We start from the raw sequence: 91,162 nt of genomic DNA on the forward strand, positions 1-91,162 counted from the left end.
CCGGCAACGAACCTTGCCGCCGGAACCCCTTCCGGGGAGGCTGGCCCCATGAGCAGCCACGCCGGTCACGGCCACCACGACGCGCACGCCGCCACCACCCCCGTACAGGCACATGCCCACGGCCATGCCCATGCCCCCGCGCATGGATCGGGGGGCGCTCCGGCGACGGACATCGACTGGGACGTTCTCGGTCCCCTGTTGGAGCAGGAGGCGGAACTCAACGGCGCGCAGTACGAGGAGGCGGCGCGTTGGATCGCCGCCCTGCCCACCGCGCCGAAGGTCCGCCGGGTCCTGGACATCGGCAGCGGCCCCGGCGTCGTCTCGTGCCTTTTGGCCGAGGTCTTCCCGGAGGCCGAGGTGGTGGCTGTGGACGCCACGCCCGCTCTCCTGGAACGCGCGAAGAACCGTGCGCGACGTCTCGGCGTGATCGACCGCTTCCAGACCCTGGAGGCGGAACTGCCCGCGGACCTCGACCGGTTGGGCGAGGCCGATCTGATCTGGGCGGGCAACTCCCTGCACCACCTGGGCGATCAGCGCGCCGCGCTGGCGGGCTTCGCCGGGCTTCTGCGGGCCGGCGGGACGGTCGCGCTCGTCGAGGGCGGCCTGCCCACCCGGCGGCTGCCCCGCGACATCGGGATCGGAGAACCCGGTCTGGAGGCCCGCATGGGCGCGGCCGCCGCCACGCGCTTCGAGCACATGCGATCCGAACTCCCCGGCGCGAAGCGGGAGATCGAGGACTGGAGCGCGCTCTTCACCGCGGTGGGCCTCGCCCCGCAGGGCACCCGCAGCTTCCTCCTCGACCTGCCCGCCCCGCTCTCCCGCCCGGTCCGCGACCACGTCGTCGCGAGCATCGCCCGCGAGCGCGAGGTGCTCGGCGAGCTGCTGACGGCCGAGGACAGTGCCGTGCTGGACCGGCTGCTGGACCCCGAGGACCCCGAAGGCCTCCACCACCGCCCCGACGTCCATCTGCTCACCGCCCGCACGGTCCACCTGGGACGACGCGAGCGGTAGCCGACGCGGAGGGTCACCGCTCCGGCTACCCCGCCGGCTCCAACGTCCACCACTGGAAGGGGGAGTCGGTGTCCTCCCACTGCTGAACCGTGCCCCCGGCCTCGGTGGAGCGGTCCGCGACCTCCATGACCAGCCCGCTGATGAAACTCACCAGCGTCACCGTTCCGGGGGCCTCCGGGTGCTGCTCGATCAGCCACTCCTGGGCGCCGAAGTTGTTGGCCTTCCACTGCTGGATCCGGGTGCCGTTCACCGTGTCGGCATTGGCCACGTCCAGCCGCTTCCCGCTGTGCTCGTTGACCAGGTGGAAGAGGGCCGCGCCCTCGTGCACCGGGGACAGCCGCCACACCTGCGCCGCCGTCCCGTCGTCCTTCCCCTGCTGGACCCGGGCCCCGCTGCCCTTGGCCGCGCCGTACACCTCCAGCACCAGCCCGCTGCCGACGTTGCGCAGACGGTACGGGCCCGCCTCGACGACGGGCGCGAGTTCGCCGCTCATGTTCCTGGTCTCCCCGGTTGACGTGTGCACTGCCGCCGGGCCGTCACGCGGCCGACGACGGCGCCCCTGCCGTGATCACGGCAGGGGCGCCGGACTGCCGGACGCGCTCAGGCGCCGACGTGGAACTCCGCCGGGTCGGGGCCGAGCCGCTTGCCCTCGTCCAGGGCCGCGAAGGCGGCGAGGTCGTCGGCGTCCAGCTCGAAGCCGAACACGTCGAGGTTCTCCTCGATCCGCGACGGGGTCACGGACTTCGGGATCACGATGTTGCCGGTCTGCAGGTGCCAGCGCAGCACCGCCTGGGCCGGGGTGCGGTCGTGCTTCTGGGCGATGGCGACGACCGTCGGCACCTCCAGCAGGCCCTTGCCCTGGCCCAGCGGCGACCACGCCTCGGTGGCGATGCCGTGATCGGCGTGGAAGGCGCGGGACTCGGCCTGCTGGAGCTGCGGGTGCAGCTCGATCTGGTTGACAGCTGGGACCACGGACGTCTCGGCGAGCAGCCGCTTCAGGTGCTCGGGGTGGAAGTTCGACACGCCGATGGCCTTCGCGCGGCCGTCGGCGAGGATCTTCTCGAACGCCTTGTACGTGTCGGTGTACGCGTCCTTCGCCGGGACCGGCCAGTGGATCAGGTACAGGTCGACGTAGTCGAGGCCGAGCTTGTCCAGCGAGGCGTCGAAGGCGCGCAGCGTGCTGTCGTGGCCCTGGTCGCTGTTCCACAGCTTCGTGGTGACGAACAGCTCCTCGCGGGCGACGCCGGACGCGGCGATGGCCTTGCCGGTGCCCGTCTCGTTCTCGTAGACCGCGGCGGTGTCGATGCTCCGGTACCCGGTCTCGATGGCCGTGGCGACCACCTTCTCCGCCTCGTCGTCCGGCACCTGCCAGACACCGAAACCGAGCTGCGGCATGTCGAGGCCGTTGTTGAGGGTGATGGAGGGGACCTGGCTCACGAGCGGTCGATCCTAACGTCGTCGGTTGATAACTCCCCACGACAACGACCGGGCGGGCCGAGGCATTCCCACGGCCCGGGGTCAGTGGTACAGGGCGTCGACCTCGACCGCGTACGCCGTCTCGATCGCCTTCCGCTTCAGCTTCAGCGACGGTGTCAGCAGCCCCAGTTCCTCGGTGAACGGATGGGCCAGGATCCGGAACGTACGGATGGACTCGGCCTGGGACACCGCCGTGTTGGCGGCCACCACCGCCCGGCGGACCTCCATCTCCAGGTCCGGGTCCCGCACCAGGTCGGCCGGGCCGAGCGGGGTGCGGCCCTGCATCGACAGCCAGTGGTCCACGGACTCCTGGTCGACGGTGACGAGCGCCGCGATGTAGGGGCGGTCGTTGCCGACGACGATGCACTGCGCCACCAGCGGGTGCGCCCGTACGCGCTCCTCCAGACCGGTCGGGGAGACGCTCTTGCCGCCGGACGTCACCAGGATCTCCTTCTTCCGCCCGGTGATCGTCAGATAGCCGTCCTCGTCCAGCGCACCGAGGTCCCCGGTCGCCAGCCAGCCGTCCCGCAGCACCGCCCGGGTGGCCTCGGGGTTGCCCAGATAGCCGGAGAACACGTTCGGCCCGTGCACCCACACCTCGCCGTCGTCCGCGATGTGCACCGACGTCCCCGGAATCGGCTGCCCGACCGTCCCGTAGCGGGTGCGCTCGGGCGGATTCGCCGTCGCCGCCGCGGTCGACTCGGTGAGCCCGTACCCCTCGAACACCGTCACCCCGGCGCCGGCGAAGAACAGCCCGAGCCGGCGGTCCATGCCGGAGCCGCCCGACATCGCGTGCCGCACCCGGCCGCCCATCGCGTCGCGGACCTTCTTGTACACGACCTTGTCGAAGAACTGGTGCTGTATCCGCAGCGCGGCCGAGGGGCCGGGACCGTCCCCGAACGCCTTCAGTTCCAGGGCCTCGGCGTACTTCACCGCGATGTCGACGGCCTTGTCGAACGGCCCGGCCCGGCCCTCCGCCTCGGCCTTGCGCCGGGCCCCGTTGAGCACCTTCTCGAAGATGTACGGCACCGCCAGGATGAACGTCGGCCGGAACGTCACCAGGTCGGGCATCAGCGCGTTCGCGGACAGCTCCGGCTGGTGGCCGAGCTTGACCCGGCCACGGATCGCGGCGATCTCGACCATCCGCCCGAAGACATGGGCCAGCGGCAGGAAGAGGAGGGTGGCCGCCTCGTCGCCCGGCTTGGAATGGAACACCGGCTCCCAGCGCGAGACCATCGTGTCGCTCTCGAACATGAAGCTCGCGTGGGTGATCACACACCCCTTGGGGCGGCCCGTCGTCCCCGAGGTGTAGATGACGGTCGCCACGGAGTCGGGCGTCACCGCGCGCCGGTGCCGCTGCACCACCTCGTCGTCGATCCCCGCGCCCGCCCCGAGCAGCTCGTCCACCGCTCCGGCGTCCAGCTGCCACAGCCGCTTCAGATGCGGCAGCCGGTCGATCACCGACCCGACGGTCATCGCGTGGTCCTCGTGCTCGACCATCACCGCCACCACCTCGGCGTCGTGCAGCATCCACAGGACCTGCTCGGCGGAGGAGGTCGGGTAGATCGGCACCGACTGGGCCCCGACGGTCCAGAGCGCGAAGTCGAAGAGCGTCCACTCGTACCGCGTACGGGACATCAGGGCGACCCGGTCGCCGAACCGCACTCCGTGCGCGATCAGCCCTTTGGCGAGGGCCAGCACGGCATCGCGGAAGTCCCCGGCGGTCACATCACGCCACTGGCCCCGGGCGTCCTTGCGGCCGAGCGCGACGCGGTGCGGGTCGTCCTCCGCGTAGTCGAAGACCACATCGGCCAGACCGCCGACTTGAGGCGCCGCCGCCATGGGTGGGACAGTGAAATCGCGCAATGACATGCTCCTCGTGGCGCTCCGCACAGCGCCGCGACGCTACCCCAAGCGGGGGCCCGGCGGGAGAGGTCCGAAACCTCCGTACGCGTGGCCGTCGACACAGGTCAACCGTCGAAATCCGGCCAGATGGGCAAGGCTCGGGCGCACGGCCGGTCCAGTTCTGACCGAGGGGTAAGCGGCTCGCGCCGGAATCTCCACCGAATCCGACCGCGGCGACCACTGCGCCACCCCCGCCACCGGGACCGCCCCGACCACTCCGACCACCGACCCACAGCGACCGGCGTGCCACCGCGCCCACCAAAGGCCCGGACAGCGGCTAAGGCGCCTCCCCGCCACCCGTCCCGCGGTGCAGCCGGTCGCCGCCCGTCAGGATCGCCGAGGCCAGCGCGCCGGCCGCCTCCTGGGCCGCGCCCCGCCGGTCCCCGTGCAGCAGGACGAAGTCGACTCCGCCGAGCTCCGGCAGCCCTGCTCTGGCCGGAACCGGCACGAGCCCCGGCGGGACCATCCCCCGGGAGTGCGCCATCACCCCCAGGCCCGCCCGCGCCGCCGCGACCAGACCGCTCAGGCTCGTGCTCGTGCAGGCGATCCGCCAGGCCCGCCCGTGCTCCTCCAGCACTTCCAGGGCGCGGGCCCGGGTGATGGCCGGTGGCGGAAAGACGACCAGCGGTACGGGGCGCTCCGGATCGAGGCGCACCTGTGGCGCCCCGATCCAGTCGAGCGCGTCCTGCCACATCAGCTCGCCGTGGGTGTCCCCGGTCCGCCGCTTGGCCAGCACCAGATCCAGCCGGCCCGCCGCGAGCTGCCGGTGCAGCGTCCCGGACAGCTCAACGGTCAGCTGGAGCTCTACCTCCGGATGGTCGCGGCGGAAGGACTCCAGGATCTCGGGGAGCCGGGTCAGCACGAAGTCCTCCGAGGCTCCGAACCGCAGCCGCCCGCGCAGCCGGGTCCCCGCGAAGAACGCCGCCGCCCGCTCGTGGGCCGCCAGGATCGACCCCGCGAAGCCGAGCATCGCCTCGCCGTCGTCCGTGAGATCGACGCGATGGGTGTCCCGGGCGAACAACTGCCGCCCGACCGCCTCCTCCAGCCGCCGGACGTGCTGGCTGACCGTGGACTGACGGATCCCGAGCCTGCGTGCGGCCTGCGTGAAGCTCAGCGTCTGGGCGACGGCGAGGAAGGTACGCAGCTGGGCGGGGTCGTACGTGGCGTCCGGCCGGTGCGCGTTCATGGAGTGCGCGTTCATAGGGTGCACGTTATCGAGAACCGTGATGACAGTCAGAGCGGTATGCCCGATGCCCGATGGCGCCGTACAGGAGCAGGATGGACGCCGAAACGGATCGCCTACCTCCGGAGCACCCCCGCACATGTCCCGCCGTATCCCGCGACTGCCGTCCTGGCTGCCGGTCGACGCCTACCTCCTGGCGCTCGCCGCCACCGTGGCCCTCGCGGCGCTGCTGCCCGCCCGGGGGACCGCCGCCGACGTGGCGGGCGGGGCCTCCACCGGTGCGGTCGCCCTGCTGTTCTTCCTCTACGGGGCGCGGCTCTCCACCGCCGAGGCGCTCGACGGGGTCAAGCACTGGCGCCTGCACCTCACCGTCCTGGCCTGCACCTTCGTCGTCTTCCCGCTGCTGGGGCTGGCGAGCGGGGGACTGGTGCCGTACGTGCTGACGCCGGAGCTCCAGGCAGGCTTCCTCTTCCTGTGCCTGGTCCCCTCCACGATCCAGTCCTCCATCGCCTTCACCTCGATCGCCCGGGGCAACGTGCCCGCCGCGATCTGCGCCGGATCCTTCTCCAGCCTCGCCGGGATCCTCGTGACCCCGCTGCTCGCCGCACTGCTCCTCGGCTCGACCGGGGGCGGATTCTCGGCGGACTCCCTGCTGAAGATCGTGCTCCAGCTGCTCGTCCCCTTCCTCGCCGGACAGCTGCTGCGCCGCTGGGTCGGCGGCTTCCTCACCCGGCACAGGAAGGTCCTCGGCCTGGTCGACCGGGGGTCCATCCTGCTCGTCGTCTACACCGCGTTCAGCCAGGGGATGGTCGCCGGTGTCTGGCACCAGGTCACCCCGGCCCGGCTCGGCGCGCTGCTCGCCGCCGAGGCGGTCCTGCTGGCGCTGATGCTCACCCTGACCTGGTACGGGGCACGGCGGCTCGGGTTCGGCCGGGCGGACCGGATCGCCATCCAGTTCGCCGGGTCGAAGAAGAGCCTGGCGGCCGGGCTGCCGATGGCGAGCGTGATCTTCGGGGCGCACGCGAGCCTCGCCGTGCTGCCCCTGATGCTCTTCCACCAGATGCAGCTGATGGTCTGCGCGGTCATCGCCAAGCGCCGCTCGCGCGATCCCGTGGAGCCTCCGTTCCGGGACGACCCGGCGGGAGCCGCTTCCGGGCCGCTGTCGGACCGGGCGGTTACGGTGAACCGGTAGTCCGCAGCGAGGGAGAGCAGAGGCCATGAGTGACGAGAGCGGCACGCCGGCCGACGACTTTCCGCACGGAGCGGGCAACCCGGCCCGCGGCGCCCTGCGGGCGGCGGGCTATACCCGCCTCGACCAGCTCACCACCGTGACCGCGGCCGAGGTGCTGGCGCTCCACGGGGTCGGCCCGAAGGCGGTCAGGGTGCTCCGCGAGGCGCTGGCCGCGGAGGGCCTGGCCTTCGCGGGGGAGTGAGCGACGGCCCCGTACCGACTCCCCCGTCGTACGGGCGCCCCCGTCGTCCGTACGGGCGCCCCGTCTCAGCCCTGCGGGGCTGCCGCCTCCAGCGCGATCCGGTGCTCACCCGCGTACACGTTCATCGACGGTCCGCGCAGGAAGCCGACCAGCGTCAGTCCGCTCTCCGCCGCCAGGTCCACGGCCAGCGACGACGGCGCCGAGACCGCCGCGAGCACCGGGATCCCCGCCATCACGGCCTTCTGCGCCAGCTCGAACGAGGCCCGCCCCGACACCAGCAGAACGGCCCGCGACAGCGGCAGCCGGTGGTCCGTCAGCGCCCGGCCCACCAGCTTGTCGACCGCGTTGTGCCGCCCCACGTCCTCCCGTACGTCCAGCAGCTCGCCCTCCTCGGAGAACAGGGCGGCGGCGTGCAGGCCGCCCGTCCGGTCGAACACCCGCTGCGCGGCCCGCAACCGGTCCGGCAGGACGGACAGCAGCTCCGGGGTGACCCGCACCGGGGGAGCGTCGGCCACCGGGTGCCGGGTCGTGGTGCGTACCGCGTCCAGGCTGGCCTTGCCGCACAGGCCGCACGAGGACGTGGTGTATACGTTGCGCTCCAGCGTGATGTCGGGGACCTGGACTCCGGGTGCGAGCTGCACATCCACCACGTTGTAGGTGTTCACACCGTCCGCCGTCGCGCCGGCGCAGTAGACGATCGACTGCACCTCGTCCCCCTCGGCGATCACTCCCTCGCTGACCAGGAAGCCCGCGGCCAGCGCGAAGTCGTCGCCCGGCGTCCGCATGGTGATGGCCAGCGGCCGGCCGTTGAGACGGATCTCCAGGGGTTCCTCCGCCACCAGGGTGTCCGCGCGGGCGGAGACGGCACCGTCCCGGATGCGGAGGGTGCGGCGGCGTTCGGTGACCCGTCCCATAGAGCTGAACCCGATTCTGTCGTGTGCGGCTGTTCGTGCGGCTGTTTCCGTCCCGGCGCACAAGCCGAAACCGGACCCCCTCATTCTCCGGGTCATTGTCCGGCACGTGCACCGGCGTGTCGCGGCCACCGGTACAGCACGCTGACCAGGCTGTTGTCAACGCTCCAACGTGTGGGCCCGATTCCTGTGGGATCACGTGCCCCCGTACCCGGCGGTAGCGACCAAGACTGGATGTTTCCTGCCCTACCCGACGATGGGAACCCGTATGACCGGCTCACGTGTCGTGGCGCTCGGCCACTACCAGCCCGCCAAGGTGCTCACCAACGACGATCTGGCGGCCATGGTCGACACGAGCGACGAGTGGATCACCAGCCGGGTCGGTATCAAGACCCGTCACGTGGGAGGCCCAGGGGAGCCGGTGGACGAGATGGCCGCGCACGCGGCAGCCAAGGCGCTGGCCACGGCCGGTCTGGCGCCCTCGGACATCGATCTGGTCCTCGTCGCCACCTCCACCGCGATCGACCGGTCCCCGAGCATGGCGGCGCGGGTCGCGGCCCGGCTCGGCATGGGCTCGCCCGCCGTGATGGACATCAACGTGGTGTGCTCCGGCTTCACGCACGCGCTGGCCACCGCCGACCACGCGATCCGGGCCGGTGCGGCGACCCGGGCGCTGGTCATCGGCGCCGACAAGATGGCCGACATCGCGGACTGGACCGACCGCTCCACCTGCGTCCTGCTCGGCGACGGCGCGGGCGCCGCGGTCGTCACCGCCGACCCGTCCGCCCCCGACACCCCGGACGGGCCCGGCATCGGACCGGTGCTGTGGGGCTCCGTGCCGGAGATGGGCAACGCGGTCCGCATCGAGGGGACGCCGCCGCGCTTCGCGCAGGAGGGGCAGTCCGTCTACCGCTGGGCCACCACCCAGCTCCCCCCGATCGCCCGCCGGGTCTGCGAGAAGGCGGGCATCGCCCCGGAGGACCTGGGCGCGGTCGTCCTGCACCAGGCCAATCTGCGGATCATCGAGCCGGTCGCCCGCAAGATCGGCGCGGTCAACGCCGTCATCGCCCGGGACGTGGTGGACTCCGGCAACACCTCCGCCGCCTCCATCCCGATGGCGCTGTCCAAGCTGGTCGAGCGCGGCGAGGTCGCCTCGGGCGCGCCTGTCCTCCTCTTCGGCTTCGGCGGGAACCTCTCCTACGCGGGCCAGGTCATCCGCTGCCCCTGACCGCCCTCCGCGGAGCTTCGTGACCCCTCCTCGACCATCTTTGTCCTGAGTGTGGAAAAAGTTGGGGCGGATTCCTGCGCAACTTCTTCCCACTCCGGGAAAGCGCTGCTACGTTCCCCTCGAAAGCCCGACGGACTGGCCGATGTGGCGGGGAGGGACGCGTGAGACGTATGACGGCACGACCCGCGAACGCGCATCAGGCACGGCTGCTCCGGCTGCTGCGCGACGGGGGCCCCAACTCCCGTGCGCAACTGGGTGATCAGGTCGAGCTGTCGCGCTCGAAGCTCGCCGTCGAGGTGGACCGGCTGCTGGAGACCGGTCTGGTGGTGGCCGACGGACTCGCCGCGTCGCGCGGCGGGCGCCGCTCGCACAACATCCGGCTCGCCCCCGAACTGCGCTTCCTCGGCGTCGACATCGGCGCGACCTCGATAGACGTGGCCGTCACCAACGCGGAGCTGGAGGTACTGGGACACCTCAACCACCCGATGGACGTGCGCGAGGGACCCGTAGCCGTCTTCGAGCAGGTCCTGTCGCTGGCCGCCAAACTGCGGGCCTCCGGGCTCGCCGAGGGCTTCGACGGCGCGGGCATCGGGGTCCCCGGCCCCGTCCGCTTCCCCGAGGGCGTGCCGGTCGCGCCGCCGATCATGCCCGGCTGGGACGGGTTCCCGGTCCGCGAGGCGCTCAGCCAGGAGCTGGGCTGCCCCGTCATGGTCGACAACGACGTGAACCTCATGGCGATGGGGGAGCAGCACGCGGGCGTCGCCCGTTCCGTGGGCGACTTCCTCTGCGTCAAGATCGGTACGGGCATCGGCTGCGGCATCGTCGTCGGCGGTGAGGTCTACCGCGGTACGACCGGCAGCGCCGGGGACATCGGGCACATCCAGGTCGACCCGGACGGCCGGCCCTGCGCCTGCGGCAACAAGGGCTGCCTGGAGGCCCACTTCAGCGGCGCGGCCCTCGCCCGCGACGCGGAGGACGCCGCCCGGGAGGGCCGCTCACCCGAACTCGCCGTCCGGCTGGAGGCGGTGGGCCGCCTCACCGCGGCCGACGTGGCGGCCGCCGCCGCGGCCGGCGACGCCGCCGCGCTCGACCTCATCCGCGAAGGCGGCAACCGACTCGGCCAGGTCATCGCGAGCCTGGTCAGCTTCTTCAATCCCGGTCTGGTGGTGATCGGCGGCGGGGTCACCGGCCTCGGTCACAACCTCCTCGCCAGTGTCCGTACCCAGGTCTACAAGCAGTCCCTGCCCCTGGCCACCGGCAATCTCCCCATCGTGCTGGGCGAGTTGGGGCCCACCGCCGGAGTGATCGGCGCGGCCCGGCTCATCAGCGACCACCTCTTCTCACCGGCCTGACCCCAGGCCGCAGCACGCACCACGGAACCACCCCGTCAGCAGCCGTTCGCGGTGCCGCCGGCTCCACGGCACCTCCAGCCCTGCGCCCTGTCCGCTCAACCGGCCCTCCCCGGCCCCTCGGCACCGCCCGAGCAGGGGAGACCCCATTCGCCGAGGGGATTTCGTCATGGCACCAGAACCACCCCTGCTCACCATGTCCGGCATCACCAAGCTCTTCCCGGGCGTCCGCGCCCTGGACGGCGTCGACCTGGAAGTCCAGGCCGGCGAGGTCCACTGCCTCCTCGGCCAGAACGGTGCGGGCAAGTCCACCCTCATCAAGGTGCTCGCCGGAGCCCACCAGCCCAACGACGGCGAGATCACCTGGCGCGGCGAGAAGGTCCAGCTCAAGTCGCCGATCGCCGCCATGCGCCTGGGCATCGCGACCATCTACCAGGAACTCGACCTGGTCGAGGGGCTGTCGGTCGCCGAGAACGTCTTCCTCGGCCACGAGCCGACCAGCGCCGGCTTCATCGTCCGTACGGGGGAGGGGCGCACCGCCGCGAAAGCGCTGCTGGCCCGCCTCGGACACCCGGAGATCGACCCCGGCCGGCACGTCGGCGACCTCTCCGCCGCCCAGCAGCAGATCGTCTCCATGGCGCGGGCGCTCTCCCACGACGTACGGCTCATCGTGATGGACGAGCCCTCGGCCGCCCTCGACCCCGACGAGGTCGACAACCTCTTCCGTATCGTCGAGGGCCTCACCGCCGACGGGGTGGCCGTCGTCTACATCTCGCACCGCCTGGAGGAGATCCGCCGCATCGGCGACCGGGTCACCGTCATCAAGGACGGCAGGACCGTGGCCGTCGGGCTGCCCGCCGCCGACACCCCCACCCGCGACATCGTTGCCATGATGACCGGCCGCGACGTCGCCTATGTCTTCCCGCCGCGCCCCGAGGAGCCGGCTACTGCCACCGCCGAACCCGTGCTCCGGGTCCAAGGCCTGTCCCGCAAGGGCGAGTTCGCCCCCGTGGACCTCGAACTGCGCCCCGGCGAGATCGTCGGTCTGGCCGGACTCGTCGGCTCGGGGCGCTCGGAGATCCTGGAGACGATCTACGGAGCCCGCAAGGCGAGCACCGGAACCGTCACCGTCGCGGGCAAGCAGCTCCGCCCCGGCAGCGTCCGCGCCGCCGTCGCCGCGGGCATCGGTCTCGCGCCCGAGGAACGCAAGGCGCAGGCCCTGCTGATGACCGAGTCGGTCACCCGTAACGTCTCCGTCTCCTCCCTCTCCCGCTTCGCCCGGATCGGCTGGATCGACCGGGGCGGGGAGCGGAAGGCCGCGCAGAGCGCCACGCGCGAACTGCAGATGCGGCCCGACAACCCGGACGCCGCCGTCCGCACCCTCTCCGGCGGCAACCAGCAGAAGGCCGTGCTCGCCCGCTGGCTGCTGCGCGGCTGCCGGGTCCTGCTGCTGGACGAACCCACCCGTGGCGTCGACGTCGGCGCGCGCGCCGAGCTCTACGCCGTGATCCGCCGGCTGGCCGACGAAGGCCTCGCCGTTCTGCTCGTCTCCAGCGAAGTGCCCGAAGTCCTGGGCCTCGCCGACCGGGTGCTGGTCCTCCGCGAGGGCGAAGTGGTCCACACGGCCCCCGCCCAGGAGCTCGACGAGCACCGCGTACTCGACCTCGTGATGGAAGGGAGCCCGACGCCATGACACAGCCCGCCCCGTCGGCGCAGCACAACGGGCCGGACAAGGGGGCCATCGCCGCCCCCTCCGACACGCCGCCCTCGAAGTCGCGCGGTGGCAGGCCGGCTCTCGGTCTGCGGCTCGACGTCCGGATCCTGTCCCTGCTCGGCGTCCTCGCCGCGCTGGTCCTGGTCGGCGGCATCACCGAGCCGGACGCCTTCCTGGACACCGGGAACCTCCAGCTGATCCTGACCCAGGCCTCCGTGATCGGTGTCGTCACCGTCGGCATGACCTTCGTCATCATCAGCGGCGGCATCGACCTCTCCGTCGGGGCGATGGTCGCCCTCGCCTCGGTGTGGGCGACGACCCTGGCCACCCAGGAGTACGGCTTCGCGGGCATCGCGTTCACCGCGGTGATCGTGGGTCTCGCCGCAGGACTCGTGAACGGCGTCCTCATCGCGTACGGCGGCATGGTCCCGTTCATCGCGACCCTGGCCATGCTGGCGTCCGCCCGCGGACTCGCCCTCCAGATCACCGACGGCAAGACCCAGATCGTCACCGTGGACTCGGTCCTGGACCTCGGCCTGCCCGACTCCTACATCCTCGGGATCCCGCCGCTGGTCATCATGTTCGCCGTGGTCACGATCGTCGGCTGGCTGATCCTCAACCGGACCACCTTCGGCCGCCGCACGGTCGCCGTCGGCGGCAACGCGGAGGCCGCCCGGCTCGCCGGGATCGACGTCCGCCGCCAGCGCCTGTATCTCTACCTGCTGTCCGGGTTGTGCTGCGGCATCGCCGCCTTCATGCTCATCGTGCTCGCCGGCTCCGGCCAGAACACCAACGGAAACCTGTACGAGCTCGACGCCATCGCCGCCGCGATCATCGGCGGAACCCTGCTCAGCGGCGGCCGGGGCACCATCGTCGGCTCCGTCCTCGGCGTCCTGATCTTCACCACGATCACGAACATCTTCGCGCTCAACAACCTCCAGAGCGACGTCCAGCAGATCGCCAAGGGCGCCATCATCGTCGCCGCCGTCCTGGTCCAGCGCCGCACCATGCGCGGCCGGGAGACCTGAGCGGCCCGACCACCCCGGACACCCCCGGCACCGATACGAACCCCCCGCACCCGCACCTCGTAGCACCCACCGGATGAAGGGTCAGACCGTCATGCCAGAAACCAGCCGCAGAGGGCTGCTGTTCGGAACCGCCGCCGTCTCCGCGGGCGCGCTCCTCACCGCCTGTACCAGCAACGAGCCGAAGAAGACCGAGTCGGCGGCCAACAGCGCCCCCGCCGACGACAAGCCCGGCAAGGCCGTCACCATCGGCTTCGCCGGACCGCAGGCCGACCACGGGTGGCTCAACGCGATCAACGTGAACGCGAAATCCCGGGCGGAGACGTATTCCGACGTCACCCTGGAGACCACCGAGGGCTCCAACGACACCGCCGCGCAGATCGGCCAGGTCAAGACCCTCATCAACAAGAAGGTCGACGTCCTCGTCGTCCTCCCCGCCGACGGCAAGGCGCTCACCCAGGTCGGCCTGGAAGCGATGAAGGCGGGCATCCCGGTCGTCAACCTGGACCGCATCTTCGCCTCCCCGCAGGCCTACCGCTGCTGGGTCGGCGGCGACAACTACGGCATGGGCCTCAACGCCGGGCACTACATCGGCGAGCAGCTCAAGGACAAGCCGAACGCCAAGGTCGTCGAACTCGCCGGGATCGACAACCTGGAGCTCACCAAGCAGCGCAGCCAGGGCTTCGCCGACGCCCTCAAGAACTACTCCAACATCAAGCTGGTGGCCCGTCAGGCCGCCGACTTCACCGTCGAGTCCGGCCAGGCCAAGATGGCCCAACTCCTCCAGGCGCAGAAGCAGTTCGACGCCCTGTGGAACCACGACGACGACCAGGGCGTCGGTGCGCTGCGCGCCATCAAGCAGGCGGGCCGCGACGAGTTCATCATGGTCGGCGGCGCCGGCGCCAAGTCCGCGATGGACGCCATCAAGGCCGACGACTCGGTCATCAAGGCGACCGTCCTCTACCCGCCGACGATGGCCGCGTCCGCCATCGACCTGGCCCGGGCACTCGGCCAGTCCAAGGGCGTCAGCGGCCTCTCCGAGATGGAGATCCCGACCTCCCTGACCCTGTACTCCGCGGTCGTGACGAAGGACAACATCGACCAGTACCTGCCGACGGGCTTCAACTGACCGGGACTCCGGGGGATGCGGAGAGCGCGTCCCCCGGCCCGTTACCGCACACCGACGAGGAGGAAGTCCGCATGGCCCGTAGTCAAGAGTCGGAAACGCAAGCCCCGGCCCCGCCGCCCCAGCAGGCGCCGGGAACGCTCGGGGTCGGCATGGTCGGATACGCGTTCATGGGCGCCGCCCACTCCCAGGGGTGGCGCACCGCCGGACACGTCTTCGACCTGCCCCTGCGACCCGCTCTCGCCGCGATCTGCGGACGCGACCGTGCGGCGGTCGACGCCGCCGCCGCCAGGCACGGCTGGGCGGCGGCGGAGACCGACTGGCGGGCCCTGATCGCCCGGGACGACGTCCAGCTGATCGACATCTGCACCCCCGGCGACAGCCACGCCGAGATCGCCATCGCCGCGCTGGAGGCGGGCAAGCACGTCCTGTGCGAGAAGCCGCTCGCCAACAACGTCGCCGAGGCCGAGGCCATGGTCCGCGCCGCTGAGGCGGCCACGGCCCGTGGCCAGGTGGCGATGGTGGGCTTCAACTACCGCAAGGTGCCCGCGATCTCCTACGCCCGGCAGCTCATCGCGGAGGGGCGGCTCGGCCCCCTGCGCCATGTGCGGGCCACCTACCTCCAGGACTGGCTGGTCGACCCGGCCTCCCCGCTCACCTGGCGGCTCAAGCGCGAGCACGCCGGCTCCGGCGCGCTCGGGGACCTCGGGGCGCACATCGTCGACCTCGCCCAGTACCTGTCGGGCGAGCTGCTCACCGGCGTCTCCGCCGTGGCCGAGACCTTCGTACGCGAGAGGCCCCTGCTCGCCGGGGCGTCGGCCGGGCTCTCGGGCGGCGCCGACACCGTGGAGCGGGGCGAGGTGACCGTCGACGACGCGGCGATCTTCACCGGCCGCCTCGCCTCCGGCGCGCTGGCCTCCTTCGAGGCGACCCGGATGGCGGCGGGGCGCAAGAACGCCCTGCGCCTGGAGATCAACGGGGAGCTGGGCTCGCTCGCCTTCGACCTGGAGCGGCTCAACGAGCTGTCCTTCCACGACCACACCGAACCCGCCGCGACCGCGGGCTTCCGCCGCATCCTCGTCACCGAGCCCGAGCACCCCTACCTGGAGGCCTGGTGGCCGCCGGGCCACGGCCTCGGCTACGAGCACACCTTCGTCCACCAGGCCCGCGACGTGGTCCGCACGATCGCCGAAGGGGCCGCGCCCGTACCGTCGTTCGCGGACGGCCTCCAAGTGCAGCGGGTGCTCGCCGCCGTCGAGGAGAGCGCCGCCAAGAACTCCGTCCACACCCCGGTCCCGTCCTCGTCCTAGGAGGCTGCCGCCCATGCCCCGCCCCTTCACCCTCTTCACCGGCCAGTGGGCCGACCTCCCGCTGGAGGAGGTCTGCCGCCACGCCCGCGACTTCGGCTACGACGGACTCGAACTCGCCTGCTGGGGAGACCACTTCGAGGTCGACAAGGCGTTGGCCGACCCCGGCTATCTGGACACCCGGCACCAACTGCTCGACAAGTACGGCCTGAAGTGCTTCGCGATCTCCAACCACCTGGTCGGACAGGCCGTCTGCGACAACCCGATCGACGAACGCCACCAGGGCATCGTCCCCGCCCGCATCTGGGGCGACGGCGAGCCCGAGGGCGTACGGCAGCGGGCCGCCGCCGAGATCGCCGACACCGCGCGGGCCGCCGCCGCCTTCGGGGTGGACACCGTCATCGGGTTCACCGGCTCCTCGATCTGGCACCTCGTCGCGATGTTCCCGCCCGTCCCGCCGCACATGATCGAGCGGGGCTACGAGGACTTCGCCGAGCGCTGGAACCCGATCCTGGACGTCTTCGACGCCGAGGGGGTGCGCTTCGCCCACGAGGTGCACCCGAGCGAGATCGCGTACGACTACTGGACCACCAAGCGCGCGCTCGAAGCAGTGGACCACCGGCCCGCGTTCGGGCTGAACTTCGACCCGAGCCACTTCGTCTGGCAGGACCTCGACCCGGTCGGCTTCCTCTACGACTTCCGCGACCGGATCTACCACGTGGACTGCAAGGAGGCCCGCACACGCCTCGACGGCCGCAACGGCCGCCTCGGCTCGCACCTGCCGTGGGGCGACCCCCGGCGCGGCTGGGACTTCGTCTCCGCCGGCCACGGCGACGTCCCCTGGGAGGACGTCTTCCGGATGCTCCGGTCCATCGGCTACGAGGGCCCGGTCTCCGTCGAGTGGGAGGACGCCGGAATGGACCGGCTGCACGGCGCCCCTGAAGCGCTTGCCAGCCTCAAGCGGTTCGACTTCGACCCGCCGTCCGCCTCGTTCGACGCGGCCTTCGGCGGCGGCGAGTAGCACGGACGGTTCTGCCCCGGGGGATGATCCGGCACCACCCGACCCCGCCCCCGGGGCTGCCTCGCCCTGCCCGAAAACTCCTTTGTCCTGGCGGAAGCAGAAGTTCGACTTACCTGTTGCACAAGGGCTTTCCGTCGAGGACGAACAGGTCTACCGTCCATTTCGTGTACACGACATGACTCGCGTCACCGGGGTCGCTCCCGTCCCCGGTGACGCACGCGCGGCAGTCCCCGCGCGGCACGGCACGGCTACACCCGCCCGTACAACCGGCACTCTCCGGAGGACCTACGTGCACCGAACACGAAAGCGGCTCCTGGCCCGGACCCGCGTCCGCACAACGCTCGCGCTGTTCACCGGCGGCCTGCTCGCCGCCGCGACCCTGACCCTCGGCTCCGCGCCCGGCGCCACCGCCCACCCGGGCCACCCCGGGCACGAGGAGCCCGTGGCGGAGGACTTCCAGCAAGTCACCCTCGCCAAGGGCGCCGAGGAGACCGGCGAGCCCATGTCGCTCGCCGTCCTCCCCGACCGCAGCGTGCTGCACACCTCGCGCAGCGGCGAGCTGCGGATCACCGACAGCGCCGGCAACACCAAGATCTCCGGCACCCTTCCCGTGTACACGCACGACGAGGAAGGCCTCCAAGGCGTCGGCGTCGACCCGGACTTCGCCGAGAACCGGGCGATCTACCTCTTCTACGCGCCCCCGATGGACACTCCGGCGGGCGACGCCCCGGAGACCGGCACCGCCGCCGACTTCGCGAAGTTCGAGGGCGTCAACCGGCTCTCCCGCTTCGTCCTCAACGAGGACGGCACCCTCGACACCGCCAGCGAGAAGAAGGTCCTGGACGTCGCGACCTCGCGCGGCACGTGCTGCCACGTCGGCGGAGACATCGACTTCGACGCCGAGGGCAACCTCTACCTCTCCACCGGCGACGACACCAACCCCTTCGCCTCCGACGGCTTCACCCCGATCGACGAACGCCCCGACCGCAACCCGGCGTTCGACGCCCGCCGCACCTCGGGCAACACCAACGACCTGCGCGGCAAGATCCTGCGCATCAAGGTCGCGGACGACGGCTCCTACACCGTCCCCGAGGGGAACCTCTTCGAGCCGGGCACCGACAAGACGCGCCCCGAGATCTACGCGATGGGCTTCCGCAACCCCTTCCGCTTCTCCGTCGACCAGGCCACCGGCACCGTGTACGTCGGCGACTACGGCCCCGACGCGGGCGCGGCCGACCCCAAGCGCGGACCGGCCGGGAAGGTCGAGTTCGCCCGCGTGACGAAGGCCGCCAACTTCGGCTGGCCCTTCTGCGTCGGCGACAACGAGCCGTACATCGACTACGACTTCGGCACCAAGGCGTCCGGCGCCGCCTTCGACTGCGCCGCCCCGAAGAACGAGTCGCCGCACAACACCGGGCTCGTCGACCTGCCGCCGGCCGAGGCCGCGTGGATCCCGTACGACGGCGGCTCCGTGCCCGAGTTCGGCACCGGCTCCGAGTCCCCGATGGGCGGACCCGTCTACCGCTACGACGCGGACCTCGACTCCCCGGTCAAGTTCCCCGAGGCCTACGACGGCGACTTCTTCGCCGGTGAGTTCGGCCGCCAGTGGATCAAGCGCATCGAGCAGGACGCCGACGGCGGCGTCCAGTCGATCAACGACGTCCCCTGGTCCGGCACCCAGGTCATGGACATGGCCTTCGGCCCGGACGGGGCGCTGTACGTCCTCGACTACGGCCTCGCCTGGTTCGGCGGCGACGAGAACTCCGCGCTCTACCGCATCGAGAACGCCACCGGAGGCCGCTCGCCGATCGCCGAGGCCTCGGGCAACAAGACGTCGGGGACCGCGCCGCTGAAGGTGAAGTTCTCCTCGGCCGGCACGGCGGACGGCGACGACGACCCGCTCACCTACTCCTGGGACTTCGGTGACGGCGGCACCTCCACCGCCGCCAACCCGACGTACACGTACAAGAAGAACGGCACCTACACCGCCACCCTCACCGCCGAGGACCCGACCGGCCGCACCGGCTCCGCCAGCGTCCACGTCACCGTCGGCAACACCGCCCCGACCGTGGAGCTGGTGCTCCCCGAGGACGGGCAGCTCTTCGAGTTCGGTGACTCCGTGCCGTTCAAGGTGAACGTCAGCGACCCGGAGGACGGGACCATCGACTGCACCAAGGTCGAGGTCAAGTTCACCCTGGGCCACGACAGTCACGGCCACGACATCACCACCGAGCACGGCTGCGAGGGCACCATCAAGACCGCCATGGAAGGCGGCCACGACCCCAACGCCAACATCTACGGCGGCATCTCGGCCTCGTACACCGACAACGGCGGTGGCGGCCAGGCCAAGCTGACCGGCAAGGACGCCGCCCGGCTCCAGCCCAAGCACCGCCAGGCCGAGCACTTCGACGACTCCTCCGGCGTCACCACCCCGAGCAAGGCCGGCGCGCACGGCGGAAAGACCGTCGGCGACATCCACAACGACGACTGGATCTCCTTCGACACCTACGTCCTCGGCAACACCACCAAGCTGACCGCCCGGGTCTCCTCGGCCGGCTCCGGCGGCTTCCTCGAAGTCCGCGCGGGCTCGCCCACCGGCAAGATCCTCGGCTCCGGACCCGTCCCGGTGACCGGCAGCTGGGACTCCTTCCAGGACGTCGACATCCCGCTGCGCGGGGCGCCCAAGAAGCAGACCGAACTCTTCCTCGTCTTCAAGGGCGGCGACGGAGCGCTCTACGACGTCGACGACTTCGAACTGTCCAACACCCCGGTCGACAAGACCGCCAAGCGCGTCCTGGTCTTCTCCAAGACCGCCGGCTTCCGCCACGACTCGATCCCCGCGGGCATCGAGGCCCTGAAGGAGATCGGCAAGGACACCAACATCACGGTCGACTCCACCGAGTCCGCCGCCCAGTTCACCACCAGCAACCTGGCCCGCTACGACGCCGTCGCGTTCCTCTCCACCACCGGCGACGTGCTCAACGCCGAGCAGCAGAAGGCGTTCGAGAACTACGTGGCCACCGGCGGCGGTTACGTCGGCATCCACGCGGCCGCCGACACCGAGTACGACTGGGAGTTCTACGGCGGTCTCGTCGGCGCCTACTTCGACTCGCACCCGCAGATCCAGCCCGCGACCGTCCGCGTCGAGGACCACGACCACCCCGCGACCGCCCACCTGGACGAGGAGTGGGAGCGCACCGACGAGTGGTACAACTACGGCACCAACCCCCGGGACAAGGCCAAGGTCCTCGCCACCCTGGACGAGACCACCTACACCGGCGGGAACATGAAGGGCGATCACCCGATCTCCTGGTGCCAGACCTACGAGGGCGGCCGCTCCTTCTACACCGGCCTCGGCCACACCAAGGAGTCCTACGCCGAGCCGGCCTTCCGCAGCCACGTCCTGGGCGGACTGCGCTACGCCACCGGCCAGGTCAAGGCCGACTGCAAGCCGGACAAGGACTACCGTCCCATCTTCAACGGCAAGACGCTGGAGGGCTGGAAGCAGGCGGGCCCGGGGAAGTTCTCCGTCAGTGACGGCGCCCTGCACTCCGAGGGCGGCATGGGCCTGCTCACCTACGAGGCCAAGGAGCTCAAGTCCTACTCGCTGAAGCTCGACTGGAAGATGGCCGGGGACGACAACTCCGGTATCTTCGTCGGCTTCCCGGAGTCCGACGACCCCTGGTCGGCGGTCAACAACGGGTACGAGATCCAGATCGACGCCACCGACGCCGCCGACCGCACCACGGGCGCCGTCTACACCTTCAAGTCCGCCAACATCAAGGCCCGTGACCGCGTCCTGCGGCCGCCGGGACAGTGGAACAGCTACGAGATCAAGGTCCAGGGCGAACGTCTGCAGATCTTCCTCAACGGAGCGAAGATCAACGACTTCACCAACACCGACCCGGCCCGCAGCCTGAAGGACGGCTACATCGGCCTCCAGAACCACGGAGCCGACGACCAGGTGTCCTTCCGCAACATCCAACTGAAGGAGCTGCCCCCGAAGTAGGGCAGCCGCCTCTGCCGACGACGGGCGGGGGAAGCACGCGCCTTCCCCCGCCCGCCGTCACCCACCCCGACCCACCCGCCCCAGGGAGGCAGCCCGTGACCGCTCACGCCGATCGTGAAGGCCGAACCGACACCCCGATCACCTCTGAGGCCCCCGGCTTCGCGGGAACCGCGGGACGCACCGGCGTCTGGTTCATCGGAGCACGCGGATCCGTGGCGACGACCGCCACCGCGGGCTGCGCCGCCATCGCCGCGGGCCTGCACCCGCCGACCGGCATGGTCACCGAGACGCCCCCCTTCGCCGGCAGCGGACTGCCCGCCCTGAACGACCTGGTCTTCGGAGGCCACGACACCCTCGACTGCCCGCTGTCCAAGCGGGCCGAGGCGCTGGCCGACGGCGGCGTCCTCCCGCACGGCCTCCCCTCCGCCGTACGCGCCGAACTCGACGCCGCCGACGCCGAGATCCGCCCCGGCGGCCCCTTCCCCGGCGACACCCGCACCGACCAGGAACTCATCGCCGCGTTCGCCGCCGACCTCACCGACTTCGCCCACCGCCACGACCTGGCCCGTACCGTCGTCGTCAACGTCGCCTCCACCGAGCCCGCCCCCGGCCCCGACGACACCCGGCTCCCCGCCAGCTCCCTCTACGCGGCCGCCGCCCTCAGGGCCGGCTGCGCCTACGCCAACTTCACCCCCTCCACCGGACTGCGCACCCCCGCACTCACCGACACCGTCGCCTCCAGCGGACTTCCCCACGCCGGACGCGACGGCAAGACCGGCCAGACGCTGCTCCGTTCCGTGCTCGCCCCGATGTTCCTCCAGCGCGCCCTCGCCGTACGGGCGTGGTCCGGGTCGAACCTGCTGGGCGGCGGGGACGGGGCGGCGCTGGCCGATCCGGCGGCCGCGGCCGCCAAGAACGCGGGCAAGGAACGCGTCCTCGCCGACACCTTCGGCACCGCCCCCGAGGGCGAGGTGCACATCGACGACGTGCCCGCCATGGGGGACTGGAAGACCGCCTGGGACCACATCGCCTTCGACGGCTTCCTCGGCTCCCGCATGATCCTCCAGACCATCTGGCAGGGCTGCGACTCGGCCCTCGCCGCCCCACTGGTCCTGGACCTGGCCCGACTGCTCGCCCGCGCCCACGAGAAGGGGATCAGCGGCCCCCTGCCGGAGCTGGGCTTCTACTTCAAGGACCCGGACGGCGGAACCTCGGCGGCGCTGGCCGAGCAGTACGCCACGTTGCTCTCCTTCGCCGAGCGGCTGCGGGACCAGGCATGAGGTGGCGGGGGCGGATCCTTCCGGCCGCGCTCACCGCGGCCCTGACCGCACTCCCGTCCGGGACCGGGCGGCACAACGGCAGGGCCCACGGCGTGCGGACGACCGCCGTGACCGATGACAGCCTGTCCGGCGCGAGTGGGACTGCGCCCGCACCGGACAGGCCCGAACCGCCCCCCACGGGCCGGAACGGGGAACGGGGAGGGGAACGGGGAGGGGACGCCGGCACGGGTCGGCAGGACTCGGCCGCGGGGGCGGGTGCCGGCTCGGGTGCCGTGCCGGGCGCCGGCTCTGGTACCCAACTGGGTGTTGGCTCGGGTTCCGGACCGGGCGTTGGCTCAGGCGTCGGCCCGGGCGTTGCCTCTGCCGCCGGGCCGGGCGTCGGCTCGGGTACCGGGCCGGGCGTCGGCTCGGGTGCCGGGCCGGGCGTCGGGTCCGGCACCGGGTCGGGTGCTGGCTCGGGTACCGGACCGGGCGTCGTCTCGGGTATCGAAGGGGGCGTTGGCTCGGGTGCCGGGCCGGGCGTTGGCTCTGCCGCCGGGCTGGGCGTCGGGTCCGGCACCCGGTCGGGTGCTGGCTCGGGTGCCGGCTCGGGTGCCGCGCCGGCCACTGGCGCAGGCACCGACCGGGTCACGCCCCGGCGGCGCCTGCGGGCCTGGGCGGAACTGCTGCGCGTCTCCGCCCTGTTCTCCGTACCCGGGGACGCCCTCGCGGGCGCCGCGGCGGTGAGCCGCCGGCCCGGCCGGGGCACCGCCCTGGCGATCGGCGCATCGCTGTGCCTGTACGAGGCCGGGATGGCCCTCAACGACTGGGCCGACCGCGACGAGGACGCGATCGACCGCCCGCACCGCCCGATCCCGTCGGGCCGCATCAGCCCGGCTGCGGCCCTGGGCGCGGCCGGGGTAATGACCGCGGCGGGCCTCGCCCTGGCAGCCCGCGCCGGCCGCCCCGCACTGACGGTCGCCTCGGGCCTCGCCGCCACGGTCTGGGCCTACGACCTGCACCTGAAGCACACGAAGGCGGGCCCGGCGGCCATGGCGACGGCCCGCTCGCTGGACCTGCTGCTGGGGGCGACGGCCACGGCTACGGCGGGCGTCGGACCGAGGCGGGGCGGCCGCCCCGACAACGTTGCCGGGACGAGTGTGATCGCGGATGCGATACGAACCCCCGGACCGGTGGCGGCAGCCCCGCCGCCCCCGGCGCGCGGCGGCCTGACCGAGGCGTTGCCCGCGCTGCCCGCCGCCCTTGTGCTCGGGGCCCACACTTACGGCGTCACCGCCGTGTCGCGCCACGAGACGCAGGGCGGCTCCACCGGCACGCCGCTCGCGGTGCTCGCCACGACGACGGCTCTCGCAGCGGCGGTGCTGGGAGAGTGGCGGGGCCGGAGCGTCGACAGGGCCGGAGCCGGATCGGCCCGTTCCGTCGGTACGTCGACGGCGGACGGTGCGAGGTCCGAGGGCGCGGGCCGCTCCGGGCGGGCCAGGGTGCTCGGCTCGGGACCGCACACCTCCGGCCCTCTCGCCAGGGCCGCCGACTCCGCCGCAAGCCCCCCGGCTCTCGCAGCCCGCCTCGAAGGCCTCCCCGGACGGGCCGCGGACCCCACCCGCCTGCTGACCCTCGCGCTCACCGGCGCCTACCTCCGTACCGCCGGGCCACCTCTCCTGCACGCCGCGCTGAACCCGTCCCCGCCCCTGACCCAGCGAGCGGTCGGCGGGGGCATCCGGGCCATGATCCCGCTCCAGGCCGCGCTCGCCGCCCGCGCCGGGGCGCCCCTCACCGGACTCGCCGTCATGGGACTCGTCCCCCTCGCCCGCAGCCTCGCCCGGAAGGTGAGCCTCACATGACCCTCCACCTCGGATACGGCACCAACGGGCTCACCGACCTCCGCCTCGACGACGCCCTCGGCCTGCTCGCCGACCTCGGCTACGAGGGCGTCGGCCTGACCCTCGACCACATGCACCTGGACCCCCTGGCCCCGGACCTCACCGAGCGCACCCGCCAGGTCCGCCGCAGGCTCACCTCCCTCGGGCTCCGGGTCACCGTGGAGACCGGTGCCCGCTACGTCCTCGACCCGCGCCGCAAGCACGGCCCCTCCCTCCTCGACCCGGACCCCGACGCCCGGGCCGCCCGCACCGCGCTGCTGGTCCGCGCCGTCGACGTGGCCGCCGAACTCGGCGCGCACGCCGTCCACTGCTTCAGCGGCATCACCCCGCCCGGCACCTCGACGGACACCGGGTGGAAACGGCTCACCGAAGCGATCACCCCCGTCCTCGAAGCCGCCGACCGCTCCGGAATCCCTCTCGCGATCGAGCCCGAACCGGGTCACCTCCTCGCCACCCTCGCCGACTTCCACCACCTGCGCGGTCTCCTCGGCGACCCCGGACCGCTCGGCCTCACCTTGGACATCGGCCACTGCCAGTGCCTGGAGGACGCCTCGCCCGTCGACTGCATCAAGGACTCCGCCCCCTGGCTGCGGCACGTCCAGATCGAGGACATGCGGCGCGGGGTCCACGAACACCTCCCGTTCGGCGACGGGGAGATCGACTTCCCGCCCGTGCTCGCCGCGCTGGCCGCCTCGGACTACCGCGGCCTCACCGTCGTCGAACTGCCCCGCCACTCGCACGCCGGCCCCGAACTGGCCCGCACCTCGATCGACTTCCTTCGCGAGGCCATGACGAGAGACGCGGGCCCCCGCGTGGCGCCGAAGAAGGGAGCCGGCCCGTGCTGACGTCCCCGAACCCGCTGAAGTCCCGCAAGGAACTCGACGCCGAACTCGGCGGGGCGGCCCGAGCCTGGCTCGACGAGGCCCTCGCCGAAGCCGCCCACGACGCGGCAGGCGCGGCAGCCACCCCCACCGCGGAGTTGAGCACCCCCTACGCCTCCCCGCCCTGGGAGCTGCGCTACGCCGCCGCAGGCCGGCACTGCGGACCGGAGAACGCCGACTCCGTACGCTCCCTCCTGCTCGTCGAGGCTCGCGCCGCGCCGCCCTCCGTCACCCGGCTCTACGAACAGGGCACCGCCGCCGAACGCCGCGCCGTCCTGCTCACCCTGCACCGCCTCGACCTCGGCAACACCGCCCTCCCGCTCGTCGAGGACGCCCTGCGCGCCAACGACACCCGGCTGGTCGCCGCAGCCGTCGGCCCCTACGCCGCCGACCACCTCGACGCCCACGCCTGGCGGCACGCCGTGCTGAAGTGCCTGTTCACCGAGGTGCCGGTCGCCGCCGTCGCCCGGCTGGGCGACCGGGCCCGGGGCGACGCCGAACTCGCCCGCATGCTGGCCGACTTCGCCGCCGAACGCACGGCGGCCGGCCGCACCGTCCCCGAAGACCTGCGCACGGTCCTCGCCCTCACCGCCCCGGCCGACGAGGGCGGCCACCAGACTTCGCCGACCGCAGCTCCCGCAGCCCCCGCCCCCACGGAGGAGTCCTGATGCGCATCTTCGACCCCCACATCCACATGACCTCCCGCACCACCGACGACTACCGGGCGATGTACGACGCGGGCGTCCGCGCGCTCGTCGAACCCTCCTTCTGGCTCGGCCAGCCCCGCACCTCGCCCGCCAGCTTCTTCGACTACTTCGACGCGCTGCTCGGCTGGGAGCCCTTCCGCGCCTCCCAATACGGCATCGCCCACCATTGCACGCTCGCCCTCAATCCCAAGGAGGCGAACGACCCCCGCTGCACCCCCGTCCTGGACGCGCTGCCCCGCTACCTCGAAAAGGACGGGGTCGTCGCCGTCGGCGAGATCGGCTACGACTCCATGACCCCGGCCGAGGACCACGCCCTGGCCGCCCAGCTCCAGCTCGCCGCCGCCCACGGGCTGCCCGCCCTCGTCCACACCCCGCACCGCGACAAGCTCGCCGGTCTGCACCGCACCGTCGACGTCATCCGCGAATCGAACCTCCCCCCGGAGTTCGTCCTCCTCGACCACCTCAATGAGACAACCGTAAAGGCCGCCACCGACAGCGGCTGCTGGGCCGGTTTCTCCATCTACCCGGACACCAAGATGGACGAGGACCGGATGGTCGCCGTGCTCAAGAACCACGGCACCGAGAAGATCCTCGTCAACTCGGCCGCCGACTGGGGAAAGAGCGACCCCCTCAAGACCCGCAAGGTCGCCGACGCGATGCTGAAGGCGGGCTTCACCGAGGACGATGTCGACCAGGTCCTGTGGCGCAACCCGGTCGCCTTCTACGGCCAGAGCGGCCGCCTCCAGCTGGATGTCCCCGCCCCCGACGCACTCCACGAGGGCAACTCCATCCTGCGCGGCGGGGAGTGAGGCCATGCGCTTCCGCCACCCGGACGGCTCCACCGTCCACCTCGCCTACTGCACCAACGTCCACCCCGCCGAAACCCTCGACGGCGTCCGCGCCCAGCTCCGCGACCACTGCGAACCCGTCCGCCGCCGACTCGGCCGGGACCGGCTCGGCATCGGCCTCTGGCTCGCCCGGGACGCGGCCCGCACCCTGATCAACGACCCCGCCGAACTCCGCTCCCTGCGCGGCGAACTCGACAGCCGCGGCCTCGAAGTGGTCACCCTCAACGGCTTCCCCTACGAAGGGTTCGGCGCCGACGAGGTCAAGTACCGGGTCTACCGGCCGGACTGGACCGAACCCGACCGCCTCGCCCACACCACCGACCTCGCCCGGCTCCTGGCCGCCCTGCTCCCCGACGACGCCACCGAGGGGACCATCTCCACTCTGCCGCTCGCCTGGCGCACCCCCTACGACGGCGACCCCGAGGCCGCCCGCACCGCACGCGCCGCCCTCACCACGCTCGCCCAGCGCCTCGACGCCCTGGCCGAGATGACCGGCAAGTCCATCCGCATCGGCCTCGAACCGGAACCGGGCTGCACGGTGGAGACCACCACCGACGCGATAGCCCCCCTCACCGACGTCGGCCACGACCGGATCGGCATCTGCGTCGACACCTGCCACCTCGCCACCTCCTTCGAGGACCCCGGCACGGCACTCGACGCCCTTGCCGCCGCCGGCGTCCGCGTCGTCAAGTCCCAGCTCTCCGCCGCCCTGCACGCCGAGCACCCCCACCTGCCCGAGGTCCGCACCGCGCTCGCCGCGTTCGCCGAACCCCGCTTCCTGCACCAGACCCGCACCAGCACCGCAGCCGGACTGCGCGGCACCGACGACCTCGACGATGCGGTCAGCGGCCGGGCGCTCCCGGACTCCACTCCCTGGCGCGCGCACTTCCACGTACCGCTGCACGCACCCCCGGCGCCCCCGCTGACCTCGACGCTGCCCGTGCTCCGGGACACCCTCACCCGGCTCGTCGGCGGACCCGCGCCCCTGACCCGGCACCTGGAGGTGGAGACGTACACCTGGCAGGCGCTGCCCGCGGAACTGCGGCCCCGCACCCGAACCCAGCTCGCCGACGGCATCGCCGCCGAACTCACCCTCTCCCGCGACCTCCTGGTCGACCTCGGCCTCAAGGAACTGCCATGACCGACGAAGCCGGCCCCGGCCCTACCCCCCTCCTCGTTCTCGACGTCGTCGGCCTCACCCCTCAGCTCCTGGCCCACATGCCCAACCTCGCGGCGCTCGGGAAGCAGGGCGCGCAGGCACCCCTCTCCACCGTGCTGCCGGCCGTCACCTGCGCCGCCCAGTCGACCTTCCTCACCGGCACGATGCCCGCCGAGCACGGCATCGTCGCCAACGGCTGGTACTTCCGCGAGCTCGGCGACGTCCTGCTGTGGCGCCAGCACAACGGGCTCGTCGAGGGCGACAAACTGTGGGACGCGGCCCGGCGCGCCCACCCGGGCTACACCGTCGCCAACATCTGCTGGTGGTACGCGATGGGCGCCGACACCGACTGGACGGTCACCCCGCGCCCCGTCTACTACGCCGACGGCCGCAAGGAACCCGACTGCTACACCCGGCCCCCCGCCCTGCACGACGAACTGACCGACAAACTCGGCACGTTCCCCCTCTTCCACTTCTGGGGCCCCGGCGCCGACCTGGTCTCCTCCCAGTGGATCATCGACGCCACCCGGCACATCATCGCCACCCGCACCCCCGACCTCGCCCTCTGCTACCTGCCCCACCTCGACTACGACCTCCAGCGCTTCGGGCCCGACGACCCCCGCTCCCACCGGGCCGCCGCCGACCTGGACCGGGCGATCGCCCCGCTGCTGGCGGACGCCCGGGCCGAGGGCCGTACGGTCGTCGCCCTCTCCGAATACGGCATCACCCGCGTCGACCGACCGATCGACATCAACCGCGCCCTGCGCCGGGCGGGGCTGCTGGAGGTCCACACCCAGGACGGCATGGAATACCTCGACCCGATGGCCTCCCGGGCCTTCGCCGTCGCCGACCACCAGCTCGCCCACATCTACGTACGCCGTCCCGAGGACCTGGAGGCGACCCGGGCCGCCCTCGCGGACCTGCCCGGCATCGATCAGCTCCTCGACGACGAGGGCAAGAAGGCCCACCACCTGGACCACCCCCGCTCCGGCGAACTGGTCGCCGTCGCGGAGAAGGACGCCTGGTTCACGTACTACTACTGGCTCGACGACGCGCGCGCCCCCGACTTCGCCCAGCTCGTCGAGATCCACCGCAAGCCCGGCTACGACCCCGTCGAGCTCTTCATGGACCCCCAGGACCCCTACGTCCGGGTCAAGGCCGTCTCGGCGGTCGCCCGCAAGAAGCTCGGCATGCGCTACCGCATGGCGGTCGTCCCCCTGGACCCCTCACCTATTCGCGGCAGCCACGGCCGCCTCCCCGAGAGCGACGACGAAGGTCCGCTCATCCTCTGCTCCACCCCCCACGCGTTCACCGACCGGGTCAGGGCCACCGAGGTGAAGTCTCTGCTCCTCAAGCTTGCCGGACTGCACTGACAACGACCCGGCACCGCACTGCTCACCCATGTCACCCATGTCACCCAAGGGAGCCACGCGAACATGAGCCGCACCTCCAAGGACACCGAACTCGCCCGCAGACTGAGCCGCCGCAACATCCTGGGCGTCGCCGCCGGAGCCACCGCGGCCACGATCATCGGCACGGCGAGCGCCCAGGCAGCCGACCGGGGCCACGGGCACGGCCACGGCCACGGTCACGGTCACGACCATGGGCACGGCCACGGACACGGCAAGGGCAAGCCGGTCCTGCCCCCCGGCCGCCTCGGCATCCAGCTCTACAGCCTCCGCGACCAGATCTCCACGCTGGGCTTCGCGCCGGTCTTCGCCGAACTGGAGAAGTACGGCTACGACGAGATCGAACTCGCGGGCTACACCCAGGGTTCGGCCGGTCCCATCACCCTGGCCCAGCTCAAGCGGCTGGCCCGGGACCACGGCCTCAACCCGATCGGCAGCCACGTCGGCTACTACGACGACAACAACCCCGGCGCGTACACCTTCGCCCAGAACCTGGAGAAGGTCCTCGACGACGCCCAGGCCCTCGGCCTCAAGCACATCGGAACGGCCTCCGGCCCGTTCCGCTACGGCTCCACGGTCGACGGCTGGAAGCGGGCGGCCGACGACTTCAACAAGTACGGCGCGGCAGCCCGTAAGCGGGGCATGAAGTTCTACCAGCACAACCACGCCGAGGAGTTCTCCTTCGCGACCGACAAGCCGAACGTGCGCCTCTACGACGTCCTGCTCGCCGAGACCGACCCCGACCTGGTCTTCCTGGAGCTGGACATCTACTGGGCCTACTGCGCCCAGTTCCGGTTCAGCAAGCGCGTCGACGGCACCCCGGCCCCGCTCGACCCGCTGAAGTACGTCCTGAAGTACCCGAACCGCTACCCGCTCTTCCACGTCAAGGACGGCGTCCGCGACGAGACGACCCGCGACGGCTACCGCATGTCGGACGTGGGCGACGGGGACATCGACTACAAGACGTTCCTGTCCAAGGTCACCAAGCGCACCCACCACGGCCGGAGCTACCACCACTGGCAGGCCGAGCACGACAACCCGGTCGAGTCGCTCGCCTTCGCCCGCAAGTCGAGCGAGCACCTGCACTCGCTGCGCGACGGACGCTGCGGCGACTGACGCGCGGGGCCCAGCCCGGCCGACAGCCCGAGACAGGCCCGGCCGCCGGAAGCACTCCGGCGGCCGGGCCCGCTCCGCTCGCCACACCGCGTCCCCTACCCGATGCCCTGCCGGTCCGGAAGCAGGGCGAACTCCCGATCGGCGGCCACCGGTACGTTCCGCTCCACCGTCTGCACGAGCAGTTCACGGTGCCTGACCAGCGACTTCTTCCGCTCCTCGGGGGCGAGCAGCAGCAGATCGTCGAGCCCCGCCATGAGCCGGCGCGTCACCTGGGGGCTGCCGCCGACACACCAGCGGATCTCCTCGAAGGCGAGGTCGACGAGGTCGTCCCACCCCGGCCCCTCCTGGAGCAGCCGCATCCGCCCGGCCCGGTCCCGGTGGTGGACGGTACCGAGCGGCAGCCGCGCCACGGCCGCGAGGAGCTGCACGATCCGGTCCAGGCACTGCACGGCGGTCGTCGGATCGTTCACGGACGTCGACAGAGCGCGCAGCGCGATGTCGGCGAGCTGACGCAGCCCGAACGCCAGATCCTGGTGCAGGGTGCGCTCCACCGATACGGAGACCGTGTAACGCAGCCGGCGCCGGGGCGGCGCGGCCCCGCCGTGGACGGCGAGGACCGGCGTTCCCGGCACCACGAAGTCCCCGATCCGGGGGATGAGCCGCAGAACGACGTCCTCCCGCCGCGCGGCCCGGACCAGCCGCGCCGTATTGACGTCCCGCAGCACCCCGGCCCGCCCCTCGTGCATCACCCGCGCGGTCTCGGGCCCCGGCTCGTCCTCTCCCCGAGGCCCCCTCGGCATCCGGCCCAGCACCCGGAACGAGTCCCGCGCGATCTTGTCGACGACCGGCCCCACCTGCATCAGCCGCAACGTCGCGCTCACGTAGATCACGAACAGCAGCAGACTCAGCGCGAGCAGCACCAGGATGAGCAGGCTCTGCACCAGCGGGACCGAGACGACCCGGCGCGGGTCGGTCTCGCTCTCGTACGAGGAGAGCACGAGCAGCGAGAAGAGGAACGTCGCCAGGAACACCGTCAGCGTGAGCTTGCTGATCCGGCTCCGCACGAAGATCCGCACCACCCGTGGCGTCAGCTGACCACTGGCCATCTGCACCGCCACCAGCGAGATGCTGAACACGACACCGATGAAGGTCATCATCGCGGAGCTGATCGTGGTGACGATGGTCTTCGTGTCCTGGGAGAACGCGATGACCTGGCTGAGCTCGTCGTACGCCTCCTCCCGCCGGAGCAGCGAGACGATCGCGTCGTCCAGCTCGGTGGCGGCCAGCCACAGCGCGAACACACAGACGAACCCCATGGTCGGGGCGAACCAGAACGTGTCGCGCAGATGCTCGCGCAGCGGGGACAGCGGACGGGGCCGGCGGTAGCCGCGATCACTCATGGACGCGAAGGTAGTCCCGCGACCTCCGCGGACCGGGGAGGCCGAGGTCCCACCGGCACGCCGCACCGCACTGACCACCGGATATACGGGTGAAGGGCACGCCGAACCCCTGGTATTGTTTTCCATGTCGCCGCGGGGAACACACCGCGAACGACAGACACCTTGTCCGGGTGGCGGAATGGCAGACGCGCTAGCTTGAGGTGCTAGTGCCCTTTATCGGGCGTGGGGGTTCAAGTCCCCCCTCGGACACCAGCTGAAACCCCACTTCACGTGGGGTTTTCTGCTTTTCCGGCAGGGGCGTGTCCCGGTAGGCCGCAGAACGGGTCACATGGTGGAGAACGCGGCGATCGCCAGGACCAGGGGGACCGGACAGACCAGGGCTCCCAGCAGGAGGCTGCGCACGTCACCGGACATACGCCGCACCGCCGGTGCCCGGCAGACCGCGACGATCATGCCCGCACCACCACACAGAACCGCGGAGCAGCGCAGCAGGAAACCGCCGACCGGCGCACCCGCCGCCGCGCCCCACAGCGCTGTCATGCCGACCAGGAAGCACAGCCAGGAGACCGACATCGCCGTGAGCAGCCACAGCGACGCGGAAAGCAGCACCACACCGGTGCGCCGAGGCGGAGGAGCGATCCGGGCCGGTCGGCAGAGCGCGTCATGGGTGCGAGAGTCCATGCCCTGATCGTGGCCGGTTCCCCGCCGCCGGTCGTGAGGCGGATGACTCAGTCGAGCGCGACCCCGTACTCACTCTCGTTCCACCTCCAGCGCGTGCTGGGGAGCGGGGCACCACGGGCGTCCCGTCCTACGAGGCGGGCGCCGCCTGCCCCGTGCCGGCGCCGGGGAAGCGCTCAACGGCCGCCCACGTGCGGGTTTCACGTGCATCGAACAGCGCCGCGATGTCCTTCAACAGTGGCCTCCGGCTGACCTGTTGACCGTCCGAGAAGTCGTGCCCCACACGGCGCGGCGGAACGGGCCGGGCGGCCCGGTGAGCTGAGGCGCCTGCCCTCCCGCGCCCCGCGTCGCTCGCACCCCCTCCCGTCACGATCCGGTCTCGGCCACGGGTGGGGGTCTTGCTTTCGGCCATGTAATCGATTCCAATCGTTCGTGTAATCGATTCCACGGCGTCGCGCGACCGGACTGCCCAAGGGTTTCGAGGTGTACGGAAACCACAAGGAGGTGGTCCGGACATGGCAGGCATCAAGGATGTCGCGGCCGAGGCGGGCGTGTCCGTCGCCACGGTCTCGCGGGTGCTGAACAGCCATCCGTCCGTCAGCGACGAGGCGCGCACGCGTGTCCTCGCGGCGGTCGAGACGCTCGGCTACCGGCCCAACGCGGTGGCCCGCTCGCTGCGCACCGCTCAGACCCGCACCCTCGGCCTGGTCATCAGTGACGTGCTCAACCCGTACTTCACCGAGCTGGCCCGCTTCGTCGAGGAAGAGGCCCGTGCGCTCGGCTACAGCGTCATCATCGGCAACGCCGACGAGCGGCCCGAACTTCAGGACCACCACATCCGCACGCTTATCGACCGCAGGATCGACGGGCTCCTCGTATCGCCCGCCGACGGCGGCTCCCCGTTGCTGCGGGACGTCGCCCTGAGCGGTACGCCGATGGTGTTCGCCGACCGCTGGATCCCCGGCATCGACGTCCCCGTCGTCCGGGCCGACGGTACGGGAGCGGTCAAGGATCTCGTCGCGCATCTGCACGGGCTCGGTCACCGCAGGCTCGCCATCATCGCCGGGCCCGCCGCCACCACCACCGGCAACGAGCGCGTCGAAGCCTTCCGGGAGGCGATGCGGGAGCTCGGGCTCGGCCTGCCCGACGCCTATATCGGGCAGGGTGACTTCCAGGCGGCCAGCGGACGCCGGGCCACCGAGCGCTTCCTGGCCCTGGCCGAGCCGCCCGAGGTCGTGTTCGCCGCCGACAACCTGATGGCCCTCGGCGCGCTCGACGCGATCCGGGCGCGAGGGCTGCGGGTCCCCGACGACATCGCGCTCGCCGCCTTCGACGACATCCCGTGGTTCGTCCACACCGATCCGCCGATCACCGCCATCGCCCAGCCGACCGCGGACCTGGCACGGGCCGCCGTGCGCGCCCTGGCCGACCTGATCGAAGGGCGGACCCCGCAGTCCGTCACCCTGCCCGCCCGCCTCGTCGTACGCCGCTCGTGCGGCGGGGCCGCATCGAACCAGAGGAGCGACCGGTGACCGCACCGGAAAAGCAACTGGCGACCGCGCCGGACGAGTTGCTGCGCATCGAAGGTCTGCGCAAGACCTTCCCCGGCGTGGTGGCGCTCGACAACGTCGACTTCGACCTCCGCAGAGGCGAGGTCCATGTCCTGCTCGGCGAGAACGGCGCGGGCAAGAGCACCCTCATCAAGATGCTCTCCGGCGCCTACCGCCCCGACCACGGCCGCATCCTGGCCGAGGGGCGCGAGGTGCGCATCGACGGCGCGCAGGACGCCGAACGTCTCGGAATCGCCACCATCTACCAGGAGTTCAACCTCGTACCCGACCTCACCGTCGCCGAGAACATCTTCCTGGGCCGCCAGCCACGCCGCTACGGGCTCGTCGACCACCGTCGGATGCGCCAGGACGCGGCAGAGCTGCTGCGCAGGGTCGGCGTCGACGTGCGACCCGAGGCCAAGGTCCGTGAACTGGGCATCGCCCGGCTCCAGATGGTGGAGATCGCCAAGGCGCTGAGTCTGGAGGCTCGTGTCCTGATCATGGACGAGCCGACCGCCGTGCTCACCTCCGAGGAGGTCGACAAACTCTTCGCGATCGTGCGCCAACTGCGCGAGGACGGCGTCGGCATCGTCTTCATCACCCACCACCTGGAGGAGATCGCCGCACTCGGCGACCGCGTCACCGTCCTCCGGGACGGCCGCAGCATCGACCAGGTCCCGGCCTCGACCCCCGAGGACGAACTCGTCCAGCTCATGGTCGGCCGCAGCATCGAGCAGCAGTACCCGCGCGAACGCCCCGACACGGGCGACGCGTTGCTGTCCGTGCGGGGGCTGACGCGTAACGGCGTCTTCCACGACATCAGCTTCGATGTGCACGCCGGCGAGGTCGTCGGCCTGGCCGGACTCGTCGGGGCCGGGCGTACGGAGGTGGCGCGCGCCGTCTTCGGGGCCGACCCGTACGACGCCGGAACCGTCGACGTGCGAGGCGAACGCCTCGCCCGGCACGACGTCCCCGCCGCGATGGGCGCCGGGATAGGCCTCGTACCGGAGGACCGCAAGGGCCAGGGGCTCGTGCTCGACGCCTCCGTGCAGGAGAACCTGGGCCTGGTCACCCTGCGGTCCGCGACCCGCTCGGGGCTTGTCGACCTCAAGGGGCAGCGCACCGCCGCCGCCCGCATCGCCGAGCAGCTCGGTGTCCGCATGTCCGGCCTCGGCCAGCACGTGCGCACCCTGTCCGGCGGCAACCAGCAGAAGGTCGTCATCGGCAAATGGCTGCTGGCCGACACCCGGGTCCTCATCCTCGACGAACCCACCCGGGGCATCGACGTCGGCGCCAAGGTCGAGATCTACCAGCTCATCAACGAACTGACCGCCTCCGGCCACGCCGTCCTGATGATCTCCAGCGACCTGCCCGAGGTGCTCGGCATGAGTGACCGCGTACTCGTCATGGCCCAGGGCCGCCTCGCCGGGGAACTCCCCGCGGGCGAAGCCACCCAGGACGCGGTGATGGCCCTCGCGGTCGGCACCCCGCATTCCACCGAGGGGCCGGCCGCCCCCCAGGGCTCCGCCCCCACCGAACACCCCGCACCGAAGAAGGAAGAGGAGGGCCCCCGTGGCCACTGAGACAGCCAAGAGTGACGCGGGAACGGGCGGAGTCTCCGTGATACGCCGCGTCCTGCTCGACAACGGCGCCCTGAGCGCCCTGGTCGTCCTGGTGGTGGCGATGTCGCTGCTCTCCGGCGACTTCCTGACCACCCAGAACCTGCTGAACGTCGGCGTCCAGGCGGCGGTCACCGCCATCCTCGCGTTCGGCGTCACCTTCGTCATCGTCTCGGCGGGCATCGACCTGTCCGTCGGCTCGGTGGCAGCCCTGTCCGCGACGGTCCTCGCCTGGTCCGCGACGTCGGCGGGTGTGCCGGTCGTCCTGGCCGTCGTCCTCGCGGTCGTCACCGGCATCGCCTGCGGCTTCGTGAACGGCGCCCTCGTCTCGTACGGCAAACTCCCGCCGTTCATCGCGACGTTGGCGATGCTGTCCATCGCCCGCGGCCTCTCCCTCGTCATCTCGCAGGGCAGCCCGATCGCCTTCCCCGACTCCGTCTCGGTGCTCGGCGACACGCTCGGCGGCTGGCTCCCCGTGCCGGTCCTCGTGATGATCGCGATGGGCCTGATCACCGCACTGATCCTCGGCCGCACCTTCATCGGCCGCTCGATGTACGCGATCGGCGGCAACGAGGAAGCGGCCCGGCTCTCCGGGCTCCGCGTCAAGCGCCAGAAGATCGTCATCTACGCCCTGTCGGGCCTCTTCGCCGCCGTCGCGGGCATCGTCCTGGCCTCGCGCCTCGTCTCCGCGCAGCCGCAGGCCGCCCAGGGGTACGAACTCGACGCCATCGCCGCCGTCGTCATCGGCGGAGCCAGCCTGGCCGGCGGCGTCGGCAAGGCGTCCGGCACCCTGATCGGCGCGCTCATCCTCGCCGTCCTCCGCAACGGCCTCAACCTCCTGTCCGTGTCGGCGTTCTGGCAGCAGGTCGTCATCGGCGTCGTCATCGCGCTCGCCGTCCTGCTCGACACGCTGCGCCGCAAGGCCGGTTCGGGAGCCTCCTCCTCGGCGGGGACAGCGCCCGGCGCACCGGGGTCGGGACGCAGGGGAGCGTTCAAGTTCGCCGGGGCGGCATTCGCCGTGGCCGTCGTCGTCGGCGCGGTCTCCTTCTTCAACTCGGGCTCGTCCGGGGGCACGACGAAGGTCGGCATGTCCCTCTCCACGCTCAACAACCCCTTCTTCGTGCAGATGAAGGAAGGCGCACAGGCGGAAGCGGAGAAGGCGGGAATCGACCTCACCGTCACCGACGCCCAGAACGACGCCTCCCAGCAGGCCAACCAGTTGCAGAACTTCACGAGTTCCGGTGTCTCCTCCATCATCGTCAACCCGGTGGACTCCGACGCCGTCGGACCGGGCGTCCGCAGCGCCAACAAGGCGGACATCCCCGTGGTCGCCGCCGACCGGGGCGTGAACAAGGCGGACACCGCGACGCTCGTCGCCTCGGACAACGTGGCGGGCGGCAAGCTCGCCGCCGACGCGCTGGCCGACAAGCTCGGCGGCAAGGGCAGCATCGTCATCCTCCAGGGCACGGCAGGCACCTCCGCCAGCCGTGAGCGCGGGGCCGGCTTCGCCGAGGGGCTCAAGGCGTACCCCGACATCAAGGTGGTCGCCAAGCAGCCCGCGGACTTCGACCGCACCAAGGGACTGGACGTCATGACGAACCTCATCCAGTCGCACCCCGGCGTCACCGGCGTCTTCGCCGAGAACGACGAGATGGCGCTCGGCGCGGTCAAGGCGCTCGGCAGCAAGGCGGGGAAGTCCGTCTCGGTGGTCGGCTTCGACGGCACCCCGGACGGCCTGAAGGCGGTCGAGGCCGGCACGCTCTACGCGTCGGTGGCCCAACAGCCCGCCGAACTGGGGAAGATCGCGGTGCGGAACGCCGTGAAGGCCGCGAAGGACGAGAAGGTCGCGAACACGGTGAAGGTGCCGGTCAAGGTGGTCACCCAGGAGAATGTCGCCGACTTCTCCTGACCTCGGCCCACCCACCGGCCTGTTGATCCCGGACCGACGAAAGCAGGAAGCACGCCCATGCACGACAACGCCCCCGACGACCGGTACGACCTGCTGGTCGTCGGGTCGGCCAACGCCGACCTGGTGATCGGCGTCGAGCGCCGCCCCGCCCCCGGCGAGACGGTCCTCGGCTCCGACCTGGCCGTCCACCCCGGCGGCAAGGGCGCCAACCAGTCGCTGGCCGCAGCCCGCCTCGGGGCCAGGACGGCCCTGCTCGCCCGGGTCGGCGACGACGACCACGGACGCCTCCTGCTGGAGACCCAGCGCGCGGCGGGCGTGGACACGGACGGCGTCCTGGTCGGCGGAGCCCCCACCGGCGTCGCGTTGATCACCGTCGACCCCTCGGGCGACAACAGCATTGTGGTCTCGCCCGGGGCCAACGGACGGCTCACTCCCGAGGACGTCCGCGCGGCGGCCCCGCTGCTGGCCGCCGCCCGGGTGATCTCCGTACAGCTGGAAATCCCGCTCGACACGGTGGCCGAGACGGTACGGGGCCGGGGGCCCGACACCCGGCTCGTCCTCAACCCGTCGCCGCCCGCCCCGCTCCCCGAGGAGGTGCTCGCCGCCTGCGACCCACTGGTGGTCAACGAGCACGAGGCGCGGTACATCCTGGGAGAGGACGCGGGGGAGACCCCGCACGCGTGGGCGCCGGCCCTGCTCGCGCTCGGGCCGCGCTCGGTCGTCATCACCCTGGGCGCCGCCGGGGCCCTGGTGGCGGACAGCCGCACGGACTCCCTGGACCAACTGGTCAGCCCGAAGGTCGAGGCCGTGGACACCACCGGCGCCGGGGACGCGTTCACGGCGGCCCTGGCCTGGCGGCTGGGCCGGGGCGACGACCTGCGGGAGGCGGCGGCCTTCGCGGTCAGGGTGGGCGCGGCGGCGGTCACGGCGCGGGGGGCGCAGGACTCGTTCCCGACGCTGGAGGAGGTCGACGCGCTGTGAAGAAGTCGGGCATCCTCAACCGCCACCTGGCGGGCGCGATCGCCGAACTCGGCCACGGCGACGGCGTCCTGGTCTGCGACGCCGGCATGCCGATCCCACCCGGCCCCCGCGTGATCGACCTGGCCTTCCGCGCCGGAACCCCGTCGTTCGCCGAGGTACTGGACGGCCTGCTCGACGAGTTGGTCGTCGAGGGCGCGACGGCCGCCGAGGAGATCCGCGACGCCAACCCGGAGGCCGCGGCGCTCCTGGACGGCCACTTCCCCTGGCTGGAACTGGTCCCGCACGACGACCTGAAGGCGCTCACACCGGCCGCGCGCCTGGTGGTCCGTACGGGGGAGGCACGGCCGTACGCGAACGTCCTGCTGCGGTGCGGGGTGTTCTTCTGACCGGCGTCCGGTCGAGGAGTTGAGGAGCTGTTCTCAGCCGGACACCCCGGGGGCGAGTGCGCACGTGCCCGACCTCTCCGCCCCGTCATCTCCCGTCAGCGTCACCACCCCCCGGCCGTCGGTGGTCTGGTTGTAGGCGATGGTGCAGGTCAACTGGCGCCGGGCCGTGGCGTCGAGTCCCCTCACGGCGAGGGGCAGGCGGGCCGTTACCGCGCCGTCCGAAGAGACCTCGACCCTTATGGTTCCGCCCTGGCGGACCGGGGGAAGTGCCGTGGTCAGACCGGCGGCCCGGTCTGTCTCGCGTGGGCCGGAGAGCAGCGCCAGGACGACCTTCTCCGTGGATGCGGGGCCCGCCGGTCCGGACGGGTCCCGCTCGTCGGCGCCCGGCTCGATGTACTCCTCGCCGAACCCGGCCGAGGGCCTGACCTCCCGGATCACGGGACTCAAGGCGCCGTCGGGGGAACGGAAGAAGAGCAGCATGTCGGCGTCACGGCTGAGGAAAGCCTCGACGGTCGCGGGACCGCCCGCCTCGATGACGTCGGAGTCCTGGATGCCGCAGCCGCCGGCCAGCGCTGCCCCGGCCGCGGCCACGACGGTCGTGGCGAGGCCGCGCCGCCACGCATGCCTCCTCGCGACACCGCGCCACCACGCACGCCTCATCCGTCGGCCTCCTCGGCCCGGAGCGGAATCTCGACGGTGAAGACGGCACCGCCGCCGGGCAGGTTGCCCGCGCGGACCGTCCCGCCGTGCAGATTCACGTTCTCCAAGGTGATCGCCAGGCCCAGGCCGCTGCCGGGCGAGCGGGTGCGGGCCGCGTCGGCTTTGTAGAAACGGTCGAAGATGTGCGGGAGCGAGGCGGCGGGGATGCCGGGGCCGCGGTCCGCGACCTCGATGACGAGCACGAGCGTGCCCGACGAGCTTGCCTCGGTGCGCAGGAGCACGGTGACGGGTGCGCCGCCGTGCCGCAGCGCGTTCCCGACGAGGTTGGCGACCACGACGTCGAAGCGGCGTGGGTCGAGCCGGGCCCGGATGTCCGTGGGGAGTTCGGTGCGGATCCGGTCGTCATCCGCCCAGTGCCGGGCCTGGAGGGTCTTGCGGATCGCCTCGGCGACATCGATCTCGTCGGAGTTCAGCTCGGCCGCGCGGGCGTCGAAGCGGGAGATCTCCATCAGGTCCTCGACCAGCACGGCCAGCTTCCCGGTCTCCGCGCTGACCAGCCGGACCGCCTGGGCGGTGTCGGCGTCCAGCCGGTCCGCGTCCTGGTCGAGGACCTCGGTGACGGCGAGCATCCCGGCAAGGGGGGTGCGCAGTTCGTGCGAGACGTCGGAGGCGAAGCGGCGCGCACGCGCCTCGGCATCGCGCAGTTCACCGACGGAGCGCTCCAGTTGGCCCGCCGACTCGTTGAAGGTGTCGGCCAGGTCGGCCAGTTCGTCACTGCCGCGTACCGGGATACGGGTGTCGAGTCTGCCGCTGCCCATGCTCCTGGCCGCACGGCGCAGCTCCCGCACCGGACGCAGCACGCTGCGCGCGGCGAGCAGGCCGGGCACGAGCGCGACCGCGAGGCCGGGCAGGGCGCCGTTCCGGGCGGCGACGTGGAGGGCGTCGACGTTGATCTGCTCGTCGGTCATCCGCATCACGGCGTACAGGACGAGCCCGGTGGGAAGCACGCTGTCGGGGCCGGTTCTGAAGACGGTGGGCATGCCGATGGTCAGATAGGGGACGCCGTCCTTGACCACCCGCTCGAAGCTGCCGTACCGGTCGGCCGTCGCTGCCCGGCGCAGTGCGGGGGTGATGACGGAGGAGACCGGGTTCTCGCCCGAGGACGCGCGGAGCGAACCGTATTCGGCGAACACCACCCAGGGGCGTGGTTTGCCCGTGCGGGCGAGGTCGCGCAGGATCTCCTCCAGTCCTTCCCCCTGAACGGGCAGTCTCCAGCCCGTTTGCTGGACCTGGTCGCGGAACGTCGAGACGGCCGTGTCCTGTGCGGTCTTCAACAGCGCGTTGCGAGCCTCGCGGTAGGTCAGGGCTGACGTCGTGCCGGCGCTGACCGCGGCGACCAGAAGGAAGGCGGCCAGCAGTCGTGTGCGCAGACCGAACGCCCTGACCCGCGGGCGCTCGCGGGTCTCCGTGGCCCGCTCCGCGCCCTCAGCCCGCTGGCTCCCGCCGCCGCGCGGGCGGCCGGGGCGTGGGACGGCGATCACAGCGGGCCGAAGCGGTAGCCGAAACCCCGCAGCGTCTGGACGTAGCGCGGGCAGCCGGGCTCCGTCTCGATCTTGCCGCGCAGCCGGGCGACGCAGGCGTCGACCAGTCGGCCATCGGCGTGGAAGGTGTGCTCCCAGACGTTCTCCAGGAGCTGTTGCCTGCTGAAGACCTGCTCGGGAGCGGCGGACAGGTGCAGCAGAAGCCTGAGCTCCGAGGGGGCGAGCGTCAGGGGCCGGCCGGCTTTGGACACCGTCAGTCCGACCCGGTCGATGGTGAGGTCGCCGTAGACCTCGATGGCGGGCCGGCCGGTCGAGCCGTCGTCCATGCGGCGCAGCACAGCCCGGATCCGGGCGTCGATCACCTCGGGCCGGGCGGGTTTGACGATGTAGTCGTCGGCACCGGCCTCCAGTCCGATGACCACGTCGAAGTCGTCGCCGCGCGCGGTGAGCATGATGATCGGCAACTGGCTGTGCTCGCGGATCCGCCGGCAGACCTGTACGCCGGTCATGCCGGGCAGCATCAGGTCCAGCAGCAGCAGATCCGGGCGGAATTCGGCAAGGGCGGCGAGGCCGTCCTCGCCGGTTCCGGCTGCTCGTACGTCGTGGCCGCGTCGGCGCAGACCGAGTTGGACCCCCTCACGTACGAAGGGGTCGTCCTCGACGAGGAGCACGCGGGACATCGGCTGTTCTCCCTCGGTGGTTGTGGTGGTCAGGGCCCGCGGCCCGGGTGCACGCGGGAACGACGCGTCCGGTGGGGCGAGCGGCGGTGGGCGGCGTCGGGTGCGTATGCCTCATCGGCGGTTCAGGTACGCCTGGAAGGCGCGGTGAAGCGCATGGTTGGCGCTGCCGCCCACTGGCCTCTCCCATTCCCCCAACGTCTCGACGACGTGCCCACCGGTTCCGAGCTTCCACCGCAGCAATCCGTACGCACGTTCTTCCGGATCGAGAGTGGAGGGTACCCCGCGCATGTCGTAGACGTCCGCCCCGAGGGCATGGGCATCCAGCAGCATCCGCCATTGAAGGGCGTTGGAAGGCCGGACCTCCCGGCGGTGGTCCGCCGATGCGCCGGTCTGGTACCAGGCCCGTCGGCCCACGGTGATCATCGTGTGGGCCGCCAGGATCTCGCCCCGGTGGCGGGCCAGGTACAGCTTCATGCGGCCCGGCTCCTCGGCGTTGAGCGCCGCGTACTGACGCTCGTAGTAGGCGAGTGAGCGGCCGAGCCGAAATCCGTCGCGGCGCTCGGTGATGGTGAGCAGGCGGCAGAACTCGGGGAGGTCCGCCGCACTGCCGACCACCACCTCCACTCCCTCCTTCCTGGCTCGGCGCACGTTGCGCCGCCATTCCTGGTTGAGCCCGGCCCACAGGTCGTCCGTGGTGCGTCCGGCGAGCGGCACGTGGAAGACGTGGCGGGGCTGGGCGTCCCCGCCCTGGCCCGCCGCGTCGCCGCCGCAGCGGCGCCAGCCCCTGACCCGCAGCCGGTCGGCGACCGCGGAGCCGAGGGGGTCGACCTCGCTGGCCAGGACGTCGCCGAGGCGTCGGCCCGGGCCGGTGAGCGGCTTGAGGCGGCCGGCGTCCCAGCGGCGGTAGGCCGGCGACGGGCCGATCCGCACGGCGAAGGCGCCCGCGCGGCGCAGGTGCTCCAGCAGCGGATCGAGCCAGTCGTCGACGTCGGGGTCGCTCCAGTCGGCGACGGGCCCTTCGGGGAGGTAGGCGAAGTACTTGTGCATGCCGGGGAGTTGTCGCAGCAGCACCAAGGCTGCGCCCGTCAGCGCGCCCGCCGCCGGATCGGGCCCCCAGCCGATCAGTCGGGACTCCCACCCCTCCTTGACGTCGGCCCAGGAGGGGCACTGGAGGAAGCCGGGGCCGAGGGCTTGGCCTTCGCGGGAGGCGAGGAAAGCGCGGTAGGTCTTCGGGGTGATGGTTCCCAGGGCCACGTCCCGGTTCCGTGCTCGGCGCACGGGGCTGGACGACGGCGGCACGAGCAGTGCTGACACGGTCTGGCCTCTCCTTCTCCCCGGACCTTTCGCGGGGACGGCTCCCCGGACCTTTCGCGGGGACACCGAGGAGGCTCACAGCTCTTCATGACCGCTCCGAGCGGCGAATGTGACCGGACCATGACCGTTCCTCACCAGTCGCCGTCACATCGCCCCATGGCGCCTGAACTGGGGTTTTCCGGCCCTACAGTCGCAGCATCGCAGCATCGCAGCATCGCCGACTCGTCCGGCTCTCTCTCGCGGCTCTCCCGGAGGTCACGTTGTCCCGCTCGTCACGCATACCCGTACTCATCCAGGCCCGCGTCCGGGCCGCCGTGGTGGCCGCCCTGGTGGCACCTCTCGCCGCCTGCTCGTCGAGCGCCTCTCCCGGTGCCCCGGTCGCCGAGGCGAAGCCGAGCCCCGACGACCGGCCCGTCACGGTCTCCGTCACGCCCGCGGGCAAGGAGGTCCCGGCCGGTGAGCCCGTACGGGTCATGGCCTCGGGCGGCCGCCTCACCTCGGTGACCGTCACCGACGCCGAGGGCCGCCGGCTCGCCGGAAAGGCCGCCGCCGACGGCCGTTCGTGGGTCTCCGACCGCAAGGCTGCACCCGGCACGGCGTACGAGGTGACGGCTGAGACCCGGAGCGCGGGCGGAACCGCCCGGAGCGCCCGAGCCGACTTCACCACGGCGAAGGCGGACAAGGTCAACAAGGTCGACTGGCGACCGGGCACCGGCACCACCGTCGGCGTCGCCCAGCCCATCTCCCTGGTCTTCGACCATCCGGTCAAGAACCGGGCCGAGGTCGAGAAGCAGCTCAACGTCACCACCTCGAACGACACCGAGGGCTCCTGGGGCTGGATACGCGACTGGTCGGGCCGGGACCGGGTGGACTGGCGGCCCAAGACGTACTGGAAGCCCGGGACCGAGGTCACGCTGAACGCCGAGCTGAACGGGACCGACTCGGGCGCGAACGGCGGTTGGTTCGTCCGTGACTACACGACGGCCTTCACCATCGGTGACCGGCAGATCGTCGAGGTCGACCTCGACCGCCATCGGCTCTCCCTCGTACGCGACGGCCGGACGGTCCGTCACATACCGGTATCCGGCGGTACTCCCGGCGGTGACAAGCGTTCCTGGCGCGGGACCGCCGTGCTCATGGCCAAGGAGGGCACGATCAACATGAACTCCGAGACCGTGGGCCTCGCAGATGCCTACGACAAGATGGTCGACCAGTCGATGCGTCTGACCTGGTCGGGCATGTACGCGCACGCCGCCCCCTGGAACGCCCGACACCTCGGCAAGGCCAACCGGAGCTCCGGGTGCATAGGGATGAGCGACCCGGACGCCGCCTGGTTCTACGGACAGGTGCGGCCGGGCGATCCGTTCGAGATCACCGGCAAGGACACCAAGGGTGTGGTCGCGCCCGGCAACGGCTTCGGCGCGTGGAACCTGTCGTGGACCGAGTGGCGGCAGAGGAGCGCCCTGCGCTGAGACGGGCACCGGTCAGGTACGGGCACCCCTCAACCGCGGGTGCCCCCGGGAAAAGCTCTGGCCGATCCCGGTGACCGGAGCTAGGCTCGCCGCGATGACTCACTCCATGAACAGATTGGGGGACCCGTCCGCGCAAGGTGAGTGCTGATGCTCCCTTCGACCGCGAACCGGTTTTCCCACCCGTCTCTCCCGTCTCTTCCATCCTTCTCGTCTTCCTGGCCTTCCTCGTCCCTCCCGTCCTTCTGGCCGCGCGTACGCGAGTTCGCCGTGCCGGCCTCGATGATCGAGACCGCGACCGCCCGCCGTGCGGCCGGGGACTGGGCAGGAGCGTGCGCCGCGGCAGGCGTCGACACCGATCTCCAGCTCCGGTCCGTGGCGCGCAGCCACGGCGGGGAACTCGCCGCCCGGATCCGGGCGGACCTTCGCCACCTGGCTCCCGATCTGCTGCGCTGGCACCTGCCGAGGGTCGCCCCGCGCGGGCTTTTGCGCCCCGGGCTGACGATCGCCCTGGCCCGCTACGACCCACCTGAGCACGACGGGCCGGGCCCTCTGCACCTGGTCGTCCGGACCCCGCCCGCCTGGGCGGACGCCGGGCAGCGGATCAGCCTCGCGCTGTGGGACGGCTCGCACACCGAGCCCACCGCCCGCCGTCACCCTCACCCGCATCCGAACCGACGCTTCCGCCTCGATCTGCACCGACACCTGTGGGATGCCCGCAGGACCGACGAGTTGCTGATCCGCTCCGGCGCCGACGACCGGTCGACCGGCCTCGCCGCCGAGGCTGCCGACCCGGACCTGTGGGGCGCCGTGCCGCCGGACCGCCGCTGTGCCGTCGACCGGTGGGCGGCGGAGGCGGCGAACCTGCTCCGGGCCGAGGGCCACGGGCCGAGCGGAACGGTGAGCGTGCGGCTGGGCGGCCGGCGTCGGCTTCTCCTGCATGTGGAGGCCGATGACGACGGCCGGGGGACACCTGTCGCGCGGATCGTGGCAGTGAGCCCGGACCCGGGCGCGTCCACGTCGCCGGTGCTGCCGGACGCGGCTACCTGGGTGCTGCCCGACCTCGACCTGCTCCGCACCGGGGCGATCGAGCCCGGTCAGCTGCACCCGCTGGTCGCGCGGGCGCTCGTGCCGGACAACCCGCCGCCGGCTCCGGCCTCGGCTCGTACGCGCACCGGCGACCGCGCGGGGGCGTCGCGCGTCGTGGAATGCCGGGGGGCGCAGCACCGGATCGGCCTGGTCGAGGGGGCCCTCGCCCCGCTGGACCACGACCCGGCCGAGATACGCCGCGAAGAACTCCTGGTCGCCCTCACCGGAACCCCGCTGCCCTGCCTCCAGGCCATCGACGAGGCGCACCGGCGGCCGGACTGCCTCACCGGAGTCCGTGAACGTCTCGACCACGGCGACATCGCCGGTGCTCTGGCCGTCGTCGAGGGGCTGCTCGGCCCCGAGGCGGTGCTGCGCGACGGTCCTCTGCGGGACGAACTGGAGGCCGCCGCCCAACGGCGCATCACCTACGGACTGTTCCGGGCCGACCTGCTCGGGCCCGGCCCCATCCGCCGGCGCTCGGATCCTCGCCGCCCCGTCGATCCCCGCCCGCGCCGGGCGCGGCGCTCGCGCCGCACAGCCGTCTGCTGACCCCGGGGGTTCGGGGCCAGGCGGCCCCCGCCCCGTGACGACCTCCACCCGCACCCGGACATCCCCGCACCCGGACACACCCGCACCCGGACACACCCGCACCCGTGCCCATCCGCCCTCCCGCATACCCTGAGGTGATCTCCCATGCTCTCGAACAGCCCGTCCGCCGCCATGCTCGCTGACTCCACTCCCGCCTCCCAACTGGCCGTCGCCGAAGCGCTGATGAGTCTGCTCCGCGACACCACCACCGAGCAGCGCCCCGACACGCAGCTGGAGGCGCTGACCCTGGCGGTCTCCGCCGACCTGCCCGTCCTGCTGTGGGGTGAGCCGGGGATCGGCAAGACCGCGGCCCTGACCCAACTCGCCGCCTCCTTGGACCTGCCGCTCACCACCGTCATCGCCAGCGTGCACGAGCCGTCCGACTTCTCCGGGCTGCCCATCGTCGGCGACGACCCCGCCGAACAGGGCGTGCCGATGGCCCCGCCGGACTGGGCCGTTCGCCTCGTCCGGGCGGGGAAGGGCCTGCTGTTCCTCGACGAACTCTCCACCGCGCCGCCCGCCGTTCAGGCCGCGCTGCTCCGCCTCGTGCTGGAGCGGCGGATCGGGGCGCTGCAACTCCCGCCCGGCGTACGGATCGTGGCGGCGGCGAACCCCCGCTCCTCGGCGGCCGACGGCTGGGAGCTGAGCCCGCCGCTCGCCAACCGCTTCGTCCACCTCCAGTGGACCCACGACCACGAGGTCGTCGTCCGCGGACTCGCCGGCACCTGGCCCCGCGCGACGCTGCCCCGACTCGACCCCGAAAAGCTGCCCGAAGCGGTGGACTTCGCCCGGCGCGCGGTGTGCGGGCTCCTCTCCGCCCGCCCCACGCTCGTCCACCGGCTGCCCACCACCGAGACACGCCGGGGCGGCCCATGGCCGTCGCCGCGCAGCTGGGACATCACCCTGAGCCTGATCGCCTTCGCGACCGCCGCCGGTTCCTCCAAGGAGGTGCTGTCCCTGCTGGTCAGGGGCACGGTGGGGGACGGACCCGGGCTGGAGCTGCTGGCGAGCCTGGACCGGATGGACCTTCCGGACCCCGAGGACCTCCTCGCCGACCCGGCGGGCGCCGTCCTGCCCGAGCGCGGGGATCTCCGCCAGGCGGCGCTGGACGGCGTCGTCGCGGCGGTCCGTACCCGCCCGGAGCGGGTCCGTTGGGACGCGGCCTGGGCGCTGCTCGTCCGGGTCCTGGAGACCGGAGCCCCGGACCTGGTGGTCGTCCCCGCGACGACGCTCGCCTCGTTGCGCCAAGAGGACTGGGACGTACCGGCTGCCATCGAACAGCTCGCGGGCGTCGTGTCCCTGTCCGGACGCGCGGACCGCGCGGCGGCCCGGGTCGCGGCGAAGGCGAAGTCCCCGGCGGCGGCGGGCCGATGACGACGACCGACGCGCCGAGCGCACTCGACCTGGACAAACTCTTCGCCGCCCGACTGCAGGCCGCCCGCGCCCGCCCGTATCTGGCGACGGCCCTGTTCGCCCTGCACACCGTGGAGTCCCGGCAGGTACCGACCATGGCCGTCGACCGGCACTGGCGGTGCTACGTCTCGCCGTCCTTCGTGGCCCGTACCCCGGTCGAGGAGCTGGCCGGGGTCTGGGTCCACGAGGTGTCGCACCTGCTGCGCGACCACCACGGGCGCAGCGACCGGGTCGCCCGGCAGCGCGGACTGACCGGGCCCGGCGACCGGCTGCGGATGAACATCGCCGCCGACTGCGAGATCAACGACGATGTCTACGGCGACGGCCTGGCCCGCCCGAAGGGTGCTGTCTACCCGTCGACTCTGCACCTGCGGCCCGGCGAGCTCATGGAGGACTACCTGTACCAGTTCCGCCTCGGCCCGCGCACCCAGAACCTCGCCTGGCTGGACTGCGGGAGCGGTGCCGACGGGCTGGAGAGGGAATGGGAGTTGGGGCCGGACGGCGCGCACGGGCTCAGCGCGCACGAACAGGACGCGGTCCGTTTCCGGGTGGCGCAGGGCATCACGGGCCGGCCGGGAGACGTATCGAAAGGATGGAAGCGGTGGGCGGAGGAGGCGTTCCATCCTCCGCAGCCCTGGCGGGAGTTGCTGGGAGCCGCCGTCCGTTCGGCCGCCTCGGGGCCCGGGGCGGGGGAGGACTACACCTACGGGCGGCCGTCCCGACGCTCCACGGGCCTCCCCGGCGTCGTCCTGCCGAGCCTGCGCCGCAGACCGCCCCGGGTCTCCGTCGTCATCGACACCTCCGGCTCGGTCAGCGACGCCGAACTGGGCAGCGCCCTCCTGGAGGTCGCCGCCATCTCCCGTGCGGTGGGCGGCCGCCGCGACCTGGTCACCGTCCTCGCCTGCGACGCGGCGACCCGGGTCGTCCACCCGCTGTGCCAGGCCGAGGGCATCCCGCTGGTGGGCGGTGGCGGCACGGATCTGCGCACCGGCTTCGCGAAGGCACTGCGGGCGCAGCCTCGGCCCGACGCGATCGTGATCCTGACCGACGGACAGACACCCTGGCCGACCGCGCAACCGGCCTGCCGGACGGTCGTCGGCCTGTTCCCGAGGGACCACGGGCGCCGCTCCTGGGACGAGGACAACCCCGACTACGTCCCGCGTCGGCCTCCCGTGTGGGCGCGGGTGGTGGAGATCGGTTAGCTCGTCGGCTCAGGAAGCCCGTCGGAGGTTGGCTCCGGCGGCGGATCCGGTGCCGGCTCCGACTCCGGTGTCGAGCCTGAGGTGGGCGGGATGTTCACCTTTGTGGCATTGCTGTTCGGAGGGCCCGTGGTTTCAGGAAGGGGAGTGGTCGAAGGGCCCGCCGCTTCGTGGATATGCACGCCCCCGTGAATGGTGCCGGCTTGGACGATGCTCCTGGCTGCCGCGTGGGCCACGGCGTTCTCCACCGTGCTGGAGGTCGGACGCGCGTTCGTGCTCGATGGGGCCCGCACGGGCTGCGCCAGCACCTCGATGGGCCATGTGAGCTCCCGCCAGGCCAGCATGTCCTGGGGGCTGACGTGCGTCAGGCCGAACTCCCGTGCGGCGTCGACGATGGCCGCCCCCAGGCTCAGGCGCTGCCCGAGTTCGTCAATCTTCGCCTTCAGTTGCCCGATGCTCCTTTCGATCGCGCGCTCTTCCTCGACCAGGGCTGCTCGTCGGACCACTACGCCGTCGCTGTCGGGATATCCAGCGTTCAGTTTGGCAAGGGTGCGTCGCAACCTTCTCGGCACGCGTCCGTGGATTCCGGCCTCACCGAGCAGACGTACGAGCGTGCGCGCCGACTTCTGTTCCTCTTCCGTCAGTGGTGTGTTCTGACCAAGACGCCGCGCCATCCAGCGACAGAGCGAGGCGTCCCCGTCGGTTCGTTCCCCCGCAATGCTGACCAGTTCGGAGGCGAGCCGTGTCAGATGCCTGTCCCAGGTCGCACACAGACCGTCGGCCTTCCCGCGCAGGTCGCCCAGGGCGCCGTCGGAGCGGAGGGCGAGCCGGGCCTCCTTCGCCCTGGCCAATTCCGCGTCTCTCTTGTCGATCTCCGTGGTGACCGGCTCCAGCCCGATCTTGATCTGTTTCAGCAGGACGTACAGGCTGGGGACGTCGTTCAGCGCCAGGGCGAACGCCTTTTTCTCCTCCAGGGAGACGATGACGGCACAGGGCAGGAGCTTCTCGGAGACGCCGAAGAACTTCCGCATCTCGGTGGCCGCCGCGGTGAGCGCGTCCTGGTGTTCACGAAGGGGGCGGGTCAGAACCGGCATGAGGGTCATATGTTCCTCTGCCGGCCGCACCTCCATCCGGAACGTTGATTCCGCATTCTCCCCCGGTGTGTTGAGCCGCTTCTTCTCCCCGAGGAAGGCGACGCCCTCGACGGCAGAGGAGAACTCCGCCCGCCTCCAATGACGGTCGTCGATGATGACGACGGACGGAGCCGGTGTGATCACTCCGAGATACCGTCGCGTGACATCGTGCGTGTCAGGCCATTCTCGGAACAGTCTTTCATGGAGGTCCGGGTTGTCGGCGGAACGTGCCAACAAGAAGACGAGACCGGCGTATCCACCGTCACCCAGGGACCGGAATCGACTGCGAAGAAAATCGCTCACCGGCATCTGGCTCATCGCATAGCCCAATGCTCCCCCTGAAGTCGGCGCCCAGTGCCTGACGAATTCTGCCCGAGACCTCGCCGCTACGCGCCCGGTCTGACGTATCCGCAGCTGTCCCGGCGTAAGCAGTCCTTGCCCTGCCGTTCGGCAGGGCAAGGTTCGGCGCCCGTGGGCGGTTCGGCGCCGGGTCTGGCGCTGGTACGTCCAGCGAGGCCCAGACGGTCTCTCCGGGGCCCTCGGCGCGGGGGAACCGGCCCCACCCGGTCGGTCAGGGCGGCTACGAGGAGCAGCCCACGGCCGCCTTCCTGGTCGGCGGCCGACGGGTCGGAGAGCGCGGGCAGGCGCTCGCCACGGGTGTCGGTCACCTCCACGCGTACGGTCGTGCTCTCGGCCAAGAGCCGTAGGCGGAGGTCGCGCCCCGGTGCGAGGCCGTGGCTGACGGCGTTGGCGCTGAGCACGATCCGTGCCAGCGCGTCGTGGACGTCACTCCCGTACGGGATGCCCCAGGTGTCGAACCGTTCGCCGGCCAGGCTCCACGGTGACCATTCGCGGCCTAGCGTGACCAGAGGTGACACGCCGTCGTGAGGTGGTTGTACGCGGCGGTGTTCGGCGCGTACGTATGTGCGACAGGTGGTGGCCGCGATGGCGCAGGACGACGAGGCGGGTGCGGGGAGCGCGGTGGGTCGGAGCCCGGGCGGCCCGAGGACGAGCCGGGGGCAGGGGTGACGGTCGCGCTCGGGCGGCAGTAGGGCTGTGATCTTCTCGCGTCAAGAGCGATCCGACGGGCGGATCCCGCGGTTCCACCTGGTCAGCAGGGTTCCGCCAGCTCCACCAGCTCCGCCAGCGCCCCCGCCAGCAGGCCGTGCCCCGGTCCCGCAGGGCCGCCCGGCTCGCTCATGTACGTGTCGCGGCGGATCTCGATCATCAGCGCGGTGACCCGGCGGTCCGTTCCGTAATGCCGGAGAGGGACGTACGTACCGGCGAAGGGGGTGTCGTGCGCGATGCCGCCCCGGCCGAAGCGGCCGCCGAACGCCGCCTCCGCCGCCGCGAGGAGTTCGGGCGGGGTGTGGAACGGGTCGGTGCCCAGGCAGACGGGCGGGCGGGGGCCGGTGCCGTGGAGTTCGTAGGGGAGAGGCGCGGTCGGGTACGAGTGCACGTCGATGATCACCGCGCTGCCCGCGGCGGCGAGGCGTGCCTCGACCGCCGCCGTCATCGCGTCGGCGTACGGGTGGAAGTACGCCTCCAACAGCGGGCCCGGTTCCGTCTCCGGTGGACGGAGCGGTTCGCGGTGGGTGGTGCGCGTGTAGACGGCGCCCATGCCGACGGCGAGCATCTCCTCCCGCTCGTCCGGGAAACGCTCCGGGTCGACGACCAGCCGGGAGAGGTTGTTGACGAAGCGCCACGGGGCGGACGGGGCGATCGCCGCCGCCGCGGCGGCCAGTTCGGCGGTGTGGGCGTCGGTGATGTGGTCGAGCTCGCGCTCCAGAGCGGGGTCGTCCAACGTGATGCCCTCGCGCACCCGCTGGGGGATGCGGCGGGATCCGTGCGGTACGTGCAGGAGGACCGGCGAGTCCGCAGCTCCCGGGATGAGCGCGAACGGCTGCTGAGGATCACTCACGGGTACTCCTTCGGCGGTGCTTCTCGTCCGGTCCCGCCCCAGCATCGCGGACCGCCCCCACCGCCCGAAAGCGGAGGGGGCGGCGACGTCCGGTCGTCGGCTACTTGCCGGAGCCGATCACCGGGTAGTGGTCGGAGAGGTTCGTGTACGTGTACTTCTTGCCCCAGCTGGACACCGTCCAGGGGGCGCTCTGCTCCTTGATCACGTCGTTCTTCCAGCCCGACGGCTTGGCGTGGCCCGTGCGGTGCAGGACGTGGTCCAGGTCCTCGCGCGGGTCGTCGGGGTAGCGCTCGGAGGCTATGGAGTTGTCGCGGGTGTCGAAGGAGTACGGGTGGCCCGTCCGGGTCTCCGGTGTGCTCAGGCCCGCGTCGCCGAGGAACGACGCGTACTCCGCCGAGTGCCCGTCGACATTGAAGTCGCCCGCGACGACGACCTGTTCCGAGGCCGGGATGTTCTTCGCGTCGAGGAACGCGTCCATCTGCTTGAACTGCCGGCTGCGCATCTGTGCCGCCTCGCCGGCCGAGCAGCCGGGGTCGGTCGACTGGTTGTGGGTGCCGACGACGTGGACCCGGGCGCCGTTGACGTTCAGCACCGTGTAGGCGAAGCCCTTGTTCGAGAACCAGTCGCCCCCGCACGCGTCCTTGAAGACGAACTGCTCCTTGCGCACGATCGGCCACTTGCTGAGGATGGTGACGCCGCCGTCCTCGGGCGTCGTCGCCGCGTAGGAACCGCCCGTCGCGTCCCAGCCGCTCTTGCTCCGGCCGACCACCGGGGTCTGGTGCGGGTACTGGGCGGCGGCGTTCCGCAGCAGCGCGTCGGAGGCGCTGTTGTCGAAGGCCTCCTGGATCACCACGACGTCATTGCCCTGGAAGAACGACGTCTTCGGGATCTCGGCCGCTCGGTGGTCCTGGCCCCAGTTGGGGTAGAGGGTCTTGCTGAAGAGGAACGCGTTGTAAGAGAGCACCCGCAGCGACGGGGTCTCGGCGGCCGCCGCCTGCGGAGCGTTCGCGGCGAGGGTGGCGGTGGCGAGTGCGGCGGACAGGGCCACGCCGGTGAGACGGCGGAACGCGGTGTTCGGCACGGAGTCTCCTGTGGTCGAGTGGGGGGTGTACCGGGCGCTCCCCATCCAAGCAGTGGCAGTTACCCACGGGTAGACATCGGATGGCACGAGTCTGTCCGACGGCTGCCAACCGGGTTGCCGGTGAGCGATCTTCCGCCGCCGAGTCCGCCGAGTCCGCCGAGTCCGCCGAGTCCGCCGAGTCCGCCGATGCTCAGCGTCGTGTCGGTCGTTTCAGTCGCGTCCGTCGAGGATGCCGTACACGATGACGTTGTCGACCGTGTGGCCCTCCGCGTCGAACTCCCCGTCGCAGGTGATGAGTCGCAGCGTGCTGCCCTTCGTCGGACCGTAGACCTTCTCGGTGGGGAACGCCTTCTTGCTGACCGCTTCCTTGCCCGTGACCGTGTAGCGCAGGCTCTTCCCCGCCCCGTCGCGTACCAGCACCGCCGCGCCCTCGCGGATGTTCTTGAGGTCGTGGAACACGGCCCGGCCGAAGCGGGTGTCGTTGTGGCCGATCAGGACGGCCGGCCCGGGTGCTCCGGGCACGGACCCGCCGCGGTACCAGCCCGCCGTCATGCCCTTCTCCGCCGGCGGGACCTCGACCGTGCCGTCCGCGTTGAGGCCCAGCTCCATGAGGGTGCTCCGGACGCCGATCGACGGGATGGAGACCTCGGTGGGAGCCGGCTGCTCCGCATCGTCGGTCCGGGGTGGCACGGTCGATCCGGAGCTCGCCTCGTCCCGCGCCGACGCGGAGGGCGTGGCGGCGGTGGCCGCGGAGGGCTCGGCGGACGTGCATCCGGCCAGGGCGGCGCACGCCGCGAGGGCGGTCAGCAGGGCGGCGGTCCGCCGGAAGCGGTGGGGCGTACGGGGCGACGGCACAGAGGACTCCGGAATCGGGGCGGGGCAGGGCGGTGAGCGGGCGTGGCGCCGCCCCGGTGCGGGGCGGCGCCACGGTCAGCGGTGGTGCGCGGTGCGGGTCAGCCGTTGTGGCCGGCCCCCGAGCGGCGGCGCAGCACGAGCGTTCCCGCGCCCGCGAGCAGCGCGGCTCCTGCCGCCGAACCGGCCAGCACCGCGGTGCTGTTGTCGCCGCTGCCTGCCGGGCGTTCACCCGCGGCGACACCGCCGCGCGGGGTGACTGCCGGAGCCGCCTCCTCCGGGGCGGTCTCCTTCGCCGCCGGTGCCGGGCGGTCGCCGGCCGCCACGCCGCCGCGCGGAGTCACTACCGGGGCGGCGGCCTTCGGGGCCTCCCCGGCGGCCTCGCTCCGCTCCGGGGACGGCGCGGCCGGGGCGGCTTCCGACGGCTTCGGGGAGGCGTCGGCGAAGGCGGCGGCGGACGGGACCAGCACCGCGCCGGCCGCGACAGCGGCGAGGACGGCGGCGCGCAGGGTGCGGCGAGAGGTGAAAGCGGTCATACGGATGGCTCCATTCCTGTCGGCCCCGTGACGGTCCCGGAGGCAGGTTCGCTCCGGGGACGGGGCATGCCGCCAGGCTGGCGTGGAGATATGAAGAAGCTGTCAGAACGCTGTGGTCATCCCATCAGGGGCCGGAGGGCGTCGCTCCGGGCAGCCGCAGAGCGAACGTCGAACCCTCGCCCTCCGTACTCGCCGCCTCCACCGTGCCGCCGTGCGCCTCGACGAGTTTGCGGACGATGGCCAGGCCGAGGCCGCTGCCGCCCGTGCGGCGACTGCGGGACTTCTCGGCGCGCCAGAACCGGTCGAAGACATGGGGGAGGTCCTCGGCGGGGATACCCGATCCGGTGTCCGTCACCTCGATCACCACCGTCCCGTCGCCCTGCGCGGAGGCATGCGGTTCGGAGGCGTACGGCTCCGTGGCCTGCGCCTCCGTGGCCTGCGGCGCGGAGATGTTCGGCGCGGAGACGTACGCGCGCAGCGTCACCCGCCCGCCCTCCGGGGTGTGCCGTACGGCATTGGACACCAGGTTGCCCACCGCCTGCCGGAGTCTGACCGGGTCCGCGGAAAGGGCCGATGGTCCCGGGGCGGTGGTCGCCACGGCGAGCGTGACGCCCGCGTGCTCCGCCCGGGCCTGGTGGGCGGCGGCGACCTGGCCCAGCAGCTCCCGGACGTCGACGGGCTCCGGATGAAGCCGGAGCGCCCCGGCGTCGGCCGCGGCCAGGTCCTGGAGGTCGTCGATGATGTGCTGGAGCAGCACCGCCTCCTCCAGCAGCGAGGAGACGAACGCCGGGTCGGGGTCGGCGAGTCCGTCCTGTGCGGCTTCCAGCCAGCCCCGGATGTTGCTCAGCGGGGTGCGCAGCTCATGGGCGACGTCGCTCACCATGGCCTTGCGCTGCTCCTCCAGCCGTGCCCGGTGCGCGGACATGTCGTTGAACGCCGCGGCCAGCCGCCCGACCTCGTCGTCCCCCGAGACGGGCACGGAGGCCGGCTGCTCCCCGTCCCGCATACGCTGCGCGGCGCCGGTCAACGCGTGCAGCGGGCGCACCAGCCGGGCCCCCGCGAACACCGACGCGCCCACGGTGAGCGCCAGTACGAGCGCCGCGGCACCGGCGATCCTGGCCGTGTTCGCGGGGGAGAGGTCGAACCCGGGCAGCGTCGCGCCGCCCTCGTCGCCGATGAAGAGGAGGGCGGGGGAGGCGACGTACGAGCTGAGCTGTTCGCTCCGGGCCGTACCCACACAGGAGGCGATGGCCCGGTCGTTCTCCCCGGTCCGCTCCGGCACCTCGACCGACGGTGCGGCCTCCTTCGCGGGGGCGTCGCTCGGCGCCGGCTCCGGCACCGGACGCGCCACCAGCGGTCCGGAATCGCCCGGCACGGCCACCGGGACCGGATCGCCCCAGGACAGGTCGTTGTTGAGCCGTACGCCCTCGCGGCCCTGACGCTTCAGGCAGGCGTCGGCCAGTTCGGTGAGCGCGTCGAGCGCCTTGCGTTCCGAACGGGTGGGGGTGTCCAGGGCGGCGAGATCGCAGCGGGTGCCCAGGGCGCGTTCGGGATCGTTGCCCACGATCTGCACCCGGGGGCGGCCGCTCGCGCCGACCACCACGTCCGAGGCGATCCCCGCCCGGTTCAGGCACTCCACCTGGTCGTCGGCCGTCCGACGCAACGCCCGGCCGTCGGCCGCCGACAGCCGGAAAGGACCCGCCGCCCGGGGATCGATCCGGTCGGCCGCCGTGCCCTGCGCGTCGGCGCCGCGCGCCGCCAGGACGGTGTCCACGGACAACGGGTCGACCACGGCCGACGCCTGCGGCGGGAGCGCCGGCGCGGTCTTCGCGGTGGCGGAGTCCGCGAGCGGCTGCCGGCTCTGCGTGGTCAGGGCGACCCGGCGGCCCGACTCCCGGGCCAGCTCCCGCACCGTCGCACCGACCCCGTCCCAGGTCGGGTTGCGGGCCGCGTAGTCCAGCAGGGTGTCGTAGATCCGGGCATCCGCGGTGAGGTTCTGCCCCTGCTCCTGCTTGATCGCCCCCGAGGTGGTCTGTACGGCGATCCAGGCCGTGGCCGCCACCGAACACGCCGCGACCAGCGCCGAGACGGCGAGCAGCCGCCCCAGCAGGCTTCGGCGCAGCGGCAGCCGCGCCCGGCCCGTCGTCCCCCACCGGGCTCCGTGACCGCGCGCCCTACGCACGCCGGGAGGCCTTCGCCGGATCGGTGAGTTTGTAGCCGACGCCGAAGACCGTCAGCAGCCGCTCCGGCCGCCGCGGGGCCCGCTCGATCTTCTTGCGCAGGTTCATGACGTGCACGTCCACGGTCCGGGCGCTGATGTACCGGTCGAACCCGTGGAGTTCCTCCAGGAGCCGCTGCCGGCTGAACACCCGGTCCGGTTCCGCCGCCAGGGCCGCCAGGATCCGGAACTCGCCCGGGGTGCACTCCACCGTCCCACCGCCCACCGATATCTCGTGCCGGCCGGGATCGACCACCAGGGCCCCGACGCGCAGGACGGGGTCCTCGGCCACCGGCTCGGGGGAGGCGGGCCGCCGGGTACGCCGCAGCAGCGTGCGGACGCGGGCCATCAGCTCGCGCGGACTGTAGGGCTTGGTCATGTAGTCGTCGGCGCCGAGGTCGAGACCGAGCAGGAGGTCGTCCTCGGTCGACCGGGCGGTCAGCATCAGCACCGGCAGTTCGCGGTCCTCGGACCGCAGCACCCGCACCACGTCCAGGCCGTCGGCCCGGGGCATCATCACATCGAGAACCAGCAGGTCGGGTTCCCGGTGCCGGACGGCGTCGAGCACGGCGAGGCCGTCGCCCACGATCCGTACGGCGTGTCCTTCCCGTTCCAGATAGCGGCGTACGAGCTCGGCCTGCTTCTCGTCGTCCTCGGCAACCATGACGTCTGCGCACACGCCCCCGATCGTAGAGCGGCGGGGCCGCGGAGCGAGGCCGGGGCGGGTTCCGGAACACGGAAGCCGGGAAGGGAACCGGCGCGTTCACCTGCGCGAAGGTGGCCGCACCGGCGGCCGGCACGGGCTGAGACCGGTCCGGCGGACGGCCCGAACGCTCCTGGGGCGGCCGGCGGCCGGCGGCCGGCGCGACGCCGATCTTGTGATCAAAGATGCGCAGATGGCATGGGGGAAGCGGCGGAAGGTGAATCAGAACCATGCGGAGTCCGGGCGAAATTGAGCGCGAACGGGGCCCAAGGGTTCACGCAACCTCCTTATAGTGGTGCCGCGTTGATCGTATGGTCGCAACGCGCGAAGTCGCCGCCACTGGAGTCCGTACGATGACGAACCCCTCGTCCGCCACGCCCGCGTCCACGACCGGCACCGGCGGTGGTTGCCCCATGGGCGCCGGTACGGGCGCCGTCGCGCTCGGCGGGCCCGGCTTCTCCGCCGAACCGCAGGCGCTCTACCGGTCCATGCGGCGCGAGCACGGGCCCGTCGTCCCGGTCGAGCTGCCCGGCGGCTTTCCCGCCTGGCTGGTGATCGGCTACCAGGAACTCCACCAGGTCACCAGCGACGGGGAGGCGTATCCCCGGGACGTCTCCCTGTGGAACCAGTGGGAGAACATCCCCGCCAACTGGCCGCTGCTGCCCATGGTGGGGACCCCGATGCCGTCCATCTACTTCACCGCCGGGGCCGAGCACCGCCGCCACGTCGACATGGTCGTCCCCGCTCTCGAAGGGGCGGACCCCTTCGAGATCCGGGAGCACTGCGAGCAGTTGGCCGACCGGCTCATCGACGCCGTGTGCAGCCGGGGAACCGCCGACCTCGTAGCCGAGTTCGCCGAGCCGCTGCCCGTCCTCGTGCTCGCCCGGCTCGTCGGCTTCCCCGACGACGAGGGGGCCGACATCGCCAGGGTGCTCAAGGACCTCGCCGACGGCGGGCCCGACGCGCAGAAGGCGCACCTGCGCTTCGGCGAGCACATGCGGCAGCTCGTCGCGAACCGGCGGGCGCGGCCCGGCGACGACGTGACCTCGCGGATGCTGGCCCATCCCGAGCCGTTCACCGACGAGGAGTACGCGCTCGACCTGATGGCCATCACGGCCGCCGGGCACCTGACCACCGCCGACTGGATCAGCAACTCCACCCGGCTGATGCTCACCGAGGACCAGTTCGCCGACGCGCTGTCCGGCGGCCGGCACAGTGTCGCCGAGGCGATGAACGAGGTGCTCTGGGAGGACGGCCCCACCCAGATCCTGGCCGGCCGCTGGGCCGCGCGTGACACCCGGCTCGGCGGCCGGGACATCGCCCGCGGCGACATGCTGCTGCTCGGGCTCGGTGCGGCCAACACCGACCCCCATATCCGGCAGCAGGTCACCGCCTCCGTCGTGCGCTCCGGGCAGGGCGGAAACAGCGCGCACCTGGCGTTCAGCCATGGCGAGTACCGCTGCCCCTTCCCCGCCCAGGAGATCGCCGAGATCATCGCCCGTACCGGCATCGAGGTGCTGCTGGACCGGCTGCCCGACCTCGAACTGGCCGTCCCCGCCACCGAACTGGTCCGCAGGCCGTCCGCGTTCCTGCGCGGGACGATCGCGCTGCCCGTCCGCTTCACCCCCGTACGCACGACAGGAGACGCGTTGTGAACTGCCCGCACGCCGAAGCCGCACAAGCCGACCGGAGTACCGGGGTGATCACCGTCGACCCCATGGTCCAGGACCTGGACGGGGAGACCGCACGGCTGCGCGACGCCGGGGTCCTCGCCCGGATCGACCTGCTCGGCGTACCGGCCTGGACGGTCACCCGGCACGCCGAGGCACGCCAACTCCTGCTCGACCAGCGTCTGGTGAAGGATCTCGACGCCTGGGGCCTGTGGCAGAGCGGCGCGGTGACCCACGCGTGGCCGCTGATCGGCATGATCGACGCCGGGCGCTCCATGTTCACCGTCGACGGGGCCGAGCACCGGCGGCTGCGGACGAAGACCTCGCAGGCGCTGACCCCCCGCCGTCTGGAGGCGATCCGCCCGGACATAGAGAAGTTCACCGACGAACTGCTGGACGCCCTCGACGCCGCACGGGGCGAGGACGGGGTCGTCGACCTGAAGGCGGTCTTCGCGCAGCCGCTGCCGATGCGGGTGGTGGGCCTGCTCATGGGCGTGGACGAGTCCCAGCACGCCATGCTCACCCGGCAGTACAGGGCGTTCTTCTCCATGCTCACCCCGCAGGACGAACGCCTGTCGCTGCTCGCCGAGTTGGACGTCTTCTACACCGACCTCGTACGGGAGAAGACCGCCCGCCCCACGGACGACCTCACCAGCGCGCTGATCCTGGCCGAGGAGGGCGGCGAGCCGCTCACCGAGGAGGAGGTGGTGGGCAACCTCAAGGCCATGGTCGCCGCCGGGCACGAGACCACCATCGGGCTCGTCCTCAACGCCGTACGCGCCCTGCTCTCCCACCCCGACCAGCTGCGCCAGGTGCTCGCCGGGGAGGCCGGCTGGGACGCGGTGATCGAGGAGACGCTGCGCTGGGACACCCCCACCACCCACCTGCTGATGCGGTTCGCCACCGAGGACATAGCCGTCGGCGACGACGTGATCCGCAAGGGGGAAGGGGTCGTCATCTCCTACCGGGCGATCGGACGCGACATCGAGCAGCACGGCCCCGACGCCGACGCCTTCGACATCACCCGGCCCACGCGGGGCCGCCACATGACCTTCGGCCACGGCCCGCACATCTGCCCCGGCGCGGCCCTCTCGCGCGTCGAGGCGGGCATCGCGCTGCCCGCCCTGTTCACGCGCTTCCCGGGACTGCGTCTCGCCGTCCCGGACGAGGAGATCACCAAGCTTCCGGTGATGACGCAGAACGACATGGCCGCCTTCCCCGTCCTGCTGGACTGAGGCGGAAGCGGCGGGCGGGGAGGCGCGGGACGCGTCGTTCCGGCACGGCCTCCCTCCACGACGGATGGCCGGACGCGCTGCCCGCCGTCTCGCCGGCCACGAGATCAGTCGCGTGCCTCTCTCCGAGGCCCGCCGCTCCCTTGGCCTCGTGCCCGGACGGGGCCTGGAGTTCCGGTCGGCGGGGCCGGTCAAGATCCTGGTTGCCGAAGATTCAACCGTGGTAACTTCGCGTTCAGCCATGTGAGTTGGACCGACTCGGCGGGGGATGGTCGGCGATGAATGCTGTCCCGCACGGGAGCCCGGGACCGGACCTGGTGCAGACCCTGGTCGACGCGCTGACCCTGCTCGACTGCGTCAAGGACCGCAGTCAGCGCTTCGAGTTCGTGGACGTGGTGGCGTATCGGCTCGACATCGAACTGACCTACCCGGACAGCACCCCGCGGATCGACATGACGCATGTGGTCCGCAAGGTGATCCACCGGCCCGGCGGCCCCGAGGCGCTGATCTACGCGGTCCGCGCCGTCTCCGGCAAGGACGACGCCGACCGGATTGCCGCCGAGGCGGGCATCCGAACCGACGGCGAGCGGCCCGACCCCTGGCCCGCGCCCCTCTTCGCCGATGACGTCGCCCGCCAGGCGCGCCGGCTGCTCGGCGAGGCGACGGACCTCGACCCCGGACGGCTGCGTACGCTCCTCACCGAGGAACTGCCCGGGGAGCTCCCCGACCACCGGACGCCGGTCGAACTCTTCGACCACGCACAGGACATGACCGCCTGCGCCGACGGCCTCCCGGCCGCCGTCGTCCTGGTCGAGGTGGCTGCGGCCCTCTCGGCGGAGCGCGGCGCACCGCTGCGCGTGTGGTCGGACCGCTGGGCCGCGGGAGACCCCACCGCGCCGGCCGACGACGCCCGGGCGCCCGTCCCCGGGGCGGCCGAGGCGCTCGCCGGCTGCCGGGAGCGCCTGAAACACCCCGCCGCCCCCGACCCGACCGTGCCCCGCAGCCTCGTCGTGATGGTCGAACCGGCCCGGGACGGTTCTCCGGACGTCTTCGTCCGGCACTGGATCAACAAGATCCCCGGCTACTGGCGACCGGAACCGGGCTCCGTGGAGACCGCCACCCTGGAGACCCTGGCCGGAGCCGTCGAACGCGCCGTCGACCGGGGCGAGACGCTGTGGTCCGACCGCCCCGTGGCCGGGGCGGGCCCCGTCCACGTCGAGTTCCTCCTCCCTTTCGACCTGCTCAACCACGACATGGCCCGCCTGGAGCTGGGTACCCGAACCGCGAGGTCCTGGCCGATCGGGCTGCGCTACCGGGTCCATCTGCGCAGCCTGGACCGGATGCGCGGCGACGCCGGGCAACTGCGCCGCTGGCAGGCCCGCTGGGACCGGCTGCGGACCGCGCCCGCCCCGGCCACCCACCGGTGGAGGGCGGCGGATCGGGGCGGGTTCGAACGCTGGCGGGCGCAGCTCGCGGGCGACGAGTCGTTGACCGCGGTCATCCTCGACGAGCCCGCCGTCCAGGGGAACGGCCTGGAGGCGCTGCAGGCCGCCGTCGTCGAGGGCGTCGGACTCGCCGCCTGGGACCGCAGGCCCAAGAGCACGTCACAGTCCAGCGAGCTCCTCACGCTGCTCCTGGGCCACTCGTACGCACAACTACCGGAAACGGTGAACAGGTTGAGGATCGGGGCGGAGATCGAGGAGGACGGTCCGCTGTGGCTGGGCCGGCATATCGCCTTTCTCTGGGACGATCCTCACCGACTGGTCGATCGTGAGGAGTTGTTGTCGGCATGACCGGACAGACCCCTGCCGCACCACCGTCGCCACCGCCCCCGTGGTGGGTGTTCCACGCGACCGGGAAGGCGCCCGGGGCCGAGCCGCCGGAGCTGCCCGAGCCGCCGCCCTGGCGCACCTTCCCCGGGGCACCCCTCCAGCCCCCACCGCCCGACGACGACCGGGCGGCCGTACGCCGCCTCGGCCGGATCCAGGACGGGCCTCAACTGCGCCGCGAGGAGATCGACGCGGTCAACGCCGCCCTGCTGCTGCGCCGCCCGCTCCTCATCACCGGTCCGCCGGGCGTCGGCAAGTCCACTCTCGCCTATCTGATCGCCCGTGAGCTGGGGCTCGGCCGGGTCCTGCCCTGGAGCGTCGTCAGCCGCAGCACCCTCAAGGGCGGCCTGTACGCGTACGACGCGATCGGCCGCGCCCAGGCCATAGCGGCCTGGCGGGCCGGCGACACCGGAACCGCGTCCGGCCCCGACCCTGTGGCCGGTCCCGCCCCCGCATCCGGCGACGGGCCGCCCGCGCTGGGCGACTTCGTCACCCTCGGTCCGCTCGGCACCGCGCTGCTCGCCTACGAGCGCCCCCGGGTGCTGCTCGTCGACGAGCTGGACAAGAGCGACATCGACCTGCCCAACGACCTCCTGCACGTTCTGGAGAACGGCAGCTACGAGATCCCCGAACTCGTCCGCAGCAACGAGGAGTCGGCGACGGTCTTCACCGACGACCCGCGCGGCACGGCGAGCGTCGAGGGCGGCCGGGTGGAGTGCGCACAGTTCCCCGTCGTGGTCATCACCAGCAACGGCGAACGGGAGTTCCCCGCGGCGTTCCGCCGCCGGTGCCTGCCGCTGGAGATGGAGCCGCCGGGCCGCGAGCAGCTGATCGGGATCGTCGTCAGCCATCTGCGACAGCGCCCGGAGGGCGTCGAGGCGCTGGTGGACGAGTTCGAGGACCGGCTGCGCGGCGGCGGCACCCAGTCGATCGACCAGTTGCTCAACGCCGTCCAGCTGACCACCGCGGGCGGTTTTCAAGCGGATGCCGACGGGCGTAAACTCCTCGAGATGCTCCTCCGAGACCTCTCGAAGGGCCGCTGATGAACGGCTTGCCCAGGGAGCGTGCTCCGGACCCCGCGTCCGCGCCGGCCGGCTCCCCCGATCGCGCCACCGGCGACCGACACGAGGACGGCAGCCCGTACCTCCCGGGCGGGGCCGACTGGACGGGGCTCGCCGACGCCGCGTGGCTCGCCGCCGCCCGGATCGGCGCCGACCGCGCCACCGGGCCGGCCCCGGACGACCCGCCCCGAGCCGAAGGGCACCCCGACGCGCCCGGACCCCAGCTCGAAGCGGTTGCCGACCCGCCCACCCGTCCCGAGCCCGACGTCGTGCCCGGGGTCACCGGGCTGCCTGGGGCACCGGCGTACGAACGGGAGGTCCGGACCTTCGTGGAGCGCGCCCGCACCGGCCCCGCCCGGCTGCCGGGGCGCGGCCCCCGCACCGCGCGCAGGGGCCCGTCACTGCTGGCCCGGTCCCTGCGCGGGCTGGGCCGCAGGGTGTCCACCGGAGGCCGGAGCGCGCTGGACGAGGAGAGCACCGCCGAGCACGGGCTCACCGACGGGCTGTGGGTTCCCTACTTCCTCCCCGACCGCGAGCGCGCCTTCGACCTGGTGCTCCTCGTCGATCGCGCCCCCACCATGCCGCCGTGGCGGGGCACCGTCCGGCAGATCGCCGACGAGGCCGCCCACAGCGGGGCCTTCCGGGATGTCCGCACGGTCGGGGTGACCCTTCCCACCGGAGACGGCGAAGCGTCGCTGCGCTGGCCCGGCGGGCGCGACGGCGACCCCGCCGAACTGATCGACGGCCGCAGCTCCAGGCTCTTCCTCGTCGTCACGGACGGACTCGCCCACGGCTGGGCGGGCCCCGGAGCCGACCGGTTACTGGAGCGGCTCGCCTCGGGCGGGCCCACCGCGCTCGTCCACCTCCTGCCGCCCTATCTGCGCCACCGGTCGTCACTGTTCCCCTTCCGTGCCCAACTGGACGCCGGAGGCTTCGGCGCGCCGAACCGGCGCTTCCACTGCCGCCCGCCCCTCGGCGCCCACGACCCCGTCCGGCCGCTGCCCGAACCGGACGACGAGACCGTGCCGGTACCGGTGCTCAGCGTGCGCGCCGGCTCCTTCCGCGCCTGGGCGGACCTGGTGACCGGCGAACGCGGGGTGCGACGGATGCTGCCGGTCGTCCTGGCGGGCGCCATGGCCAAGGGCGCCTCCGCGCCCGGGCTGCGCCGCCCGGTCGTCGACGGCCCCCGTGCGGCGGCCGCCGCCGTCCGCAGGTTCCGCTCGCTCGCCAGCCCGCTGGCCCGGCAGCTCGCCGGGCTGCTGGCCCTCGCCCCGATGGACTTCGCCGTCATCGAGGAGCTGCGCGACCTGGCCCTGCCGGAGGCCGGTCCGGAGCACCTCGCCGAGGTCATGATGGGCGGGCTGATCGACTGGGACACCGGTACGGAGGACGGTCCGGACTTCGCCGACGGCGTACGCGAGGCACTCCTCGCCGTCAGCACCCGGACCCAACTCGCCCGTACGGTCGTGCTGCTGGCGGAGCTCCGGACGGGGCAGGGCCACGGTGCACGGCTCCGCGCCGCCCTCCACGACCCGGTGCGCACCGCCCTTCCCGGTACGGAGCCCGGTGCCCGCCCCTGGCTCAGGATCGAACTGGCGGTCCTCCGGGCGCTGGCAGGGCCGTACGCCGGACGGGCCGCCCGGGTGGCCACCCGTCTGACGGGCCCGCCGAGCGGCCCCCCTGCCCGGCCGGGTGAGACGGGTGCGAAACCGATGAAAGACATCCCGAATTGGGAAAAGCTGCTACCGGACAGCGTCGTTTCACCAGGAGGATCCGTGCCGCGCACGACACCCACAGCAGCTGACACCTCGGTACCAGCTGACGACCCAGCCCGGAGGGCTCGCGAGGAGATGAAAGCCAAAGCGCCGGAAGCACCCTTCGTCCGTTCGGGCCAGCCGAAGATCATGGGCAACGTGCCGCCCAAGAACCCCAACTTCACCGGCCGCGAGTCCCTGCTCGCCGCCGTGGAGCGGCAGCTGGCCGAGGACGAGACGACGGCGGTCCTCCCGCACGCTCTGCACGGCCTCGGCGGCGTGGGCAAATCGCAGATCGCGGTGGAGTACGTCTACCGCCACAGCGGCGACTACAACGTCATCTGGTGGATCCCGGCCGAACAGGAGAGCCTGATCCTGGCCGCGCTCGCCGAGCTGGCGGCCGGGCTCGGCCTGGAGGTCGGGCCGCAGGCGAACACCGCTGTGCCCGCCGTCCGCGAGGCCCTGCGCACCGGCAAGCCCTTCGACAACTGGCTGCTGGTCTTCGACAACGCCGAGGACATCGACGCCGTGCGCTCGTACTTCCCCAACGGCGGCCCGGGGAAGATCATCGTCACCTCGCGCAACCGGGAGTGGGAGCGGGTCGCCACACCCCTCAGCGTCGATGTCTTCGACCGCGAGGAGAGCATCGCCCTGCTCCAGCGCCGCGCCCGGGGGCTGAGCACCGAGGACGCGGGCCGGCTCGCCGAGGCGCTCGGCGATCTGCCGCTGGCCGTCGAGCAGGCCGGAGCCTGGCACGCGGCGACCGGCATGCCGGTCGACGAGTACCTCCAACTGCTGGACGAGCGGCGCCCCGAGATCCTCGAACTGGCCCCGTCGCCCGACTACCCCGTCCCCGTCGCCGCGGTCTGGGACATCTCGCTCGGCAGGCTCTCCGCCGAGAACCCGGCTGCCCGCCAACTCCTCCAGATCTGCGCCTGCATGGCTCCCGAGCCCATCCCGCTGAACATGCTCCGCGGCGGCCGCAACGTTCAGATCACCCCGGAGCTGGACCCCGTGCTCCGCGACCCGCTGCTGCTCGCCCGCGCCACCCGCGACCTGAGCAAGCTCTCGCTGGTCCGCCTCGACCACCAGGCCGGCACGCTCCAGATGCACCGGCTCATGCAGAACGTGATCGTCGCCCGGCTGGACCCGGAGGCGCGGGAGCGGATGCGCAACGCCGCCCACCTGCTCCTGACCACCGCTAAACCGGGCCTGCCCGCCTCGCCGGAACAGTGGCCCGCCTACCTCGGACTGCTGCCCCACGTGATCGCCTCCGACGCGGTCAGCAGCTCGGACGCCTGGGTGCGCGACCTGGTGTTCGACATGGTCACCTTCCTCTACTACTGGGGCGCGCACGAGGCGGGCGCGGACCTGACGCGACGGGCGTGGGAGGCCTGGAGCGAGCAGTCGGCGCAGGAGGACCTGCATGTCATCCGGATCACCAAGATGCTCGGCTTCTACCTCCACCACCTCGGCCGGATCGCGGAGGCCGCGGCCTTGAGCGAACAGGCCATGGAGGTCTCGCGCACCGCGCCGATCCCGGAGGAGGAGCTGATCGACTCCATGCTCCAGATGGCCGGTTCGCTGCGCTACCGGGGCGATTTCCACGCCGCCCGCGAACTGAGCGCCGAGGCGTTCGAGCGGTCGAGCGATCTCTACGGCCCGGAGGACCCGACGACACTGAACGCGGCCCACAGCTACGGCATCACCCTGCGGGTCAACGGCGACTTCCGGCAGGCGCGGGAGATCGACGAAGAGACCGTCAGGCAACGCCAGTTGCTCTACGGTCCGACCAGCGGCCTCACCCTCAACACCCTGAGCGCCCTGGCGGCGGACACCCGCGAGGCGGGCGGCTTCCTGGAGGCCCGGGTCCTGCAGGAGTCGACGTACCAGTCCTACCGGACCCATTTCGGCCCCACCAACGCGGCGACGATCCGTGCCGCGCTGAACCTCGCGATCTGCCGGCGCCGGGCCGGATTCCTGGAGGGCGCGGCGGAGCTGGTCGAGGAGATCCTGGAGCGCTTCACCACCCGGTACGGCGCGGAGTACCCGGAGACCCTGGGGGCCGCCCTCGCCGCCGTCGTCGACCGCAGGATCGCGGGGAGGCTGGAGGACTCCCGCCGCCTCGGCCGGCAGACTCTCGACGGCTACCGGGACATCTTCGGTGAGCACCACCCGTACACCCTGTGCGCCATGGTCAACGTGGCCGCCACCCTTCGGGCCCTGGGCGAGGTGGAGGAGGCCGAGCGGCTGGACACGGTCGCGGGGGAACGGCTCCGGGCGGATCTGGGGGAGCGGCACGTCTACTCTCTGGCCGCCGCACTGGGCCGGGCCAACGACCACTACGCCCGGCTCGACTTCGTCGGCGCCCTGGAGGTCGACAGCGCCACGCTGCCCCTGCTCACCGAGGCGGTGGGCGAGGACCACCCGTTCACCCTCGTCTGTGTCGCGAACCTCTCCCTGGACCAGCGCGGACTGGGCCGCTCGGCCGAGGCGGACCGGCTCAACACCGAGGCGGTGGAGGGCCTGACGCGCGTTCTGGGGGAGGAGCACCCGTGGCGGACCTCGGCCCGGCTGCATCAGCGCATCGAGTACGACGCGACGGTGATCCCGTTGTGAGACGACGGAGCGGTACGGGAGCGAGGGCGGGGGACCGCTGACGGGAAACGTGTGACGGGTTGTGGCCGGCGGGAAGGCCACGGACGGGGGCGACGCATGACGACGGTCATATTCATCCACGGCACAGGGGTCCGGCCACCGCACACCGAGGCCCTGAACGCACGGGTCACGGCCTCGCTCGCCGAGGCCGCCCCGGGCGTGCGGGTCGTGCCGCTGGACTGGGGCGAGCCGTACGGTGCCCGGCTCGCCGCGGGCGGTGCCAGCATTCCGCCGGACGGGGCCGGGGCCACCGAACGGGACGCGGAGAGCGAGGAGGACGAGGAGACCGCCGCCTGGGAACGCCTGTACGGGGACCCGGAGGCGGAGCTCTCCCTCGCCGCCACACGCGGCACCTCGGGGGCGATACCCCCGGGCGCCGCCTTCCCGGACGAGGAGTTCCGGGAGCGGCTCGCGGCCCTGGCCGCCCGGGGCGAGACCGTCGCCCCGGAGCTGGGCCCCGGTCTCGGAGCGCGGGCCGCCGCCCTCGCGCGGAGCCCCCTGCTCGCCCCGGCGGCCGAAGCCCTGGACCGCGAGGAGATGGCACCGCTCCTGGCCCGTGCGCTGGCCGCCGCCGTGATCGGGGCGGCCCTGGCGGAGGACGCGCCCGTCCTCTGCGACGGGACGACCCGGGACGCCGCCGTGGACCGGATCGCCCGGGAGCTCGGCGCCACCGCGCCCGGCTCCACCCGGGGGCCGGTGGGCCGGCTGATCGGCCGGCCCGTGCTGCGGCTCGGCTCCCGGTACGCGGTGCGCCGCCGCCGCGCCCTCACCGGGGCCGCCCACCCGGCGGCGGGCGACGTGCTCAAGTTCCTCGTACGCGGCGGGCCCCTGCGCACCGCTCTGCGCGAGCTGGTCGCCGCCGTGGAGCCGCCCGTCGTCCTCCTCGGCCACAGCCTCGGCGGGGTCATCGCCCTCGCCACCCTGATCGAGGCCCCGCTGCCCGGCGTCCGGCTGCTGGTCACCGTGGGGTCGCAGGGACCGTTCCTGTACGAGACGGGGGCGCTGCCCCACCTCGATCACCCGCAACCGCTGCCCGCCCACGTTCCCGGCTGGCTGAACATCCATGACCGCCGCGATCTGCTCGGCTTCTCCGCCGCACCGGTGTTCCCCGGCCGGGCCGAGGACATCGCGACCGACAACCGGCAGCCGTTCCCCGTCGCCCACAGCGCCTACTGGAGCGACCCGGTCGTCTACCGCGCCATCGCGAAGCGGCTGCCGTGAGCGCGGGCACCGTCGACCCGGCACGTGTGGTGGCGCTCGTCGTCGGCGTCGAGCGCTATGCCGCGGGCCCCCGCTGGACGCTGCCGGGGCCGGTCCGTGACGCCCTGCGCTTCCGGGACTGGCTGCGGTCCGCTGGCGTGCCGGACGCCAACATCCTGCTGCATCTCGCCCCGGCACAGGGCCCGGACGCGGTCGCCGGACACCGCGACGCCGACCACGAGACCCTGCGACGGGTCATGGTCCATGAACTGCCCGCCCGACAGGGGGACCTGCTCTGGATCTGGTGGGGCGGGCACGGTGTGCTGGACCGGGACGAACACCTGCGGCTCTACTGCGCCGACGCCACGGACGCCGACCGGCGCAACATCGACCTGGAGTCCGCCCGCCGCAGGCTGAGCAGTGACGTCCTGCCCGGGTTCACGGAGCAGAACTGGGTCGTCGACGCCTGCCAGACCTTCGAGGAGCGCCACCGCCCGGCCGTCACGATCCCGGACGGGAGCCTGCCCGTCGGCCAGCGCCTGCGGCTCCACCGGCAGAGTGTGCTGCTGGCCGCCGACCGGGGGCAGCGCGCGGCCAACGACCCCGTGGGCGGCCAGGGTGTCTTCTCGGACATCCTCCTGCGCGAGCTGGCCGCCCTGCCCGGCGGCCCGGCCCCCGACCTGGAAGCGCTCTTCGCAGCAGTCCGGGGCCGGTTCGACCGGCTGCGCGCCGAAGGGAGCCACACCCAAGTGCCCACGCTCCACCTCTACCGTCCCGGACACACGGAACATCTGCCCGCCCCTCCGGCGCCGCCCGCGCCACGGAACGCGGGTGGCCCCGGGCCGGACCGGGCAGGCGGCGGGCTGGCCCGGGTGGTCGACGCGCTCCTCGCCTATCCGCTGATGAGAGACCGCGACGAACGCCAGACGATGGTCGCGGAGCTGGACCCCGTCCTGGTGGCCCGGATGCCACGGCACGCGGTGCCCCGTACGGACGTCCTGGGCATTCTGCGGACGCTGCGGCGGCGCCCGGAAGGCCCCTGGGACCTCTACCGGGCCGTCACCCTGCTCGACGACGACCCGGACCGGGCCGCCGAACTGGAAGAAGCCCTGAAGGAGTTCCTGGCCGAGAACCGACCGGCCCCCTGATCTCCCGACGTGATCGCACGGGTTTCCGGAAGGCAACCCATTCGTCATGATGGGAAGGGACGGGTGGCATCGTGTGCCGCCGGATCGAAAAGGGGGAACAGGCCTTGCAGCAGACGCCATCGGTCGGTGATCCGGCCGACTATCTGGAGTCCGATGTCGCGGACCTCGCGGAGGTGGGCGTCGCCGTCGTGCGCGACCTCGCTCCCGCGCCCGGACAGCGTCTGCTGGAGGAGATCCGAAGAGCGCGCACCAGCACGCTGTCCAACGACGGCCCGCCCAACGCTCGCGCCGACTGAGCGCTGTGCGGCCCTCCCCAGGAGCGGGATTCCCGAGGCCGCGTCGGGAACACGACAGAGGAGAGCGGGTGCACGCACCCCTACGGATGCCCGGCCACTGGTACGACGAACTGGCCGGCGGCGGCGGGTCGATGGAGGCCGTCGGCTTCCTCGCGCAGGGTGAGCGGTCCCGACGCCTCCTCCTGATCGGGGAGTTGCTGAGCCGGCTGGAGGAGCGGCCCACCCTGCTCGGCCCCGCCGACCTCGGCGCCATCTGGCGGACCGTGGAACAGTCCGAGGCACGCAAGCCGGGCTCCGCCGAGGAGTTGCTGCTCAGCCCACAGGTGGGCAGCTGGCTCGCCCACACCCTGCGCCGCCTGCACGGCGCCTCCTGCGGCCCTCCGCTCTGGGTGGACGCCGGGCACCTGGCCGCCGTCGCCCTGGTGGCCGCGCTGCGCGCCGGGACGGACGCCGACCTCGTCCTGCCCGCCAGAGAGGGAGCGGTACCCCTGCCGACGCTCGGTCTCGCCCGGCTGCCGGGCATCCCGCTGCTGGGCTTTCAGCCGGTCCACGCGCGCGTGCGGGAAGGGGGGCTGCTGCTCACTCCGACCGTACGGGGCACGGGGGCGATCGCCCTGGCCCTGCGCCCGCTCACCGCACCGCAGAGCGCCCTGTGGTGGCCGACGCACCGGCTGCCGGTCCGGCAGGGCGGTCCCGAGGTCGCCCTCGACGACACCGACCCCTACCGCGACCTCGACAGCCCGATCCCGCCCCGTCGGCTCACCCCACGCGAACTCGCCACCTGGCAGCGGCTGTTCGCCGAGGCTGTCGCGCTGCTCGACCCCGGGCGATCCTCTGCCGCCGGCTCCGGCGCCCCGCCTGGTTCCGGCCCCGACACCGACCGCGGCCCCGGCACGCTCCGCCCCGAGGAGATCAGGCGCATCGTGCCCTGGCCCGGACGGCTGCCGGACGGCCCCGTCGAGGGGCTCAGCGCCTCCACCGCGGACGCGTTCGGCTCCATGGTCGTCGCCGAGCCGCCGAACGGCGCGGCCCTCGCGGAGACGATGGTCCACGAGTTCCAGCACAGCAAACTCGGCGCGCTGCTCCACCTCTTCGCGATGCTCGACGACGACCGTACGGAGGAGCACTACGCCCCGTGGCGCCCGGACCCGCGCCATCTGCCGGGCCTTCTCCACGGTGCGTACGCCTTCGTCGGCGTCGCGGGATTCTGGCGGGACCGGATCGGGGACCGGGCCGCCGATCCGCTGGACCTGGCGCCCTTCCGCTTCGCGCTCCGCCGCATCCAGACCCGTACGGTCCTGCGGACCCTCGCGACCCGCGCGACGCTCACCGGGCCCGGCCGCCGACTGGTCGCCGGGCTCACCTGCACCGTCGACGGCTGGCTGCGCGAGCCGGTGGACGGGCCGGCAGTGGCGCGGGCCCGTGCGGCGGCGGCCGGCCACCGGGCCGAGTGGCGGCTGCGCCATCTGCGCTGCGCGGACGAGGAGCGTGCCGGGCTGGCGGCGGCGGTGCGCTCCGGGACGCCGCTCCCGTCTCCCCGGCCTCCCCGGCTCGTCCCGGCGGAGGAGCGCACCCACTGGCGGGACGTACGGGGAGCGCTCTACCTCCGCCCCGACGCGGCGGCGGACACCGCGGCGGGCCGCGCCGACGTCCTGCTGGTCCACGGTGAGGCCGCATCCGCCCGGGAGGCGTACCGGGAGCAAGGGTCACACGCCCCGGGAGACCCGCATCTGCTGGCGGGCTGGCTGCTGGCGCACACCGCGCTCCACCCCGGCCACCGGCGGCTCCTCGCCCGCCCGGAGCGGTTCGCCGCCGCGGTCCAGGGGGAGGGGCCGGAGGTGTGGGAGCACGCGGCGCGGCGGCTCGCGGCCCCCCATCGCCTGCCTGACCAGCACCGGACCGTCCTGTAAGGAGCTCGGCAAGCGCCCGGCCGGGCCCGCCGCGCGTGAGGCGCATCACTCTGCGTGAAATTCTCGGCATACATTCCGCCGAACCGGGGAGGGGTCCAGGCCGCTGGTGCGGCCGTACCCGGTTCACCGCGCAGCACGCCCCGGCCGAACCGGAGGGGGCATTTCAGGCACGGAAGGCGAAAAACGACATGTCGGCGCTCAACACCATCCACATCGACGGCACCTGGCGGGCCGCCGTATCGGGCGAGACCCGCACGGTCCTCGACCCCGCCGACGCCACCGTCCTGGCCATCGTCGCGGAGGGCGGCGTGTCGGACACCGACGCGGCGATCGCGGCGGCGCGGCGCGCCTTCGACGACGGCCCCTGGCCGCACAAGCCCGTCGCCGAGCGGGCCGGGCTGCTGCGCCGGGTCGCCGAGCTGCTCCAGCGGGACCGCGAGGAGATCGCGATCACCGAGAGCCGCGACACCGGCAAGACCCTGGAGGAGGGCCGGGTCGACGTCGACGACGTCACCAACGCCTTCCGCTACTTCGCCGACCTCGTGATGAACGAGAGCGGCGGCCGGGTCGTCGACGCGGGCGACCCCGACGTCCACAGCATCGTCGTCCACGAGCCCGTCGGCGTCTGCGCCCTGATCGCCCCCTGGAACTACCCCCTCCTCCAGGCCAGCTGGAAGATAGCCCCGGCCCTCGCCGCCGGCAACACCTTCGTGCTCAAGCCCAGCGAGGTCACCCCGCTCTCCACCGTCCACCTGATCAAGCTGCTCTCCGAGGCGGGACTCCCCGACGGCGCGGCCAACCTGGTCACCGGCGCGGGCGACCCGGTGGGCGCCCGCCTCTCCGAGCACCCGGACGTCGACCTGGTCTCCTTCACCGGCGGACTCGCCAGCGGTACGAAGGTGGCCCAGGCCGCCGCGCCGACCGTGAAGAAGGTCGCCCTGGAGCTCGGCGGCAAGAACCCCAACGTGGTCTTCGCCGACGCCTGCGCCACCGACGAGGGCTTCGACACCGCCGTCGACCAGGCGCTGAACGCCGCGTTCTTCCACAGCGGCCAGGTCTGCTCCGCCGGGGCCCGACTGATCGTCCAGGACTCGGTCAGCGAGCGGTTCGTCACCGAGCTGGCCCGCCGCGCCGACGCCATCCGCCTCGGCCGGGGCACCCTCGACGGCGTGGAGTGCGGACCGCTCGTCTCCGCCCAGCAGCTCGCCAAGGTCGAGGCGTACGTCGCCTCCGCCCGCGAGGAGGGCGCGATCGTCCGGGCCGGCGGCGAACGCCCGACGCCCAGCGACGTACGGCCCGAAGGCGGCTACTTCTACCGGCCGACCGTCCTGGACGGCTGCCACCGCGAGATGAAGGTGGTCCGCGAGGAGACCTTCGGCCCGATTCTCACCGTCGAGACCTTCCGCACCGAGGAAGAGGCCATCACGCTGGCCAACGACACCGACTACGGTCTCGCGGGCGCGGTCTGGACGACGGACGCGGGCCGGGCCCGCCGGGTCGCCGGACGGCTGCGCCACGGCACCGTCTGGATCAACGACTACCACCCCTACCTCCCGCAGGCCGAGTGGGGCGGCTTCGGGAAGTCCGGCACGGGGCGCGAGCTCGGCCCGACGGGGCTCGCCGAGTACCGCGAGTCCAAGCACATCTACCAGAACCTCAACCCGCGCCCCCAGCGCTGGTTCGCCGGCTGACGCCTGCGGGGGCCCCGGAAGCACTCAACCCCGGGGCCCCGCCCGGCTGTTCGCAGCACCACGTACACGCACGAACCTTGCAGAAGGAGCAGTGACCGATGCCTTCCACCCCCCGCAGCACCGCAGTCCCCGACGGCCCCGTGGCCGACTACGTGATCGTCGGCGGCGGCACCGCCGGATCGGTCATCGCCTCCCGGCTCACCGAGGACCCCGACGTCACCGTCACGGTCATCGAGGGCGGCCCCACCGACATCGACCGCGACGACGTGCTGACCCTGCGCCGCTGGCTCGGCCTCCTCGGCGGCGACCTCGACTACGACTACCCCACCACCGAGCAGCCGCGCGGCAACAGCCACATCCGGCACAGCCGGGCCCGCGTCCTCGGCGGCTGCTCCTCGCACAACACGCTGATCAGCTTCAAGCCGCTGCCCGGCGACTGGGACGAGTGGGCCGAGGCGGGCGCCGAAGGCTGGCACGCGGCCGCGATGGACCCCTACTTCGCCAAGCTGCGCAACAACATCGTCCCGGTCGACGAGAAGGACCGCAACGCCATCGCCCGCGACTTCGTCGACGCCGCCCAGGAGGCGGCCGGGGTCCCGCGCGTGGACAGCTTCAACAGCAAGCCGTTCCACGAGGGCGTCGGCTTCTTCGACCTCGCCTACCACCCCGAGAACAACAAGCGCTCCTCCGCCTCGGTCGCCTACCTCCACCCGCACATCGAGGCCGGCGACCGCCCGAACCTCCGCATCCTGCTGGAGACATGGGCGTACCGGCTGGAGTTCGACGGCACCCGCGCCACCGGCGTACACGTCCGCCGAGCGGACGGCGAGGAGACCCTGCTGCGCGCCGCCCGCGAGGTCATCGTCTGCGCGGGCGCGGTGGACACGCCCCGGCTGCTGCTGCACTCCGGGATCGGGCCGCGCGCGGACCTGGAAGCACTGGGCATCGACGTTCGCCACGACCTTCCGGGCGTCGGCGAGAACCTGCTCGACCACCCCGAGTCCGTCATCGTCTGGGAGACCGACGGGCCCATCCCGGAGAACTCCGCGATGGACTCCGACGCGGGACTCTTCGTCCGCCGCGACCCCGGATCCCGGGGCCCGGACCTGATGTTCCACTTCTACCAGATCCCGTTCACCGACAACCCGGAGCGGCTCGGCTACGAGAAGCCCGAGCACGGGGTGTCGATGACGCCGAACATCCCCAAGCCGCGCAGCCGGGGCCGTCTCTACCTCACCAGCGCCGACCCCGAGGTCAAGCCGGCGCTGGACTTCCGGTACTTCACCGACGAGGACGACCACGACGGCCGCACCCTGGTCGACGGCATCAAGCTCGCCCGCGAGATCGCGCGCACCGAGCCGCTGGCCCACTGGCTCAAGCGCGAGGTGTGCCCCGGACCCGAGGTCACCTCGGACGAGGACATCAGCGAGTACGCCCGCAAGGTCGCCCACACCGTCTACCACCCGGCCGGCACCTGCAAGATGGGCGCTACGGGCGACCAGGAGGCCGTCGTGGACCCGCAGTTGCGTATCCGGGGCCTGGAGGGCATCCGGATCGCCGACGCGTCCGTCTTCCCGACCATGCCCGCCGTGAACCCGATGATCGGGGTCCTCATGGTCGGCGAGAAGTGCGCCGAACTCCTCGCGGACCGGGCGCGTGACACCGCGTCGCCCGCCGGAACCAGCACCAGCACCGGAGGCGATGCCCGATGACCGGAACCGAGACCCTCAAGGCCGCCGAGCCCGCCGAGAACGCGGGGGCCACCGGGACCGACGAGAACGCGGTGTTCTCCGTACGCAACCTCTGGAAGGTCTTCGGCCCCAAGGCCGACCGGATCCCCGGCAGCGAGCACGCGGCTCTCCCGCCCGCCGAACTGCGCGAGGCCACCGGCTGCACCGCCGCCGTGCGCGACGTCTCCTTCGATGTCCGCAAGGGCGAGGTGTTCGTCGTCATGGGCCTGTCGGGCTCCGGCAAGTCGACCCTCGTGCGCTGTCTCACCCGGCTCATCGAGCCGACCAGCGGCACCCTCGCCATCGACGGCGAGGACGTCCTCGCGATGGACCGGGCCCGACTGCGCGAACTGCGCCGTCACCGCGCCGCGATGGTCTTCCAGCACTTCGGACTCCTGCCGCACCGCACGGTGCTGGACAACGTCGCCTACGGTCTGGAGATCCAGGGCCTGAGCAAGGCCGAACGCCGGTCAAAGGCAGCGGAGTTGGTGGAGAAGGTCGGCCTCGCCGGTCTGGAGGACCGCCGCCCCTCCCAGCTCTCCGGCGGCCAGCAGCAGCGCGTCGGCCTCGCCCGCGCGCTCGCCGTCGACCCGTCCGTCCTCCTCTTCGACGAGCCGTTCAGCGCGCTGGACCCGCTGATCCGCCGCGAGATGCAGGACGAAGTGGTCCGCCTCCACCGCGAGGAGGGCCGCACCATGGTCTTCATCACCCATGACCTCAGCGAGGCGCTGCGCCTGGGCACCCGGATCGCGCTCATGCGCGACGGCGGAATCGTCCAGCTCGGCACCCCCGAGGAGATCGTGGGCTCGCCCGCCGACGACTACGTCCGCGAGTTCGTCCGCGACGTGCCGCGCGAGCAGGTCCTCACCGTCGCCACCGCCATGCGGCCCGCCCTCGCCGGGGAGAGCGAGCGCGGCCCGGCCGTGCGCCCCGAGGCCACCGTGTACGAGGCCATCGAGGCGGTCTCCCGCTCCGGCGACCCCGTCGCCCGGGTGATGGACGGCGGCCGGCTCGTCGGCGTCGTCGACCACGCGTGCCTGCTCGACGTCGTGGCCGGGACAGCCGGACCCGCCGGATCGCCCACGACGACGTCCGCGTCGGCTGCCTCCGCGTCCGGGGCGCCCGACGCGCCGGACGGCTCCCGCGAGGTGACCCTCTGATGGCCACCGCCCAGGCCACCTCGGCCCGCCCCGCCGCCGCGGGCGCGCGCCGGGGGCCGCTGGCCGCCCTCCGCGACCGCCCCGCCGTCGCGAAGCTCCTGCTGCTCGCGCTCGTCGCCGCCGTCGTCGTGCCCGTCGTGCACGGCCGCTGGGGCGGCGGGATCTGGCCCGACGCGCTGACCGCCGACCTCTCCGCCCCGCTCGGCGAGGTCACGGACTGGATCGTTTCCAACCGCGACAGCCACCCGCTCTTCCTCTACTTCTTGGGCCACATCAGCAACGCCGTCGTGCTCTCCGTGCGCGGCGTCTACCTGGTCCTCCTGGCCCTCGGCTGGGCCGGCGTCACCGTGTTCGCCGCCGCCGTCGCCTGGCGCGTCGCGGGCATCCGCCTCGCGCTCACGGCGGCCGTGTCGTTCCTGCTCTGCGGGCTGCTCGGCATGTGGGTGCCGACGATGCAGACGCTCGCGCTGATGATCGTCGCCGTCCTCGCCTCCGTCGTGCTGGGGCTGCTCCTCGGCCTCGCGGCCGGGCTCTCGGACCGGGTGTTCCGCATCCTGCGCCCGGTGCTCGACACCATGCAGGTGCTGCCCGCCTTCGCGTATCTGCTGCCGGTGGTGCTGGTGTTCGGCATCGGCGTCCCCGGAGCCGTCCTCGCCACCGTCGTGTACGCGGCTCCGCCGATGGCCCGGCTCACCGCGCTCGGCCTGCGCGGCGCGGACGGCGGCGTCATGGAGGCCGTCGCCTCGCTCGGCGCGACCGGCCGGCAGCGGCTGCTCAGCGCCCGGCTCCCGCTGGCCCGCAAGGAACTCCTCCTCGGCCTCAACCAGACCATCATGATGGCGCTCTCCATGGCCGTCATCGCCTCCGTGATCGGTGCGGGCGGCCTCGGCGACCGGGTCTACCAGGCCCTGTCCTCCGTGGACGTCGGCGCCGCGCTCGCCGCGGGCATCCCGATCGTGCTGCTGGCCGTCGTGCTGGACCGTACGACGGAGGCGGCCGGCCGCCGCATCGGCGCCGAGCCCACCGGCCCGGCCCTGCTGCGCGGCCTGCGCGGCTGGTCCCTGGCCGCCGTGATCACCGCGGCCGTCGCCGTCGTCGGACGGGCCACCGACGGCCAGGTCTGGCCCGACGACATGACCGTGGCCATCGCCGGACCGGTCAACACCGCCAAGGACTGGATGGTCGACCACCTCTACACCGGGGTGCCCGTCGTCGGCGGCACCGCCGACCTCGCCGCCCACTTCACCAGCGGCGTCCTCAACCCGCTGCGCAGCGGGCTCACCGGCCTGCCCTGGTGGTCGGTGCTGCTGATCGTCGCCGCCCTCGCCTGGACCATCGGCACCTGGCGCACCGCCGCCACCGCCGTCCTCGCCATGGCCGCGATCGGCGTGCTCGGTGTGTGGGAGCCCTCGATGGACACCCTCAGCCAGGTGCTCGCCGCCGTGGCCGTCACCCTGGTCATCGGCTTCGGCGTCGCCGTCGGCGCGGCCCGCAGCGAGCGCCTGGAGAAGCTGCTGCGACCGGTCCTGGACGTCTTCCAGACCATGCCGCAGTTCGTCTACCTGATCCCCGTCGTCGCCCTCTTCGGCGTCGGCCGCGCCCCCGCCGCCGCTGCCGCGGTCGTCTACGCGCTGCCCGCCGTCATCCGCATCACCACCCAGGGGCTGCGGGGCGTCGACCCGGCGGCGATGGAGTGCGCCCGCTCGCTCGGCGCGACCCCGGGCCAGCAACTGCGCCAGGTCCAGATCCCGCTCGCCAGGCCCTCCCTGCTGCTCGCCGTCAACCAGGCGGTCGTCCTGGTCCTCGCCGTCGTCATCATCGGCGGACTCGTCGGCTCCGGCGCACTCGGTTACGAGGTCGTCCTCGGCCTCGCCCAGGGCGACCTGGCCACCGGCCTCGTCGCCGGAGCGGCGATCGTCTGCCTGGGCCTGATGCTCGACCGGGTCACCCAGCCCACCACCCGCCGCCAGCGACAGGAGAGCTGAGATGAACCGCTCCCGCACCCGCCTGCTCGTGGCGCTCGCCTCGGCCGGGGCCCTGCTCGCCACGGCCGGCTGCGGCGCCGCCGACATGACCAAGCAGGCTTCCCCCTTCGCGGCCCCGGCCGGGGTCAAGACGGTCACCCTCTCGGTCCAGTCCTGGGTCGGCGCCCAGGCGAACGTCGCCGTGGCCGAGCAGCTCCTCAAGGACGAGCTCGGCTACCGCGTCGACCTCGTCCAGACCGACGAGGTCCCCGCCTGGGACGCCCTGAGCCAGGGCCGCGTCGACGCGATCCTGGAGGACTGGGGCCACCCGGACCAGGAGAAGCTGTACATCGACGAGAAGAAGACCATCGTCCGGGGCGGCGACCTCGGCGTCACCGGGCACATCGGCTGGTACGTGCCGAAGTACTGGGCGGACGAGAACCCGGACGTCACGGACTGGAAGAACCTCGACAAGTACGCGGACGAGCTGAAGACCGCCGAGAGCGGCGGCAAGGGCCAGCTGATGGACGGCTCGCCGTCCTACGTCACCAACGACGTGGCCCTGGTGAAGAACCTCGACCTCGACTACAAGGTCGTCTTCGCCGGCTCCGAGGCGGCGCAGATCACCCAGATCCAGCAGTTCGCCAAGGAGAAGAAGCCCTTCCTCAGCTACTGGTACCAGCCGCAGTGGCTGTTCAACGAGGTGCCGATGGTCGAGGTGAAGCTCCCCGAGTACACGGACGCGTGCGCCGCCAAGGACCCGGCGGACATCGACTGCGCGTACCCGACGACGCCGCTGCAGAAGTTCCTCAACGCCGACTTCGCCGAGCGCGGCGGGGACGCGTCCGCGTTCCTGAAGAAGTTCCACTGGTCGGAGAAGGACCAGAACGAGGTGTCCGAGATGATCGCCTCGCAGAAGCTCACGCCCCAGGAGGCGGCGAAGCGCTGGATCGAGCGTCACCCGGACGTCTGGAAGAAGTGGCTGGCCAAGGGCTGACCGTCCGGTGCCCGGCGCCTCGGGAGAACGGCCCGGCGCACGGCCCGTCCTGAGAACCGTCCGGTGCCCGGCCCCTCGTGAGAGGCGCCGGGCACCGGTGGCGTCTCGGCCGTCCCGCTACCGCGCCCGGACCGTCGCCAGGACATCGCGGTCCGGCTGGAGCGTCAGGCCCGTCGCCGGCGTGATCTCGCCCGGGTCGACGTCCAGCGTGAAGCGGCGGGCCAACACGGCCAGCAGGAGGACGGACTCCACCATCGCGAAGCGCGTACCGATGCAGACCCGGGGCCCGCCGCCGAACGGGAACCACGCGTACTCCGGGATCTCGTCGCCGCCCTCCGCGTCCCAGCGCTCCGGCCGGAACTCCTCCGGCTCGGGGAACCACCGCGCGTCGCGGTGCGTGGCCCACTGGCTGCTCCACACCCGGGTCCCCTCCTCGATGGGCAGGCCCCCGATCGTCGCCCCTTCCTTCGCGACGCCGGTGATCAGCCAGACCGCCGGGTACAGCCGCAGGGTCTCCTTCACCACGGCCTGGGCGTACGTCAGCTGGGCGTAGTCCTCGAAGCCGGGCTCGCGGTCGCCGAGCACCCGGTCCAGCTCCTCGGCGAGCGTGTCGCGGACCCGGGGGTTGCGGGCGAGCAGATACCACGCCCACACCAGCGTCGTACTCGTCGTCTCGTGACCGCCGATGTAGAGCGTGACCGCCTCGTCGCGGATCTCGTCGTCGCTGAGGTGCGTCCCGCTCTCGTCGACGGCGGTGAGCAACCGGCTGAGCAGATCCGGGCGTTCCTCCTCGCCGTCCCGGTGCCGGGCGACGACCCGGCCCACCTCGGCGTCGATGACGGCGGCGGCCTTCCTGATGCGCGCCCGGCCCGGCGTCGGCACCCAGTCGGGGAGCAGTGCGCCGAGCCCGGCGAACTCCTTGCCGATCTCCATCTGGGCGACGTCCATCGCCCGGCCCATCGCCTCGGAGTCCGCCGGGGTGTCCACCCCGAAGATCGTGCGCACGGCGATCTCCTGCGTCAGCGCGGCCATCTCCCGCTTGACGTCGACCTGTTGGCCGTCCGACCAGCGGTCCGCCAGCTCCACCGCGCAGTCGGCCATCGTGGCCGCGTACGACTTCACCTGCTTGGGCCGCACCGAGGGCTGCACCAGCGAGCGCTTCCGCCGCCAGTCCCGGCCCCGCGCCACGATCATCCCGTTGCCCAGCACCGTGCGGAACGCGATACCGAGCTTCGGCTGGTCGAAGGTGTGCTCCGTCTCGGTGAGCAACTCGCCTATGCAGTCGGGGTCGGCGAGGAACACGCACCGGTTGCGGCCGAACCGCCAGCGCACCATGTCCCCCCGCCCGCGCAGGAGTTCGAAGAACGCGAGAGGGTTCTTCCCGAACTGCGGCAGATTCCCCACCAGCGGCAGCCCCTTGGGCCCCGGGGTGAACGCATGGCCGCGAGGCTGGGCGTCGAGCGCCGGGCCGGTCTGCGTGGACATCGAAGGACTCCGCTCCCTGGGGCGCGCCACTGCCGGCGCGCAATCGTTCGAGCCCCATCGAACAGGATGGGGGCGGCACTCCACCAGGGCACCGGCGGGGCGTGGCCGGAAGCCGTCATCAGCCCTACGGAATAACCGAGTTGTCGCTGACCCGCGACACCGCGCACCTCTGCGTGTTTACTGCGCCGCCTTCCGCCGCTGCTCCGGGTGCGCAGCCTGGCCGGGGCACCACGACGATCTGGACGTCGTCCTCGTACACGACCCTGCCGGGATCGGTCGACTCCAGTCGCTCGCACGGCACCCCGTGCGCGGCCAGCAGCGCGAGATAGCCCGGGATCCGGTCCAGCAGGTGGGTCGCCGACGTCTTGAACCAGGCGGCGGCCCCCGGATTCACGCCGGGGTCGTACACCGCCGGGTCGACGAGCGAGGGATCGGTGTAAGCGGCGTCGTACCAGTCGTTGCCGGCTCGCCAGAAGCGGTGCTGCTCCGCGGTCAGACGGCCCTCCCGCGCCAGTCCGTTGGCCAGCCCGAAGATCCCGGTGAAGACGCCCCGCCGATCGCGCTCGGTGCTCTGGAACCGTACGTACGTCGTCGTCGCGCTCATCCCGTCTCCTCCGCCGCGCCCGGTGAAGGGTCCAGCGTAGGTCCGGGTCCGACCGTAGGGGTCAGAGGCCGACGATCAGCTGGATGCAGACGATCTTGACCAGGATGGCGAGCGCGAACAGCGTCGAGTAGCCGTTGTTGATCCGGCTGTCGCTCGCCCGGCTGTTGGCGTACGCCACGATCGCCGGGTTGCCGACATAGCCCGACAGCAGCCCCATGGTCCGCTCCCGGCTCTGCCCCAGCGCCTTCGCGACCAGGACCATCAGGGTGTAGCTGACGACCGCGCCGATCGCCAGGACCGCCACCAGCTTCAGCCCGAACAGCGAGAAGGCGTTCTCGCGGAACGCGTAGCCCGAGGTGAGTCCCACGACGGCGAGGAAGAGCAGCAGCCCGATCTGGCGCAGGGTCAGGTTGGCCCGGGTCGGCAGGGTCCAGACGAGCGGTCCGGTGCGCCGCTGCCGGCCGAGGAGCATGCCCATCACCAGCGGCCCGGCCCCCGTGCCCAGGGCGAGCGTGGTGGACCCCAGGGTGAGGGAGGGGATGCCGATGAGGAAGCCCAGTGCGAGACCGAGGCCCAGACTGACCGCGCTGACCTCGCTCACCTTCGCCTCGGTGTCCCCGAGGTACGCGGTGACCTCGCCCGTCCGTTCGCGCGGCATGACCACCCGCACCCGGTCATCCAGCTGGAGCAGCAGATCGTCGTGGGCGAGCATGTCGAAGTCGCCGCGCCGCACCCGGCTGACGAGGGCCCCGTACGTCTCGCCGAGCCCCAGCTCGGCGACGGTGCGCCCGGCCAGGTCCGGGTTGGTGAGCAGGACCCGCCGGTAGTCCACCGCACTGCGGTCGTCCAGCAGATGGCTCGGCGCGAGGGCCCCGAGCGCGTCCGTCGCCGCCCGTACGTCGTCCTCGCCGCCGACCAGGACGACCTGGTCGGCGGGGGAGAGGCGGTCCAGTTCCCGGGCGACCCGGGTGACGCCGGCGGCGGGACGGTACTCACTGGCCAGCACCCGGTGCGCGGCGGCGCCGGGAACGTCCGCCCAGCGCAGCTCCCGGGCCACCTGGACCGTACGGGTGACGAGTGCGGACGGCAGCCCCGAGTCCGGGTCCCGGCGGGCGGTCCAGCGGCGGCGGGCCGCGATCGCCGAGACGAACAGGATCGTGATGACGACGGCGAGCGGGTAGCCGATCGCGTAGCCCACGGCGGGCTGCGTCGGGTCCTCGGAGGCCTCCTGGGCGGCGGCGAGGCCCGGGGTGGTGGTCCCGATGCCCGCGTAGCCGCCCGCGAGGAACGGCCCGTCGATGCCGAACCCGCTGTGCCCGACGTATCCGACCACCGCGGCGGTGAGCGCCAGGGCCACCACGGATCCGGCCATCACGGGGAGCTGGCCGCGCAGTTCACGGAAGAACGCGGGGCCCGACTCCAGGCCGACGGTGTACACGTACAGCGCCAGGCCCAGCGCCGAGACCCCGGCCGGTACGGCGGCGGCGATGTCCTCGTCCAGCGCCCCGACGAGGAGGCCGGCGAACAGGACCCCGGCCGCGCCGAGCCGGACCGGGCCGAAACGCGCCATGCCGAGCAGGGAGCCGACCGCGATCACGGCGAACACCGCCACCCACGGGTTGTCCGCGAAGAACTGCCACACCGGCCGTGCCTCCCCGACCTCGAAGATCCGCCCCTCGTCGGGGGCCAGGATCTTCGAGGTCCGGGGCGGCCGCCACTCGGCGGAGCGCCGGTGGGACCGTCAGACGCCCTGCGGCGCTTCGGCCGGGGGGATGCATCCCGCCTGCCGGCGCCGACCGCTGGAACCGGCACAGTGAGGACGTCATCGCGCTGCTGCGTGAAGGGGGCGACGTGACGGCGGCGGCTGCCGGTCGCGGCCGGGGGCTGGTGGGCCTGCCCTAGGGGGCGCCCGGCGCCGCACGGGTGAACGCGCCGGCCGCGGCGGCCAGGGCCGCCGTGTTCGCGGCGTCGGCGGGCATCCCCGGATCGGGCGCGGTCCGCAGGAGTACCAGCTGATGGTAGAGCGGCGCGGTGGCGGCGATCAGCAACCGCCGGGCGTCCGTGTGCGGCGGGAGTTCGCCGCGTTCGACGGCGCGCTCGACGACGGCCTCGCAGCGTGCGTACCGGTCCTCCCACAGCCGCTGCTGGGCGTCGGCCGCCCGCGTGGAGCGGAACGAGGCCGCCATCAGGGCCTGGGGGATCGACGGCCGTACGACCAGGGAGTCCTGGATCTGCTGGTTGAGGGCCGTCAGATCGCCGCGCAGGGAGCCCGTGTCCGGTGGCGCCCAGTCGTCCTCGCCCGCCGCGTCGAGAACGTCGGCGAGCAGGCCGCCCACGTCCTGCCAGCGCCGGTACACCGTCGCCCGGTGCACGCCGGCGCGGGCCGCGACACCCTCCACCGTGAGCCCCTCGTAGCCGTGTTCGCCGAGTTCGGTGCGGACCGCGTCGAGCACCTGGGCCCGGATGCGCGCGGTGCGGCCGCCCGGCCGGCGGTCCGGCGGGCTGTCCGGCGGCGGGGTCATCGGTAATCCGGTTGCCCGGTGGCGGTGGTCATGGCACCATCTTAAAGCAACAGTTGTCGCACTAGTGGAGTCGCCGATGTTCTTCCGAAGCTTTCCCCCGGCCTCGCGGTCCACCGCCACCGCTTCGTCCACGACAGCTTCGGAGTCGCCCGTATGCCTACCCAGATCACCGCACTCGCCGTCAGCAAGGCCTTCGACGGCAGGCCCGTTCTCGACTCCGTGACCTGCTCGCTCGCGAAGGGCGAGCGCACCGGCATCGTCGGCGAGAACGGGTCCGGCAAGACCACCCTGCTGCGGTTGCTCGCCGGGCGGGAGAGCCCCGACCAGGGGCGGATCGTCGTGCGGGCCGACGGCGGCGTCGGCTACCTCGCCCAGGACGAGCACCTGCCGGCCGATATGACGGCGCAGCAGGTGATCGACCGGGCGCTGGGCGATCTCCGTGCCATCGAAGCCCGGATGCGCCGCCTAGAGGCGGCGATGGCCGACGGCGACGAGCCGGCGATCGACGCGTACGGCGAGGCCGTCGCGGCCTTCGAGCTGCGCGGCGGCTACGACGCCGACGCCCGGCTGGAGCGAGCCCTGCACGGACTCGGTCTGCGGCAGGTGGACCGTGCCTCGGCCATGGGGGAGCTCTCCGGCGGCGAGCGGGCCCGGCTGCGTCTCGCCGCGGTGCTGGCGGCGGCCCCCGAGGTGCTGCTCCTCGACGAGCCGACCAACCATCTGGACGAGGCCGCCCTGAGCTGGCTGGAGGAACACCTGCGAAGCCGACGGGGCACCACCGTGGTCGTCTCCCACGACCGGCGTTTCCTCGAACAGGTCGCCACGAGCCTTCTGGAGGTGGACGGAGACCGGCACGGCGTCGTCCGGTACGGCAACGGCTACGCCGGCTACCTCGCGGAGAAGGCGGCGGCGCGCCGGCGCTGGGTCCAGCACCACGAGCGGTGGCGCGAGCAGGTCGACCGGACGCGGGACTCGATCGCGGGCACCGCCCGGCGGGTTGCCCCCGGCCGGCCGATGAAGGACGGCGACAAGCTCTCCTACAACCAGGCGGGCGCCCGCGTGCAGCAGTCCTTGGCCGCCCGCGTCCGCAACGCCGAGGAACGGCTGCACCGCCTGCTGGCCCAACCGGTCCCGGCCCCTCCGGACCCGCTGAGCTTCGCGCCCGTGCTGCGCGCCGGACAGCGGCACGGCACCGTGCTCGACGCCCTCGGAGTCGTGGTCGACGGCCGGCTCGACCCGATCGACCTGACGGTCCGGGCGGGCGAGCACCTGCTGATCACGGGCGCGAACGGCGCGGGCAAGAGCACCCTGCTGCGCGTCCTCGCCGACGATCTGCCCCCCGATCGCGGGCAGGTCATCAGGCGCGGCCGGATCGGCTTCCTCCCGCAGGACCCGGCACCCGGTTCGGCGCACGAGACCCTGCTGGCCGCCTACGCCCGGGGCCTGCCGGGGGAGGCGGACGAACACGCCGAACGGCTCCTGAGCCTCGGGCTGTTCGACCGCACCCGCCTGTCGGTGCCCGTCGCACGGCTCTCCACCGGCCAGCGGCAGCGGCTCGCCCTGGCGCGGCTGGTCGACCGGCCCGCCGACGTCCTGCTGCTCGACGAGCCCACCAACCACCTCTCGCCCGCCCTCGCCGAGGAACTGGAGGCCGCCCTGGCCGGTTTCGCGGGCACCGTCGTCCTCGTCAGCCACGACCGGTCGCTCCGGCGGCGCTGGCGAGGCACTCAGCTGGCCCTGCGGGCCGCCCGCGTGCCCGCGCTCAGGGACTGAGACGTCCTCCGGTCTTCCTCCGCACCCCTACCCGAAGCGAGTGATCACTCTTGTCCCGCCTGTCCCGACGCCGCTCCCACATCGCGATGATCGGCGCCCCGATCGTCAGCCACGTCCTGCCCGGCCTCGGCATCATCCGTGAGCTGGTGGCCCGCGGCCACCGGGTCACCTACGCCAACGACCCGGCCAGAGCGGACCTGATCAAGGCCACCGGCGCCGACTTCGTCCCCTGCACCACACTGCTGCCGGTCGCCGACAACAACTGGCCCGCCGATCCCGTCGCCGCGATGAACCTCTTCCTCGACGATGCCGTCCAGGCGCTGCCCCAGTTGCGCACCGCCTACGACCACGATCCGGCGGACCTGTACCTCTACGACATCGGCGCCTACGCCGCACGCGCCCTCGCCGAATCGCAGGGACGGCCCCTCATGCAGCTGTCCCCGACGTTCGTCGCCTGGGAGGGGTACGAGAACGACGTCGCGGCGCACCTGCGGGCACTGCCCGGCGCCACCGCGTACCGGGAGAAGTTCGCGCACTGGCTCGCCGGCTGCGGAGCGGCCACCCTCGACGTGGACGCCTTCTCCGGCCCTCCCGCGCGGGCCCTCGCGCTGATCCCCAGGGCCATGCAGCCCAACGCCGACAAGGTCGACAGCGAGACGGTGACCTTCGTCGGACCCTGCTTCGACGCCCGCGCCGACTCCGACCGGTGGACCCGGCCGGAGGGCGCGGAGAACGTCCTGCTGGTCTCCCTCGGCTCGGCGTACACCCACCGGCCGGATTTCTACCGCCAGTGCATCGCGGCGTACGGGAACCTGCCCGGCTGGCATGTCGTGCTCCAGATCGGCAAGTACACCGACCCGCGCGAGCTCGGCGACATCCCGCCCAACGTCGAGCTGCACTCCTGGGTCCCGCAGCGGGCGATTCTGGAACAGGCGGACGCCTTCGTCACCCACGCCGGAATGGGCGGCTGCGGCGACGGACTCCTCGCGGGCGTCCCGATGATCGCCGTACCCCAGGGTGCCGAACAGTTCATGAACGCGGACCGGCTGGTGGAGCTGGGGGTGGCCCGCCGCATCGACACCCCGGACGCCACGGCCGAGACCCTGCGAGCGGCCCTGGGCGAACTGGTCGCCGACCCCGAAACCGCCCGCCGGTCCGCACAGTTGCGCGCCGAGGCCCGGAGCGAGGGCGGCATCCCGCGCGCCGTCGGCCTCATCGAGGACATGCTCGCCCCCGGGGGTGTCAGGGACCACCGAGCAGAGGACCGGACGCGCGCCCGAGGACCGAGGTGACCCGCCCCCAGGTCTCCGTGTCCCGTTCCACCGGCGGCAGCTGACGGTCCGTCCCCGACGCCTGCCAGGCGGTCGCCAGCGCCACCGGGTCACCCCCGCCCGCGGCCGAGGCGGCGAGTGCCGCCGCGCCGAGGGCGACCAGCTCCCCGCTGCCCGGGATGACGAGCGGGCGGCCGGAGAGCCGGCGCACCGTCTCCACCCACATCCGGCCCTGGGCCCCGCCGCCGATCAGGCGCAGCGGGCGGGCGGCCACCTCGGGTGCGTCCGGATCGAGGCCACAGGCCGCCAGCAGCTCGTCCATGGCCCGCAGTACGGTGACGGCCGCGCCCTCGTAGGCCGCGCCCAGCAGTTGCCGCCCGGTCGTGTCGTGGCGCAGCCCGGTCAGCAGGCCGGAGGCGGTCGGCAGGTCGGGGGTCCGTTCGCCGTCCAGGTACGGGAGGAGGACCGCCTCGCCGCCGGGCGCCGCGTCCTCGCGGTCCAGGCCGAGCAGGGCGGCCACCTTGTCCACGGCGAGCGTGCAGTTGAGGGTGCAGGCCAGCGGGAGGTACGTACCGTCGGCGGCGGCGAACCCGTTCAGCGCGGTGGACGCGGGCCGGGTGCGGGACGCGGCGAACACCGTGCCGGAGGTGCCGAGGCTGAGGGCCGGGTGGTCCAACAGGCCCTCGCCGCCCAGCCCGAGGCCGACGGCGGCGCTCATGTTGTCGCCGGTGCCGGCCGCCACCGCGATCCCCGCGGGCAGCCCGAGCGCCTGCGCCGCCGCTTCGGTGAGGGAGCCGATCCGGGTGGCCCCGGTGGGCGCGACCTCCGGCAGCAGGGCCGCGTCGAGGCCGAGGAGCTCCAGCAGTTCGGGGTCGTAGCCGCCGGTCGCCGTCGAGAACCATCCGCTGCCCGAGGCGTCCCCCGGGTCGGTGGCGGCGACTCCCGCGAGGCGCTCGGTCAGGAAGTCGTGGGGGAGCCGGACCCCCGCCGCGTTCGCGGCGCTCGCGGGGTCGCTCTCGCGCAGCCACTGCCACTTGGAGGCGGTGATGGACGCCACCGGTACGGATCCGGTCCGCGCCGTCCAGGCCCCGGGACCGCCGAGCGCCGCGGTGAGCGCGGCGGCCTGCGGCGCGGAGCGGGTGTCGTTCCACAGGAGCGCGGGGCGCAGCGGCCGGCCCGCGCGGTCGAGCACGACGAGCCCGTGCTGCTGCCCCGCCACCGCGATGCCGGTGACCGAGCGGGCGGGGAGGCCGGACTCCTTCAGCCCGGCTGCCACCGCCTCGCACAGGGCCTGCCACCAGATCTCCGGATCGCTCATCCGGGCCCCGGCCTCGCCGGTGACCACGTGCGGCGCGCGCCCCACGGCGAGCTGCTCGCCGGTCCCGGCGTCGATGAAGGCGGCTTTGGTGGACTGGGTCGAACTGTCCACGCCGATGACGACGGCGGGTGACGGCATGAGGAGCCTCTTTCGCGCTGCGGGTGCGGTCAACGGATCCGGGTCGACGGGTGCTGATCATTGGGCTGCGGCACGAACAAATTACGGGATGCGTGGCCCTCTGCACAGGGGGCCGATAGCGCTCCGTCCGGCAGGGGGGTTCCGTGCCCGGGGTGCCGTGTGCTTGATTAGTCATGACACTGAACAAATAGGGGTGCCAGGCTCGTCGCCGGGCGTCCCGACGGCAGGCGAAGGCGGTCGGACCATGACGGAACGCTTCACCCCCACCCCGGAGGACAAGTTCAGTTTCGGTCTGTGGACCGTGGGCTGGCAGGGCCGGGACCCCTTCGGCGACGCGACCCGCGCGGCCATCGACCCCGTCGAGTCGGTGCGGCGGCTCGCGGAGCTGGGCGCCTGGGGCGTGACCTTCCACGACGACGACCTGATCCCCTTCGGCGCGCCGGAGACCGAGCGCGAGAGGATCGTCAAGCGCTTCCGGCAGGCCGTCGACAGCAGCGGACTCGTCGTGCCCATGGTGACGACGAACCTCTTCACCCACCCCGTCTTCAAGGACGGCGGGTTCACCGCCAACGACCGGGACGTACGCCGCTACGCACTCCGCAAGACCCTGCGCAACATCGACCTCGCCGTCGAGCTGGGCGCCACCACCTTCGTGGCCTGGGGCGGCCGTGAGGGCGCGGAATCCGGTGGAGCCAAGGACGTACGCCTCGCCCTCCACCGGATGAAGGAAGCCTTCGACCTGCTCGGCGAGTACGTCACCGAGCAGGGCTACGACCTCCGCTTCGCCATCGAGCCCAAGCCCAACGAGCCGCGCGGCGACATCCTGCTGCCCACCATCGGCCACGCCCTGGCCTTCATCGAGCGCCTGGAGCGCCCCGAGCTGGTCGGCGTCAACCCCGAGACCGGGCACGAGCAGATGGCCGGGCTCAACTTCCCGCACGGCATCGCCCAGGCCATGTGGGCGGACAAGCTCTTCCACATCGACCTCAACGGCCAGTCCGGCATCAAGTACGACCAGGACCTGCGCTTCGGCGCGGGCGACCTGCGCCAGGCGTTCTGGCTCGTCGACCTGCTGGAGAGCGGCTACGAAGGCCCGCGCCACTTCGACTTCAAGCCCCCGCGCACCGAGGACTACGACGGCGTCTGGGCCTCGGCGGCGGGCTGTATGCGCAACTACCTCATCCTCAAGGAGCGGGCCGCCGCCTTCCGCGCCGACCCCGACGTGCGGGCTGCCCTGCGCGCGTCCCGCCTGGACGAACTGGCACGCCCCACCGCCGGCGAGGGCCTGGCGAGCCTGCTCGCCGACCGCACCGCGTACGAGGACTTCGACGTGGACGCCGCCGCGGCACGCGGTATGGCCTTCGAGGCGCTGGACCAGCTCGCCATGGACCACCTGCTCGCCGTCCGCTGACGCGATGGGTGAGCCGGGGCGCCCGGCCCCGGCTCACCCGCCCGACGGCTCCGCGTACGCCACCGGATCGTTCAGCACGTCCTGCACCACGAGCGCCGCCGCGCCCCGCGCCGCGTCGCCCGCCACCGACGAGGCCCGGAGCCGGCCGCTGCCGGGGGACCAGAGCCCCGACACCACCCGGCCCGTCAGCTCCTCGTCGGCGGGCGGCGCCAGCCACGGCATCAGGCCCCGGTAGATCCCGCCGAGCACCACCGCGTCCGGGTCGATGAGATTCACCGCCCCCGACAGCACCCGGCCCAGCATCCGCCCCGCCTCACCGATCGCGGTCACCGCACCCGGGTCCCCGGCCTCCGCACGCCGCTCCAGCTCCAGCACCCCCGAGGCGCCGCCGAGGGCGTCGATTCCGGCCGCCCGCAGCAGCGCCGCCTGTCCGGCGTACTGCTCCAGGCACCCCCGTGACCCGCACCGGCACTCCGGCCCCGCCGGGTCCACCACCACATGGCCGATCTCCCCCGCGAAACCGTGGGCGCCGCGCAGCAGTTCGCCGTTCAGGACGAGTGCGCCGCCGACCCCGATCTCCCCGGTCAGATACAGGAAGCTGCGCACGTCCTGGAGGCCGCCGAACCACAGCTCGGCCAGCGCCGCGAGATTGGCCTCGTTCTCCGAGGCGACCGGCAGCGCCGGGTGGCCGGGGCTCAGGGCGGCCAGGGCGTCGCCGAACAGCGCCTGCGCCGGGACCTCGTTCCAGCCGAGGTTGGGCGCCTGCCGCACCGACCCCCCGGAGACGAGACCCGGCAGCGCCAGGGCCGCGCCCACCGGCCGCAACTCCTGCTCGTACGCCGACTCCAGGGTCCGCGCGGCGATCCGGGCAGCCCGGGCCAGGGCCTCCTCGGCGGGTGCGCCCCGGTTGTCGAGGTGCTCGGTCTGCCGGACCCGGCCGGTCCCCGCCAGGTCCACCACACAGACCGAGACGTAATCGATGTTGATCTCCACACCGAGCCCGGCAGGACCGGTGCGGGCCACCTTGAGCGCGGTGCCGGGACGGCCGGCCTGACCGCTGAACGTCTTGCCCGACTCGGTGAGGAACCCGCTGTCCATCAGCTGCTCGACGAGCGAGGACACCGCGGCCCGGGTCAGCCCGACCCGGGCGGCCACCCCGGCCCGGGTCGCGTCGCCGCGCTCGCCCTCGTCCCGCACGGCGCGCAGTACCAGGCTCAGATTGTGCCGTCGCACGGTGTCCTTGTCGGCCTTGGGCCCCAGCGGAGTGAGGATGCTCTTCATATCGTCGCCGAGCCTATGCGATGGGCGGTCACGGCAGGGGGCGGCCGCGGGGGGGGCGGGGCCCCCCCCCCCCCCCCCGGCCCGGGCCGGGGGGTTTTAAAAAAAAACAACCCCCCCCACCCCGCGAAGATTGGGTTTGGGGGGGGGGGGGGGTAGATGAG

At 72.5% G+C, this 91,162-nt stretch carries 71 protein-coding genes and 1 tRNA gene (1 of these 72 running past the window's edge); 47 read left to right on the plus strand and 25 right to left on the minus strand.

What is annotated here, in order from left to right; translation table 11 throughout:
- Nucleotides 1-52, plus strand: the end of a protein-coding gene (locus tag ACFWRV_RS03515; protein WP_384327531.1) for an AraC family transcriptional regulator. 959 nt of this gene lie to the left of the window's left edge; the window shows 52 of its 1,011 coding nt (coding positions 960-1,011); the start codon falls outside the window, past its left edge; its stop codon occupies nucleotides 50-52.
- Nucleotides 49-1,011, plus strand: a complete 963-nt coding sequence (locus tag ACFWRV_RS03520) for a class I SAM-dependent methyltransferase (RefSeq protein ID WP_384327534.1) — start codon at nucleotides 49-51, stop codon at nucleotides 1,009-1,011. The genes ACFWRV_RS03515 and ACFWRV_RS03520 overlap by 4 nt, the downstream gene beginning before the upstream one ends.
- Nucleotides 1,012-1,036: 25 nt before the next feature.
- Here ACFWRV_RS03520 and ACFWRV_RS03525 read toward each other — a convergent pair whose 3' ends face one another.
- The 4 genes from ACFWRV_RS03525 to ACFWRV_RS03540 all read right to left on the minus strand — a co-directional run bounded on the left by ACFWRV_RS03525 (nucleotide 1,037) and on the right by ACFWRV_RS03540 (nucleotide 5,593).
- Nucleotides 1,037-1,504 (minus strand): RICIN domain-containing protein, encoded by a 468-nt coding sequence (locus ACFWRV_RS03525; protein WP_384327537.1) that lies wholly within the window; start codon nucleotides 1,502-1,504, stop codon nucleotides 1,037-1,039.
- A 107-nt stretch (nucleotides 1,505-1,611) separates the two neighbouring features.
- Complete coding sequence (locus ACFWRV_RS03530) at nucleotides 1,612-2,448, minus strand: aldo/keto reductase (protein ID WP_384327541.1); 837 nt, start codon at nucleotides 2,446-2,448, stop codon at nucleotides 1,612-1,614.
- Between the two features lie 81 nt (nucleotides 2,449-2,529).
- The gene (locus ACFWRV_RS03535) at nucleotides 2,530-4,329 is read right to left on the minus strand and encodes an AMP-dependent synthetase/ligase (RefSeq protein WP_384327544.1); all 1,800 of its coding nucleotides are present in this window, start codon (nucleotides 4,327-4,329) and stop codon (nucleotides 2,530-2,532) included.
- A 340-nt stretch (nucleotides 4,330-4,669) separates the two neighbouring features.
- Entirely contained in the window at nucleotides 4,670-5,593 is a 924-nt protein-coding gene (locus tag ACFWRV_RS03540) for a LysR substrate-binding domain-containing protein (RefSeq protein ID WP_384327547.1), read from the minus strand.
- A 121-nt stretch (nucleotides 5,594-5,714) separates the two neighbouring features.
- On the opposite strand from ACFWRV_RS03540, the gene ACFWRV_RS03545 reads away from it, so the two are divergent.
- Together ACFWRV_RS03545 and ACFWRV_RS03550 are read left to right on the plus strand one after the other, a co-directional pair.
- Nucleotides 5,715-6,767, plus strand: coding sequence for a bile acid:sodium symporter family protein (locus ACFWRV_RS03545; RefSeq protein ID WP_384327550.1), 1,053 nt, complete (start codon nucleotides 5,715-5,717; stop codon nucleotides 6,765-6,767).
- A gap of 25 nt (nucleotides 6,768-6,792) precedes the next feature.
- Nucleotides 6,793-7,008 carry a DNA-binding protein gene (locus tag ACFWRV_RS03550; protein WP_384327553.1) on the plus strand — a complete coding sequence of 72 codons (216 nt, stop codon included), beginning with the start codon at nucleotides 6,793-6,795 and terminating at the stop codon, nucleotides 7,006-7,008.
- 65 nt (nucleotides 7,009-7,073) lie between these two features.
- Here the strand turns inward: ACFWRV_RS03550 and fdhD are convergent, their stop codons facing one another.
- Complete coding sequence (gene fdhD / locus ACFWRV_RS03555) at nucleotides 7,074-7,922, minus strand: formate dehydrogenase accessory sulfurtransferase FdhD (protein WP_384327556.1); 849 nt, start codon at nucleotides 7,920-7,922, stop codon at nucleotides 7,074-7,076.
- 265 nt (nucleotides 7,923-8,187) lie between these two features.
- Between fdhD and ACFWRV_RS03560 the strand changes: the two genes are divergently transcribed.
- The 16 genes from ACFWRV_RS03560 to ACFWRV_RS03635 all read left to right on the plus strand — a co-directional run bounded on the left by ACFWRV_RS03560 (nucleotide 8,188) and on the right by ACFWRV_RS03635 (nucleotide 29,978).
- On the plus strand, nucleotides 8,188-9,147 hold the full coding sequence (locus ACFWRV_RS03560; protein WP_384327559.1) for a beta-ketoacyl-ACP synthase III: 960 nt from the start codon (nucleotides 8,188-8,190) through the stop codon (nucleotides 9,145-9,147).
- A 170-nt stretch (nucleotides 9,148-9,317) separates the two neighbouring features.
- Nucleotides 9,318-10,499, plus strand: coding sequence for an ROK family protein (locus tag ACFWRV_RS03565; protein ID WP_384327562.1), 1,182 nt, complete (start codon nucleotides 9,318-9,320; stop codon nucleotides 10,497-10,499).
- Nucleotides 10,500-10,665: 166 nt separating this feature from the next.
- Nucleotides 10,666-12,189 (plus strand): sugar ABC transporter ATP-binding protein, encoded by a 1,524-nt coding sequence (locus tag ACFWRV_RS03570; protein ID WP_384327563.1) that lies wholly within the window; start codon nucleotides 10,666-10,668, stop codon nucleotides 12,187-12,189.
- On the plus strand, nucleotides 12,186-13,238 hold the full coding sequence (locus ACFWRV_RS03575) for an ABC transporter permease (RefSeq protein ID WP_384327566.1): 1,053 nt from the start codon (nucleotides 12,186-12,188) through the stop codon (nucleotides 13,236-13,238). Before ACFWRV_RS03570 ends, ACFWRV_RS03575 begins: the two co-directional genes overlap by 4 nt.
- A 91-nt stretch (nucleotides 13,239-13,329) precedes the next feature.
- Nucleotides 13,330-14,364, plus strand: a complete 1,035-nt coding sequence (locus ACFWRV_RS03580) for a substrate-binding domain-containing protein (RefSeq protein WP_384327569.1) — start codon at nucleotides 13,330-13,332, stop codon at nucleotides 14,362-14,364.
- Between the two features lie 149 nt (nucleotides 14,365-14,513).
- On the plus strand, nucleotides 14,514-15,671 hold the full coding sequence (locus tag ACFWRV_RS03585; protein ID WP_384327987.1) for a Gfo/Idh/MocA family protein: 1,158 nt from the start codon (nucleotides 14,514-14,516) through the stop codon (nucleotides 15,669-15,671).
- A gap of 13 nt (nucleotides 15,672-15,684) precedes the next feature.
- Complete coding sequence (locus ACFWRV_RS03590) at nucleotides 15,685-16,689, plus strand: sugar phosphate isomerase/epimerase family protein (RefSeq protein ID WP_384327571.1); 1,005 nt, start codon at nucleotides 15,685-15,687, stop codon at nucleotides 16,687-16,689.
- 289 nt (nucleotides 16,690-16,978) lie between these two features.
- Nucleotides 16,979-20,698, plus strand: a complete 3,720-nt coding sequence (locus ACFWRV_RS03595) for a ThuA domain-containing protein (RefSeq protein WP_384327574.1) — start codon at nucleotides 16,979-16,981, stop codon at nucleotides 20,696-20,698.
- A 95-nt stretch (nucleotides 20,699-20,793) separates the two neighbouring features.
- The gene (locus tag ACFWRV_RS03600) at nucleotides 20,794-21,978 is read left to right on the plus strand and encodes an inositol-3-phosphate synthase (RefSeq protein WP_384327577.1); all 1,185 of its coding nucleotides are present in this window, start codon (nucleotides 20,794-20,796) and stop codon (nucleotides 21,976-21,978) included.
- Nucleotides 21,979-22,622: 644 nt separating this feature from the next.
- Nucleotides 22,623-23,819, plus strand: a complete 1,197-nt coding sequence (locus ACFWRV_RS03605) for an SCO3242 family prenyltransferase (protein WP_384327989.1) — start codon at nucleotides 22,623-22,625, stop codon at nucleotides 23,817-23,819.
- The gene (locus tag ACFWRV_RS03610; protein ID WP_384327580.1) at nucleotides 23,816-24,703 is read left to right on the plus strand and encodes a sugar phosphate isomerase/epimerase family protein; all 888 of its coding nucleotides are present in this window, start codon (nucleotides 23,816-23,818) and stop codon (nucleotides 24,701-24,703) included. Before ACFWRV_RS03605 ends, ACFWRV_RS03610 begins: the two co-directional genes overlap by 4 nt.
- Nucleotides 24,697-25,407 carry an EboA domain-containing protein gene (locus ACFWRV_RS03615; RefSeq protein WP_384327583.1) on the plus strand — a complete coding sequence of 237 codons (711 nt, stop codon included), beginning with the start codon at nucleotides 24,697-24,699 and terminating at the stop codon, nucleotides 25,405-25,407. The genes ACFWRV_RS03610 and ACFWRV_RS03615 overlap by 7 nt, the downstream gene beginning before the upstream one ends.
- The gene (locus ACFWRV_RS03620) at nucleotides 25,407-26,255 is read left to right on the plus strand and encodes a TatD family hydrolase (protein ID WP_384327586.1); all 849 of its coding nucleotides are present in this window, start codon (nucleotides 25,407-25,409) and stop codon (nucleotides 26,253-26,255) included. Before ACFWRV_RS03615 ends, ACFWRV_RS03620 begins: the two co-directional genes overlap by 1 nt.
- 4 nt (nucleotides 26,256-26,259) lie before the next feature.
- Nucleotides 26,260-27,435, plus strand: coding sequence for a metabolite traffic protein EboE (eboE, locus tag ACFWRV_RS03625; RefSeq protein WP_384327589.1), 1,176 nt, complete (start codon nucleotides 26,260-26,262; stop codon nucleotides 27,433-27,435).
- Nucleotides 27,432-28,826, plus strand: a complete 1,395-nt coding sequence (locus tag ACFWRV_RS03630) for an alkaline phosphatase family protein (protein WP_384327592.1) — start codon at nucleotides 27,432-27,434, stop codon at nucleotides 28,824-28,826. The genes eboE and ACFWRV_RS03630 overlap by 4 nt, the downstream gene beginning before the upstream one ends.
- A gap of 63 nt (nucleotides 28,827-28,889) precedes the next feature.
- On the plus strand, nucleotides 28,890-29,978 hold the full coding sequence (locus ACFWRV_RS03635) for a sugar phosphate isomerase/epimerase family protein (RefSeq protein ID WP_384327595.1): 1,089 nt from the start codon (nucleotides 28,890-28,892) through the stop codon (nucleotides 29,976-29,978).
- A 95-nt stretch (nucleotides 29,979-30,073) separates the two neighbouring features.
- Here the strand turns inward: ACFWRV_RS03635 and ACFWRV_RS03640 are convergent, their stop codons facing one another.
- The gene (locus tag ACFWRV_RS03640; RefSeq protein WP_384327598.1) at nucleotides 30,074-31,378 is read right to left on the minus strand and encodes a DUF2254 domain-containing protein; all 1,305 of its coding nucleotides are present in this window, start codon (nucleotides 31,376-31,378) and stop codon (nucleotides 30,074-30,076) included.
- 164 nt (nucleotides 31,379-31,542) lie between these two features.
- Between ACFWRV_RS03640 and ACFWRV_RS03645 the strand changes: the two genes are divergently transcribed.
- Nucleotides 31,543-31,630, plus strand: a tRNA-Leu gene (locus tag ACFWRV_RS03645).
- 72 nt (nucleotides 31,631-31,702) lie between these two features.
- Here ACFWRV_RS03645 and ACFWRV_RS03650 read toward each other — a convergent pair.
- The gene (locus tag ACFWRV_RS03650) at nucleotides 31,703-32,059 is read right to left on the minus strand and encodes a hypothetical protein (RefSeq protein WP_384327601.1); all 357 of its coding nucleotides are present in this window, start codon (nucleotides 32,057-32,059) and stop codon (nucleotides 31,703-31,705) included.
- A gap of 512 nt (nucleotides 32,060-32,571) precedes the next feature.
- Here ACFWRV_RS03650 and ACFWRV_RS03655 point away from each other — a divergent pair.
- From ACFWRV_RS03655 to rbsD, 5 genes are read left to right on the plus strand one after another with little or no spacing between them, the layout of a single operon-like run.
- Nucleotides 32,572-33,588, plus strand: coding sequence for a LacI family DNA-binding transcriptional regulator (locus ACFWRV_RS03655; protein WP_384327604.1), 1,017 nt, complete (start codon nucleotides 32,572-32,574; stop codon nucleotides 33,586-33,588).
- Nucleotides 33,585-35,189, plus strand: a complete 1,605-nt coding sequence (locus ACFWRV_RS03660) for a sugar ABC transporter ATP-binding protein (protein WP_384327607.1) — start codon at nucleotides 33,585-33,587, stop codon at nucleotides 35,187-35,189. The genes ACFWRV_RS03655 and ACFWRV_RS03660 overlap by 4 nt, the downstream gene beginning before the upstream one ends.
- Nucleotides 35,179-37,134 carry a substrate-binding domain-containing protein gene (locus ACFWRV_RS03665; RefSeq protein WP_384327610.1) on the plus strand — a complete coding sequence of 652 codons (1,956 nt, stop codon included), beginning with the start codon at nucleotides 35,179-35,181 and terminating at the stop codon, nucleotides 37,132-37,134. Before ACFWRV_RS03660 ends, ACFWRV_RS03665 begins: the two co-directional genes overlap by 11 nt.
- 57 nt (nucleotides 37,135-37,191) lie before the next feature.
- A complete protein-coding gene (locus tag ACFWRV_RS03670) occupies nucleotides 37,192-38,115 on the plus strand; it encodes a ribokinase (RefSeq protein ID WP_384327613.1) in 924 nt (307 codons plus the stop codon).
- A complete protein-coding gene (gene rbsD / locus ACFWRV_RS03675) occupies nucleotides 38,112-38,501 on the plus strand; it encodes a D-ribose pyranase (protein WP_384327615.1) in 390 nt (129 codons plus the stop codon). Before ACFWRV_RS03670 ends, rbsD begins: the two co-directional genes overlap by 4 nt.
- A 33-nt stretch (nucleotides 38,502-38,534) precedes the next feature.
- Here rbsD and ACFWRV_RS03680 read toward each other — a convergent pair whose 3' ends face one another.
- The 4 genes from ACFWRV_RS03680 to ACFWRV_RS03695 all read right to left on the minus strand — a co-directional run bounded on the left by ACFWRV_RS03680 (nucleotide 38,535) and on the right by ACFWRV_RS03695 (nucleotide 42,696).
- Complete coding sequence (locus ACFWRV_RS03680; RefSeq protein ID WP_384327618.1) at nucleotides 38,535-39,161, minus strand: hypothetical protein; 627 nt, start codon at nucleotides 39,159-39,161, stop codon at nucleotides 38,535-38,537.
- On the minus strand, nucleotides 39,158-40,702 hold the full coding sequence (locus ACFWRV_RS03685) for an ATP-binding protein (protein WP_384327621.1): 1,545 nt from the start codon (nucleotides 40,700-40,702) through the stop codon (nucleotides 39,158-39,160). The genes ACFWRV_RS03680 and ACFWRV_RS03685 overlap by 4 nt, the downstream gene beginning before the upstream one ends.
- Nucleotides 40,699-41,382 (minus strand): response regulator, encoded by a 684-nt coding sequence (locus tag ACFWRV_RS03690; protein WP_384327624.1) that lies wholly within the window; start codon nucleotides 41,380-41,382, stop codon nucleotides 40,699-40,701. Before ACFWRV_RS03690 ends, ACFWRV_RS03685 begins: the two co-directional genes overlap by 4 nt.
- A gap of 111 nt (nucleotides 41,383-41,493) precedes the next feature.
- A complete protein-coding gene (locus ACFWRV_RS03695) occupies nucleotides 41,494-42,696 on the minus strand; it encodes a lipid II:glycine glycyltransferase FemX (RefSeq protein WP_384327627.1) in 1,203 nt (400 codons plus the stop codon).
- A 260-nt stretch (nucleotides 42,697-42,956) separates the two neighbouring features.
- Between ACFWRV_RS03695 and ACFWRV_RS03700 the strand changes: the two genes are divergently transcribed.
- The 4 genes from ACFWRV_RS03700 (at nucleotide 42,957) to ACFWRV_RS03715 (ending at nucleotide 48,457) form a co-directional block, all read left to right on the plus strand.
- Complete coding sequence (locus tag ACFWRV_RS03700) at nucleotides 42,957-44,168, plus strand: Ig-like domain-containing protein (protein ID WP_384327630.1); 1,212 nt, start codon at nucleotides 42,957-42,959, stop codon at nucleotides 44,166-44,168.
- Nucleotides 44,169-44,315: 147 nt separating this feature from the next.
- Complete coding sequence (locus tag ACFWRV_RS03705; protein ID WP_384327634.1) at nucleotides 44,316-45,803, plus strand: hypothetical protein; 1,488 nt, start codon at nucleotides 44,316-44,318, stop codon at nucleotides 45,801-45,803.
- A 144-nt stretch (nucleotides 45,804-45,947) separates the two neighbouring features.
- Nucleotides 45,948-47,216, plus strand: a complete 1,269-nt coding sequence (locus ACFWRV_RS03710; RefSeq protein ID WP_384327637.1) for an AAA family ATPase — start codon at nucleotides 45,948-45,950, stop codon at nucleotides 47,214-47,216.
- Nucleotides 47,213-48,457: a VWA-like domain-containing protein gene (locus ACFWRV_RS03715; RefSeq protein ID WP_384327640.1), complete on the plus strand. Its 1,245-nt coding sequence runs from the start codon at nucleotides 47,213-47,215 to the stop codon at nucleotides 48,455-48,457. Before ACFWRV_RS03710 ends, ACFWRV_RS03715 begins: the two co-directional genes overlap by 4 nt.
- Here ACFWRV_RS03715 and ACFWRV_RS03720 read toward each other — a convergent pair.
- The 8 genes from ACFWRV_RS03720 to ACFWRV_RS03755 form a co-directional block, all read right to left on the minus strand.
- Nucleotides 48,454-49,905, minus strand: coding sequence for a hypothetical protein (locus ACFWRV_RS03720; protein ID WP_384327642.1), 1,452 nt, complete (start codon nucleotides 49,903-49,905; stop codon nucleotides 48,454-48,456). The two genes, ACFWRV_RS03715 and ACFWRV_RS03720, sit on opposite strands and share 4 nt — an antisense overlap.
- Nucleotides 49,906-49,973: 68 nt before the next feature.
- The gene (locus tag ACFWRV_RS03725) at nucleotides 49,974-50,465 is read right to left on the minus strand and encodes an ATP-binding protein (RefSeq protein WP_384327645.1); all 492 of its coding nucleotides are present in this window, start codon (nucleotides 50,463-50,465) and stop codon (nucleotides 49,974-49,976) included.
- Nucleotides 50,466-50,698: 233 nt separating this feature from the next.
- Entirely contained in the window at nucleotides 50,699-51,508 is an 810-nt protein-coding gene (locus tag ACFWRV_RS03730) for an N-formylglutamate amidohydrolase (protein WP_384327648.1), read from the minus strand.
- Nucleotides 51,509-51,608: 100 nt separating this feature from the next.
- Entirely contained in the window at nucleotides 51,609-52,589 is a 981-nt protein-coding gene (gene sph / locus ACFWRV_RS03735) for a sphingomyelin phosphodiesterase (protein WP_384327651.1), read from the minus strand.
- A 210-nt stretch (nucleotides 52,590-52,799) separates the two neighbouring features.
- A complete protein-coding gene (locus ACFWRV_RS03740; protein WP_384327653.1) occupies nucleotides 52,800-53,444 on the minus strand; it encodes a class F sortase in 645 nt (214 codons plus the stop codon).
- Nucleotides 53,445-53,542: 98 nt separating this feature from the next.
- Complete coding sequence (locus ACFWRV_RS03745) at nucleotides 53,543-53,977, minus strand: hypothetical protein (protein WP_384327656.1); 435 nt, start codon at nucleotides 53,975-53,977, stop codon at nucleotides 53,543-53,545.
- 124 nt (nucleotides 53,978-54,101) lie between these two features.
- Complete coding sequence (locus ACFWRV_RS03750) at nucleotides 54,102-56,159, minus strand: sensor histidine kinase (RefSeq protein ID WP_384327659.1); 2,058 nt, start codon at nucleotides 56,157-56,159, stop codon at nucleotides 54,102-54,104.
- Nucleotides 56,152-56,859, minus strand: coding sequence for a response regulator transcription factor (locus tag ACFWRV_RS03755; protein ID WP_384327992.1), 708 nt, complete (start codon nucleotides 56,857-56,859; stop codon nucleotides 56,152-56,154). Before ACFWRV_RS03755 ends, ACFWRV_RS03750 begins: the two co-directional genes overlap by 8 nt.
- 392 nt (nucleotides 56,860-57,251) lie before the next feature.
- On the opposite strand from ACFWRV_RS03755, the gene ACFWRV_RS03760 reads away from it, so the two are divergent.
- The 14 genes from ACFWRV_RS03760 to ACFWRV_RS03825 all read left to right on the plus strand — a co-directional run bounded on the left by ACFWRV_RS03760 (nucleotide 57,252) and on the right by ACFWRV_RS03825 (nucleotide 79,198).
- Nucleotides 57,252-58,553, plus strand: coding sequence for a cytochrome P450 (locus ACFWRV_RS03760; RefSeq protein ID WP_384327662.1), 1,302 nt, complete (start codon nucleotides 57,252-57,254; stop codon nucleotides 58,551-58,553).
- On the plus strand, nucleotides 58,550-59,803 hold the full coding sequence (locus ACFWRV_RS03765) for a cytochrome P450 (RefSeq protein WP_384327665.1): 1,254 nt from the start codon (nucleotides 58,550-58,552) through the stop codon (nucleotides 59,801-59,803). The genes ACFWRV_RS03760 and ACFWRV_RS03765 overlap by 4 nt, the downstream gene beginning before the upstream one ends.
- Nucleotides 59,804-60,078: 275 nt before the next feature.
- Nucleotides 60,079-61,593, plus strand: a complete 1,515-nt coding sequence (locus ACFWRV_RS03770; protein ID WP_384327667.1) for a hypothetical protein — start codon at nucleotides 60,079-60,081, stop codon at nucleotides 61,591-61,593.
- Entirely contained in the window at nucleotides 61,590-62,672 is a 1,083-nt protein-coding gene (locus tag ACFWRV_RS03775; RefSeq protein WP_384327670.1) for an AAA family ATPase, read from the plus strand. Before ACFWRV_RS03770 ends, ACFWRV_RS03775 begins: the two co-directional genes overlap by 4 nt.
- Nucleotides 62,672-67,063 carry an FxSxx-COOH system tetratricopeptide repeat protein gene (gene fxsT / locus ACFWRV_RS03780; RefSeq protein WP_384327673.1) on the plus strand — a complete coding sequence of 1,464 codons (4,392 nt, stop codon included), beginning with the start codon at nucleotides 62,672-62,674 and terminating at the stop codon, nucleotides 67,061-67,063. The genes ACFWRV_RS03775 and fxsT overlap by 1 nt, the downstream gene beginning before the upstream one ends.
- A 96-nt stretch (nucleotides 67,064-67,159) precedes the next feature.
- A complete protein-coding gene (locus ACFWRV_RS03785; protein ID WP_384327676.1) occupies nucleotides 67,160-68,323 on the plus strand; it encodes an alpha/beta fold hydrolase in 1,164 nt (387 codons plus the stop codon).
- Nucleotides 68,320-69,450: a caspase family protein gene (locus tag ACFWRV_RS03790; RefSeq protein ID WP_384327679.1), complete on the plus strand. Its 1,131-nt coding sequence runs from the start codon at nucleotides 68,320-68,322 to the stop codon at nucleotides 69,448-69,450. Before ACFWRV_RS03785 ends, ACFWRV_RS03790 begins: the two co-directional genes overlap by 4 nt.
- 104 nt (nucleotides 69,451-69,554) lie before the next feature.
- Nucleotides 69,555-69,746: a hypothetical protein gene (locus tag ACFWRV_RS03795; RefSeq protein WP_384327682.1), complete on the plus strand. Its 192-nt coding sequence runs from the start codon at nucleotides 69,555-69,557 to the stop codon at nucleotides 69,744-69,746.
- A 68-nt stretch (nucleotides 69,747-69,814) separates the two neighbouring features.
- Nucleotides 69,815-71,656, plus strand: a complete 1,842-nt coding sequence (locus tag ACFWRV_RS03800; protein ID WP_384327685.1) for an HEXXH motif domain-containing protein — start codon at nucleotides 69,815-69,817, stop codon at nucleotides 71,654-71,656.
- A gap of 188 nt (nucleotides 71,657-71,844) precedes the next feature.
- On the plus strand, nucleotides 71,845-73,347 hold the full coding sequence (locus ACFWRV_RS03805) for an aldehyde dehydrogenase family protein (protein WP_384327688.1): 1,503 nt from the start codon (nucleotides 71,845-71,847) through the stop codon (nucleotides 73,345-73,347).
- 98 nt (nucleotides 73,348-73,445) lie between these two features.
- On the plus strand, nucleotides 73,446-75,059 hold the full coding sequence (locus tag ACFWRV_RS03810) for a GMC family oxidoreductase (protein ID WP_384327691.1): 1,614 nt from the start codon (nucleotides 73,446-73,448) through the stop codon (nucleotides 75,057-75,059).
- On the plus strand, nucleotides 75,056-76,237 hold the full coding sequence (locus ACFWRV_RS03815) for a glycine betaine/L-proline ABC transporter ATP-binding protein (protein WP_384327694.1): 1,182 nt from the start codon (nucleotides 75,056-75,058) through the stop codon (nucleotides 76,235-76,237). The genes ACFWRV_RS03810 and ACFWRV_RS03815 overlap by 4 nt, the downstream gene beginning before the upstream one ends.
- On the plus strand, nucleotides 76,237-78,222 hold the full coding sequence (locus ACFWRV_RS03820; protein ID WP_384327697.1) for an ABC transporter permease: 1,986 nt from the start codon (nucleotides 76,237-76,239) through the stop codon (nucleotides 78,220-78,222). The genes ACFWRV_RS03815 and ACFWRV_RS03820 overlap by 1 nt, the downstream gene beginning before the upstream one ends.
- Before the next feature lies 1 nt (nucleotide 78,223).
- A complete protein-coding gene (locus ACFWRV_RS03825) occupies nucleotides 78,224-79,198 on the plus strand; it encodes an ABC transporter substrate-binding protein (RefSeq protein WP_384327700.1) in 975 nt (324 codons plus the stop codon).
- Nucleotides 79,199-79,315: 117 nt separating this feature from the next.
- On the opposite strand, the gene ACFWRV_RS03830 is transcribed toward ACFWRV_RS03825, so the two are convergent.
- The 4 genes from ACFWRV_RS03830 to ACFWRV_RS03845 form a co-directional block, all read right to left on the minus strand.
- Entirely contained in the window at nucleotides 79,316-80,683 is a 1,368-nt protein-coding gene (locus ACFWRV_RS03830) for a cytochrome P450 (protein WP_384327703.1), read from the minus strand.
- Nucleotides 80,684-80,807: 124 nt separating this feature from the next.
- Entirely contained in the window at nucleotides 80,808-81,287 is a 480-nt protein-coding gene (locus tag ACFWRV_RS03835) for a hypothetical protein (protein WP_384327706.1), read from the minus strand.
- 61 nt (nucleotides 81,288-81,348) lie between these two features.
- Nucleotides 81,349-82,929, minus strand: coding sequence for an aspartate:alanine exchanger family transporter (locus ACFWRV_RS03840; RefSeq protein ID WP_384327709.1), 1,581 nt, complete (start codon nucleotides 82,927-82,929; stop codon nucleotides 81,349-81,351).
- A 256-nt stretch (nucleotides 82,930-83,185) separates the two neighbouring features.
- Nucleotides 83,186-83,809, minus strand: coding sequence for a TetR/AcrR family transcriptional regulator (locus ACFWRV_RS03845; protein ID WP_384327712.1), 624 nt, complete (start codon nucleotides 83,807-83,809; stop codon nucleotides 83,186-83,188).
- Nucleotides 83,810-83,962: 153 nt separating this feature from the next.
- On the opposite strand from ACFWRV_RS03845, the gene abc-f reads away from it, so the two are divergent.
- Nucleotides 83,963-85,582, plus strand: coding sequence for a ribosomal protection-like ABC-F family protein (gene abc-f / locus ACFWRV_RS03850; RefSeq protein WP_384327715.1), 1,620 nt, complete (start codon nucleotides 83,963-83,965; stop codon nucleotides 85,580-85,582).
- 86 nt (nucleotides 85,583-85,668) lie between these two features.
- Nucleotides 85,669-86,874: a macrolide family glycosyltransferase gene (locus ACFWRV_RS03855; RefSeq protein WP_384327995.1), complete on the plus strand. Its 1,206-nt coding sequence runs from the start codon at nucleotides 85,669-85,671 to the stop codon at nucleotides 86,872-86,874.
- Here the strand turns inward: ACFWRV_RS03855 and xylB are convergent.
- Nucleotides 86,825-88,309: a xylulokinase gene (gene xylB, locus ACFWRV_RS03860; RefSeq protein WP_384327718.1), complete on the minus strand. Its 1,485-nt coding sequence runs from the start codon at nucleotides 88,307-88,309 to the stop codon at nucleotides 86,825-86,827. The genes ACFWRV_RS03855 and xylB overlap by 50 nt on opposite strands.
- A gap of 244 nt (nucleotides 88,310-88,553) precedes the next feature.
- On the opposite strand from xylB, the gene xylA reads away from it, so the two are divergent.
- Complete coding sequence (xylA, locus tag ACFWRV_RS03865) at nucleotides 88,554-89,720, plus strand: xylose isomerase (RefSeq protein WP_384327721.1); 1,167 nt, start codon at nucleotides 88,554-88,556, stop codon at nucleotides 89,718-89,720.
- Nucleotides 89,721-89,753: 33 nt separating this feature from the next.
- Here xylA and ACFWRV_RS03870 read toward each other — a convergent pair whose 3' ends face one another.
- Nucleotides 89,754-91,001 carry an ROK family protein gene (locus tag ACFWRV_RS03870; protein WP_384327724.1) on the minus strand — a complete coding sequence of 416 codons (1,248 nt, stop codon included), beginning with the start codon at nucleotides 90,999-91,001 and terminating at the stop codon, nucleotides 89,754-89,756.
- Between the last annotated feature and the right edge of the window lie 161 nt (nucleotides 91,002-91,162).

It is taken from the genome of Streptomyces sp. NPDC058576 (genome assembly GCF_042718715.1).
In the GTDB taxonomy this organism is placed as follows: domain Bacteria; phylum Actinomycetota; class Actinomycetes; order Streptomycetales; family Streptomycetaceae; genus Streptomyces.

Excerpts from the sequence above, each read along its gene's own strand:
- ACFWRV_RS03540 (WP_384327547.1), bottom strand. The coding sequence starts at position 5,593 with ATGAACGCGCACTCCATGAACGCGCACCGGCCGGACGCCACGTACGAC.
- ACFWRV_RS03855 (WP_384327995.1), top strand. The coding sequence starts at position 85,669 with ATGATCGGCGCCCCGATCGTCAGCCACGTCCTGCCCGGCCTCGGCATC.
- ACFWRV_RS03670 (WP_384327613.1), top strand. The coding sequence starts at position 37,192 with ATGCACGACAACGCCCCCGACGACCGGTACGACCTGCTGGTCGTCGGG.
- ACFWRV_RS03610 (WP_384327580.1), top strand. The coding sequence starts at position 23,816 with ATGACCCTCCACCTCGGATACGGCACCAACGGGCTCACCGACCTCCGC.
- ACFWRV_RS03745 (WP_384327656.1), bottom strand. The coding sequence starts at position 53,977 with ATGACCGCTTTCACCTCTCGCCGCACCCTGCGCGCCGCCGTCCTCGCC.
- fdhD (WP_384327556.1), bottom strand. The coding sequence starts at position 7,922 with ATGGGACGGGTCACCGAACGCCGCCGCACCCTCCGCATCCGGGACGGT.
- ACFWRV_RS03720 (WP_384327642.1), bottom strand. The coding sequence starts at position 49,905 with ATGAGCCAGATGCCGGTGAGCGATTTTCTTCGCAGTCGATTCCGGTCC.
- ACFWRV_RS03870 (WP_384327724.1), bottom strand. The coding sequence starts at position 91,001 with ATGAAGAGCATCCTCACTCCGCTGGGGCCCAAGGCCGACAAGGACACC.
- ACFWRV_RS03655 (WP_384327604.1), top strand. The coding sequence starts at position 32,572 with ATGGCAGGCATCAAGGATGTCGCGGCCGAGGCGGGCGTGTCCGTCGCC.
- ACFWRV_RS03570 (WP_384327563.1), top strand. The coding sequence starts at position 10,666 with ATGGCACCAGAACCACCCCTGCTCACCATGTCCGGCATCACCAAGCTC.
- ACFWRV_RS03830 (WP_384327703.1), bottom strand. The coding sequence starts at position 80,683 with ATGTCCACGCAGACCGGCCCGGCGCTCGACGCCCAGCCTCGCGGCCAT.
- ACFWRV_RS03785 (WP_384327676.1), top strand. The coding sequence starts at position 67,160 with ATGACGACGGTCATATTCATCCACGGCACAGGGGTCCGGCCACCGCAC.
- ACFWRV_RS03575 (WP_384327566.1), top strand. The coding sequence starts at position 12,186 with ATGACACAGCCCGCCCCGTCGGCGCAGCACAACGGGCCGGACAAGGGG.
- ACFWRV_RS03820 (WP_384327697.1), top strand. The coding sequence starts at position 76,237 with ATGGCCACCGCCCAGGCCACCTCGGCCCGCCCCGCCGCCGCGGGCGCG.
- ACFWRV_RS03845 (WP_384327712.1), bottom strand. The coding sequence starts at position 83,809 with ATGACCCCGCCGCCGGACAGCCCGCCGGACCGCCGGCCGGGCGGCCGC.
- ACFWRV_RS03580 (WP_384327569.1), top strand. The coding sequence starts at position 13,330 with ATGCCAGAAACCAGCCGCAGAGGGCTGCTGTTCGGAACCGCCGCCGTC.
- ACFWRV_RS03535 (WP_384327544.1), bottom strand. The coding sequence starts at position 4,329 with ATGGCGGCGGCGCCTCAAGTCGGCGGTCTGGCCGATGTGGTCTTCGAC.
- ACFWRV_RS03635 (WP_384327595.1), top strand. The coding sequence starts at position 28,890 with ATGAGCCGCACCTCCAAGGACACCGAACTCGCCCGCAGACTGAGCCGC.
- ACFWRV_RS03715 (WP_384327640.1), top strand. The coding sequence starts at position 47,213 with ATGACGACGACCGACGCGCCGAGCGCACTCGACCTGGACAAACTCTTC.
- ACFWRV_RS03585 (WP_384327987.1), top strand. The coding sequence starts at position 14,514 with ATGGTCGGATACGCGTTCATGGGCGCCGCCCACTCCCAGGGGTGGCGC.
- ACFWRV_RS03775 (WP_384327670.1), top strand. The coding sequence starts at position 61,590 with ATGACCGGACAGACCCCTGCCGCACCACCGTCGCCACCGCCCCCGTGG.
- ACFWRV_RS03525 (WP_384327537.1), bottom strand. The coding sequence starts at position 1,504 with ATGAGCGGCGAACTCGCGCCCGTCGTCGAGGCGGGCCCGTACCGTCTG.
- ACFWRV_RS03690 (WP_384327624.1), bottom strand. The coding sequence starts at position 41,382 with ATGTCCCGCGTGCTCCTCGTCGAGGACGACCCCTTCGTACGTGAGGGG.
- ACFWRV_RS03620 (WP_384327586.1), top strand. The coding sequence starts at position 25,407 with ATGCGCATCTTCGACCCCCACATCCACATGACCTCCCGCACCACCGAC.
- ACFWRV_RS03640 (WP_384327598.1), bottom strand. The coding sequence starts at position 31,378 with ATGAGTGATCGCGGCTACCGCCGGCCCCGTCCGCTGTCCCCGCTGCGC.
- ACFWRV_RS03680 (WP_384327618.1), bottom strand. The coding sequence starts at position 39,161 with ATGAGGCGTGCGTGGTGGCGCGGTGTCGCGAGGAGGCATGCGTGGCGG.
- ACFWRV_RS03520 (WP_384327534.1), top strand. The coding sequence starts at position 49 with ATGAGCAGCCACGCCGGTCACGGCCACCACGACGCGCACGCCGCCACC.
- ACFWRV_RS03650 (WP_384327601.1), bottom strand. The coding sequence starts at position 32,059 with ATGGACTCTCGCACCCATGACGCGCTCTGCCGACCGGCCCGGATCGCT.
- abc-f (WP_384327715.1), top strand. The coding sequence starts at position 83,963 with ATGCCTACCCAGATCACCGCACTCGCCGTCAGCAAGGCCTTCGACGGC.
- ACFWRV_RS03545 (WP_384327550.1), top strand. The coding sequence starts at position 5,715 with ATGTCCCGCCGTATCCCGCGACTGCCGTCCTGGCTGCCGGTCGACGCC.
- ACFWRV_RS03550 (WP_384327553.1), top strand. The coding sequence starts at position 6,793 with ATGAGTGACGAGAGCGGCACGCCGGCCGACGACTTTCCGCACGGAGCG.
- ACFWRV_RS03825 (WP_384327700.1), top strand. The coding sequence starts at position 78,224 with ATGAACCGCTCCCGCACCCGCCTGCTCGTGGCGCTCGCCTCGGCCGGG.
- ACFWRV_RS03565 (WP_384327562.1), top strand. The coding sequence starts at position 9,318 with ATGACGGCACGACCCGCGAACGCGCATCAGGCACGGCTGCTCCGGCTG.
- ACFWRV_RS03705 (WP_384327634.1), top strand. The coding sequence starts at position 44,316 with ATGCTCCCTTCGACCGCGAACCGGTTTTCCCACCCGTCTCTCCCGTCT.
- ACFWRV_RS03590 (WP_384327571.1), top strand. The coding sequence starts at position 15,685 with ATGCCCCGCCCCTTCACCCTCTTCACCGGCCAGTGGGCCGACCTCCCG.
- ACFWRV_RS03810 (WP_384327691.1), top strand. The coding sequence starts at position 73,446 with ATGCCTTCCACCCCCCGCAGCACCGCAGTCCCCGACGGCCCCGTGGCC.
- fxsT (WP_384327673.1), top strand. The coding sequence starts at position 62,672 with ATGAACGGCTTGCCCAGGGAGCGTGCTCCGGACCCCGCGTCCGCGCCG.
- ACFWRV_RS03710 (WP_384327637.1), top strand. The coding sequence starts at position 45,948 with ATGCTCTCGAACAGCCCGTCCGCCGCCATGCTCGCTGACTCCACTCCC.
- ACFWRV_RS03560 (WP_384327559.1), top strand. The coding sequence starts at position 8,188 with ATGACCGGCTCACGTGTCGTGGCGCTCGGCCACTACCAGCCCGCCAAG.
- ACFWRV_RS03630 (WP_384327592.1), top strand. The coding sequence starts at position 27,432 with ATGACCGACGAAGCCGGCCCCGGCCCTACCCCCCTCCTCGTTCTCGAC.
- ACFWRV_RS03760 (WP_384327662.1), top strand. The coding sequence starts at position 57,252 with ATGACGAACCCCTCGTCCGCCACGCCCGCGTCCACGACCGGCACCGGC.
- ACFWRV_RS03815 (WP_384327694.1), top strand. The coding sequence starts at position 75,056 with ATGACCGGAACCGAGACCCTCAAGGCCGCCGAGCCCGCCGAGAACGCG.
- ACFWRV_RS03805 (WP_384327688.1), top strand. The coding sequence starts at position 71,845 with ATGTCGGCGCTCAACACCATCCACATCGACGGCACCTGGCGGGCCGCC.
- ACFWRV_RS03755 (WP_384327992.1), bottom strand. The coding sequence starts at position 56,859 with ATGGTTGCCGAGGACGACGAGAAGCAGGCCGAGCTCGTACGCCGCTAT.
- ACFWRV_RS03770 (WP_384327667.1), top strand. The coding sequence starts at position 60,079 with ATGAATGCTGTCCCGCACGGGAGCCCGGGACCGGACCTGGTGCAGACC.
- xylA (WP_384327721.1), top strand. The coding sequence starts at position 88,554 with ATGACGGAACGCTTCACCCCCACCCCGGAGGACAAGTTCAGTTTCGGT.
- xylB (WP_384327718.1), bottom strand. The coding sequence starts at position 88,309 with ATGCCGTCACCCGCCGTCGTCATCGGCGTGGACAGTTCGACCCAGTCC.
- ACFWRV_RS03835 (WP_384327706.1), bottom strand. The coding sequence starts at position 81,287 with ATGAGCGCGACGACGACGTACGTACGGTTCCAGAGCACCGAGCGCGAT.
- eboE (WP_384327589.1), top strand. The coding sequence starts at position 26,260 with ATGCGCTTCCGCCACCCGGACGGCTCCACCGTCCACCTCGCCTACTGC.